A 115343-nucleotide genomic window follows, 5' to 3' on the forward strand; every position below is an offset into this window, starting at 1 on the left:
CGCGGGCTTGAGCCCGCGCCCCGTGGAGAGGGGCAGGATCGACACGCCCGATCCTGCCCGAGGGAGGCAGTGAACGCTTCCCGGCTTGTGGTGCTGCCGTGCCCGCACATACTTCCAACGCGGATCATCGGCGAGTTCCGGCGTAGGGACTCCCGTGGTCCTCGGCGTGGAACCCGGAGGCTAGGAGTGGGAGATTTCCACTCCCTCGCGGACAACCGCCAGCGGGGTCATCGCCTCATTCCAGGCGACCAGATTGACCGGCTTGCCCGGGGTGAAGTCCACCGTGACACCGGGAGCATCCCAGGCACCACCGGCGTAGACCGGCCCGGCCACCGTGGCCCGCACCAGCTGCGGGAGCGTCAGCTTCCCGCGCCCGGCGAAGAGGGCCACTTGATCGGCGAGCACCGAAGCACCCCCGGCCAAAGTATCGGTACCTTCCAGGTAGCAGGCGCCGTCGCGCACTTCCACCGCGAGCCCGCCCAGGGTGTACTTCCCGGGAGGCATACCAGCCGCCGCCAGCGAATCCGTGACGAAGAAAGCACCGGGAATACCCAGCTGGCTCGAGCCCGCGCCAGCACCCGCGGCGCCCGGTACGCTTCCGGCACCGTGCGCACGTGCGAACCCGGCCCCGAGATCCGGCTCATCGAGGTAATCCACCACATCCTCGACCAGGTCGGGATGCACGTGGTAGCCGTCGGCAATCACTTCCGCGCTGATGAACCCGCGGCGCGCCGCCTGAATGTACTCGCGGATCGGGCCGGGAGCCCGGTGCGTAAAAGCGGTCATCGCGTTGAAAAGATGCGTGACGGTTTGTGCGGCTTCCTGCCCGACGGCGCTCCCGCTGCCATCGCCAAGCGCCGCCAGCGGCGTGTACCCGTGCCGGCGCGCCACTTCCAGGGTGCGCGCGATTTCAGCCCGGGTGACCGCGCCATCCCCGTGGGAATGCCCCCAGGACGGCTTGCCGCCATATTCAAGCAGCAGCTCGGCGGCCCGCTGGGCGCCCTCCGCTTCCGGCGCCACCGTCATCGTCTTAATCCAGCCGCGCCCGGCCTCCAGCCAGGAACGCAGCTCGGCCTCGTCCACCGCGCGAATCACCTCGGGGTTCTGCGCCCCGCACTTCTCCCGCGAAATATAAGGCCCCTCCAGGTGGATACCGGCCAGCTCCCCACGCTCGCAGAACGGCACCAGCGCCTCGATCTGCGGGAGCGGATCCGCCAGCGACACCAGGGAAGCGAACATCGCCGTGGTTCCCCCGCGCTGGTGGGTGCGGATCGCGGTCGCGATCTCCTCCTCCGCATAGTTATCCGGGAAGGCAAAGCCCCCACCGCCGTGGCAATGAATATCCACGAGGCCCGGGGTAATAACATGCGCCCGGCGCACCCGCGGGTTATCCGCGCCCAGCCCGAAAGCCTCCGCGGCCCGGGCTTCAATCCCGCGCGACTCCCGTTCCGCCGCCAGCCCCGCGGTTACCGCGGCGGCCTCCTCAGCGGTGAGCAGTCGAGCCAGCGTACCGGCGTCGTCGACCTCAATACCGTACCCAACCTCGCGCCCGTACCCGTTGAGAACGCGCCCCAGGTAAAACACTTAGATCATCTCCCAACGCGCGCGGTACAGGTCCGTCAGCTTGAGCTGCGCGGCGGCCGCTTCGTCCAGGAGCACGGTGACATCCGGATGCATCTGAATAATCGTGGCAGGCCAGAAGGCGCTGATGGGGCCTTCGCACAGCTCGCGCACCGCATCCGCCTTATTCGCACCGAAAGCGAAAAGCACCAGCTTCTTCGCTTCCATAATGGTGCCCAGGCCCTGGGTGATGCAGCGGGTGGGGACGGCCGCTTCGTCGCCGTCGAAGAACCGCGCATTGTCCTTGATGGTTTGCGGGGCCAGCGCCTCCACGTGGGTGCGCGAGACCAGCGAACCACCCGGCTCGTTGAAGCCGATATGGCCGTCTGCGCCGATCCCGAGAATCTGCAGATCCACGCCGGCCGCCCCGATCTTCGCATCGTAGTCGGCGGCCGCGGCCTGCGGATCCGGATTCTGCGCATCGGGCGTATTGAGGCCCTCCTCGGTCAGGCCGGTCTTATCCTCCCCCACGAGGTTGCGGCGCAGCACATTGCGGTAGGACTCCGGATGCTCCGGATCCAGCCCCACGTACTCATCCAGGGCAAAAGCCTTGGCGCCGGAGAGGTCAAATTCGCCGGCCGCGTGGGCCTCGCGCAGCGCCGCGTAGAGGAGATCCGGCGTGGAACCGGTGGCCACCCCGAGCGTCGCGTGCGCGTCACGCGCGAAAAGATCCTGGATAATGCGTGCGCCCTCGCGGGAGGCTTCTTCCGCGGTGGCGAAAATTCCGATATGCATGAGTTCGTCCTTTCCCGGGCGCGTTTCACGTGAAACGCGGCAGTGCTCAGTGCTCGCGGGCCCCGCGCTTCGGTTGCGTGGGGACCCTGGTGAAGTTTTAGTTTTCGACGGCCTCGCGGAACCACGTGGTGATCGTGGTTGGGTGCGTAATAGCAGTTCCGACGACGGCCGCCCAGGCGCCAGCTTCCATGACAGCCCGCGCTTGCTCCGGAGTGTGGATGCGCCCTTCGCAGACCACCGGGATCTCCGGGAATTCCGCGACCATCTGGGCCAGCAAGTCAATATCGGGGCCGTCGGTCTTCGGGCGGTCCCCGGAGTAGCCCGCCAGGGTGGTGCCGAGGATGTGGCAGCCGGCCTTGGCCGCCGCCCGGGCATCCTCAATCGAGCCGCAGTCCGCCATGACGAGCGCGCCGTCGTCCAGAAGAGCAGCCACGGTTTCCGCGAAGCTCAAGCCATCCGGACGCGGGCGGGACGTGGCATCGAGGGCCACAATATCGGCGCCGGCGCTGATGCACGCGCGGGCGTGGCGCAGGGTCGGGGTGATGAACACGCCTTCGTGGCCCTCTTTCCACAGGCCGATGACAGGCACTTCCACCTGGCCTTTAATCGCGGAAATATCCGCCAGGCCCTGGCAGCGAATCGCCGCCGCTCCCCCGCGCTCGGCGGCGAGGGCCATCTGCGCCATCGTTTCGGGGTGGCGCAGCGGTTCGCCCACGTACGCCTGGCAGGACACAACGAGGTGCCCGCGGAGAGATTCGATCATCGGATGCACGGTAACTCCTAAGTTATAACGAGAAATGCAGAAGTGTAGTTATGCGGTGCGGCTGCGTTTTGCGTTGCGCAGCGCGTTTGGCACGCCACCCGCGCGCCGCGCTAGCCCGCGGTGTGCAAGAAGTGAACGGCCGCGCCGATGAGCGGGGCCTGCGATCCCAGGCTACCCTCCACAATCGGAGTGGCGGCGGTGCCCACCATGGCATCGCGCCGGTAGCCCTCGCGTAGCGCGTCCATCCAGAACTCGCCCACGTGAACGAGAGAGCCGGACAGGATAATAACGTCCGGGTCGAAAGAATTCGCCAGCCCGCCCAGGGTCTGCCCGAGCGCGAAAGCCCCGTCCGTGAACACCTCGCGCGCGAACATATCGCCCGCGTCCACGAGGGCTTTCAGTTCCCGGCCTCCACGTACGACGACGGGGCGCTGCGCGCCCGGGGCCCGCACGTAAGCACTTTCGGGAACATCGGCGATCCCGGTGAGGGAAGCCGCTGCCGCGGCAGCGTAACTCGCGCCCTCCACGTGGGCTTCGGCCTGGCGCTTGGCGTAGAGGCGGGCCGCCCCGCTGCCCGAGGCCACCGATTCCACGTGGCCATCGCGCCCGCAGGAGCACACCAGCCCGGCGGCATACGGATGGTGAATATGGCCGAAGTGGCCGGCCACCCCGTGCGCGCCGAAGAGGATGCGCCCGTCGATCACGGCCGCGCCGCCCAGCCCGGTTCCCACCGCGATAACGAGGGCGGTACGCGCGCCGGCGCCCGCCCCGTAGGTTGCTTCCCCGAGGGCGTGGCCGTGCACGTCATTGAGGACGCGCACCGGCAGACCGCAGCGTTCGGCAAGATGCGGGCCGAGGGGCTGACCGCCCCAGCCGGGCATGGTGTCCGTGGCGGAAGCGATGCATCCGCTCTCCACGTCCACCACCCCGGCGCTGGCGATAGCAATTCCGCGCACCGGCGTTCCGGCGGCGCTGGCTGCCGCGATCTGGCGCTCCGCGAAATCCGCGATATCCGCCAGCACGCGCGCTCCGCCGCGCCGCGCTTCGGTAGGAATACTGGCTTCGAGGGAGATGCGCGGGGCCGGGAGCGCGGCGGGCTCCACGCCCGCTCCACCCGAGGCCGGGATACCGGCCGCGCGGTCAGCGCCCGCGTGACCGGCGCCCGCGCCCGCAGCACCGCCCGGGGCGGTGGCCGCAAAGGTCACCACCGCCCCCGCGATTTTGGTTCCCCCGATATCCAGCCCGAGCAGCGAGAACTCAGACCCGGGCTGGAACGGTGCTACCTTCATGAGTGCTCCTTAGAGCAGCCCGCAGCTGGCGAGCACGCCGCGAATAGCTTCGACGTTCTCACCTTCGAGGGCCTTGACGGGCCGCGGCATCTGGTTGGAGGCGATAACCCCCAGTTCCTTCATGGCCGCCTTGAAGGCGCCCACGCCACCCGCGAAGCCCTGCACGCCCTTGGGCACCATGACGATGCGCATGAGGTGGGCGAGCTCGTTCTGCAATTCGGCCACACGAGCCCAGTCCCCGGCCTGCGCGGCATCCCACTGCTCCACGTAGGGGCGCGGTGCCACATTGGCCAGGCCCGGAACGGAGCCGTCCGCCCCGCCCATGTAAGCGCCATCAACAACCACTTCGTGACCCGTAAGGATGTTGAGCGGCTTGCCGGCGGCCTTATTCTCCTCCAGCAGGAAGCGGAAGTTAACGTCGTCGCCAGAAGAATCCTTGACGCCGGTCAGCACGCCTTCGGTCCCGAGGCGCATAAGCAGGTCAATGGAGAGCTTCTTGTGCACGCACACCGGGATGTCGTACGCGAAAAGCGGCAGGTCCACGGCGTCGCGGATGTAACGGAAGTTCGCTTCGATTTCCGCTTCCCCGCCCAGCGCGTAGAACGGCGCGGTGGCGACGATGCCGTCCACCCCGATGGACTGGGCGTCACGCGCGTGCTCAATCATGCGCTCGGTTTGCATATCGATAACGCCGGCGAGCACCGGGACGCGCCCGTTCGCAACTTCCACCGCGGTTTCGAGGATTTCACGACGACGCGCATCGGTGCTGAAGACCACCTCGGAAGTCGAACCGAGCACAAACAGGCCGTGCACTCCGGCGTCGAGCATCCGGTTGAGCGAGCGCGCGAAGGATTCCTTATCGAGTACGCGTTCTTCGGTCAGCGGCGTCACTGTCGGGGGGATAACGCCGCGGAAACGAGGATCTGACATGGGACTATGCCTCCAATTTCGGATGGAGCAGCGACGGCGCCGCTGCCAAAAGTGTTCTCGTGTAGTCATTTTGCGGATTGTGGAGCACGTCCTTGGCGTCTCCCCATTCCACGATCTCTCCGTGATTCATCACCGCGATCTTGTCCGATACGTAGCGCACCGTCTGAATATCGTGGGTGATGAAAACCATCGCCAGCCCCAGATCCCGCTTGAGATCGGTGAGCAGGTTGAGGATCTGGGCGCGCACGGACACGTCCAAGGCCGAGGTGGGTTCGTCCGCGATAATCGCGTCCGGGCCCACGGCCAGCGCACGGGCAATAGCCACGCGCTGGCGCTGCCCACCGGAGAGCTGCCCGGGCAGCGCATCGAGCGCCGATTTAGGCAGACCCACCATGCCGATGAGGTCCTTGACGCGCTCGTAGCGTTCCTCGCGGGTGCCGATCTTGTGGACCGTCATCGGGTCGAGGAGCTGGTCCCGGACCGTCATGCGCGAGTTGAGCGCCGTGGCCGGATCCTGGAACACCACCGAGACCACGCGGCCGATATGGCGGCGCTGGGCAGCGGTACGTTTCGTGACTTCTTCGCCCTTGAAAAATACCTGGCCGCCCGTGGGTGACTGGAGTCCGCACATCACATTGGCCGTCGTCGACTTACCGGAACCGGATTCGCCAACGAGACCGATGGTCTGGCCGGGCATGAGGGAAAGGTTGACGCCGCGCACGGCGCGCACCTTATTCGGATTGAAGATGGAACCGGTACGGGTGCGGAAGGTGACGTCGACGTCGCGCAACTCGATAATCGGCACATCGGAGAGGGCAGGCCGGTCAGCGGCGCGCGCGCCGGCAGCGTGACGAGCTTCGGTATCCAGAGTAGTCATGATCTTTCCTCCTTCGTCACTTCTGGGCATCCGGGCCGGCGGGAGTGCTGGCGCTTCCACCAGCGGCATCACCAGCAGCGGGAGCTGCGGCGGGGCTCGCGGTTTCGGCGGCGCTGGACGCGCCCACCGATTCCTTGGGCACCAGGTTGGTGGTGGCCGGATCCGGAGCATCGGGCTGGGCGGCGTAGAAGTGCCACGTCTCGCCCACGCGTTTCATAATCGGGCGGGTGTCCAGACCCACCGTCGGGTGCGAGGACCGCGGGGCGAAACGATCGCCCTTCGGGAAGTCGCGCGGCGAAGGAACCGTGCCGGGCACCTGGTGGAGCCGGCCGGCACCCGCTTCGATGGAGAGCACCGAACCGAGCAGACCGCGAGTGTACTCGTGGTGCGGGTCGGTGAGCAGTTCCTTGGTGGAAGCCTGCTCCACAACCTGACCGGCGTACATGACGGTAATCGAGTGGGCCACTTCGGCAACGAGCGCCAAATCGTGGGACACGAAGACCATCGCGAAGCCGAGTTCCTTGCGCAGGCGGTTGAGGAGTTCCACCACCTGGGCCTGGACGGTCACGTCCAACGCGGTGGTCGGTTCGTCCGCGATAACCAGCTTCGGGTCACGGGTGAGCGCCATGGCGATGAGCACGCGCTGGCGCTGGCCACCGGAAAGTTCGTGCGGGTAGGACTCCAGGGTCCGCTTGGGATCCAGGTCCACCAGCTCGAGGAGCTCTTCGGCGGTGCGGGTGCCTCCGCGGCTGGTCAGCTGCTTCATCTGTGCCTTGATGAGCATGGAGGGGTTGAGGGAGGACAGGGCGTCCTGGTAGATCATCGCGATCTCATGCCCGCGCAGTTCATTGTGCTGCTTGGGAGTGAGGTCGAGGAGGTTCTGCCCGTTGAACATAATCTCACCGCTAATATCGGCGGACTTATCGAGCAGGCCCATAATCGCCAGGGAGGTAATGGACTTACCGCACCCGGATTCACCCACGAGGCCCATGGTTTCACCGGCGCGCACATTGAAGGACACGTGGTCGACCACATTGACATCGCCGTGGCGCGGGAACTTGATACACAGGTCGCGCACTTCGATAACCGGGGCCTCCTGCGAGGTGGGTTCGAAGCGGTCGCTGCGGCGTTCTTCGGCTTGGCGCAGTTCCTCCAGGCGCTGGACCAGCGCATCGTGCTGGGCGGCGTAAGCGGCCACCGGGTCCACGAGGAGGCGGTCCTCTTCGCGCTTGGCGTTCGCGTCCACGTTATCGGGAACGGCCGCGGCCTTCGGGGCCGCCACCATGGCGTCCGTAAGACCTTCGGAGAGGATATTGAGGCAGAGCACCGTGATCATAATGGCCAGGCCCGGGAAGAGCGCCTGCCACCACCGGCCCAGGAGCACGCCGCCGCGAGCGTCGGCGAGGATATTGCCCCAGGTGGGTGTGGGTTCGGCGATGCCGGCCTGGATGAAGGACAGCGATGCTTCGAAAACAATCGCATCGGCCACGAGCACGGTGGTGAACACCATGACCGGGGCGATACAGTTGCGCGCCACGTGCTTGACGAGGATCCAGGGGGCCCGCGCGCCGGAAACGATGACCGCGCGCACGTAATCTTCACCGTATTCGCTCATGACATTCGCGCGCACCACGCGGGTGATCTGCGGAATGTAGAGGAAGCCGATCGCCATAATAATGACGGGCAGGGTATTGCCGAATACGGAGACGAACACCGCGGCCAGCGCGATGCCGGGGAAGGACATGATGATGTCCATGCAGCGCATGATGACTTCGGAAATCCACTTGCGGGACACCGCGGCCAGCGCACCGAAGATCGCACCGAAGAAGAGCGCGAAAGCGGTGGCGGCGAAGCCGATGACCAGCGAGTAGCGGGCACCGTAGATCATGCGGGAGAGAATGTCACGGCCCTTTTCGTCAGTACCGAAGAGGAAATCACCGTTGGGTGCCTGACGGGCCACTTCAATGGCCTGCGGATCGTGCGGGGAAATAAGGGGTGCGAAAACGGCCGCGAGGGCAATGAGCACCAGAACGACGACGCACAGCTGGGCGCCGCGAGTCATATTGCGGAAACGCTTGAACCGGACGCCCGGGCGTTCCATCTTTTCCGTGAGTTTACGCCTCATATTTAGACCTCCCGGATACGCGGGTTGATCAGCACATAAAGCATGTCAACCACAATATTGACGACGATGAAGGCCAGGGCCACCACGAGGACCACGCCCTGCACCAGGAGGGGGTAGTTCTGCTGGACGCCTTCGAGGATGGCCATACCCATGCCGCGCAGGTTGAAGATAACTTCAATAACCACAGCGCCACCCATGAGGTAGCCGATACGCAGGCCGAGCACGGTCACCGGGGAGATCAGGGCATTGCGCAGCACGTTGCGGGACACCACCACGCGCTTGGGGATACCCGCACCGATAGCGGTACGCACGTAATCCTTATCCAGTTCCTCCACCATCGAGGTACGAATAACACGGGTGAGGGAACCGGCCACCGGGACGCCCAGGGCGATAGCCGGCAGCGCCATGCGCGCCAGCCAGCCGGCCGGGTCTTCGCCGAAGGGCGGCAGGGCACCGGATGCCGGAAGCAGAGGCATATTGACGGAGAACGCCAGGATCATAAGGACGGCCAGCCAGAAGGACGGCGTCGCGATGAAGGCGATGGAGAAGACGCGGATGATCTTGTCGGGCCACTTGTCGCGGTAGAGCGCGGCGAGGACACCGAAGACGAACGCGAGAATGACGGCGATAATAAGGCCGAGGAAGGTCAGTTGCATCGTGATGGGGAAGGCCTCACCCACACGTTCGGCCACCGAAGCTTGGTTGGCGCCGTACGTGCCGAGGTCACCCTGCACGAAGTTGACGAGGAAGTTCCAGAACTGAGCGAGCCAGGGATCATTGAGTCCCATGGTGTCACGATAGGCTTCCAGGGCTTCCTGGGATGCACCTTCACCGAGGGCCGAGTAGGCCGGATCGATCTTAGAGAAGGACATCAGGAAGAAGACGAGGAAGGCAACGCCCAGAACCATGATCGGGAGCACCAGCAGGCGGCGCCCGATGAGTCTGAGAAGGTTGTTCACTGCGATATCTCCTCGGGGCTGCGGTGCCCCGCGTTGAGTATAGGGGAGTATTTGGGCAAAGCTCGGGCCGGGGGTGGGGTTTACACCACCCCCGGCCCTCGCATTACCGTGTGTTCTTTGAGCCAGCGCCGCGCGTGTCGTCAGCGCTGAATCACGGGATTATTTACTTTCCAGCCGCGGAGCCAGCGTTGATGAAATCAAGGCCGGTCGTCGAAATCGGGGAGAAGTTGGTGACCTTGTCCGGGTAGTACGCGGTCAGCATCTGACGGTGGAAGAGCGGGTAGAGCGGAACTTCTTCGGCAACGAGGTCGAAGGCCTTGTTCCATTCCTGCTGCTGGGCGTCGCCTTCGAGGGTGACGGCCTTGTCCATGTACTGATGCAGTTCCTTGAACTTCTCGGAGCCGCCCCACTGGGTGCGCTTCTTGGTCCAGGTGTTATCGCCGTACCACCAGCTGAGCAGGAGGTCGGGGTCCTGACCGAAGACCGAGGGGTCGCCGGGGGCCAGGGTGACATCGAAGGTCGGGTTGTCCACGTCCAGGTTATTGGCGTAGAGAGCCGAGGAAGCCTGGGATTCGATGGTCGCGTTGATGCCGACGGCAGCCAGGTCGTTCTTGATCTGGGGAGCCAGAGCGGTGATCCACGGGTGATCGGTGGTCAGCAGCTTGATGTCAAGGTTCTCAACACCGGCTTCCTTGAGGAGTTCCTTGGCCTTTTCCGGGTTGTAGGTGTAGACCGTGGAAGCTTCGTGGAAGTTCGGGTGGTTCTCCGGGAGGAAGGACTTAGCGGCCTTCGCGTTGCCCGAGAGCGCGTTGGAGATGAGCTTGTCGGTGTCAATGGCGTAGAAGAACGCCTGGCGCACCTTGTTGTTATCGAGCGGAGCCTTCTTGGTGTTGAAGAGCAGGAAGGGCAGGTTGAAGCCCTGAACCGCGTCGATCACGCCGCCGGCGCCCTTGATCAGAGCTTCGGCATCGGCCGGGGCAGCTTCGATAACATCGACGGTGCCCTGCTGGAAAGCGGTGGTACGAGCGGTGTCGTCCTTGAGGATCTCCCACTGCATCGCTTCCGCGGTGGCCGGGAACTGGCCGTTGTAGTTCTCATTCGGGGAGAACTTGATGTGGGCGCTGGTGATCTCGTCGTACTTCCACGGGCCGGTACCCACGGGCTTGGCGGTCAGATCATCATCGCTCATCGAGGCGGGAACGATCTTGACGAGGGCCAGGCGCTCCTTGACCAGGGAGAAGGGGTGCTTGAGGTTGATGGTGACGGTCGTGTCATCCTTCTTCTGCACGTTGTCGATGAAGCTCAGCATCGGCAGGTAGATATTGCCTTCAGCGGTGGACCGCTCGAAGGACTTGACTACGTCGTCCGTGGTCACCGGGGTGCCGTCCGAGAACTTCGCGCCATCACGCAGCGAAACTTCGTACTGGGTATCGGTCACCTTGGTGGGAGCATCTTCCTTAGCCAGGGCGCGGTAGGGCTTGTAATCGTGGTAATCCAGTTCGTACAGGCCCTCCACCACGTGCATATTCGCGCCGGTTGCCAGCGCGGACGAGGTGGACGAGGGATGGTAGTTATTGGATTCGTAGGCGGCCGCCGCGCGAATGGTGCCACCCTTTGCCGGCTGTCCCGAGGGAACTGCGGCCTTCTCGGGTGCATCTCCACCGCTCTTGCCGGTGTCAGATCCACCGCCACCGCAGCCGGACAGCGCCAGCACACCAGCGGCCAGCACGGCCGTGGCCTTGGCGCCCCACTTCATGCGTGTCATTGAAGTGTCCTCTCCTTTGAGTTCTTCCGGAAATTCACTGCCGAATTTCCGCTATTTTTTCGCGTGCGACAACCATCTTTAGCGTCGCGTAGCTATGACTCTAGATTGTCTGACAACTTTGTGCAAGCCCGATATCTGGCTTATGAGCAAACTGTGACCAATTTGTGATGAACCTGAGATATGGGTGCGTGGGCAGCTGTGCGGCGTCGTCGTTCCTGCGCGATACCACGCGTAACGTGACCCTATTCAATATTCCTGCGCACATCTTTTGAAAACATCCGTTTTCCGATACCTTAGGTGTCATGATGCCCGACGACGCGCAGTCACATGCCACGCAGGGCGCTATGCGGGTCACCGGCGGCCACCCCCGTTCCGGCTCGGATCGCGCCGATTTGGTCATGGACGCTTTGAAACAACGGATTATTGAAGAACGCCTGCAACCCGGCGCGAAGCTCCCCACCGAAGCGGAGCTGTGCCGCGAGCTGGGGGTTTCGCGCTCCTCGGTGCGCGAGGCGCTGTCCAAGCTGGCCGCGCTGGATATTGTTACCTCGCAGCGCGGGAAGGGCACCCAGGTGGCGAATATGTCCCTTTCCCCGCTGGTCGAATCCTTGCTGCTGCGCTCCTCCGCGCGGGCCGGTGCGGGCACGGGCGCGGTGGAAAGCGTGGCTCAGCTGCGCGAATACCTGGACCTGGGGATGGCGGAAGGTGTGGTGCGGGCACTGTCGGGCACCCATCACGATAATCTGCACGACATCGTGGCGCGGATGACCGAAAAAGCGCTGCGCGGGGAAAATTTCCAGCACGAAGATATTGAGTTCCATATTGCGATGACGTCCGCGCTCGATAACGAGGTCGCGTTGGAGATGGTCACGGCACTGTGGGTGGTGCACTCTATTGCGCTGCGCGATTTAAACGACGACGTCGATGAACTTCTCCTAGAAACCGCTCAGGCGCATAAACGTATTATTCAGGCCGCCGAAGATGGTGATATTTTCGCGTATCGCGGGGCGGTCATTGACCACTACCGCCCCCTCAATATGATTATTGACCGCCACGAAGCCGCCCAGCAGCGGGCGAATTCCGGGGGTTCGGAGGGTTCCGGAGGAAGCAGCGCGGAAAGTGCGGAAAGTGCGCTGGGAGATTGCGGGGATCCGGAAGCGCCGCCGGAGGCGCTGACCGCTCAGGCCGCAGCCCAGCAGCGCGAAGCTGAGCGGGCCGAACGAGCCGAGCGCGCCGCGGATATTGCCGCGCGGGCACAGCGGGCCGCCTCCTTTGCCGATATTGCGGATCCGACATCGCGGGTTTCCGGGGTGTTGTGAGGCGGGATGCCAGTGTCCCGGCATCAGGCGAAACAAAGTGTGCGGGAGAGTACCGTTTCGAGGTGATTTCATGTCTCTAACGCACACTTTGCGACCCGTACGGTTCAGGATGCACATCTTGTCCACGGATCCCATAGTTGGCTAGAATATACATAATCGTTCAGCCCGCCTCGACTTCCGTCGGGAGTGGGCTGGATCTCTGTTTGCGGCCGGTAGCCGCACCACAACAGGATGCAAATCTACGCACCATTTTGGCCAGATTTCTGCTCTGAGTTTGCACTACGCGACCCTGACCGTCCGGAATCATTGTTTCGGCATTCCCATCCCGATAGGCTTGTAGCGGAGCCCCGGTGGAGCGCTATCTGGCCATGTCAGGTATTCTTACCGGGGCATTGAACTTCATCGCGGAAGTACGTGCCGACTGAGCTGCGTCGTCGTACCGAAGCGCGAGGAAATGGACCCACCGCGGCCGCGACCCGTACTGAAACGATATTTCGCGCGACCAAACGACGTTCCACAGCATGACCACAACGTCGTCCCGCGCGCTCGAAACGCTGCTTTATGTGACCGGAACGCTGTTCCACTGGGCATTATTGTCTGACAATAACTTTCCAAGCGCGGAGTTGCTGTGCTATTTTCGTTGTTGTCTGACAATAGCGTCAGACGAGACGATGATGTCTGCCAGAAAGGTAACAGCACAATGTCAACTCCTCGCGCCCGGCGTGGGTGGAGTGCATTCGTGGCACTGTCGGCCACGGTTGCTCTCACGGTCACGCCGTTGACAGCGTGGGCCAGCCCGGGGGAAACGCCCCCGCAGCCCGAACCTCAGGCAGCGGAAGTCCTCGAGACTGCGCAGCCGCCGGCCCTCACTGCTGACGAATTAGAATCAGGCACGTCAAGCGCTCTCGCCGCGGAGAGCACGCCAGAAAACAGCGAAACCCCAACCGAACCTACTAACAGAGCCGCCGAAACTACCGATAGATCAGCCGAGAGCACCGAAGCTTCGGAGGCGGAAAAGCCGAGCGCTTCAGAAACTTCTGCGCCCGAACTCATGTCAGTTACATTTGAGCGCACTGATAACAACGGGGATGAGCTCCGCATCGGCCAAAAGATGACCTTTGCGGTGACCTACACAAATCTGACGAAGGACAAGACCTTCACCGCCTTCCCGTACGATTCGAATCTATCCGGTTTCCTTACTACCGGACGACCGAACTGCCGTTGGGGAAATCTGCGTCCCGGTCAAACCCAAGGCTGCACCAGCATTAGCTACACGGTGACCGCCGAAGCTGCGAAAACCGGCAGCTTCACCCCTTACGTAGTTTTCCAAGCTACAGCCGATACCGCCGGCAAGAAAGTTCTCCAAGATGGAATCCGGAAAGAACTAAAGTCGGTAACCCTTATCAATGAACAGGCACCGAAGGAGCCGGACCCGGCCACTATCCCCACAGATCGCCAGGATATGCAAACCGTGCCTCTGGCTCGTGCGGGAGATAAGCCGAATTACTGCTACCGCATTCCAGCTCTCGCCCAGGCAAATAATGGTTGGATCCTCGCGGCCTACGACGGCCGGCCAGATTCCTGCATGGATTCCCCCAACCCCAACCACATCACCCTGCGTATTTCCAAGGACAACGGAAAGTCCTGGACTGAACCCAAGGAGATCTTGAAGGGCAAGGGCCACCTCAATAGCCCCGATAAGTACGGCTATTCCGATCCGTCCTTCGTGGTGAATGAGAAAACCGGACGCATTTTCCTCTTCTCCGTCTTCTCCTACGATGTGCGTTTCCAGGATTCCAAGCCCGGCACCGATCCCAAGGCGCGCAATGTGCTGCATGCGCAAGTGTCCTACTCCGATAACAACGGAGAAACCTGGTCTGAGCCCCGCATCATCACTAAAGACATCACTTTCAATGACGCTATTAGTTCCCGCTTTGCCGCTTCCGGCGCGGGTATTCAGCTCAAGTACGGCCCCCACAAGGATAGGCTCATCCAGCAGTTCACCATGACCGTCCCGGGTCGCGGTTACGCGGCGGTGTCCGTGTACTCCGATGACAATGGCGACACCTGGAAGCCCGGAGAGCCTGTCTACGGAAATATGGATGAAAACAAGGTCGTGGAGCTCTCCGACGGCACCGTCATGCTCAACTCACGTTCCTCAGACGGCACGCTCGCACGCAAGGTTGCGTACTCGCATGATGGAGGCGAAACCTACACGCCTATGCAGGTGGAGTGGCAGCTGCCCGACCCGCGCAATAACGCCTCAATTATCCGCGCGTTCCCTGATGCCGAAGAGGGTAGCGACGAAGCGAAGATCCTGCTCTACTCTTCCTCGTCGGCCCGGTCGCGCTCCAACGGCCTCATTCGTATTTCGTACGACGACGGAAAAACCTGGTCGGTAGGCAAGCAGTTCAAGAAGGGTGCTATGGCCTACTCCACGATGTGGGCGCTGGATAACGGTAAGTACGGCATCTTCTTCGAAGGTGACAACAATGACATGCTCTACGCCCACTTCGGGCTGGACTGGCTAGATGCTCTCCCGATCACGAGCACTCCGGAACCCACGGTCGTTAACCGCGGTGAGGCAACTCTCAAGATGCGGGTGACGAACAAGGGCACTGCGGAAATTCCCGATCCCATTCTCACACCCGGCAAGCTCCCGCGTGGATGGTCTGCCGAACCGGTACGGATCGGAAAGCTCGCCGCCGGGGAGAGCCGCCTTGTCAATATTCCGGTAACCATCGCAGATTACGCACCTGCGAATTCGGAACCTATTACTGTCAACTTCGTCATTAATGCGAAGGGCAAGGTAGGAGTCAACGCTGCGACGTCGACCCAACTCGTTAATCGTGAAGGCGAGGTTCCCGAAGCACAGAAGTACATGACAGTGAAGTTCGAACGCACCGATGACGGCGGAGACACCGTTCGTATCGGCCAGGAACTGAACTTCAAGGTTACTTATACGAATATTTCTGATCGCACGATCACCGCTTTCCCCTACAAATCCAACCTTTCCCGGTTCCTCACCACGGAAAGGCCCAACTGCCGTTGGGGTGATTTGCGCGCTGGCGCTACCCAGGGTTGCTCCTCGATCACCTACAAAGTAACGGCAGAAGACGCAAAGAAGGGCAGCTTCACCCCCTACGTGGTGTTCCGCGCCACTGAGGATCGCGAGGGCACGCGGGTGCTTCAGGATAATATCCGCGCGGAGCTGCCCGCCATCAAGGTGATCAACGAGGAGATCGGCAAGCGGCCTGACCCGGCTACCATCCCCACCGAACGCGGGGATATGGAAACCGTGCGCCTGGCGCGCGCCGGGGATAAGGACAACTACTGCTACCGCATCCCGGCTCTCGCCCAGGCGAATAACGGCTGGATCCTCGCGGCTTATGACGGCCGCCCGGATTCTTGCATGGACTCCCCCAACCCGAACCACATCACTCTCCGCATCTCCAAGGACAACGGAAAGTCGTGGACGGCACCGGAGGAAATCCTGCAGGGCAAGGGGCATATCCGCGATACGGATAAGTACGGCTTCTCCGATCCCTCCTTCGTGGTAAATGAAGAAACCGGGCGCATTTTCCTCTTCTCGGTGTTCTCCTACGATGTGCGTTTCCAGGATTCCCAGCCGGGCACCGATCCGGATAACCGGCGGGCCCTGCACGCGCAGGTGGTCTACTCGGATGACAACGGCCAGACTTGGTCCAAGCCGCGCCTCATCACCAAGGACATCACCTTCGATGAAAATATCCGCTCCCGTTTCGCGGCCTCCGGCGCTGGCATCCAGCTCAAGTACGGCCCGCATAAGGGCCGCCTCATCCAGCAGTTCACGATGACCATGCCGAACGGCAAGGGCTACGCCGCCGTCTCCGTCTACTCGGACGATAACGGCGCCACCTGGACCCCGGGCGCACCCGTGTACGGCAATATGGACGAGAACAAGGTCGTGGAGCTCTCCGACGGCACCGTCATGCTCAACTCGCGTTCCTCGGATGGCATTATGGCCCGCAAGGTCGCCTTCTCGAAGGACGGCGGCCAGACCTACACCCCGATGCAGGTCGAATGGCAGCTGCCCGACCCGCGCAATAACGCCTCGATTATCCGCGCGTTCCCGAACGCACCGGAAGGCAGCGCACAGGCGAAGATTTTGCTTTATTCTTCGTCGTCCGCGACCTCACGTTCGAACGGCCTCGTGCGTATTTCGTACGACGACGGACGCACGTGGTCAGTTGGTAAGCAGTTCAAGCAAGGTGCCATGTCGTACTCCACGATGTGGGCCATGGATGATGGCCGGTATGGCATCTTCTACGAGGGCGATAACAATGACATGCTCTACGCGCATTTCACCCTGGATTGGCTGAACTCCCTGCCTGTTTCCGCGGTCCCCGCGGAGAACGCCAAGGTGTATCGCGGTAAGTCCACGATTCCGCTGTCGGTAACCAATATGGGCAGCGAGGACCTTGCTGGCGTGGTGGCCACCCCCGGTGAGCTACCCGCCGGTTGGGAAGCCGAAGCCGTGGAGCTGGGCACCCTCAAGGCCGGGGAGACCCGCGTTGTGCAGGTGCCGGTGACCATCGGTGCGAAGGTGCTGGCCGGTGACGGTAACCAGACCATCCCCTTCCTCATCACCTCCGGTGACAAGGTGGCGGCCAATGGCTTTGCCGAAGTCACCCTCATCAACCGCGAATGCGAATCGCGGCCGGTCTACGTGCCGGGCGTGAAGCTCGCTAACGAGGTGGCGGCGGAAACCGCCCGGGAGGATAACGGCACCGATAACCTCTTCGACGGGGACCTCAACACCATTTGGCATAGCCCGTGGAGCTCCACGATTAAGCTGCCGCTGGATATTGATCTGGCCCTGCCCCAGGCTGAAAATATCGGCCGCGTGGATGTGCATCCGCGCAGCGCCGGCGGGGATAACGGCCGCATCCGCACCGCGGAACTGTGGGCCGGTAAGGACGCCGCGAGCGCGGTGAAGATCGCCGAAGGCACCTTCGAGAATTCGCCGGAGCCGGCAACCTTCTTCGTGGACGCTAAGGACACCCAGTTCCTGCGCCTGCGCATTACCGGCACCTACGGGCGCACCGCCGATTCCCTGGCCTCCGCCGCGGAAATCGCGGTGTACAAGATGACGGATGTGTCCGATACCTGCGTGGAGCCGAGCCCCGAGCCCAGCCCCACGCCCGGTACCGAGGAGCCGACGCCCGGTACTCCCGACCCGAGCCCCAAGCCGGATCCGACGCCCGATAAGCCGGCGCCGTCGCCCGAACCGACTCCGGGCACCGAGGAGCCGACGCCCGGTACTCCCGACCCGAGCCCGACTCCCAGCCCGGAGCCGAGCGAACCGGCGGTTCCCGAATCCAACGGAAACTCCAACTTCCTCTCGAACTCGTGGACATCCACAGTTGCTGATCTCGTCTTCTCCTATGGGCGCGCCGGCGACGAACTCCTCGTGGGCGATTGGACCGGAGATGGCCGCAAGTCCGTGGCGGTGCGCCGCGGTAACCAGTTCTTCGTGAAGAACTCCCTGGGCGGCGGCAATGCCGACACCGTCTTCTCCTACGGCAAGGCCGGCGACAAGGTCGCTGTAGGCGATTGGGATGGCGATGGCAAGTCCACCTTCGCGGTTATCCGCGGCAATAAGGTGTTCGTGAAGAACTCGCTGACCAGCGGCAACGCCGATAGCGTCATCGCTTACGGCAAGGCCAGCGATACCCTCATCTCCGGCGATTGGGATGGCGACGGCGTCGCAACCTTCGCGGCGGTGCGCGGCAACCAGTTCTTCGTGAAGAACTCCCTGGAATCCGGAAACGCGGACGCAGTCTTCAGCTTCGGCCGCGTGGGCGATGAGGTCATCGTGGGTGACTGGGATGGCGACGGCGTGGACACCGTTGGGGTGCGCCGCGGCAACGTCATCTACACCGCCGATGCGCAGGGCAATACCGTGATGAGCGTCGCCTACGGCAAGCCCGGCGATCAGCTCATCATCGGTGACTGGGATGGCGACGGCATCGACACGCCTGGCGTGCGGCGCTAAGCGCTTCCCGCCTCGCGCAGAGGCACCTCATCTCATTGAGACAACACCTCATCTCGCTGACATAGCGCCGCGGTGATGCAGCACCTTCGCATCAGGTAGCGCTTCGCGCCGAGAAGCACCTCGCGGCGCGAGAGGTGAGATACAAACCGGGGCCGGGTGGGCTGGATTTCCAGCTCACCCGGCCCCGTTTGCGTGGCGCGCCGCGCGGGTACGATCCCGGCTTAGTTAGCGCAGTTCACTGCCCGGGATAAGGTCGAGGTAGAGCGAGTTCTCGCGTTCAAAAACGACGGCGAGGCTATCCGAGAGCCACACCGCGTCCGAGTAACCGAATTCGCCCGGGCCCAAGGAGCGGAGCAGGCGTCCGGCGTCGTCGACAATAGCGCCATTCTCCCGCGCGGTATCCGAATGCGGGTGAATGAGGACGGTGCCATCTCCGCAGGTGATGAGCTTGGCATTGCACCCCGGATCGGGGAGGCTGAGGGGCTGCGGCGCGGACCAGCTCAGGCCGTCGCTTGAGCGCGCCACCACGCGCCCGCCGCGGCCCTGGAGGCGAATATTCGCGATGACCTCGCCGCCGCTCACCTCGAGGGTAGTTTCGTCCAGGCCCGGGGTGCCGACCGGGCGGATAGGCTCGGAAATCGCCACGATCCGACCTTCGCGCACATGCACCACGTAGATCACGGCTTCCCCGCCGCGGTTCGTGACATACGGCAGGAGCGCGGTATCGCCCAGCAGCGGGGTGGAGCCGGAGGTAGCGAAGAGGCCATCGCAGCGCAGCTCGCTATAGAGCTGGTCATCCACCCGGCTATGGCTGAGCGAGTCGAGGCTGCTCCCCCAGGCAATCCAGGCTTCCAGGCGCGGCCCGGCGAAGCGCGAGCCGAAGTAGCCGATTTCCTCGGAGGCGGCATAGGCCAGGGTAATGCCGGCGTCGTTCCCATCAGAGTTCCCGCCGGCGCTCCCGGCATCGCTCCCGGCGGCGGTTGGCGCTGCGGCATCCGCGCCTATAGCACTGCGCACCGGCGCGCCGGCCACGCAGGGGTCCCCGCACACCGCAGGCGTTCCCGGAACCGGGCGGGGCGCGGAAAAGTCGAGGTCCTGCGCGCGCAGCGGGGTGCCCGCGGCAGAAGCGCCCGAGTCCGCGGCGCTCGCCCCCGCATCGGCGGGCAGCTCAGCGGTGATATAGCAAATCCGATTGGGATTGGGCAGGTCGGCAGCCATGGCGCCGCCCAGGTTTTCCCAGTCAAAATCCCCGCTCGGATGCGGGCGTTCATCGAAGAAGACGGTCAGCTGGTTATCCCGATGCAGCACGGCCGGGATGCGGAAATCACGGTCGGCGGTACGGGTGACGAGCGCGCGGGCCGAACGGCCAGCCGCGGCGCCAGCGCCGGGCGCGGTGGCCTGCGCACGATCATTGTGCGGGTCCTTATGTAGTGAAGTCATGGCACCATCCTATGTGGTTGTCAGACTTAATGCCGCGGGTCGGGCACCGGGCTACTGCCACACACTTTTCCGCGGGATAATAGGGCTGGTGGGCGGTAGGCGCGGCGTCGTCGCCCTTCTTGACAAGGAGGCACGTGCCGGTGGTGCACACCACGTTTTGACAGGGCCGCCGCGCTGTGTAAAATCCTGTGTGCAGCAAGCGAGGCCGGGAGGTACCACCCGCGTTTCCAGCTGTTCGCGTACAGCAACGATACCGATTCTTGACCGTTACTAGAGCTTGCACTGAAGACTTTTCTTGTTTTACGCTGAGGTTCAGCGGCCCATGACCGCGTGACACCCCCGGTGTTTCGTCCAGTACGACGACGCCACCCCCAACCCAACCTAACAGCAGCGCATGTTTGCCTGATACATACCAAGCGCTGGCTAATTCCTGACCGAATTTCCCCTGTGGGACCGAGTTGCGGAGGACGACGACTCTCATGACCACTCAACTGACTCGCCTGACCCGGTGCACGCGTGAGGACATCCCCACCCTCGCCACCATCCGCCGCACCATCGAAGAAACTATGGCCGCCGCCGGCAACAGCCAATGGCCCCTCGGCTCGCTGCCGGTGTGGAAGATCGCCGAGCAGGTAGATGCCGGCGAATTCTGGGCTTTGCGCGCGGCCGATGGCACCATCACCGCCGCGGTGCGGGCCCTGCATTCCGACCCGCTCATCTGGTTCGACGATATGCCCGCCCTCTACCTGCACACCCTCATGGCCAATCCGGCCGTTGCGGCGAAGGGCGCCGGGCGGGCGATCCTAGCCGCGATGGCCCAGCTGGCCGTCACCTACGGCTACGACCGGGTGCGCCTGGACTGCGTGGGGCCGCTGCGCGGTTTCTACGCTCGCCAGGGATTTGAAGACACCGGCATGACCCATTCCGGTAACCACTCGGCGGATATGGATGCGCATCTGATGGAGCGCATCCTGCTGCCGGAGTTCACGCCGGTGGGTGAGTTTGGGGCTGTGCTCGAAGCTGCTGCACCACTGGTGTAGCAGCGCGCGAAACTACGCTAAACTAGCCTTTTGCAGCCCGTGCGGGCGGTGCTGCTTGGAGAGTTGTCAGAGCGGCCGAATGAGACGGTCTTGAAAACCGTTGTGCGGCGACCCCGCACCAAGGGTTCGAATCCCTTACTCTCCGCTTCACGATGAACCCCAGGTTGAGAAATCGGCTTGAGGGCTTAGTTTTTGGCGGTAGGACGCGGAAAAGTCGGGGAATAATGGGGCTTGGAACGCTCCCCCGTACCTACTCTTAACCGGCCTTTAGGGGTACTTACGGGTACTCCGGGGGTACTTGTGGGGGTACAACCCGGGGTGTGGATTTGTACCCCCAAACCGGGGTGCGCGGCGAAAATAAAAGGGGCGGTTTGAGGAACAGCGCCTCTGTTCGGGGCTGCGGGATAGATTTACACGCTGATAGTATTGAGATGCCGGCGAAAAGAGGGTCAGGGATCCTCTTCCCCCACCGAGGGGATAGCTGGCTCCTACTTTTTGCCCGGCCCCGGCTACCCAACACTGGCAGCGAGCAGCTCAACATGGGTCGAGATGTTCTTCAATATATGCCCCTGGGCGATGGACTGCCGGGACATTTTCACGCGATGAAGGCTCGGAGAAAGTTTCTCGAACGGAAAGGCTTCTAACAATGAGAACAGACGAGGAACTACTTGCCGAAATTGAAAGCGACGCCGACATTGATCCCGAACGGCTTATTACGGATCCAGAGCTAGTAAAAATAGCTGCCGCGCAAATTCGAATCAAAGTCGCACAACGCGCGCTTGATGGGGCGGTCACGCGTGCCCGAAAATGTACGAATTAGCGGGCCAAACCCCGGCTTCTCCAGCAAGAACACATCCAAGTCGCACCAAGTCTAGTTTCTACCACTCTCCGACGCGCCTTTAGCCTGCCTGTAGAGAAAGGCCCCGGTCATTTGTGCATTGCTAAAAGCTAGAGGCCTGACCGGGGGTCTATCACTAGTCAATCTACTTGGACAGCTGCCGAACAGCAATGGGAGATGCGCAGATCATCCACATAGGCCAGAGGTGTGATTGTCTTGAGTGTTTTTGGATAACGAGTCTGACCATTTCTTGGACAGGGAATCCGGTATCTTTTGGACACCATGCCTAGAACAGGTCGTCGTGGGAGCCGGTTCGGGTAAGCACCAGCAGCAACTCGCTACGTTCCACGCGGTAAATCACCAGCCAATCACCCTCAATATGAATTTCGCGGTACCCTTTCCAACCTCCCTGCAGCGCATGGTCACGATACCGCGTGCGCAGCTCATCGCGATCTTGCCTCATCAACGCTTCGATAGCCTTCGCCATCTTTGCGGCGTCGTAATGTTTCTTGAACAGCGCCTTGGCATCGCGCTTGAACTGATTCGTACGAAAGACGCTAGTCAGCCTCATTGAGATCCGCCATCAGCTCAGCGACACTACTAAACGATGCGCCGGTGCGGGACTCAACTTCAGCTCTCGCCACGGCACTGGCCGAGTTCCCGCGATGCGGCGTGAACGGAATGCCGTTGCTGGCAATCGACTGCCGCAAAAACATATTGATAGCAGTACTCATATCCAACCCGAGATCACGGAATAACTCCGCAGCCTGGGCCTTCGTTTCATCATCCGTCCGGAAAGATACATTTGCCACCACAACCACCCCATTACACGCAATCAACATTACTCTGTACATACAGTAGCATTGATCGCGCAAGATCGTGGGAGCTTTCTGGCTAAGTCCGGTTGAATGCGCCCACACAGCCAGGCAGCACACCTGCCGCCACTACCCAACACTGGCCGCAGACCCAGCCAGGCCAGATGTGAAACATAACGCACCTGGCCTGTAGATTTTGCTCTCGCCGGGGAACGCGGTAAACTCTTATCTGTCGCAAAACGAGGCGGGTTAATCGCTCGCCTCCTCAATTTTTTATTGAGGAGCTTGTGGTAGCCACCTCGTGACTGTGCGCTCGTAGCTCAGTGGATAGAGCATCTGACTACGGATCAGAAGGTCGGGGGTTCGAATCCCTTCGAGCGCGCGAAGCTCCTCCTCGGTGACCCAAATCCCGGTGGGGAGCAATTTCTTTTTCCTCGCTCAAGCCCGAAGCCCCAGGCCCGGCCGCAAAACCAACCTAACGCGAATGCCTCAGGAACGCCGGCAAATTGACCGGGTTGAAGCTGAAAACTCCCGGATGGGTAATATCCGGGTTAATAGACAAAAAGTGGGTCTAATGACGGCGTGTCGTTGGCTTGGATCCGGTTCGGATCCGTACGAACTGGGTACGCAGACAAAGTGCGAGGGAGAGTACCGTTTGCACCCGATTTCGTGTCTCTAACGCGCACTATGGCGCCTACACGGCCCAGAATGCGCACTCTGTACCTCTGCCCGCCCCGTGGCTGTGTCGCGTGGCAACGCGGACGGAACGAGTTTTCCGTCGAGGCATGTCACGCAACGGATGTCAAGGAAGCCAGCTTATTGAGGTGCTCGACCTCAATAAGGCCGATTTTTCGTTGCTACAGCAAGGAAAAGTCCGGGTATAAGACCCACCATTTGTCTATTAGCCCTAATATCCGCTTCCCAGGTCTGCGCCTTGCCCTCTGCGGTCCAACTAATAAGCGCGGTAGTGGCTTTGCGCTCCACATGAAAATCGACCACACTCTCCCACGGGTACCGCCAGAAACGCTCGCCGTCCGCCCGCGACATATGCGACAGCCCCGACTTCCCCTCCGGATTGATCACAATAAACTCGGCATCGGTCACCACCAGCACCCGGATCACCGCCGCGTCAATCGCATTCCACAGGTTCGACACCAGGAGCTTGCCGATCCCCCCCCCAGGAGACCGCGATACTTGCGCACCACCAGGTAGTTCACGCCAGCCTCGATGCCGTGCTCGCGAAGAAACGCGAGAATATCTTCTTCTGTCACGCCCCGAATAACGCCCATGATCGTGCACCCTTCTCGCGAATACCGCGACGCGTGAGGCGACCCCTTTCCCCGCACCCTTGCGCGAAGTTTGTCACCTCAATAATTTGAGTTTATACCTTTTTACGACGACGCACACCCGCTTCACGCCTCCTTTTCGCACAGCACCGCCGATTCGCACCCAGCCCCTCCCCGTGCCAGCCATCCACCCAGCTCGCACCACTTGAACATTGTCCTACCGCGATCACTTTAACTAACACTAAATTTCATTTAGGGTTAGAAGCATAAGTAACCACAACTCTGGATAGGACATCATGGCAAAGATGCGCAAGCTCGCCGTCGGAACACTATCCGCCCTCACGGTCCTGGGATGCGGAATCGTAGCCCCGCTCGCCGTGGCGGACGTTCCCACCGCGGATAACCCCAGCCCGGCCATCGTTTCGGGCCTGGCAGTCGGTGACGGCAGCCTCATCACCCCGCAAGATAAGAACGGTAAAGACGCAAAATTCAGCGTAGGCATGCAACTGCGCGCCGCCGACGGCTCGGCTTCCAATAATTTCCCGATGCCGGGCGATCCGCAGCGCGATACAGGCAACCGCCTCAATTGCATGCGTAATAACCTCATCGACCTCACCAAAACCACCGAGCTCACCGCGCGCATCCAGGTGCGTAATAACACCACCTCCCCACTCTACGGACTCAGCTACCAGGTCGGATGGATGGATGGCGACGCCGCATACAATACCTCCGGCGCCCCGGTAGACGCTTCAGGTTTCGTTGTGGACGGCCCCAAGCTCAAAGAAGCCATCACCACCTCCGGCGTATCCACCAAGGTCACCATCTGGCTCATCCTCCAAAACGGCACCCAAAAGACCCTCGATATGATGACCGATGCGGACTGGGATAACGTGGCAACGGTGTGGCTCCGCGGCATCCTCCCGGCTTCTACCGGCCCGGATGATGTGATCACCCTGGACGTCCCGCTCAAGTTCAATCAGGATGTTGCCACGGTCAAGGGTTTGATGCCGGTGGCCTCGCTCAAGAACCACACCCTCACCCTCTCGGGAACCGACTACGGCGAAGCCATGTCGAAGAAGCCGCAGGGTTATATGCGGATTATCCGCTTCCGCGGCTTCACCCCACTAACCGAGCTAGATAACGGCGCGGCCAGCCAGCACGGCACCACCGGTAAGTTCGTGGCGGTGGAAAAATCCGATGCCGCTAATTACAGCGACCTCTCCGGCCCCTTCACCCAGGTTCCCCTCGCCGTGCAGCAAGCCATGCCCACAGTGAAGCACCGGGATGTGGATGCCGCGAAGAAGGTGCCCTTCGCTGATGGTTTCAACCTGCAGTACCAGGCCACCTACGCCAATGGGCTGCGCTCGCAATGCGAGGGCTACGAGAGCATGATCTCGAAGATTTCAACGGCCACGGTGAATTCCTACCAGATTGACCTCATGCCGATTCGGGATGCGATCCGCGATAAGGGCTACTCGGTCGGGGCAACCGCCGACCAGATCATGCCGGTCTACACCTACGGGATGTCCACCCAGCAGCCCAGTTTCGTGGACGCCCAGGGCAATCCCATCGCGATGAACGAGGGCGCTTATGCCCCGCTCGCCGCGGAGCTTTCCAACGCGCATGTGCGCCTGGTCAAGGTTGTGGAGGCCAGCGACATCACGATTCCGCAGTACAGTGCTTACGATTCCCGCGCTCAGCTGAGCACGATCCGCGGCCTCGCGGAGCAGGCGGCGCAGGCGGGTAACCTCGACCTGGCCACCCTCACGAGCGACCGCGATCCGCAGGCGCTCACCGATGCGAAGCAGGTCATCACATATTCCACCGCTAATTACGATGCCCCGGACGGAACCGGCATTCCCACCCGCGTGATTATCGACGCGTCCCAGGTGGATACCGCCACGCCCGGCGTCTACCCGGTCACCTACAAGCGCGCCGTGAAAACGCAGGACGCCGCGGGTACCTGGGTGGAAGATATTGTGTCCACGACGGCGCAGGTCACCGTCACCGCGGTGAACGCTGCTTACCAGCCGGCCTCCGCCGCGCGCGAGGATCTGGATCCGGTCACCGTGAACGTGCCCGCTCCGAGCTTCACGGATGCGAACGGCGCTGCGGTCACGCCCGTGCTCAGCGCGAACGGTGCTTACGCCCTCAATGACGGCGCGATCCTGCCGAAGGGCTGGGATGTTGTGGTTAATCCGAACGACGGCGCACTTACCGTGACGATGGGTAAGGACGCTGCTACCGGAACTCACGAGCTGCCGATCAAGGTGACTTTTGCCGATGGGAGCAGCACTGTTCTGGCCGCGAAGCTGAGCTTCACCCAGAAGGCCGCGACGCTCACCCCGGGAACTCCGATTCCGCCGGAGCCCACGGTTGAACCGACTGTTGATCCAACGGTTGATCCAACCACCGAGCCGACGGCAGACCCGACTGTTACTCCGACTGCTGACCCAACGGTAGCGCCCACAACCGCTCCGACCACCGAACCGACCGTTGCTCCAACAGCCGCACCGGCGGCCCCGAGCACCGCGCCTGCGCCGGCCGAGCCGACGGCGCCGAGCAAGCCCGCCCGCGTCGTCAAGAAGAAGCTGCCCGCCACCGGTGCGGAGAGTGCGTGGCTGCTGACTGGCGCTCTCGCCTTGGTGGGAACCGGTCTGCTGGCACGGCGCCGGCATGGCTAAGTAACGCCCATCCAGCTACAAACAGGTGTGGCCCGGAACCGCGAAGGTTCCGGGCCACACCTGTTGAGCAACGCCTCTCGGCCACCAACATCCCTTGGCAGGCAAGGCCGCCGCCGGCTAGCTGCGCCGTCGTGCTATGCAGAAACCGCGGCGCGGGTGCGCGCACCCTCGAGTTTGCCGCGCAAACCGTGCGGGGAAATCAGCCAGACCACCAGGAACATGATGCCCTGGGCCGTGACCACCGCGGCGCCGGAGGGCAGGTCGAGCCAGTAGGAGACGTACAGGCCCACCAGCGCGCATACGGCCGCGAAAACCGGCGCGAAAATCAGCATGACGCGGAAGCGGTTGGTGACCAGGTACGCCGTGGCGCCCGGCACAATCACCAGCGCGATAATGAGGATCGCGCCCACCGCCTGCATGGCCGTCACCACCGTGAGCGCCAGGCAGAACAGCAGAATCGCGCCGAGGCTGCGGGCGCGGATGCCGATGGCTTGCAGGTGGGTGGGGTCGAAAGCATAGGCGGTCAGGTCGCGGCGCTTGAAGAGCAAAATCGCGAGCGCGAGCGGGGCCAGGATCACCACCTGGATCATATCCGCGCGCGTGACGCCCAGCAGGTCGCCGAAGATCACGTGGTTGAGGTCCACATTGGAAGGATTGAGTTTGATGAGGATCAAACCGATCGCGAAGAATAAAGTAAACACTGCTCCCATGGAGGCGTCTTCTTTGACTCGCGAGGTGGAGCGCAGCAGGAAAATCAGCGCCACCGCGATGAGCGCCGCGATGACCGCGCCCAGGGAGAAGGGCATTCCCAGCACGTAAGCGATGACCACGCCGGGCAGAATCGCGTGCGAGAGTGCGTCGCCCATAAGCGACCACCCGATGAGCACCAGCCAGCAGCTGATGACCGCGCACACAATTGCCGCGGTGAGGGTGACGGTGGCCCCGCGCACCATAAACGGGTGCGTCCACATTTCAACGAAAAGTTCGTACCACACTAGCGGTTCTCCTTTGCCTTGCGCAGCTGCGTGGCCGGGTTTGTTGCCGGCTCCGGTTCGCCGTGATCGGGGACGACGCCGAAAGCCTGCATGAGGTGCTCGGGCTTCATGGCCTCGGCCACCGGGCCGTGGAAAATGACGCGGCGGTTGAGGAGGAGCACTTCGGAGCACAGCTGGGGCAGGCCGGCCAGGTCGTGAGTGGCGACCAGGATAGTCACCCCGGAGGCCGCCAGTTTTTGGAGCAGCGCAATAATCATCGTTTCCGAGGGTTTATCCACCCCGGCGAAGGGTTCGTCCAGGAGCATGAGCTGGGCGCCCTGCGCGATGGCACGGGCGATAAACACGCGTTTGCGCTGCCCGCCGGACAGCGAGCCGATTTGGCGATCCGCGTAGGGAGTCATTTCGACCATGTCGAGGGCGTGGCGCACGGCCTCGCGGTCCTCGGCCCGCGCGCGGCGGGTGGGACCCATGAAGCCGTAGCGGCCCATGGTCACCACTTCCTGCACGCTGACCGGGAAAGCCCAGTCCACGCCTTCGTTTTGGGGGACGTAGCCGACCAGGCCGGCTTTGCGGGCTCGCGCGCCGCTCTGGCCGAGGATCGTAATATCCCCGCCGTGGCGCACCGATCCCATAATTGATTTCATGAGCGTTGATTTACCCGAGCCGTTTTGCCCCACGAGGGCGCAAATAACCCCCGGGGTCAGCCCGAAGCTCACCGAGGTGAGGGCCTGCACCGAGCCGTAGCGCGCGTGAACACCGCTCACCTCAAGAGCGTATTTCGGAGTTTCTGCTGGTGTTGCCACCGTTTCTCCGCCTTTCTGCGATTGTGCATGCTTGCGAACTGCATGTATGGCGAGTACCGCCGCCGTGTTAGCAGCGTTCACCTGCAAGCAGTGTTTATATGCGAGCAGCGTTTACTTGCCGGCCGGTTTCGTGGGTTCTCCCGCGGCTTCACCCGCTTTGCCGGTCAGCCCGCGGGTAATGAGATCGGCGTCGTACCGAAGCAAATCGAGGTAGGTGGGCACGGGGCCGTCCGCCTCGGAAAGCGAGTCGACGTACAGTAAGCCGGCCACCGGAACACCGGTGTCTTCGGCGACGGACGCCATTTTGTCGTCCACGGTGGATTCGCAGAACAGCGCCCGCACCCCGGAGGTGCGCACGAAATTCTCGAGGTCGGCCTTCGCCTTGGGGGTTTGCGCGCCTTCGGCATTGACCGCCCACAGGTACTTTTCTTGCAGGCCGTGATCGCGCGTGAGGTAGGAGAATGCGCCTTCGCAGCTCACCAGCGCGCGCTGGGATTCGGGAATGGTGGCCAGGGCCGCGTCCATATCGCTGGCGATGGCATCCAGTTGTTTCTTGTAGTTTTCGCCGTTGGTGCGGTAATCCTCAGCGTGAGAGGGATCGACCTTCGCGAAGGCGGCGACCATATTATCCACGTACAATTTGCCGTTCTTCGGGCTCATCCACGCGTGCGGATTCGGTTTGCCCTGGTAATCACCTTCCGCGATGGCCACGGGCTCAATGCCGTCGGAGAGGTTAATGCGCTCCGCGGTGGAATTCTCCACGAATTTTTCGAACCAACGCTCCAGTCCCAGGCCGTTGTACAGGATAATATCCGCGCCTTCCGCGCGTTTAATATCGCCGGGCGAGGGCTGATAATCGTGAATTTCTTCGCCCGGGTTGGTGATCGAGGCGACCTCCATATGATCGCCGGCAATATTGCTCGCCATATCGGCCAGCACCGTGAAGGTGGTGAGCACTTGCGGTTTCTCGCTTCCCGCGCTCTTTTCCGGCGACGACGCAGCTCCGCAGGCCCCCAGCAGGGCAAGCATGCTCGCCAGCAGCGCGGCCAGGCCGGCCCGGACCGCACCCCGTTGATATCCCATTCCCATCACCATCCCCTTTCTGGCTATACTGGGCGTTGGTGCCCTAATAGGATGCACCTTGTGAGGAAGCCCAACGCTCGTAAGTAAGGGTACCCTTACTTTTTGGTGACGGGGCCTAATCCTACGCGATATCACCACCGCGCGCGAGGGTTTTATCCCGCAGCTGGGACTTTCTCCCCGAGTATTCGCCACATTTTTTACTTAATATGACATCGCCCACCGCGCCGCCGCACGCGAACACCGCAGAACTGAGCGTGAACATTACAGAGCCGAGCGTGAACATTACAGAGCCCTGCGTGAACATTACAGAGCCGTCCGTGAACACCGCATTTTGCTGTCGGAGGCCCCGGGTAGACTTCCCCCATGGATGAGATGGACGCTATCGGTCGGGAAATTGACACCATCGCCGCTTCCCTCGGCGATATTCCGGAAGCCGAACCCGGCGAACCGGGCTACATCATTAACACCTGGGAACGCGTGGTGACCGCGTGCCGGGCGGGAATGCGCCCGGTGGCATCCACGGAGGGGCTGCGCCTGGCCGTGGCTATCGGGCACAACCTGAAAACTGTGGAGCTTTCCCCGGCACGCGATGGGGAGGGGCGTTCCTACCTCAACCTGCGCTGCTCGGTAGGCCGGGCGGATCTCATCGATGTCACCGGCCTGGCCGGCTGGGTTTTTGAGACTTTTTCTCTGGGCGATGTGCGTATCGTCGGGGAAGATGTGGTCCTGCACCTGGCGTTGCGCATGGCCGGATTGCCTTTCTCGCGGCTCACCAGCATGGTGAAGTTCCTCGTCGTCGCCGCTATTGACGCCACCGCGGTGTTCGTGCGCGGTCTCGATAACGTTCCCCCCACGAAAGATGATCTTTTCGGGCCGGAGGCGGTAGCCGGCGCCGGGGAAATTCTGGAGGATACGTTTTCCGCGCGCCCGGAAATGAACCCTTTTGTGGGCAACGCGCCCGGGGATGCCGATCAATTCACGGATCCGACCGGGGTGGATGCCCGTTTCGATAAGCTGCTGGGCACGGCCGGGGTGTATCGCTGGAACGGCTTGGTTTCCGCGCTCGCTCCGCTGCTCGGGCAGCGCGATGCGGCGGAAGCCGAATACGGTTTCGGGGCTACGCTTCAGGTGGATGGGGCGCAGGTGCCGGTGGTAATGCTGCGCAATACCCTGGTGAGCGGGGCGGATAGCGCGGCCGTGACCTTGCGGCTGGGCGATGCTAACGCGGATGCGGTGCGGGAGGCAGCCCGCCAGGCCGCGGCTCTCCCGCTCGGCGGGGTGGTGGTGCACGGCACGGATCTCTATTTCAGCCACGCTTTTGAAATTAGCGGGCAGCGGCCCGGGTGGATTGCCAGCCAGATTGAGGGCGCGGCGCGGTATTCGCTACTGCTCGGCCGCGGGCAGTTCTAGCACGGCTTCCTGGAGCCGCTCCCACAGGTCCGCTTCGGCGTCGTACGCTTCGGCAACGATGGATTCGGGGAAGTAGGCGGTATCGCGTTCCAGGCCCAGCAGGCAGGGGTAGAAACCGCCGCGCTGGCGGTAGGCCACCCAGGCGAGGGGCGCGTGGGCCACGAGCCTATCCCCGATGAGCACCCCGAGCCCGGAGGCAAGGGCCTGCCGGGAGCGCTGGCCGCGCAATTCGGGCAGCAGCGCGCATATATCACGCAGGTTCTGGGGCAGTTCCCGCCCGCGCGGCACCAGTTTTTTCGCTTCTTCGCGCGCTTCGTGTAAATAATTCTCATCCCCGGGGGCGAGCCAGCCGATGCTCCCTTCCGGGTAATAATCAGGATTATCGCATTCGCGCAGGGCCGGCAGCAGCGAGGCTTCCCAGCCCAGGTAACGCCCGTTGGTGGCGGCGGCAATAAGCTCCAGGTAGGAACGCGAATCGGCGATGACCCCGTTATCCACAGAGGTGGCGGACCACAGAGTGAGCATCCAGGAATCTTTGGAGCGCCCGAATTGGGACAGCTGCGATTGCTGAACCCAGCCGTTGCGTTGCAGGCGGGTGCGGGCGGCCACCGCGGCCCGGCGCGAAGAAAAACGGAGCCGATTAATCCACATGCGCGGGGCGGTCAGGCGCGCGGCCTCAGCGACCATAGCAAGCAGGGCCCGATCCAGGGCAGACGCGTCCGCCTGGTTGTCACTCTCGGGGGCCAGATGTGCTCCATGCGCCATGGCTGCTGGTACCGTCCTTTGCTACTCGAGGGCCGCGGAAAAATCACGAGGATGCTCAGGGGGCCGTCCGCGGACAAGCGTGGACGGGATAATCTCTATTGTACGCGGCGCGCCCGGCCTGTGCCGCATTCTGCCGCCAACGTGGAATACTGGTGAGGTGGTATCACAGTTCACAACATGGGAGGACGCCGCCGCGGCCCTGCGCGATACTTATGCGGGCGCGCGGGCGGATGAGACTCCGGCTTTACGATTTGTCACTCACGGGGTGCCGGTTACCGCCTGGCCCGGGCAGTCCACCCGGCGCGATAGCCGCGCCGTCGTTCATCTTGCGGCACCGGTGCTCACCGGCGCGGAGCTGCGTAAGTACGACGGCGCCGCCGCATCCGCGGCGTCCAGCACCCACGCGGGATCTCAGCCAGGCACGCAAGTAGGCACGGAGCCCGCCGCCGAAACCGGCACGCAACCCAGCACGCAATCCGACTCGGTGCTTTCCCGCAATGCGGCGGCGGTGCTGGAGCATTTCGGTATTGACCCGACCGGCCCGGATCTGATCGCGGTGTTGCGGGCCGCGGATGCGCTGCCGATTGGCGGGATTCGCCTGCTGGGCGGGCGGGCGCATATCCATTACGCGGTGGCGCTGCCGGTTCAAGCCGAGCAATTGACGGCCTGCGCGGCTTTGGTGGCGGCGCAGGCCCGCGCGATGAGCGGCGCGGATGCGCTTTCGGACGCTACCCGGAAGGGGGAGGCTGATGTCTAGGAAGTCGGAGCGCGAGACTTCTGATTCTCGTGATGTGACGACGGCGGCGGGCCTGTATGAGGTGCTGGTGGCTGATTATCATGCGCAGGCGCTGCCGGACGGGGTGCATTACCGTTTTGAGGTGGTGTGGCGTTCGGAGTCGGATAAGCAGGAGATGATCGCCAGTTACGCGAATGTTCCCGGCTTGGGAGATGTTCTGTATGTGGCGGCGTCGCTGGTGGAGTCGCCGACGGAGGCTCGTACTCGCGATATTTTGGAACGGATCGGCGAGTTTTTGGATGGCGATGCGGTGATGTCGGGTGGTCACCTCCAGTTGCGGATTTGTTTGCCGATGGCCGGGCTGACGATTGAGATGTTGCGGGCGCGCTTGCGTAATCTTGCCGGTGCTGCGACGTCTATTCGCCGGGATTTTGCCGACGACGACGAAACTGGCACATTGACCTTCGGCTACTGAGGTGCATCCCGGGCCGACCTGGGCGTACTTTAGCTGTGGGCCTTCACCTACCCGCCCGCGCTGAGCGGCACGCAGGCGATTTAGCGGCTCTGACCCGTGCGGCGCGGGCGGGCTCGTTTGGTGGGGCTGGCGGTGGCGCCGTTTTCTGGCCAGGGGTGGCGCGGGTAGCGCCCGCGCATTTCCGCCCTGACTTGGGCGTAGGGGCCGGCCCAGAAGCTTTCGAGGTCGTCGGTGATGGCGACGGGCCGGGCGGCAGGGGAGAGTAATTCGAGGGTGACGGGGATGCGCCCGCCGGCTAGGCGCGGCGTTTTGGCCCAGCCGAAGGCTTCTTGGACGCGGAGGCGAACGGTGGGCCGGCCGCCTTCATAGTGGATGGTGCGTTGTTCTCCGGTGGGGATGGTGAGGCTGGCGGGAGCGAGTTCGTCCAGGTGGGTGGCTTCCGGCCAGGGCAGGAGCCGTTCAATATTTCCGGCCCCGAGGCTTCCCCAGGTGCCGCCCCGCGCGAGGGCAGCGAGTTCAGGGCCGGCCAGCTCGTCGATGCGTTGGCGTAGTGCGGATTCTTCCATATCCGGCCAGGGTTCCCCTAGGACGGTGTGGAGGAAGGCGAGGCGTTCACGCAGGGCTTGGGCTCCGGCGGTGAATTCCAGCGGGAGGGTTCCGGAGCTGGCGGCGGTGCTCACCCACGCGGTGGCGGCGCCGCGCGGAAGGCGCTCTACAGCCCGGCCGGCGAGTTCGATGGCTCCTAGCCGGGTGGTTTCCCGGGCCCGCAGGCGGCCTTTCCGATAGTTGATTGCGGTGCCGGTGGTGATGAGGCCGCGGCCGGCTTCGCGGGCGAGTTCTTCATCGGCGGGTACGGCGGCGCGGATAAGTGCATCCGCTCTGCCTTGGCTGGCGCTCACTTCGGCTACGGCGAGCCAGGGCGTTCCGAGGAGCGGGGAGCCTTGCGGGAGTATCGCTCCGCTGCCGTTGGCCAGGAGGTAGCGCCCCGAGGTGCTATCCACCGCGCGGGCCAGCAAATCCGGGTACGCCCAGGCGGTTACGAGGGCGAGGGCATCGTCACTGCGGGCAGCGCGGCTGGGTTTCCCGGAGCCAGCTGGGCCGGTTTTACTCTTCTCACTGCCGGCTGCCGTGGCTTCGCCCAGGGCGCGGCGGGCTAGTTTTTCGAGGCGCTGGGCTTGCCGAGCCCAGGCCGGTGAGACCGCGGTGGGCCAGCGTGCCAGATCGGCCCCGGGGAGCCGGGGTGATTCCGCGAGCGCGGCAACGATCTGGGCGGCTGTGCTCGCCCCTAGCAGCGGGGTGGTTTCCAGCAGGCTACGCCCCAGACGGGTGCTGACCGGAAGCGGGGCGAGGGTGCGGGCCAGGTCTGTGACCTGCCAGGCACGCTCAGCGCCGGTACTCTCACCGGTGACGGCGCTCCCGTGCGTCTCAGTTCCGAGCATTCCACCATCGGCCGCATCAACCCCGGCGCCGTGTTCCGCCACCACGCAGCCGAGGGCGGTGAGGGTGCGCATGCCGGCCGCCACGGCCGGCTGCGGGGGCGGGTCCAGGAGGGCGAGCCCGCGACCTTCCGGAGCACCCCACACGGCTGCTTGCAATAGAAAATCGGTGAGATCCGCGGTGTAAATTTCCGGGGTAGACCGTTCGGCGAGGCGGGCCCAGGTAGCTTCGCTCATGACCCGATACACGGTTCCGGGGCCTAAACGCCCGGCGCGCCCGCCGCGTTGGATACCGGCGGCTTGGGATTCCAGTACCGTGACGAGCCCGCTGATGCCACTGGCGTAATCGGTACGGGGTTCCCGCGAGAGCCCACTATCGACCACGATCCGCACCCCGGGCACTGTGAGGGAGGATTCCGCGATCGCGGTGGTGACAATAATGCTGCGGGTTCCGGCAACTTCCCGGAGCGCGGCATCCTGCTGGGCACCGGTGAGGGAGCCGTGCAGGGGCGCCACCCGGGCGGGCAGATGCCCGAGCAGGCCAACCACGTGCTCCACTTCCCGCACCCCGGGCAGGAACACCAAAATATCGCCGAGCTCCACCTCCCTAAAAGCCCGTTCCACCACCCGGGCCACGTGCGCTAGGAATTCCCGGCGCACCCCGAGCGCACCGTCCCGCGAAATTGTGCCCAGGGGTTCTTCCCCGCGGCTAGGTGGTGCGTAGCGCAGGGTGAGGGGATGGAGCACGCCCGGAATATCCACGATCCGCGGGGCTTCCCCGGGCGCTGCGGCCCCCGCCTCCAGCACAGCCGCGGTGCGCTGGGATTCCACGGTGGCGGACATGGCCACCAGCAAAAGATCCGGGCGGAACGCCGCGCGGGCTTCCAGGGCGAGGGCGAGGGCCAGATCGGCATCGAGGTGGCGTTCGTGTACTTCGTCGAAAATGAGCGCGCCGATACCGCGCAATTCCGGGTCACTTTGCAGGCGACGCACCGCGATACCGGGGGTGATCATTTCGATGCGAGTTTCCCGGCTCACCTGGGAATCCCCGCGCACGCTATACCCGGCGGTGGCACCCACCGGTTCCCCAAACAGTTCGGCCAAGCGCCGCGCTGCGGCCCGCGCGGCCACCCGGCGCGGCTGAATCACGAGAACCCGCCCGAGCTGAGTACCGCCCGCATCGGTTCCTCCACACACGCCTTCCGCGAGCGCCCGGGCCACCAGCGGCGGAATGAGCGTGGTTTTCCCGGTTCCCGGCGGGGCGCTCACCACCGCGAGCGGCAGCGCGGCGCGCACCTCATCGAGGTGGGCTGCTACCGGCAGCGAGGGCGGGGCAGCAAGCAGGCGAGCGCAGGGATCCGAGGTCATGCTCCCATTCTCCCACGGGCCTCCGACACGATTTTCACCCCGCGCGCGAGGTTTCCGTCAGATAGGCCAGCACCGCTCGCACCCGGCGGTTTTCCTCCCCGGGCTGCATCCCCAGCTTGAGGAAAATATTTGCCACGTGTTTGGAGACGGTCGCTCCGGTGAGGTAGAGCTCGGCGGCAATTGCTGAATTGGCATATCCACGCGCCATGAGCTCCAGAATTTCACGTTCGCGGGAGGTGAGCTCGGTGAGAAGTGACGGCGTCGTCGCCATTAATTGGGCCGCAACATCCGGATCCACGACCACGCCACCCACCCCCACAATTTCCAGGGACCGCACGAAATCCGCCACCCGCGCCACGCGATCTTTGAGCAAATACCCCAGGCCACCAGGCGCGTCATCCTCGTTCCCGGAAGCGTGCGCTGCCGCGGCGCCGTTCCCGCCCGCGCTCGCACCCGCACCCGCGCTTAGCCCCGCCCCGCTCGACCCCGCCGCCGGGTGGAAAAGTTCGCGCGCGTAGGCCGGCGCTACGTATTGGGAAAGCACCATAATGCCCAGGGACGGGAATTCGCGACGCAGGTCCACGGCGGCGCGCAGACCGTCGTCGCTCATGGTGGGTGGCATGCGCACGTCGGTAATGACCAGGTCGGGGGCCTCCCCGCGAGCGGCGGCCGCGCGCACCGTCTCGCTCAGCTCCGGTGCAGTGGCGGCGGTGGCCACAATCGTGTGCCCGCGCCGCTCGAGCAGCCCGCACAGACCCTCGCGAAATAGCGCGGAATCATCAGCAACAACCAGACGCATCCGTCCCCTCCGTCCTTATATTTTCACTTAGCGGCGCCACCCCGGCCCCGCTCCCCCATTCTCCGCGGTGGAGCAGCAGCGGGATGCGCGCGCGAATTTCCGTGGGCCCGCCCACCGGGCTGGAAATGCGCAGGCTGCCGCCGAAAGCCGCGAGCCGCTCGCCGATCCCGCGCAGGCCACTGCCCGGGATGACCCCGCCCGGTCCGGTGTCGGTGATGCTGAGGTGGAGGTCGTCGTCGGCAATAAGCAGCACGGTCGCGGTGGCAGCGGGCGCGTGTTTGGCCACGTTCGTCAGCACTTCGGCCACCGTGAAATACGCTGCGGCGATCACGCCTTCGGGGATCTCGGGCAGCGGGCGCGGCACCCGCAGGGTGGCGGGCACCGGCGCGGAGACCACCAGGTCGCGCACCGCTGCCTCCAGCCCCAGGTCAGAGAGCACTTTCGGGTGGATTCCGGCCACGGTGCGCCGCAGCGAGGTGAGGGCGAGTTCCGCGCGGTCCTGCGCGGATGCCATGCGTTCGCGCGCGGCCGCCAGATCCGCCGAGCTCACCGCTCCGTTCGCGTCACCTTCCAGCAGAAACGCCGCCTCACCCACATCCATCGAGGTTGCGACCAGGTACTGCTGGGCGCCGTCGTGCAAATCGCGTTCGATGCGGCGCCGTTCAATTTCAAAAGCCGCGGCAATGGAGCGTTGCGCGTGCACCACGTCGCGATGATCGGATGGTCGCGCCATCCAGGTCGACGACGCCGGGGCCACGTCCGCGAGCGCCCTGCCGTTTCCGCGCCACACTATCCATGCGGCCCCGCCCAGGGCCAGCAGGCCGGCTAGCCCGATAATGATTGGAATCGGGCTGAATCCGCCGAGCAGGGAGAGCCCCGCCACCGCCACGAATACCAGGGCGATGGTGCCGAGTCCGCCCGCAAGCACCCCGCGCATCGTGGCGCGGCGGAGCTGCTCGGCCACCACGCGGGTGTTATCCATGTGCATGGCGCTCTGCGTTGTCATACCGCCATGGTAGCCGGGCACCGCCCGCCACCACGCGCAAATCCGGGAATGGTAGACCTAGCTCTACCATAAGTGTGGAGTACGAGCCCTGCCGCCGCCGGCCAATCGGAAGTTGACTAGAGTCATGAACACAGCACAGAACGTCGCCCCGGATCTGGTGGCGAATAATCTCACGAAGAATTTTGGGAACGTGGCGGCGCTGCGCCAGGTCTCGCTCCGTATCCCGGGCGGGCAGTCGGTGGCGATTATGGGGCCTTCCGGTTCGGGTAAGTCCACGCTGCTGCACTGCCTGGCCGGGATCATCGCGCCCACCACCGGCACGGTGCTACTGGGCAACGAGCCGATTTCAGATATGTCCGACGGGCAGCGTTCGAAAATGCGCCTAGAGAATTTCGGTTTTGTTTTCCAGGATGGTCAGCTGGTTCCCGAGCTTCCGGCCCGGGAAAATGTGGCGGTGCCGCTACTGCTCCAGGGCAAGCCCCGGCGGGAGGCGCTGGCCGCGGCCGATATGTGGCTGGCGCGCCTCGGGGTGGAACCCGAACGCCACCGCCGCCCGGGTGAAATGTCCGGCGGGCAGCTCCAGCGCGTGGCCATTGCGCGGGCTTTGGCGGGCCAGCCGGCGGTGGTTTTCGCTGATGAACCCACCGGCGCCCTCGATCAGGCCACCGGCCACGAGGTCACCCAGATCCTCACCACCGCCGCGAAAATGAGCGGGGCCACCCTCATTATTGTTACCCACGACCCGAATGTGGCCGCCTGGTGCGAACGCCTCGTGGAGATTCGCGACGGCGTTATTCACGCCGATTCGGCTAACGCTCCGGCGGCGGAACAGCCCAGCACGGCGCGCCCCGGCACGGCGCGCCCCAGCGCACCCCAACCCGGCACCACCACCGCGAACGGGGGCGAGCTGCAATGAAAGTCCTCTCCTTCGCGCCCCGCCTCACGCTGGCGCGACTGCGCGCCCGCACCGGTAACGCCTGGCTGGATATCCTCGCGGTCCTCAGTTTCACGCTGGCAGCCACCATGGCGCTCACCATCGCCGGCGGCATCTTCATGTTCTATAACTGGAATTTCCACCCGAGCCTGGCCATGGCCGCCCACCTCGAAGCCCTGAGCGAGACCATGGGCGCCGGCCTGACGGAAATGTACCTTGGCCTGGCACTTTTCGCCGGGGCGCTCCTAGTTATCCCCATTTCTTCCCTGGCTTCCGGAGCCGCGCGGCTGGGCGCGCAGGATCGTTCCCAGCGCCTGGCCTCCCTGCGCCTCGTTGGCACCACCCGCAGCCAGACGATTGCGATCTCGCTGTGCGAAACGGTGGTGCAGTGGTTGCTGGGCACCGCGCTGGGCACGGTGCTCTACCTGGTGACGCTGCCGGGCTGGCGCGCGCTGAGCTTCCTCGGGCTGCCGATTAACCCAAGCCAGATGCTGCTGCCGGTTCCCTTTATTGCCGCGGTTATTGCGCTGCTCTTCGTGGTGACCCTGGTATCGGCGCTCGGCGGGCTGATGCGGGTGTCGATTTCGCCCCTGGGGGTGGCGCGCCGCGAAACTCCGCGTGCGCTGCGGGCCTGGCGCCTGGGGGTGCTCGTCGTCGCCGGAATTATGTATGTAGTGGTGGCGAATGCGCGTGGCGGTTCCACGCCCATCGTGCAAATCGTCATGATGGCGGGCGTGCTGCTGGTCTTCCTTTTCGCGCTTTCGGTGGCGGCTTCCTTTATTATTCAGGCGCTGGCCTATCCGCTCACACGTTCGCGCCGCGCGTCGCTGCTCATGGCGGCGCGGCGGATTCTCAACGATCCACGCGCGGTGTGGCGCAGTGTCTCCACGCTCGCGTTGCTGTGTTTCATCGGCGGCTACACCTCCACGCTTCCCGAGCGCAGCGGTTCGGATTCCGTGGCGATTCGCTTGGTCTCCGCCGATATTGGTACGGGCGTGATGGTCACCCTCGGTTTCGGTTTCGCGGTGGTGGCGCTCTCCAGCCTCACGAATCACGCCTCCCTCGTTTTTGAATCGGCGCAGCAGACGCAGTCCTTGCGTTTCCTCGGTTTCCCCACCGCGGTTTTCACGCGGATTCGGATCCTGCAAACTTTTATTCCCCTGGTAGTAACGACGGCGCTGACCACCGCGCTCGGGGTTGGTATGTCTCTTATGACGAATTACTCGTGGGGTGCCCGCTTGGATACCGCTGCTTTCACGAAACTCGGGATCATTACGGTTATTGGTTTGGCCATGTGCCTGGTGAGCATTCTGGTGGTCACACCGCTGGAAACTCGGGTGGTGCTGGCGCGCGGGCGCGCCAATGATTAGGGCGCTGGCAGGTGAATGACGCGGGCAGGTGGGTGAATCAAAAGAGGCCAGAACGCGAATAATTGAGAAACAATTCAGGAATCAAGCGTGGACGCCCCGGGTATAAAGACCCGCTGGTAGCCCGGGCTCGGTGGCAGAATGGATGATGTTCCGGTCACAATTCTCAGTGCGGAGGGCTCGCTTCGCGGGAAGGAAATTCCGATGTCAGAAATTCGTGCGGCTCAGCAGGAAACGCCGGCGGATGCGCCCCGCCCGCGCTGTCTCGTAGCTTTCTTCTCGCGTGCCGGCCTGAATTTCTGGGACGGGGAGGTGCGTAACCTCGAGATTGGAAACACCAAGGTGCTGGCGGAAAAAATCGCGGCGCGCCTGGGTGCGGATACTTTTGAGATTGTCCCCGCGCATCCCTATCCCGCGGATCCGAATGAGACGCACGCCCAATCCACCCGCGAACTTGCGGAGGGCATTTACCCGGAGCTTGCGGCCCCGGCGCCCAGCGCGAGTGGGTACGACGTCGTGCTTGTCGGTTTCCCCGTCTGGTGCGAGCAGGTCCCCCCGGTGGTGCAGACCTACCTGAAGTCCGCCGGGCTCACGGACCAGCTGGTGCTGCCGTTCACCACCTGGTCTGGCTCGCCGAAGGTGGAAATCGAATCGACGTTCACGAACCTGGCCCCGGAGGCAACCACCGGCGTGCCCTTCTCCGTGCGCGGTGAGAATATCCACGAGGCAGCCACGGATAGCGCGCTGGAGGAATGGCTGGCCTCCGCGAATTTGATTTAGCGGATCCCGAGTTCGCAACCCTCCTCAAGTCCATCAAGGAACAGCCCTTACTCCGAATTCTGAGCTTTTTCACGCGGTGAACATACCCCAAGGCATAGCAAGTCGCGAGGATAATCACCGGAAACCCGCCCTATAGCAAATCCGCGCGTAGCTGCGCCGCGTTGGCCGGATGGAGCAAAGCCGGCGGAACATCGAAGAGGGTAACCGCCCCGCGTTGCCCGCGCGCATGCATCCGCGCCACCGCGCGGGCGCAGGCCACCAGCACCGAACCGGTGAATTCCGGATTGGAATCCAGCGCGAGGTTGAAATGCAGTGCGTGCGAGGTCCCCGGGGAGGTAGTCCCGTGGCGGATCACGTCACCGCCGTGCGCCATCCCGATGTGCTCCGCGGCGAACTCCTCCTCGGAAATCACATGGACCTCGGTTTCGTACTCGGCAAAGTAATTCGGCATCGTCACAATGGCCTGGCGCACCGCCTCCGGATCCGCCCCGCTCTCCAAGACCACGTATACGATCCGGCGGTGCTTATCGCCCGCGCTGAGCTGGCCTTCCGTTTGCCCGGCCAGGGCCGCGGCCCGCACCTGCTCCTTGGGAACGGTGTACTGCACCGCGTTTTTCACGCCCGGCACCCGCCGCACCGCATCCGAATGCCCCTGGGACAGCCCCGGCCCCCAGAAAGTTTCCGAGTGCCCCGCCGGCAAAACCGCCTCGGCCAGCAGCCGCTGAAGCGAAAACAGGCCCGGGTCCCAGCCAGCGGAAATGAGAGCAAGGGTGCCGGCCGCGCGGGCGGCGTCGTCGACCTGTTCGAAATGCGCAGGAATCCGCGCGTGTGTATCAAAAGAATCCACCACGTTAAAACCGGAGGCGACCAGCGGCGTTTGCGTATCGAGGTCCGATTTCGAGCCGCCGCAATTGATAACGACGTCGATTTTGCCGGTCCAGCGGGCGCGCAGCTGCGGATCGGTGAGTTCGGCGGCGGGGAAGGCCGGGCCGGAGGCGGTCATAACGCCTTCGCGGCGGGTGAAGACCCCCACCAGCTCCAGGTCGGGGGCGAGGCTGAGGGCCTGTTCCACCCCGCGGCCCAGGTTGCCGTAGCCGTTAATCGCGATGCGCGCGTGTGTCATGCCTGTGGTTCTTTCTCGAGTTCGTCATCTGTATGTCCGGCGGACATAGCAAGAATAGTGTGGCGGGCAATCCGGCACACGTCCTCGAGCGACGCGCCGGTTTCCACCTGGCGAAATGCGTCGGAAATGAGGGCGCGGCTGAATGAGGTCCAAATATCGGGATGCGCGATGCCGGTATCTTTCCAGCACATTTTGAGGGCGTCAGTGAAGAAAGTGTGGGCTTTATCCACGCCCATTTTGGTATGCGCCGTGGCCTTTTCCGAACCTTTCCCGCGTGCCGCACGCATGAGGCCCATGAGCCATTTATGCGAGTCGCGCTGGCCGGACTGGCGGATGCAGGCCACCACCAGCTGCGCGAGACGCTCGCGCGGTTCGGCATTCATATCCACCTGGCCCATCACCTTGGCACGCCACTTGGGCACATTCCGTTCGAGCACCAGCAAGCGCAGGTCTTCAACCGACCCGACATAGCGGTAAATGGAGTTGCGCGCGATACCCGCAGCCGCAGCCACCGCCCCGGCCGAGAGCGGTTTGCCCGGCTCGTCTTTGAGAATCTTTTCCGCCGCATCCACGAGCCGGGCTATCATCATTTCCCGATGCTCGCGGACCGTTGGTGCAGAAATCTTTGGCATATCTCCTCCCAGCATCGCCCCCTATTGTTGCGGACTCAATCGATGAGCGCAACGGTTTAAACACGCCCGGGTTTGCCCGCCCGCAGCGTTCGCGCCCTCGCCGCCAGCCTGAATGTACCGCACGCCCGCACACGCCCACCGGCTCGATGCGAAATCCGGCGCGAGGCGCTACACTTTGTCGGTACTGCTGAGGTGACCGAGAGAGGCGATCCGGCGTGGCTGATAACAACGCGCGTAACTCCATCCCTACTACAGAAACCCCTTCCCCTTCCCCCCATATCCCCTCATTGCAGAGCATCGGATTTGATCGGGAAAAATACATTAAGCTCCAGTCCCAGAAAATTCGGGAGCGCCGCGAAAAGATCGGCGGGAAGCTCTACCTGGAGATGGGCGGGAAGCTTTTCGATGATTTCCACGCCTCGCGCGTGCTGCCCGGTTTCACCCCGGATAACAAAATTGCGATGCTGGCCGAATTGAAGGATGAGCTGGAGATTGTGGTTGCCGCGAACGCGCGCGATCTCAAGGCGAAGCACCGCGCTGACCTGGGCATTTCTTATGAGGATGAGGTGCTGCGCCTCGTGGATGTGTTCCGCGAAGCCGGTTTCATGGTCAATTCCGTGGTGCTCACCCAGTACGAGGAAGATAACCACGAGGCGCGCGATTTCCGCCGCCGTCTTATTAAATTGGGTCTCAATGTGGCGCGCCATCGCCGCATCCCGGGCTACCCCTCCAATACCGCGCTCATCGTTTCCGAGGACGGTTTCGGGAAGAACGAATACGTGGAAACGCAGCGCGATCTTATTGTAGTGACGGCGCCCGGCCCGGGTTCCGGCAAGCTCGCCACCTGCCTCTCGCAGCTGTACCACGATCACCAGCGTTCCATCACCTCCAATTACGCGAAGTTTGAGACTTTCCCGGTGTGGAATATTCCGCTGGATCACCCGGTCAACCTTGCTTACGAAGCGGCAACGGCCGATCTGGACGACGTCAATATGATCGACCCCTTCCACCTGGTCGCCTACGGCGTGCAAACGATTAATTACAATCGCGACGTCGAGGTGTTCCCGCTGCTCAGCCTGCTGCTGCGCGAACTTTCCGGGGAAACGCCGTACAAATCCCCCACGGATATGGGCGTTAACATGGTGGGATATTGTATTTCCGACGACGACGTTTGCCGCGAAGCCGCCCGCCAGGAAGTTATTCGCCGGTATTACCGTGCGCTTGTTGATGAGAAGCGCAGCGAATCTGAGCCGGTATGTTCCGAACGCATCGCCCTCATTATGGCCAAGCTCGGGGTGACCGGCACCGACCGGCCGGTGGTGCCTCCGGCGCTGCGCAAGGCCGAGGCCACGGGCGGGCCGGCCGCCGCGCTCCAGCTGCCCGATGGCAGAATCGTGACCGGGAAAACTTCGGAGCTGCTGGGTTGTTCCGCCGCTGTTTTGCTTAATGCTCTCAAGGTGCTGGCCGGGATTGATGATTCGGTCAAGCTGCTGGCCCCGGAGGCTATTACCCCGATCCAGACCCTCAAGACGGAGCACCTGGGTTCGCGTAATCCGCGCCTGCATACCGATGAAGTGCTTATCGCGCTCTCGGTTTCGGCGGCCTCGGATCCCACCGCGGCGGCGGCGCTGAGCAAGCTGAAGGATCTGCAGAATTGCGATGTGCATACCACAACGATCCTCGGCTCCGTGGACGATGGTATTTTCCGTTCCCTGGGCGTGAATGTCACCAGCGAACCGCATTATCAGCGTAAAACGCTGTATCGGAAGTAGCCGAAAGGGCAAGCAGGTTTACGTGGCGGGGCGGGCTACCCGGGTGCTTGTATTCCCGGGTAGCCTGGCGAGCCGCTGAGGATAAGGCGCGGCGGCGCTAGCTGCGGTAATGCACCGTGAAGCTGGCGCCGTCACCCATATCTACCAGGTCCCCATCTTCCAGGCCGACCGCGTGATCGGCTTCGATCCGGCGCAGCGGGCCGTCCCCGTGCTTGAGGTAGGTGCCGTTATTGGAATGGCAATCCCGCAAGAATGCTCCGCTGGCCTCTACCAGAACCTCGCAGTGGGTGCGGGAGATTTCCTGGCGCGGGGAGGGCACCGGGAGAAGTTGGGTGGCTGCCGGATCGGAGCCCGCGGCCGCGGCATCGAGGAGTGGGCGGCGGCCCATAATAATATTTTTGACAGCCGGGCTCACCCCGCCCAGCAGCACCGTCTCCCCGAAGGAGAAACGTAATTCGACCGCCGGGAGCGGGGCGGGAATGCCGGAGGAAGGATAGGGTTCGGTGGTGTGCACCGGGTAGGCTTCGGTAGCCGCGGCGTAGCTGGGCACCGGGGCGCTCTCCGCCACCGGAGCTGCTGGCGCCGCTGAAGGCGCCGGTGCCGCCGGCGGAAGGGGCGGTGCCGGAGGTTCCGGAACCGCCGGACGGGCAGCCGAAGCTTCTGGGCGATCAGCGGGCAGGGCTGCCGGAGCCACCGGTTGCTCGGCGGACACCGCGAGCGCGGGAGCCGCAGGCCGGCTAACCGCAGCCGCCGGCCGGCCGCTGAGAACCGGGCTGAGGCTAATGCGAGCGCCGCCGGCGCGGGCCATACCCCGCTCCAAAGGAAGGGCCGGGCCAGATGCGGTAGCTGCGCCGTCGTTCCCACCGAATGCCGCGCTTTCCGCACCCACAGCACCTACAGCACCCGCAGCGCCAACGTTCCCCACAGTGACCGTGGTGTCCTGGGTGGTGGCGGCTTCTTGCCAGGTGAGGGCGTTACTGCCGTCCGCGACCGCGCGGCCGGTGACGTCGCGAACAATGAGACCGTGCGCGGCCACCCGCAGCAACGGGCCGTCGGCGTAGAACAGCGCAAAATCCGCGCCCAGCGCGGACCACAAATGCGTAAGAAGAGTGGGGAAATCGTGACCGGCGCGTACCGTTTCCCACACCGCGGCCGGATCGGCAGGTAGGGCGGGCGTGAAGACCGCCAGGCCGGGCACGCAGGCCAGCAGCCCATCACCGGGATAAGAATAGGACGGCATGGCTCCTCCTCGACCTGGTTCCATGAGTCACATCTCTGCTTGCAAGGATACCGCGCCCGGCGAGCGGCCTGCGCCACTTTCTGCCAGAATAGAGGTATGTCGCTCATGAATTGGGCCCTCGAGGTCGCCACCGCTCATCCCGAACTCGCCGGCGCGCTGGTCAATGCCGACGGGCCCTGGCTGGATGTCCTGCTCCCGGACGGACGCACCTTCCGTTTCCGTCCCTTTGAGATGATCGATCCGGATGCTCCCGAAAACCGCCGGCGCGCACTTCTCAACCGCCTCATTACTATCGGCGTATCCGGGGCCACCACCCCGCACGTCACCGAAGGTGCGGCCGGGTCCGCCCAGCCGGGAGCGGCGTCGTCGCCCCGAAACGGTGCGGCAACCGGAACCGGTGCGGCCGCGGGAAGCAGCGCGCCCGAGATGCCCGGCACCCCTCCGGGCCGCGGCCAAAAGAACCTGTCCTGGCGGGAAATCTTCGCGCAATTCTTCGGGACCATGGATCCGAGCGACCCGGGGTTCCCGCACCACGATCCCGCGCTCGATGAGCTCGCGGAGGAGCAGGACGATGCCGAGGGGGCGATTATGCCGATTGTGCGCGCCGCGGATTATTTCACGCGTGTCAACCGGCGTGAAGATGATTCCTTTATCTACCTGCCGCTCACGGATTTCGTGGGCGTGGGGCTGGCGCGCGATACCCCGGATAACATCATTCCGCTGTATTTCTCGGACCTGGATTTGATTCCGGGAACGGATGATGTGGGGCCGCTGTTCGGGCACGCCGTGGAATCGCTGCGCGGCCTGAATGCGCAATCGGGCTACGCGGCCCTGGAGCTGGTGGTCATGATGTACGCGGGCGCGCGGGTGCTGGCTTTCACCGAGCCGAATAATTACCAGAGTTCGTGGTTCGCGGATGTGGATCTGGTCCAGCAGGTGGCGTACTCCATCAGCAAGCAATATAACGGCGCGCTGCCGCTTTTCGTGCCGGCTTCGCGCTCGCGCCTGTTTGTGGTGCTGGCTGATGATCCGGAGCTTCCCGCGCTCTTCAACCGTTTGCTCCAGGATTACGATATCGACGACGCTATCTACCCGCTCCCCCACACCGTGGCCGCGGACGGCTGGATGGAATGGATTCCTATGCCGGATCACCCGGCCTACGCGCCGCTGGCGAATCTGCGGGCCACCTTCCGCGGGCGCATGTACGATCACCAGCAGGAATTCCTCTCGCGCTGGCCGGAGAAAATGGGCCACGTGGCGCTCTACGAAGTGCATGACCTGGACGAAGGCGCCGTGAGCCTCACGCAGTGGCGCCGCTCGGATCACTACGGATCCATCCCGGCGGTCGCGGATTTCATTAACTATCTTGACGATGCCGATCCGGAAGCCGCCAATATCACCATTCGCCTGGACGTGGCCCGCGATGTGTGGCCCGAAGGCTTCCAGCCGCTCGAAAATGTGTGGCCGCCGCGCTACGAGGTGTCCGGATTCCCCGATCCGGAAACCTTCCAGAAGCTGAGCGAGGCGGCGCACCGCGCGTTCTAGGCGCGGGCGCGGGCGCGGGCGCGCGCTCAGGGTGCCGGACCGCACCGGGCCGTTTCCGTGCGCGCGGGAACGTGCGTCACACTGAACGCGCCGCGCTTTACGCGCCGCCCGCTACGCGCGGGACGCTTACGCCCGCCCCCACTGCCCGCGGTAGAAACGCCCGAGCGTTTCTTCTTTGCAGGCCGCGTAATCGCCGGATTCGATAGCCGCGCGGATGGTGTCCACGAGGTGCACGGTGAAGTACTCGTTGTGGATGGTGGCGAGCGTGGCCGCCAGCGCCTCCTTCGCCTTGAAAAGGTGATTGAGGTAGGCGCGCGAATAGTTCTGGCAGGTGTAGCACTCGCAATCGGGCACCAGCGGCCCGAAATCGGTGCGGAACTGGGCGCGGGTCACGTTGAAACGCCCGTCCGGGGAGTAAATCGCGGCGTTGCGCGCCACCCGTGAGGGATTGACGCAATCGAAAGTATCCGCGCCGGCTTCAATAGCGGCAAAGAAATCATCCGGTTCGGAAATCCCGAGGAGGTGGCGGGCTTTCGTTTCGGGCAGCTCCTCGCTCACCCAGGCGCAGATGGTCCCGAGCTTCTCCTTTTCCAGCGCCCCGCCGATCCCGAAACCGTCAAATTCCTGCCCGTCCACGCACATGGAGCCGAGGTCACGCGCGGCTTTCCGGCGCAGGTCCTCGTATTGCGCGCCCTGGATCACGCCGAAGAGCTGCTGGTAGGGCTTGCCGGCGCGCTCGATGGTGAGGCGGCGGTGTTCGGCTAGGCACCGCTCGGCCCAGCGGCGGGTGCGCTCCAGGCTTTTCTCCTGGTAGGCCCGGGAATTGAGGAGGGTGGTGAGCTCGTCGAAAGCGAACATAATATCGGCGCCGAGCTGGTGCTGAATCCCCATGGACACCTCCGGGGTGAACCGGTGGCGCGAGCCGTTGAGGTGGGAACGGAACCATACGCCGTCGTCGTCCACATTCGCGAGGCGCTCTTTATCGCGCGCGAGTTCAGTATCCGCACGCCCGGCGTTTTTCCCGGCGTACTCGTTGCTGAGTACTTTTTTGAATCCGGAGCCGAGCGAGAGCACCTGGAACCCGCCCGAATCCGTGTAGGTGGGCCCGTTCCAGTTCATGAAAGCGGATAAGCCGCCGGCGGCGTCCAGGATCTCCGGGCCGGGTTGCAGGTAGAGGTGGTAGGCGTTCGCGAGCACGGCCTGCGCGCCGATACCGCGCACCTGCTCGGGCGTGAGCGTTTTGACGGTCGCTTTCGTGCCGACGGGAATGAACGCCGGGGTCGCGATATCGCCGTGCGGGGTGTGAATCACGCCGGTGCGTCCCAGCGGCCGCCCGGTGAGGTCCCCCACGCGCGCGTCCAGGCGCGTCCCGATCGTAAATCCTGTTGTCACGCTCTCACCTTTCTATTGCGGTGCGGTTCTTGTGTGCGGCACGCGCGTGTGCCCGGGCGCCGTGCCGCGCGCTCGCGTTGTTTTTAGTACGACGACGACGCCACCGGCCCGCTGCCTATCGTAAGCCTTCGTGGCGTTTGACCACACCAACCACGGCGTAGGTCAGCGGTAGGAATACCACTTCGATGCCGACTTTATAGAGCCAGCCCACCAGGGAGAGGTTGACGATGGACCAGAATTCGACATTGCCGGCCGCGATATCCGCACCCCAGGCCACGAAGCAGAAAATGATGGTGTCCAGCAATTCGCCCACGATAGTGGAGGAAATGAGGCGCACCCACAGGGCGCGTTCCCCGAAGCGACGCTTGATCCAGACCAGCACGTAGGAGTTGGAGAGCTGGCCGAAGAGGAATCCGAAAACGGAAGCCGCTACGAAGCGCGGCACCACGCCGAGCACCGCTTCGAACGCTTCCTGGTTGGCGTAATCCGGGGCGGGCGGGGCGATCTGCACCAGCCAGAAACAGCAGGAGGCCAGGATCTGCACCCCGAAAGCGAGGATGATCGTGCGGGAGGCGACTTTGAAACCGTAGACCTCCGAAAGAAGGTCACCGATGATGTAGGTGAGCGGGAAGAGCATCGCGCCGCCGTCGAAATAAAGATCAAGACCGCCGATATTCAGGGTGATGAGCTTCGTGGCACCGATATTGGAAATGAGGAGGAAGGAGACGAAGAAAACCGCCACGTACACGAAGAGGTGGGAACGGGCGACGTCGGCGAAGCGGGCGGCGGTGCCCGGGGTGGTGCCCGGGGTAGTGCCCGGGGTGACGTTATTCGGGGTGACCAGGCCGTCCGCGAGCGCGGGGGCAGGAGTGGTGGGGTGTGAATCAGGATGCGTGCTGGCGCCGTGCGGCGCGGTGGACTGCGAGCTCATCGTGACCTTTCCATGCGTATTGAGAAAATATGGTTATGGTGTCCGGCTCTGCCACCGCACGGACGGTCATGATTATAGCGGGATGCGCGCACATGGGCATGCGCATCCAGGGATATTCCCGCGCAAGACCACTTCCACTAGGATTCAGAAGGAAAGAGGGCACTCGAATGGCATCTATTACACATGTGGCCGGATATATTTTGCAGCGCTGCGGGGATATGACCACCATGAAAATGCAGAAGCTCGCTTTTTACAGTCAAGCTCACTGCCTCGCCACGCGCGGGTATCCTCTTTTCCGGAGGATTTCCAGGCGTGGAAGGGCGGCCCGGTTAGCCCCGCGCTTTTCAACCAGCACCGCGGAAAGTTCATTATCCGCAAGGGCGAACTTGATAGCACAATCACGGCCGATGAAGCGCAGATCGTGAACGAGGTAGTAGACCTCCTCGCTCAGCTCAGCGGCAATCAGCTTTCGGCTCGCACCCATAGCGAGGACCCCTGGAAGAATATGCGGGAAGGGCTTTCCCCCATAGAATTTGGAGACCGCCTCATTTCCAAGGAGTCGTTGCAAAGCTACTACACTCAGCACCCGGTCCTCGGGTAATGCATTCCCCTCACCAAGGAAGTGGTGAGGGGATTTTTCTGCGATCTTTGGGAGATAGCATCACTGCACTAGAGGACCCATGGTGCTCAGGGGAAGAACGTGAACACCACTTGGCAACGTGAATGCAGTGCGGCCACCGGTCACCACCGCGAGGAAATCGGGGGCCTTCACCATACGGGAATCGCGCAGCCGGAGTAGGTTGCGCTCTCCCGCGCTCACGGCGCGATCCGATTCGCCGAGTTTCACTTCGATGCCGGCCCAGTGTCCATCGCTGAACTCCAGCAGAATATCTACTTCCAGGACGCTCTCATCGCGGTAACCGAAACAGGTGGCGCCGATCTGCTCCGCGTAGGTGCGGATGTCACGCACCGCCATCGATTCGAAGATCTGACCGAAATAGTCGGGGTCATTCGCGAGTTCTTCCGGGTTTGTTCGCAAGGCCGCGAGCGCCAGGGATGGATCGCAGAAATGCAGTTTCGCCTGTTTACGGAGTCGGGTTTTTGAGCGCAAGGAGCCGCTCCAGGGCGGAAGTTCCTCAACGATGAAAATCCGGGTGAGCGCATCGAGGTAGCTTCGCACGCTTTGCGGGGAAAGTTCGCCGCCGTCCGCGGAAATATCTTGGGAAAGGGTGGTTGCCGCGGTTTCGCTTGCAATATTGCGGGCGAGTGAGCGTAGTAGGCGCCGTACCCGTTCCGGGTCGAAGCGGGCGTCCACCTGCGCGAGGTCCGCGTGGGCGATATTGTCCACATAGTTCTGGACGAATCGGATAAAGGCCGGATTCTGCGAGGAGACAAGGAAGGGCCAGCCGCCTCGAACCGCTTCGGTCGCGAGTTCGGGGTAGCTGAGGGCACCAGGGACATGGCGCACGTTTGTGGTGGTACGTAGCTCGTTCAGAGTGATGCGATCTTCCCGCGGATATGCTTCGCCGAGGGCCATGGGGCGCATGCGCACCCGGGAGAGCCGGCCGGCGCCGGTGTGGCGGGTAATCGAATCGGCCGGGGTGGCCGAGCCCGATAAAATGAACTGGCCCGGGGCGCGCCGTGTGTCGATTTCGTGACGGATCTCGTTCCAGAGAATCGGGGCGAGCTGCCACTCATCAACGAGCCGGGGAACATCACCTTCCAGAACTCCCTGGGGATTGAGTTCCGCGAGGCGCTGGTTGGATGCCTGGTCCACGCGGAATTCTGATTTGGCGTGGAATATGCCCGTTTCGGTTTTGCCGCAGCCGCGCGCACCTTCAATCACCACGCCACCCATGATTTCCAGGTCTTGTTGCAGCGTTGTATCAACCGCGCGCCGAATATAAGCCATGCTGTGAGACTAGCTGTTTTGCGTGGCATTGTCACTATTGCGGGAGTTTCGGTATCACTTTTGCGGACTTATCGATATCACTCTTGCGGGTTTTTCATTATCGGTCTTGCGGATTTCTCGTGATCAGTCTTGCGGATTTGCTGTTGCCGTTGTGCAGCCTTGCAGCTATTGCTTTTAGGGGGCCGGGCGTTTCCTCACAGCTCATAGCAGCCCAGCTCACCGGCCCGCCGGCTATACTTTTCGGCAGGAGCTCGCAACATACCGGGCACAAGGAAAGATTGGATCAATGAGCGCTTTTGAACCGTACCCGCAACGGGGGCAGCAACAGAACCAGCAGTATCCACTTCCGGGGCAGCCGTATCAGGGGCCGGGGCAGCCGTACCCCACCGCTCCGGAGGCGTATCCCACAGCCCCGCCCGCTTACTACCAAGAGCCGCAATTCCGCACGGTCAATAAGATCGTTTACGTGCTCCTTGCTTTCTTCCTGGGCGGCTTCGGCGTCCACCGTTTCCTGCGCGGGCAGGTAGGTATCGGAATCTGCATGATTCTCTTTAACTGGCTCACTATCGGCATTTGGGCGCTGGTGGAGTTCATTATCGGCTGCGTGAAGCTCAGCAAATACCCCGGTGACGATTTCATCTTCACCCAGAGCGGGGACTGGATTTACTAAGAAAGGGGTGACCCGTGGACACGATTCGTCTCACCTTTGATACAGAGAATGACATTGTCACCTTGGAAACGGCTGACACCACCCTGGAGGCTGATTTCCCGCCCCGCGAAGAATACGATTTCGAAACGGGTGCAAAGGTGTCCGTCATTGTCTCTGCCATGATGCACGCCTTGTCCCTGGATCCTAATACCAGCAATGAGGAAAAGGACTTGTGGTGGCGCCTGGACGTTAATCCCGAGGACATTCTCAACTACGACAAGAAGGAGAGTGACTGGGATACCACGTTCTCCTTTACCTTCGTTGGCAAAAATCCCCGCAAGAAGCAGGACGGATGCATCCAACACGTCTACATCGACGACGAACGTGGCGACGTTCTGGCTTTCTCGGGAATTCCACCAGAAGACGAGTGGGACGATGATTACGAGCGCGTCCACAGAACAAGCCGGGATCCGTTTTTCCGCCCTGGCTGGGAACTGGGATTCACCATGAAAGAAAGCCTCAAACTGGGGTACAAAGCCATCGATTATTGGATGGTTCGCCCCACTACCGGGCCGGATAGCGGCCAGTGGAAGCTGGAGTTCCGCCTACCCACCGTTTGGAAACGTCCGCCGCTACAACCATTGGGCTGGCATTAGTACACCAACCGCAGCGTGGGGGTGTCGCCGTCGCGACCCTGGGCGATGGCGATGGACTCGTCCGCGGCGGTGCCCAGAGTTTGCCCTGGCATGAGGGTTGCGCCGTCGGAAATAATATATCCGGCGGTGTTCGCGAGCAGTTCGTACACGGCTTCGCGCGGGCGGTGACTGTCCTTCACCTCGAGGTCGAGGTGCCCGAACAGCGGCAGGCCCACGGTGCGCCCGGACACTACCTCGCCGGCGCGCATCGGCACGTAAATCCACAGCAGGAACGGGTCTGCGGCGTCGATTCGATACCCGGTCACCACATCGGCGGGGTAGATGATGCCCAGCTCGGGGCGCGCCACGCCCACCGCGGCTTCCTCGCCCATAAGCGAACGGATCACGGCCGTGTACACCCGGTGCAGCGTGTGCATGGAGGTACGACGACGCGCAGCGAACTCGTCGCTCACCGGGTCGGGCATGTCCTCCCCGGAGCGCGCCATATCGGAGAAAAACGTCATCATAATGTGGAAAGCGTGCGGCGGGGTGGCGCCCTCCAGCGCGGCCGGCCCGGAGACGGGCGTGAGCAACACTGTCACGCCACTGGCCAGAAAATTGAAGACCTGCCCGCCGGGGAGCTCATCCAGGTGGACATCGAGGGCCTGGCCGTCCACTTCCACGCGTTCCAGCGCCGCGCGCACGTCAATCGGCGCACTAAAAAGGGCGACGGCGCCCAGGTGGTCAGGGGCAACAGGATGAATAGCGGACACCGGAACTTGAGCCATGTGCCCTATCGTAGCGGCTTGGCCAAGGTGGGCGCGATGCGGGGGATCTACCCGGGGCTGATGCGGGTTTCCTTTTTGCGCGCGGCCCGGTGCGGCTTCACGAGAATACGGTCTTCCCTCCCCACGCGAGGCCCGCTACACTAGAAACAAAAGAAACGAAAAGGAGGTGTGACGTGACGATTACACATGATGACAAAATCGCGCAGATTGATCCGGAGATCATGGATCGAATCCGCCGGCTTCTTGCTAAGTCGCGCAGGGTTGGATTGACCTTTGACGGCGTCACTATCGAAATTCCGCCGCTGCTGCGCGCGCAGATTTCGATGGCCGTGCAGGAAGAACCGGATGGAGATAGGGAAATCTCCACTCAGGAAGCGGCCGATCTGTTGAATATGACTCGCCCAACCGTGGTGAAGCTGTGCGAAGAAGGCGCACTACCGTTCCGGAAAATTACCACCCATCGCCGGCTCTGGCTCTCGGATGTGCTGAACTATCGCGAAAAGCAGCGGCAGGTTGCAAAGAAGGCGCTGGACGAGATCTCGGATATGACGTACGAGTTGGGTCTTTATGACCAGACTCCCGAGGAGATCGAGGCAGCGATAGCCGAAATCCGTAGAATCCGCAAAGGCCTTTAAATGGGCGCGGCTTTTCTGGATACATGCGTCCTCTTTCCTGCGTTACTGCGGGAGGCCCTTCTCGAGACTGCATATCTGGGCATGTACCGCGTCGCCTGGTCAAATCGCATAGAAGAGGAATTAACCGGAGCTATCTCACGCTCCAACAAGGAACGTGGAATCGACGATTCGACGACCTCGGCGTATTTATCGCATCTATTTAAAAGAATGCACCACGCCTTTCCGGGAGGGAGCATCGAACTCCCTCCCGGATCAATAGGCGATTATGGCGATGTTCCCGATCCAAACGATACGCATGTAATCGAGGGTGCACTCCGCAGCGATTCAGATGTGATCGTAACGTTCAATCTCAAAGACTTTCCGCCCGCGATTCTTCCAAAGAATCTCATTGCGCAACACCCGGATGATTTTCTGCTGGAACTGTGGGAGAAAAATCCGCTCACCACCCTTGGGGCCATAGGAAATATCGTGAAACGTACTGGGCGGCGCGGCCCACGATTGACACAAGTTGAATTCCTCAAACAGCTAGCAATCCACACACCGCGCTTCTCCGCGGAAGTGCTCCGGTGCTTTTCACCAGAGGGAGCATAGGATTCCAGGCACGGCCGAAGAGTGGGCTACTTTTCAACCGCTGCTTACAGATGCAGTCTTCCTTGCCCACCCACCCGGGCAAGGGCAGTTACACCAGAAACGAAAAGGAGGTGTGATGTGACGACTTCAGAAGATCAGAAAAATGCCCAGGCGGAGCTGGAGGCAATGGATCGAATCCGCCAACTTCTCGCTAAGTCACGCAGGGCCGAATTGGTTTTTGACGGTATTGCTGTAGAAGTTCCGCCCCTGCTGCGAGCGCAGATGTCGATGGCCGTGCAGGAGGAACCGGATGGAGATAGGGAGATTTCCACTCAGGAAGCGGCCGACCTGTTGAATACGACCCGCCCGACCGTGGTGAAGCTGTGCGAAGAAGGCGCAATACCGTTCCGGAAAATTACCACCCATCGCCGGCTTTGGCTCTCCGATGTTCTGAACTATCGCGAAAAGCAGCGGCAGCAAACTCGTGAAGCTCTCGATGCTCTCATGGAAGATTCCTACGCCATGGGCGATTACGACGAAGACCCCGAAGTCATCGCCCAGGCAATTCGCGAGATGGGCGCCGAGTAGCGGATACACACAAAAGAAGAGTGACCTTCTTTCAGGAGTCGATTATCTCGGGCGCAGCTGGATAACCTGCGATTCGCCACCGTCACCGAACCTGTCCGCAGTAGCGGTATCGGCGGCAGAATCCGCAGCGGAATCGAGATGCAGCCAGGAGTTAATCCATTCCGGTTTGAGCCCCAAAGCTTCGGACATCCTAAAAGCCAGGGCTTTCTTGCCGAATACTCGCTCCGCCGCTTGCCTGAACAAAGAAGGCTTTTCCGGAGGGACAATCACCGGCTCGCGCTTACGCCAGCCGGCGTTAGCCAGCTGAATCTGCAGACTCCGGAAACGGTGCTGCGTAATGATCCCAAGGCGTTGGGCACGCACGGCAGTGGCTGCCACACTGATTCCGTATTCTCGCCTGATATCCAGCAAGCTACGTAGCGGCGTCGTTTCATTAATACGTGCCCGGGCCACGGATTCCGGAAGCAATAGCGCCCCCGCAAAATCGTAAGCACGGCGTTCTTGCGGAGCGCGAGTGGAAGGGATCGGCTGGGGAAGATCCTGATCAAAAAGCAGGTGCCCCAGTTCGTGAGCGAGCGTGAGGCGCTGGCGCGCACCTTCTGTACGGTGCACAACACTGATCGCAGGGCGAGTATTTTCCCTGCTAGGCAAGGAAATCGCGAGGTGCCCGGCGTCTTCCACGTCCTCCAGTAAGGGGTACACCACAGCAATCCCGAGAAGCCCGAGGATATGGGTGACATTCTGAATTGGCTCCGTAGCACTGAGTCCAAGAACTTTGCGGGTTTGCGCAGCGGCCTGTTCCACACCCAAGCCCGCGGCCAGCAGATCGGTACTGGGAAAATCGAGGTACCCAGATTTGCGCGATACGGCTTCCCATGCGCGATTAACTTCTCGCGCAAGCTGATTGACCTTGCGCTCAGCGGTTACCGTGGCAGTACTGGATTTACGGAAAGTCGCAGTTGTGGTGGCGAACTTCGAATCATCTACCGTGAAGAAAGATATGGGAACATGGAGACTCTGTGCTGCCCGTAGCGCGAGCTCCTCGGAGAATGCATTTTCTTTCCGGAGTACCTTCGAGATAAAGGGTTGGCTCACGCCCAGCAGGTCACTAAGCTCCTGCTGTGTCGCCTGATTTATGTCCAGTAGAGCTTGAACCCGTTCGGCTCTCAGACTGCCTTCAGTCCTTGGCTGCACCCTAACTCTCCGTTTGACGCACTACCGCTTGACTGTCTCCATAGTAGTCATAGCTACTGTCTTCACTGCCGTACTGCCACTTTTCTTCTTCACTTACTGCAATTCCCGTAGAAATAGGCATTGATACCCATGTACGTATCGGAATCAGATTTTCTCCAGGACCTGTAATCATGACCAAGCGACATTTACAACCTTCGATTTGACCATTTTGTTCCAGATAATCCCAGTAGAAGATGAATTTATAAGGATTTTCGTGTGGCAAAGGTTCAACATCGATAGGTAAACCTATCGCAACCTGAACCTCTGCGGAGTTACATTTCTCTCGTTGGTTACCAAGATATTTTTCGGTAACCAAAGCCGAATCGTTTGAGCGTTCTTTCAACATCCGAACTTCAACGCCCCATTCAGGCTTCACGAGTAACAGCTCTCCTAAACACTGCGACTTCCCCCGAATCTGCCATCCTTCGAGCCGCTGAGAGTCCTTCAAGTAGTCGCGAAGCTCACTCCGAATTATTAGCCCAAAAGCATGCGGTTCCTCTTTGTGAGATATTCCAGCTAATCGAATCCCCATATTCGCAAAAGCTGCCGCCATGCCATCACTAAGAATCTCGTCAAGTTCATCGAAAACACCGCGAGCAAGACTGTAAACCTCGTCAAAGGGATCCCGACCGAAGCTATTACTACTCATGGTTATATTATAACCATATATGTAATACCTTTGTGCACGACCCCACAGCGAGTCTCCGTCTCAGCGTACATGACATAGATGACCGATTTTCTGTCGCAAGCCCCCTCTAAGATAGGAACGTACCGCCCGAGCCGCAGCACCCGCGCCGCGCCCGGGCCCGTCCGCGAAAGGAGCCGGCCGTGGCCATCACTCTCCAAAGTATTGAGGAGAACGTCAAGAAACTCACCTCCCGTGCGCCCTTCACCCGCGATTTCTTCTTCGACCTCCTCCTCGCGTACGGCATCTCCAAATCCAGCGTCACCCGCCTGCGTTCCACCACCGCCAGCTCGCTCAACGTCGCGGCGAACCCGGATCGCGATATCGTGTGGAAAAACAAGATCTACCTGGCCGAAACCAGCAATGACCTCATAGCCACCGCGCAGGAAATGAAAACCAGCGATGCCGCGCTCCGCTTCAATACCCGCTTCGTCATCGCCACGAATTACGAATCCCTCGCCGCAATTGACACCAAAACCGGCGATTCCCTCAGCATCCCCCTCGCCAAACTCGCCAGCGATTTCACCTTCTTCCTCCCCTGGGCGAATATGGAGAAACAGCACTTCTCCTCGGATACCCACGCGGATCGCCGCGCCGCCGAACACATGAGCAAGGTGTACGACGAACTCCTCGCCGCCAACCCCAACCTCTTCCACGAGGATAAATCTCCCCACAGCCTCAACATCTTCTTCACCCGCCTCCTCTTCTGCTTCTTCGCGGAGGACACCGGCATCTTCGCAAAAGGCCAGTTCACCAGCGCGGTCGGCTCACACACCCAGCGCGACGGCTCCGACACCGCCGCATTCCTCACCGCACTTTTCCACGCGCTGGACACCCCGAACCCCGCGGATAAACCCGTCTACTTGCAGAGCTTCCCGTACGTCAACGGTCGCCTTTTCCGCATTAATAACGACGACGCCGCCTCTTTGACAGTCCCCCAATTCACCAAGCATGCGCGCGATTCGCTCCTGGAGCTCGGCACCCTGGATTGGTCGGAAATCAACCCGGATATTTTCGGCTCCATGTTCCAGGCGGTGGTAGATAAGGACCAGCGCGCCAACCTGGGCCAGCACTACACCTCGGTTCCCAATATCCTCAAAACAATCAAGCCGCTCTTCCTAGATGAACTCTGGAACGAATATGACAAAGCCTGCGAATCGGTACCACGCCTGAAAAAACTCCTCACAAGAATTTCAAAAATCAAGCTTTTTGATCCAGCCAGCGGCAGCGGCAACTTTTTAGTTATCGCATATAAGGAATTGCGGAAGCTCGAGCACGCAATCCTAGACCGCATCGATTCTCTTTCCTCGGCGGGCCGCTGGGGCCTGCTCGGCATGGGCGAAGAAGAAAAGCTCGGCGCTGCCACCCTGGGCTTCGGTTCCTCGGTGATCAATATCGAGAACTTCTACGGCATCGAAATTGACGACATCTCCGTGGAGATGGCCATCCTGTCCCTCTGGATCGCCAAGCACCAGATGAACCAGGAGTTCAAAGCCAAGTTCGGCTTGGATATCCCCCTCATCTCGCTCAAGGAAACCGGGCACATCGTGCACGGCAACGCCACCCGCCTCGACTGGAACGAGGTCTGCCCCAATAACGGCACCGACGAAATTTATTTAATCGGAAACCCACCCTATGTTGGCTCGAAGAAATTTACGCCCGAGCAAAAGGAAGACTTTACCTTTGTTTTCACCGAGTCAAAGTACCCAAAGGAATTAGACTACGTCTCGCTGTGGTTTATTAAGGGGGCAAATTACATCCGCGAGACAAAAGCGAAGCTCTCGTTCGTGACAACGAACTCAATCACTCAGGGAGAGCAGGTATCGATGCTCTATCCCTACGTTTTCAGTGAAGGTATCGAAATTGGCTACGCCTACACCTCATTCACGTGGTCGAATAATGCATCCCATAATGCTGGTGTAACTGTTGCTGTTATTAGCCTTAGAAACAGGAGCGCCGACCCCAAATGGCTTTTTACCAACGACGTGCAACGTGAGGTAAAAACTATTAACTCGTACTTGGTAGATTCCAACGTTCCAGTCGTCTCGCCGACGAATCGCGCACTGGATCCCCAACTTCCCATCATGAAAAAAGGAAGCCAGCCCACCGACGGTGGGAATTTGATTCTTTCACCCGAAGAAGCTGAAGAGCTCCTCGCCAAACACCCCGAGATCTCTCCCTTGGTTAAACGCTTTATCGGCGCGAACGAATTTATCAACGGTAAAGAACGTTTCTGCCTCTGGCTTACCGAACATGACTATTCTGATGCTGCTAAGATTCCAGAGATTGGCCGCCGTCTTGGTCGTGTTAAGGCAATGCGAGAGGCGAGTACAGATAAAGCAACACGTAGTTACGCTTCGGAACCGTGGCGTTTCCAGATGATCCGGTACAAGCCCACTAATTCCATTATCGTTCCTCGGCATTCATCAGAACGCCGTACCTACGTACCAATTGGCTATCTCGACCCTGAAACTATCATCTCCGATGCTTCGTTCGCTATCTACGATGCTGAGCCGTGGCTATTCGCCTTACTGACCTCGAAGATGCACATGGCTTGGCTACGCGCAGTCGGTGGGAAACTCAAAACAGATTTCCGTTACTCGAATACCTTGGTCTATAACACTTTCCCCGTGCCAGAGTTATCGGCGTCGTCGAAAGAAGAACTCACGAAACGCGCGCTGCGCGTACTCGATGTACGCGAATACCACTGCGAAAAAACACTCGCGGAACTCTACGACCCGGACCTCATGCCACGCAACCTCCGCGAAGCGCACGAAAAAATTGACGAAGCGGTCGATAGACTTTACAAGAGCACCCCGTTCGCATCCGATGAGGAACGCCTCGCGGTGCTGTTCGCGAAGTATCAACAGATGATCGAAGCAGAAGGGAAATAGCCGTGGCCACCGAAAACGTTGTGGACGTGACCTATGCGCAAACCGGGAAATCGGTTGCCACCGATGAGCTCGGGATGCGGGAAATGCAGGCTCGTGCCTATGAACAGCGCGCCTCCCAGTACCTGCTCATCAAGGCGCCGCCCGCTTCCGGGAAATCGCGCGCGCTCATGTTTATTGCGCTCGATAAGCTCTTCAACCAGGGCCGACGCAAGGTGATCGTGGCGGTACCCGAACGCTCCATCGGTGCGTCCTTCGCACCCACCGACCTCACCACCTACGGCTTCTTTGCGGACTGGGACGTCAAACCCGCGAACAACCTATGCACACCCGGCAGCAACGAATCGAAAGTCGCCGCTTTCCTGCGTTTCCTGGAAGGGCCGGATGCCACGCTCGTCTGCACGCACGCCACCCTGCGTTTCGCCTTTGAACAGGCCAAACCCGAGGATTTCAACGGCTGCGTGATCGCGATTGACGAATTCCATCACGTCTCCGCTGACCTGGACAACAACCGGCTCGGCTCCGTGCTGCACGCCATTATGGAGCAGTCCGACGCACATATCATCGCCATGACTGGCTCCTATTTCCGCGGGGACTCCGTGCCCGTGCTGGATCCGAAAGACGAAGCGAAATTCACGCCCGTCACCTTCAACTATTACGACCAGCTCAACGGCTACCAGTACCTGAAAACGCTCGGGATTGGCCACCACTTCTACCAGGGCCGTTACACCGACGCCATCGCGGAAGTGCTGGACCTCGACAAGAAAACTATTCTGCATATCCCCTCCGTGAACTCCGGGGAATCCACTAAGGACAAGTATGAAGAAGTCGGGAAAATCCTCGACATTATTGGCGAAGTGCTTTCGCCCGAAGAGGTTACGCAGGTAGAGCCGCGTTTCCCTGGAGATGACTGCATGATCTTCGTGCGGCGGCGTGATACCGGTGCCGTGCTGCGCGTGGCCGACCTCGTGGACGATAGCGATGAGAAAGCACGCGCTAAGACCCTGGTGTATTTGACCGATGTGGCCGCGAAGAATCGCGACGCTGCTGACATCATCATCGCGCTCGGGATGGCGAAAGAAGGTTTCGACTGGCCTTTCGCGGAACACGCCCTCACGGTTGGTTACCGCGCCTCGCATACCGAACTCATCCAGATCATTGGGCGCGTCACCCGTGATAGCCCCGGGAAAAGCCACGCGCAATTCACGAACCTGCTGGCTGAACCGGATGCCACCCAAAACGAAGTGACGCTCTCAGTCAATAACGTGCTGAAAGGCATCACCGCGGCGCTGCTCATGGAGCAGGTACTTGCCCCGAACTACAACTTCCGGGCCAAGCGGAACACGGACGAAACGCCGGATCCCGGCACCCTGGAAGTCAAGGGCCTGGTGGAACCGTCTACCAAGCGCGCTAAGGAGATTATCGCCACCGGTATCGATGACCTGAAGGCCAATATTTTGCAAGATGACCAGGTGGCGCGAGCCGCGGCCGGCGCTGCGGAACCCGAAGTCATTAACAAGGTGCTTATCCCGCGCATCATTCGCCAAACCTACCCGGACATCACCGAGAAAGAAGTCGAGCAAATCCGCCAGCATGTGGTGGTCTCCTCCGTGATCAAATCTGGCGAAGTGCGGACCGTGGGCGACCGGCGTTTCGTGGAAGCGGGGAACAAGTTCGTGGATATTGATGAGATCAACATCGACCTCATCGAATCCATCAACCCCTTCCAGAAGGCCTTTGAAGTTATGTCCAAGCAGGTCTCCAGCCCGGTGCTGCGCATCATCCAAGATGCCATCGCCGCCACCCGCATCACCCTGAAGCCGGAAGAGGCAATGGAAATGTGGCCCGCAATCACCGACTGGGTCAAGGTCAATGGCCGCCGCCCGGACGTGCGCAGCGACGACCCCACCGAGAAACTGTACGCCGAAGGCCTGCTCATCCTGCAACGCGAAAAAGCAAAGCATGATGCTGAGAAAGCGGCGGCTGAAGCGGCCGTTGAAGCTGGGGCTGGGGTGGAAGCTGCCGACGATAGCGCCGGTGAAACGGAAGCTGCGAATAACGCGGCTGCGGCTGAGCAGAGCGAACCCGCGGCAGTGCGGAGCAGCGGCAAGCATGCCGAAGATGTGCCGGTGCCGGCACGTACCGCGAGCGCCGAGGCTTCCCAGGGAGATAAGAACTAATGGCTGATTTCGATTTTGAAGCAGAATTCGCGAAAATCCTCGCCTCCGATACCGAAGGGCTACTTGACGCACCTCCGGCCCCGCGGCGTTTCACTAGCGAGGACCGGCTAGAACGCGCCTTCCTGGAAATCGTGGACTTCCGGGCCAAAGAAGGGCGCGAACCAGATCCGCACACCCGCGCTATCGGAGAACGCAAGCTCGGCGCGCGCCTGGAGGGAATCCGTGCCGATCCCGAAAAGCTCGAAAAACTCAAGGACCTCGACACTGAATTCGGGTTGCTCACCCGCGAAGAAGTCCCGCAGAGCATTGATGATGTTCTGGCCTCCGATGAGTTCAACCTCCTGGACGACGGATACGGCATCACCGATGTGTCCCGGCTCCCCGCTGCGCCGCCGCGGACTATCGCCACACCGGAATCAGTTGCGAAACGCGAAAAAGCAGAAGATTTCGAGCAGTTCGAACCGCTTTTCAAAGCTAAGCATGCCCAGCTGCGTTCCGGCGCAGCCGAACAACGTTCTTTCCCGGGCATCAGTGCTGTACAAGAAGGGCTTTACTTCGTGCTCGGCGGAGTGATGGGCTTCGTCGCGGCTCAAGGAGCTGACCAGAAATACCACACCGGAGGCGAGCTCCGGACCCGGCAACGGCTTCGTGTCATCTTTGAAAACGGTACAGAATCTGCACTCTACCGGCAGTCCCTAGCTACCGCGCTCGGAAAAGACGGGCGGATTATCGTCGAACCGCAATCAGCCGCCCTCGATCTTCAGCAAGGGAGCGATACCGCTATCACAGCTGACGAGGAAGTGGGCCCGGACGAAACTCCAACCGGGTGGATCTATGTGCTACGTTCGCTCTCCACAGACCCGCAGATCTCCAGCCTGCGCAACCTCCACAAGATTGGATTCTCGCGCGGGCCGGTAGAAAAGCGCATCGCCGGCGCGGAACAATCACCCACCTACCTCATGGCGCCCGTCGAAATCGTGGACACGTACGTGACTTACGACGTCAATGCCGCGAAGCTCGAGCACCTGCTCCACCAGATCTTCGCGGACGTAAAAGTCTCCCTCTCGCAAATCGACAGCGAGGGCAAAAACTACGACCCGAGCGAATGGTTTATCGTCCCGCGCGAAGCCATCGCCACCGCCGTCGAGCTCATTCAAAACGGGGAAAACACCCGGTACCGCTATGACAAGGGGAGCGAGAGTTTCGTACCGGTACACCAATAAAGAACAACCGTGGCGGGGCCTGCCCGGTAGTACCCGAACAAGCCCCGCCACGTAAGGGAGATACAACAACCACTCTTCCGAACAATCCGCGCCGGAGTGTCCAGGAAAGCGGGAATAGCTTAGTTAGCTGCCTTCACCTCCTCTTCCTCCGCGATCTTCAGGTCAGCCTCGAAACGCAGGAACAGCGTGCAGATGAATGCAACGAGGAAACCGACCAAGCAGGAAATAACGAACAGAACGAAGCCGTTACCGAAGAACACTGGCAGCGTGGCAAGCGACGGAATCGCGAAGCCCCCGGCCTGCGCACCCGAAATACCTGCAATAGCGCCACCCACGCCACCGCCAATACACACGGCAATCATGGGAGTCTTCCGCGGAAGATTCACGCCGAACAACGCCGGCTCGGTAATTCCGAACAATGCTGAAATCACCGAAGAAGCACACACCGTGCGAGTCTTTCCGTTCTTCGAGCGCAGCAACACCGCCAAGGCAGCACCAGCCTGCGCGAAAATAGACGGACCGAACAGAGCCAACACCGTATCGTGCCCCAGCGCAGCAACATTATTCATCGACACCAGCATGATGCCCCAGTGCAGACCAAAAATAACCAGAAGCTGGAAACATGCCCCCAGAACCAAACCCGCGGCAGCCGGCGAAAGATCGTACAAGAACTCGTACCCAGCCGCCAGGCCGTTACTAATCAGCGTGCCGATAGGCCCGAAAGCCATCAGCGTAACCAGCCCCACCAGAATCACCGAAATGAACGGGGTGAGGAACCCGCGAATCACTTCCGGGAAAATCCTGTCCAGACCCTTCTCAACAAAGGCCAGCAAGCCGACCGTCATGAGAATCGTGATAACGCTGGAATGGTAAATCGCGCTAAAGACCGGGATCCCCAGGAAGTACATCGTTGTGCCGGATTCCAGCGTCTGGTTCAAATCCGGATACAGAAGCACACCCGCGATCACCACAGCCGTATACGGATTAGCTCCGAACTTCTTAGCCGACGTAAATGCCAGCAAGACCGGCAAGAAATAGAAAACGGCGTCGCCCATAGCAGCAAGAATCCGGTAGGTATCCGAGGCATCACTTAACCACCCGGCCGCCACGCAAATAGCCAAAATACCTTTGAGAATACCCGCGGCAGTCAGCAGATTAATGACGGGCAAGAAAATCGCCGCAACAGCGTCAATGATTTTATCGAAAGTCTTTTTCTCACTCATGGCTGTCCTCCTTTCGGTAGCCCGTGATTAATCAATCTCGCCCCGTGCCCACCGCACCAGGAATTCCCTCAGCTCATCGAAAGCAGGGCTCCGGCCCGCCCGAACATAGAAGCCCGAATTTGCTACGCCAAGAAGCAGCGATTCTTCGCTGGTCAGGCCAAGGGAGCGCCCGGTGAGGAACCCGGAGTTGAAATTATCCCCGCCGCCCGTGGTGAGCGTAGGATCGGCGCAATACGGCCCATCAACAGCCACATCCTCACGCGCATTGCTAAGGACCGCGCCATCCACCGGGTGAATAACAATCTCGCTAATTCCGACCTTTTCCCGCAGGAACCGCGCAAGCTCGTGAAGATCCGCGAAGTCATCCTTCGCTGCCCCGTAGCGGCTAGCAACCTCATAGGCTTCCTTCTTATTGAGGCCGAGCGTGGTATCGAAGAACTCCTCGTACTTACGGATCGTTGCCATAACGCCGAGGACATCCTCAGTTGTGCGCTTGGTCGGATCAGAAAGATCGAAGAACATCATCCGCCGCTCGCGGTTCGTCATCTTGGGAAGAACTTCCTCAGCAATCCCATCCCAGATACTGCCGACGTTAATCAGCAAGGTCCAATCAGCAAAAGCTACAAGATCCGCACGGTCAAAGACCTCCACCAGGTGCTCAAGCGTTGTCGCCTCAAGAAGATTCTCCCAGCTCACCACCTTGAGCGGCTCCAGCTGACTGGAAATCACTTTGCCGTCGGTAAATTCCAGCGCGTCAGAAACCCCGGGATCGGAGAAGGAAATAACCTCCTCAGCCATATTCGCAAAATCCTGGAAAACGGGATTAACTCCGCCCAGACCCAGCGCGCCCATATACGTCACCCGATTACCCAGGGTGGCAAGCGAATTCGCCAGAATCGTTGCCACTCCCCCGAGCTTGGTGGTAACAGGCACCATCTCAATATTCATGCTCAGTCCGGCGGCATCAATAAATTTTTGCCCGTATGCAGTCAGCGTTTCCACGCGCTGGTACTCATCCGGCCCGAGCCGTTTATCAACAACATGGGTAATACGGTCAATGAAACCGTCGTATCCAACTGGAATATTGGCATGAGGCGTCTTTGCCTCTAATTTCTTTGCCAGATCAATGATCGCTTCGTTGCTCATCATCTCACCTTTCTTGTGTTATAAATTTTCTCCGCGGCTGTGGATCACATCGCGGTACCAGAAAAAGCTCTTCTTCCGAGTCCGTTTCCCGCTCCCGTGGCCTGCGTCGTCGAAATCCACGTGAACAAAGCCGTACCGTTTACTCATCTGCCCCGTTGATTCAGCAATAAGATCAATGCACCCCCACGTCATATACCCGCGCAGGTCCACACCATCGGCAAGCGCTTCTTTGAGTTGCTCGATATGTGCGCGCAGGTATTCGATGCGGTAATCGTCTTCGATGCGCCCGTCTTCTGTCACAACGTCGACGGCGCCGAGCCCATTTTCAACGATGTACATCGGAAGTTGGTAGCGATCCCAGACCAGGTTGCAGGCAATGCGGATCCCAATCGGATCCACCAGCCAGCCCCACTCGCTTTTCTTGAGATACGGGTTGGGAACGCCAGTAAGATTATTACCCTCAACCCCGCCATGCCCTTCGGCGCTGATACAGCTCGAGGAGTAATAAGAGAAACCAATAAAATCAACAGTTCCCGCGCGCAGCAGCTCGGCGTCCTCGGGCTCCATAGTGATGGAAATACCCTCCTCGGCCATATGGCGTTTCATATAACCGGGGTACTCCCCGCGCACGGCCACGTCCGAGCAGAACCAGCACTCGCGCTGGAGAGACTGGAGATTCGCGAGATTATCTTCCGGTGAGCAGGTCAGGGGATAGCTCGCCGGGCCGGCAAGCATGCATCCCACGTGGTTGTCCGGGTCGATCTGCCGCGCAAGCTGCACCACTTTCGCGTTGGCGATGAAAATATGGTGCATAGCCTGGTATCGAGCCTGGAGGCGCTCGGGAGAATTCGTTTCCCGCGGGAACGGCCCTTCCGGCGGCAGGATTCCGGCCGAAGTGGCCTCACCAAAAGCGGTGAGGGTCAGATTCACCTCGACGAATGGAATCCAGTACCGTACTTTCCCGCGAAACTCACGCATGATTGTTTCGCAGAACTTCAGATAAAAATCGATGGTTTTCCGGTTCGACCAGCCTCCGTATTTTTGCGCCAAATACAGCGGCGGTTCGTACTGCGTGATCGTGACCATCGGGGTCATTCCGCGCGCAATACATTCGTCAATTAGCGCGCGGTAGAAATCTAAACCTGCCTGATTGGGAGTTTCTTCGTCACCCCGGGGGAAGATACGCGTCCAGCTGATGGAGAAACGGTAAACGTTAAATCCCATCTCAGCCAGGAGAGCAATATCTTCACGCCAGTGGTGGTAGTGATCCGCCGCAACATGGCTCGGATAATGCTTGTGCGGATCAAGCAAGAGGGAAAACTCCCGCTTCGTTGTTCTACTTCCTACACTCAGATGATCCCCGATCGAGGGGCCACGCCCGTCCTCATTCCAGGCGCCTTCGCACTGGCTGGCGGACGTGGCCCCTCCCCATAGGAAATCTTCAGGGAAACGAGTGGTACTTACATGAGTCACTTTTCTTCCCTTGTCGAGCTGTCATATCTATTTACCCGCCGGCGGGTTAATACCAAGAACAACCGGCGTGGAGCGATAACCAACGCCCATACGGTCAATGCCCAGATCAATAAGCTCAAGGAAATGCTCGCGAGTGCGAATGCATCCGGCTCCCTTGACGGCGATCTTGCCCTCAGCGGCCTCGATCATGGTTTTCACGACTTCAACCGTCGCGCCCTTGTTTTCAGCCCCGGTGAAGAACCCGGTGGAGGTCTTGATGAAGTCTGCGCCGGCGCGGATTGCTGCCTTCGTTCCCTCAGCAACCTGGTCCAAGTTCAGAGAGTCCGTTTCGATAATGACCTTGACCTTGGTATTCCACTTATGGGCTGCGGCGACGACAGGTTCAAGATCCTTGACAACGTCATCGATACGGCCGGTGCGCAGCCATCCGTAGTTGGCAACGATATCCAGATCCTCGATATCCCACTTCGAGCAGTAGTGCTCGGTGAGCATTTCCTTTGCCTCGGTTGTGGCGAGCCCGAAGGGGAAGTCTGCCACCACGCACAGACCAGTATCGGTTCCCTCGACCATGGGAGCCACAATCGGAAGGGATGCCGGGTTGATGCAGATCGTCTTGCACCCGAAATCGATGCCTTCCTGGGTGTATTTGCGAATATCATCATCGGTGAATTCGGGTTTGAGCACGGACTGATCGATGTAGCGTGCCAATTCAGCCTGGGTCATATCTGCGGCTTTGCGTGCGGGAATCATTATTTTCCTTTCAGTAGTAACAGGTATTGAACTGCATTGTTCTATACGTACCGTACTTTTATGTTTTAAAATAGCCCCGAAAGCATCGCCTGTCTACGAAATTCGCGGTAATGTTAGCTTTGTACCGTACAAAGCTAGGAGACCGTTGGATACCCTCACTGCCATCGCCAGCCAGCCGCTGAATACCGAGTCTGATCACCCGCTGTACCGGCAATTACAGGAACGGATCGTGCAGCTGATCGCCACCGGGTTTCTCACCGAGGGAACCGCGTTGCCGACCGAGCAATCCCTGTGTGAATCCTTTGGCCTTTCCCGAGCCACGGTACGTAAATGCTTCGAAGGTTTAGTGAAATCGGGGCGCGTGATCCGCAAACGCGGTAAGGGGACGTTCGTATCCAAGGGCAACGATAGGCCCGGTTTAGATACCGCCCTCAATTTTTCCGCTGAGATGGCTGGTTTCGGTAAGGCGCCGTCGTCTCACGTGGTGAGTTTCCAGCAAGTGGAAGCACCCGACTGGGTCAGCGAGCTGCTCGAATTGCGGGAGAGCAACGCGGTTTGGCAAATCGAACGCGTGCGCCTGGCCGATGATATGCCGCTGCTCCTCACCACCGCCTATATTCCGGTGGAGCTCTGCCCGGAATTGAGTGAAGAGGAGCTCGAGCATTCGCTTTATTCCGCAATTGCGCGCCACTCTGGAACGCTTCCGGAACGTGCGGACGAGGTGTATGAGGCGACGACGCTGAACGCCGTCCAAGCCAAGCAACTCCAGGTACCCGCTGGTTCCCCGGCTTTGAGAATTCTCCGCCATTCCATCGATTCGCAGGGCCGAGTATTCGAGCTTTCGGTCATTATCGCGCGTGCTGATCGCTATAAGCTCGCGGTGACAACCACGAGCCGGGGCGCTCGCCTGCGGAAAAATATCACGTGAGAACAGTGCGGATTATTGTCGCGACAGCAACGGAACTTAACATCACCAAGAGCCCTATCACCTCGCGGAAACTAAAGAGGGGCGGCGTTTACACGCCGCCCCTCAACGGCCGGATCAAGCAACCCGCTCACCTCAGGTTGAGTGATACACATGCCGTGGTGTGCACGCCAATATGGCGACACAGGTCCGTTAATGTAACAACGGGTGAGTACTTGTATAAGTCTAAACGCATGCGCAACAATACTTGCGGTTTTTGAGACACCCCCAGCCGTGCCATTACTCACATTCAACTCGAATTCAACGAAATTCAGCTGTAGCCCTACGCCCGGATACCCCGTAGAATTGGGGGTCAGAACGGCAGATCGCCACACAACATTGCCGTTTGGCACACCGCATATCGTTCAGGAGGGGAGGGATGGTTCCACGATCGACGCCGCATGGAAAGATTGGTATCGAGCCAAGCATGACTATAAGTGCCGCGCTTCCGGCGAAGCTTTCGAGAATTACGTAACCGCTATTCTGAGCCGCCTCCATGAGGTATTCATCAACCCCGATCCGATGGGAAGTCATGGCGACGGCGGCTGTGACGGAATCGCCGATAACGGGTCAATCCTGTATGCCTGCTACGGGCAGCGCGCCACAACCAACATAGATCACAAGACTCAAGTCAAACTTGAATCAGATTTCGCCAGAGCTTTTAAAACCTGGGGTGATTTCACAACGTGGCGTTTCGTCACAAACGCCAAGTTTGGACCCTTAGCAACTAAATCGCTCGTGAATCTGCAGCGCCAATACGCTCACCATCCTCACCGTCCCATAAACATAGAGGTGTGGAACACTGATGACCTTTGGTGGAAGGCTGTCGACTTATTGACTCCAGCACACTTAGATGAAGTAATTCCAGGAGTTCCGCACGCTCAAAATGTTGAGCTCGCCGATATGGTAGAACTGATCAACTCTCTGGAAGGAGTAGATATCAACACTCCGGATCGTGTTGAGACCCTCCGTCCGGTTCCCGCAACCAAAATGGATTACAACAATCTGCCTGAGATCACCCGGGCCGAGTTCTATGAAGGGCGGCTACTTTCTCACCGCATTGAACGATGGTTTTCTGAACAAGCAGAACCGGAGCTCCGCGATGAGAAAGCCAGGCGTTTCCGCTTAATTTACGAAGATGCCCGACAAACCACCGATGATGTACGCGAAATCATCCGACGTATCTACGGTGCACTCGGTGGCCAGGATTTTGATATCTCCACAAAACGAGCCAACGCCGTCTACGCCGTCACCGCGTACTTCTTTGACTCGTGCGATATCTTCGAAGAACCACCGAGCACATATAACGGAGGTGACATGAGCGATGCTGCTTCCCACTAAAGGAATAACCCCTGACCGAGCTTTACTCACCATCGGAGCACGTATCATCGAGCTCTTAGATTCACCGGCAACTGTTTCGGGACTTTGGGAGAGAATCTCCAAGCCTTCGGGTGAATCCCAAACAACCACTACAATTACTTTCGATTGGTTTTCCCTTGCGTTGTCCATGCTTTTTGCCATCAACGCGCTCTCCTGGAACGAATCGGGAAAGTTGGTGATACACCGTGTTCCTGCATAACCTGGGCTCTTCAGACGAACGCTTCAAGCAACTGAACTTTCATGGTGGCTTGAATATTGTTCTCGCGGATAAAACAGCTGAATCCACCTCGGGCGATAGCCGAAACGGCGCGGGGAAAACAAGCTTTATCCGAATACTGCGCTATCTCCTCGGGGGCAGTCTGGATCAGAGTCTCAAGATTCCGCAGCTATCCCAGCACTCCTTCTGGGCGAATCTCGGATTGGATCGCGCCACAAAAACAACCCGTATTGAAAGGCCGGTATCACCGCAAACAAAAGTCTTCATTGACGGATCCTCCACCGCTGTTGCCGAGTGGAGGCGTGAGCTCGCGAAGCTATGCAGCCTTCCTACGGATACCAAATATCCAACGGTGGGCCAGCTATTCGGGCAGTTAGCTCGGGATTACTTCGCCGACCCCCTCAAAACATACCGCGTGGAATCTGATTGGGAATCCGGAATTCGTATCGGCTTCTTTCTGGGCTTTTCCCCCGAACTACTCGGCAAAGCCAGTGCCATAGTGGCTTTGGAAAAGAATCGGCGTGCCCTTCAAACGGCTATGTCCGACGGGGCCTTCGGAAATATAAATCTCAGCGAATCAGAGCTCCGTGCTGATCTGGCGCAGGCGCGCGAAAAGCGCTATCGGCTGGAATCTCATCTCTCAGTCTTCCGGGTAAATGAACAGTACGCTGACCACCAGCAAGAAGCCAACCGGCTTTCGCATGCAATCAGGGATCTCAACGACGAAGGGCTCTCCCTTGAGCATCGAAAGCGGGATATTGAACTCACGATAGCGGAAGAACATCCTCCTGTTGCCGAAGCTGTAAGGCTGAAACAGCTCGAGAAGATGTATGCCGAAATCGGTATCACCCTCCCGGATGCCACAACCCGCCGTTTCAGTGATGTCGTTGCTTTCCACGCTTCCGTGATACGCAACAGGAAGTTGTATCTTAAGTCAGAGTTGCAGAGCGTGAATCGGCGTCTCGAAGAAATAAACTCTGAGCGCCAAAATCTCGACCAGGAACGTGCACGTGTCATGAAACTCTTGCAGGATTCCATGGCACTAGAAACATTCCGGCATGCCCAGCACGAACTCACCGAGGTGGATAGCCTTGTCTCTAATTTGGAACAAAAACTGGAGTTCGTGCAGTCCGTAACCAAAACGAAGCTCCATATACGTTCTATGGAAGCCGAGGCGGAAGCCGGCCTAAGAACCGAAATCGAGGATCTCGGGCCTCGCCTCGAAGCAGCCTTAGTTCTTTTCCAGAACCTCGGCGAAGAAATCTACACTGACCGAAAGGTATCCCTCCTCATTGAGGTAACAAACAAAGGCACCCTGAAAGTTACCCCGAAGATTGACGGTGATGCCTCAGCGGGAATCCAAGGGGTCAAAACTTTCCTGCTTGATATGGTCTGCGTGGTCACGGCGATCCCGCTCGGGCGCGCCCCGCGAATCTTGGTGCATGATAGTCAGCTATTTGATTCCATGGATGACCGCCAGGTTGCTTCCTGCCTCAATATCGGAGCTCGGCTAGCGGATAAAATTGGATTCCAATATATCGTGACGCTCAATTCCGACCGGCTCACCGCTGCCGAAAATGAGGGATTTGAGCGCCGCAACTACGCCATTGACCCGATCCTGACGGACGCTGGAGAAACGGGCGGGCTCTTCGGGTTCCGTTTCGACTAAAGTGCCGTTCTCCTATTAGGGAGGCGCCCGCTGAAACTCAATTCCCGCACCCGCCGGCTCGCACCCGCTGGCTCGCACCCGACCCTCACGCCCCTTCGCCCTCGGGTTCGCGCTGCTGAGGCGCGCGCAAATCCAGGAAATGCGACCCGCGCGCATCCAGCTCCTCCATATAGGCCGCACCCCATTGCATCCACGGGTCCTTGGAAAGATGGTCATTGGTGAACCGCAGATCGTCGGAAACTTCGGTGGCGCAAAAATCCGGAATTTTCAGGTCCACCACCGGAGCGCGCCGCTCCACTTCCGCAATAATCAACCCCGCGTTTTGCCCGCCAAAAGCATCGAATTCCCAGCCGTCCTCATCAATCCACAGGGAGAAACGATTCTTGAGAACCAGATCCACCGAGCGCCGCAGAATCTGCACGGCCACATCGGTATCAATTTCCATTTCCTTCTCGTAGCGTTCCGCACTCACCACCGGCGATTTCACCGCCACCGAGGCGCTCGCCGGGCATCCCGCCCCCAGCATCCGCGCGAGCGCACGCCGTTCGTAACCACCGCGGAAGTCGGCGGCGTCGTCGAACTCATCAAAAGGTACGAAAGCATCGGGGAAACGTACCCGTACCCGCACCGCGTAACCGTCCTGCGCGAAGGTGTAAGCCTGAATGATGACCTGGGTGGAGGCGTGCTCGGCGACATCGTCGGGCAGTTCGCGCACCAGGAATTTGCGTTCGAATTCGAAATCGGCGTCCGCGTCGACGCCAGGGCCGTGGCCGGGTTCCATCATGCTTCCATCGTAGACGCGCGCACCCACGTGGTGAAACAGCCACGCCATCGCGCCCGCATCCCGGCACAATAGGAGGATGACTGAATTACCTTCACCCGAGCTCATCGCCGCAGCCGCCCGCACCCTCGCGGGCACGGTGCGCCGCACCCCGCTGCAGCTATCCGAGCGCCTCAGCGCCGCCCTCGGCCGGCCCGTTTACCTCAAACGCGAGGATACGCAGGTCGGGCGCAGCTATAAAGTCCGCGGGGCATACAACGCGATTCACGCGCTCGGGGAGAAGGAACGCGCCGCCGGGGTGGTGTGCGCATCGGCCGGCAATCACGCGCAGGGAGTGGCGTACGCCTGCAATCACCTGCGGATTCACGGCAAGATTTTCCTGCCCGCAACCACGCCGCGCCAAAAACGCGAACGAATCCGCGATATCGGGGGTGCGTGGGTGGAACAGATTATTGGCGGACCTACGTTCGACGCCGCAGCCGGCGCCGCCCTGGCGTACGCCTCTGAGCACGGTGCGACCTTCGTGCATCCCTTCGATGCCGCCCCGATTATCGCCGGGCAGGGCACCGTGATTGCCGAAGCTTTCGAGCAGTGCGTGGAGCAAAGCGGGCTGGAGCCCGAGGCGGTGCTGGTGCCGGTGGGCGGCGGCGGACTGCTGGCCGGCACCGCGATCTGGGTGAAAAATACACATCCGCACACCCGCGTGATCGGGGTGGAGCCCACCGGCGCTGCGTCTATGCAGGCCGCGCTGGCCGCGGGCGGGCCGGTCACGCTCGATTCCGTCGATAATTTCGCGGACGGCACCGCGGTGGCGCGCGTGGGGGACCTCACCTACGCCGCGGCGCGCGACCTGGTGGATGGCTTTATCACCGTGCCCGAAGGCGCGCTGTGTACCGAAATGCTTGAGCTTTACCAGGTGGACGGGATTATCGCCGAACCGTCCGGCGCGCTCGCCCCGGCCGCGGTGGGGCGCCTGAACACCCTGGTCGAAACCCGCGTGGGAGCGAGCACCGGCGGCGCGGGTGCCGGCGCCGTGAACGGGAACGACGACGCCGCCCTCTCCGGCAGCAGCGCTACTCCCGCCACCACGCCGCGCCCGCTCATCGCGGTGATTTCGGGTGGGAATAATGACGTCTCCCGCTACGCCGACATTCTGGAACGGTCCATGGTCTACGAGGGACTGCGCCACTACTTCCTGGTGACCTTCGCCCAGAAACCCGGGGCGCTCAAGGAATTCCTCGACCGCGTGCTCGTGGCCGACGAAGATATCGTGTACTTCGAATACACGAAGAAAACCAATCGCGAGACCGGCCCGGCGCTGGTGGGCATCGATATTCAACATCCGGAAAACCTGGCTGACCTGCTAGATCGCATGGACCGCTCCGGGATTGATATCCACAAGGTCGAACCCGGCTCCCCCGAATTCCGCTTCTTTATCTAGGGCACGGCGCGTGGCCACCGCGCCCGCGCTGCCAGATAGCGCGCGAGCCGGCGCTGCGCCGTCGTACTTAAAAGCCCCGCGCAAGAAGCGGGTACAATACCGGCCAGACGCCACCCTCCGCGAAAGGACCCCCATGGCATTCCGTAGCGCCGCCGCGCGCATTTTCCGCGCCTGCTCCCGTTGGACCTTTGTACACGAACCCATCGCGCCAAAAACGATCCTTATCGGCGCCCCGCATTCCTCTAATTGGGATGGTATTTACGATATTGTCGCCTTTTGGAGCTACGGGCGCTCCATAAAATTCCTGGTCAAAAAATCGCTGGTGCAGGCCCCGGTGCTAGGGGCGATTGTGCGCGCCGTCGGCGGAATTTCGGTGGATCGCAACCACCCCAGCGGAATCGTGGGGTCGCTGCTGGAGCAGGCCGAACGCAGCGAGGAATTCTGCGTGGCGCTCGCCCCGGAAGGCACCCGAAAGGACGTTCAGTACTGGAAATCCGGGTTTTACCGCATGGGCCTGGCCGGACGCCTGCCCATCACCCTCGGCTTTATCGATTCGCGCACCAAAACTTACGGGTGGTGGAAGCACCTGTATCTTTCCGGAGACGTCGAGGCAGATATGGATATTCTGCGCGAGTTTTACCGCGATTTTGTGGGGAAGAATGGCGTCAAGCGCTCGGTGCCGCGTTTGCGCGCTGAGGACGACGCCGCCGCCCGTGCCCACCTCCTCGACGGCATCGACCTGGACGAAGCGCGCGCTTTTGCGATTCGCATGAATCGGGAAACCGGCGGGGTGGGGATTACCGAGTAGCGGCCGCGGCTAGCGCGGTGGCGCGGCGTGAGCGACCGCCCGTGCGGGCGCGCCCCGCACCACCAGCGCTACCGCCTACCGCTCCCGATGCACCGCCTCAAGCAGCGCATTAATCACGGTGTGCGGATCGCGGCCCAATGCATCGTGCTGGTAATCGTCGCTGACCAGCGCGGTCAGGCCACGGATGCGCCCGGCGGTTTCCAGGGAAAGATCGGCCGGCACGTACATATCCTCGCGGAAAATCCACGCGGCCACGGGAACCTGGTTGCCGCCCAGCACATCCGGACGATACAGATCGTGCCAGGAGGTGCGGAAGGCCAGCTCATTAGCGGCCCCGCGCAGCGGGAGCAGCGCCGGGTCCTGCTCGAATTGCCAGGGGAAAACGCTTTCCCCGGAGAAGCGGAAGCCCAGCCCTTCCTTGCGTAGGTCAGTTTCACCCACCCCACCCATCGCAAGCGCGGGGATAGCAAATTCGGGGAATTCCCCGCGGACCCGGTGCGCGGCCCAGGCCAGCGGGCCGGTGCCCGATTGCGCATAAATGGCTTCCTGGAGCGCGAAATAGAGCGGGGCGCGCGCGGCGGAGGCCGCTTCGCCCACCCGCTGGAGGAAAGCGGGGCGCAGCCGGCGTTGCCCGCGGAAGGACCAGACCGGGTCTTCGAGCAGGTAGTGGAGCTGCTCGAAGCCGTAGGTGAAGCCGAGGCGCTGGCCGAGCTGGCGGAACCGCGCCGGCGTGAGGCGCTCCCCGGTGGGCAGGATTTCTTCCACATCCGCCAGGTGGGTGGCGATATACCAGGCGGTATCCTCATCATTCGGGTAGCGCTCGAAATAGGCGCGGTGCCGGGCGGCCAGGCGCGGGAAAGTCTGCCGGTATACGGCTTGCGGGCCGCTGTCCAGACTGGGTAGCCCGCCGGTGATCATGACTTCGCGCAGCCCCGCGGGCGCGTGGGAAAGATAGGATACCGCGGCGAAACCCCCGAAACTTTGCCCCAGCACGCTCCACGGTTCATCGCCTTGGAGGTGGCGGCGCAGGTGTTCGGCGTCGTTCACAATAGAATCCTGGCGGAAACAGGAGAGCAGCGCGGCCTGGGCGGCGGGGCTGCCGGCCGCGGTAATGGTGAGGGAATCGAGCGGATACGAATTGCCGGTGCCGCGTTCGTCGAGCAGGACGAGGCGATAGTGGTTGAGCAGCAGATCCTGCCAGCCGCTCAGCCCCGCCGGGCGCGGTGCCGCGTGGCCCGGCCCGCCTTCCAGATACACCAGACGCGGCGCATCCTCACGGCCGGCCCGCACAATTTCCCGCGCGAACACCGTGATGGTAGCGGGAACGTGGGCGATAGTATCGTCCGGGGCCAGCTGAGTGAACGCACCAAAGTAATCAAGGGGCACCTGGATGCGGTGCTCGATGAATGTATAACCCTGAAAACGATAGGTAACCGCGCTCATACCGTGAAGATTACCCGAGCGAGGGCCCGTTCTCGCCGGCTGTACGGTAGCTCTCATTTCTGCGGGGTAGCGAGCGCGCCGGCGCGGATTTGGTGACCGCCAAAAATGCCATCGATTCGCTCTGAGCTGTGAGTAAGCCCCCCGGGCGCCGGGCGGCTTCTCAGTAACTATTCGCGCTACTCTCACATCTACTCTAAAGTACTCTAACATCCGGCGTGAGAGTAGAAATCCGCGCCATAGCAACGTTTTCTCGGGGTACCCCGAAGCTACTCTAAAGCTACTCTAACAATGTTAGAGTAGATGCATGCTGCAGCGGAGTATGGAAAGCTTTCTCACTCTTCCCGTTCACGAACTCGTGGAAGAGCTCCTTCGTTTGTCAGAAGACCAATGGTACGAGCGGAAAAGCGGATCCATCCAACCCAAGGACCTCGCGGAGACTATTGTCGGCATGGCGAATGCGGAGGGTGGCGTTATCGCCGTCGGCCTCCACAATGGCTCCCCGGCGCCGGTTTCCGATAAAGCCGCTAATGCGATCCGCCAGGCAGCCATTGACTTTACTAATCCGCGGGTGCGGGTACTTGTCGATGAAATTCCTACCGATGGCGGGCGAATCATGCTCATGAGCGTTGCTCCCAGCAGTGATGTCCACGAAACCAAAAAAGGAGATTGTTTCCAACGTATCGGGGATGAAACACGGAAACTTACTTTCCGGCAACGCCAAGAACTTGAGTGGGACCGCGGATTTATTGGTTTTGACGGCGCTCCGGCACCCGACGGACAACTAGACGATCTAGACGCGGAACAGCTTGAGGAATACCGCGAACTCCTCGGTTCCTCTTCGGGGATCAATGCGCTACGCGCCCGCGACCTTATTGATCGAGATGGTCAGCTTCGGGTAGCCGGCTACCTTCTTTTCGCAAAAAATCCGCAGCAAGTTTTTCCGAACGCCTACGTGCGGGTGGTCAAATATTCCGATAACGAACGCGGCGCCGGGCGTTTTCAGAACGTAGAAGCCGGGAAGGATATTCGGATCGGCGGTTCCCTCCCGCAGCAAATTGCGGAAGCCAGCCGCATTATTGAAGAATTCCTGCCGGGGCACCGCCGGCTCACGGACGCGGGCACATTTGCCGACGTGCCGATTATTCCGCGTGAGGCATGGCTGGAAGGCCTGGTCAATGCCGTGGTCCACCGCTCCTATGGCATCGCGGGCGACCATATTCGGGTGGAGATTTTTCCGAACCGGATAGAGTTCACTAGCCCCGGGCGTTTTCCCGGTCTGGTTGATATTTCCCATCCGGAAAAAATTGGCCGCAAGGCCCGCAATCCGCGTATTGCCCGAGTTTTTTTCGATATGGGTATAACCCAGGAGCTGGGCGAAGGCATCCGGCGTATTTTCGAAGAAACCCGCCGGGCCGGGCTAGCCGAACCGCTGTACGTGCAATTATCCGAGGCCGTGCACCTCACCCTGCTGGCCAGCAACGCGATTCCAGAAGAAATCATGCGGCAGATCGGGCCGAGCGGCCGCGCAATCCTCGACGCCCTGCGCCTGGCTCAGCAACCGTTGGGAACCGGGCAGATCACCGAGCTTGTGGACCTTGCCCGCCCCACCGTGCTCCGCCACCTCAACCTGCTGCGCGACGCCGGCGTGCTCCGCTGGAATGGCAAATCCCCGCGCGATCCACACGCTACCTGGGAACTTCTGTAGAGCCACCTGCATGGCCACACGCGCACGTGCCACAGCTGCGCCGTCGTACCTTCTGCAAGAATAGAGCCATGGCAACAATCCCGCTTCTTCCCCTCAATTCCGGCCACTGGATTCCGCAACTGGGCATCGGCACCTACCGCATGGACGAGGCCACCGCGCGCCGGGCCGTGCGCGAGGCGCTCGCCATGGGCTACCGGCATATCGACACCGCGCAAATGTACGGCAACGAAGCCGCGGTGGGCCAGGCAATCGCGGAATCCGGCGTGGATCGCGAGGAAATTTTCCTCGTCACGAAACTCGATAATCCCAACCACGCCCCGCGCGCCGTGCGAGAAACCTTCGCGCGCTCACTCGCGGACCTGGGCACCGATTACGTTGATCTTTTCCTCATTCACTGGCCCATGCTCAGCGGTGATTACGTGGAGGCGTACCAGGTCATGGAGGAATTCGTGGCCGACGGGCGCGCCCTGGCGATTGGCGTGTCCAATTTCGAGCGCCACCACCTCGAGGCGCTGCGTTTCGCCGCGCAGATCCAGCCCGCCGTCAATCAAATCGAAGCGCACCCCTATTTCCAGAACGCCGAGGTCACGCAGTACTGCACCGACGCTGGGATTCGCGTGGAAGCGTGGGCGCCGCTGGCGCGCGGCACTGTGAACGACGACGCCGTGCTTGCCGAGCTGGCGGCCGCTAAGGGATGCACCGTTGCCCAACTGGTATTGCTCTGGCACCTCTCGCGCGGGAGGATCGTCTTCCCCGGTGCGTCCTCCACCGCGCACCTGGCTGAAAACCTGGCCTGCCTCGATTTCACTCTTCTCAAAGAAGAAGCCGAGGAGATCGACAATATGGATCGTTTCGAAGCCGGGCGCACCGGCCGCCACCCCGATACCTTCCGGCGCAACGGAGAATAGCGGCTGAGCTGGACTGTACCGGGATGGTCTGTACCGTGCGGCTCTGAACCGTGCGGGGGCCTGGACGTACGCACTGAACTGGGCTAATGCTGGGGCTTTGGTGTCCAGCGCATAAAACGTCCAAAAAATATGTCGTAGCCCTTCGCTAGCATATAGGTGGTGAAAGGCAGGTCACGCCCCGGTGGATCGGGGCGCAATATCAGGTGAACGTCACCGTGCCAGGAACCCGTAAGGAAAAGGAGCGGAATGTATTTTGCATACACCATCGCCGGGTCTGAAGCTACCGGCGGTGCTGGATTCCAAGTTGATTTGAAAACCTTCCAGCAGCTCGGGGTGTACGGCATGGGCACGCTCACGTGTATCGTGTCCTTCGACCCGAAGAATAACTGGAACCATCGCTTCGTGCCCGTCCCTCCGGAAGTGATTAGCGCCCAGATGGAAGCCGCGCTGCGCTCCCAGAATATTCGCACCGCGAAGGTTGGCATGCTCGGCCACCCGGATACTATTGAGGCGGTGCGCGCCGGGCTCGCTTCCCAGGAATGGGACAATGTGGTGGTTGATCCGGTTCTTATCTGCAAGGGTCAGGAACCCGGCCAGGCACTGGATACCGATAATGCGCTGCGCACCAAGATCCTTCCCTTCGCCACCGTCACCACCCCGAATAATTTTGAGGCTCGCACTCTCTCTGGGTTAGATGCCCTGGAAACTGAAGAGGACCTCATCGAAGCCGCCAAGCGCATCGGTGAGCTCGGCCCGAAGAACGTGGTGGTCAAGGGCGGGATTGATTTCCCCGGCCCGGATGCCGTGGATGTGCTCTGGGATGGCGAAAAGGCCACTGTTTACCGCGCCCCGAAGATCGGTGAAGAACGCGTCTCGGGGGCCGGCTGCACCCTGGCGGCCGCCATCACCGCGGAACTGGCCAAGGGCGTGGAGATCCACGAAGCCGTGCAGCGCGCTAAGGATATGGTGACCGCCGGCATCAAGGCCCGCGTGGAAGCCAATACCCCCTTCGCCACCGTGTGGCAGGGCGCTTACCGGGATCAGGACTAGGCCATGCCCGGCATCGATCCGGCCGTCCCGGTCATTATTGTGCTGGGCGGCCGGATCGTGCACACCCGCCTGGGTTACCTGCCCAGCGGGAGTTTGAAACGCCGCCTCGCGCGGGCCCTGGCCGAATACCGCTACGCGCGCTCGCGCGGAGCACGCCCCGCCCTCATCTGCTCGGGCGGGCGGGCCTCACCCGGCGTGCCCAGTGAAGCCCAAGTTATGGCCGCCTGGCTCGCCGCCCGCGGGGTTCCGCGCAGTGCTCTTATCGCGGAAAGTCACTCGCGCACCACAGAAGAAAATATGGGAGATTGCGCCGCGCTGCTCCGCGGGCGGGACCCGGTTCCCGGCCTGCTCCCGGATGGCACCATCGCCGCGGTTATCGTGACCTCCTGGCAGCACGTACCGCGGGCCCGGTACTTCGCGGTGAAATTCGGATTCACTCCCGTCATGCGCGGGGCCAGCCTCGCACCGGCCACCACCCCAAAAGCCCTCATCTGGGAATTAGGCGCGGTGGGGATTTACCTGGCGCGGGTAGTGGCGCGCCGGGTGCGTAAGCGGCGTCGTCGTAACACTTAAGTACGGAAGGGAGTCCGCGTGGCGTGCCACAATAGAAACGTGACAACGAATCCGTACCTGCGCCCCGCCCTCGCGTTCCTACGCGAGCACCTGGAAGGCGCCCCGGCCAGCGCGCGCGCCCGCCGCTACCGCTACGAACACTGTTTACGGGTCGCGGCCATCGGGCGCGGGGTCGCGATGTCCGAAGGCCTGGCGGTAGATACCCTCGAAATTGCCTGCCTCCTGCACGACATCGGGAAATTTGATTCCGCACGGCCGGTAGATCACGGGCGAGCCGGCGCGCGGCTCGTGCGCCCCTTTTTGGAAAACCTGGGCATGCCGGAAGCGGAGGTTATGGAGATTTGCCAAGGCATCGCTATGCATACCGATGGCCGCAGCGAATACCCCGAAGATTCCCCCGAATATCGCGGCCAGCGCGAATACCCGGCGGAGGCCAGCGTGCTCGCGCGGTCGGTCGGGGACTGCGATAACGTGGACCGCTTCAGCGTCTACCGCATCCATGACACCCTGCTGTATCACAATATGGACGCCATGCCGCTGCCCGAACAGCTCGATTTTATTGACGGATACCTGGCGCGCCTGGGGCGCGAACGCCACTACCGCTGCGCCACCCGCAGTGCGCAACGCCTGTGGATTGAAGCGCTGGAATTTCAGGAGTATTACTTTTCCCGGATGCGTGAGCAGCTAGCCAGCGCGCACCCATATATGGACCTTGCCGAGGGAGAGTCCGTACCCTCGGCGCACTCAAGGAGGAATCCATGACAACATTCACGCAGGCGCGCGATTCCATCCGCGGCTCCTACGCCCCGGAATTCGCGCGGGTGGTCGACGCTTTCGCCGCCTCCATTGCCACCAACCAGGATCGCGGCGGGCAAATCGCGGTGCTCTGGCACGGCGAACCCGTGGTCAATATTTACGGGGGCTGGAACCCGCCCGCCGGTGCAAATACCGGGGGCGGCGTGGCCGACGGCGCCGTCGTTGAAGACCCTATTAACGAGCGTACGCCCTACCCGGAAAACGCGGTGCAGCTTATTTTCTCGCAAACAAAGGGCCTGACCGGGATCTGCTTCGCGGACTGCGTGGCGCGCGGGCTCATTGATCCGGACGCGCGGGTGGCCGAGTACTGGCCCGAATTTGCCGCCAATGGCAAGGAAGATATTCGGGTGAGCCAGCTGGCCAGCCACTCTGCCGGCCTGCCCGGTTTTGACCATATCCTGCCCGCGAGCGCGCTTTTCGACTGGGATCTTATTACTTCCGAGCTCGCGGCCCAGGCCCCGCGTTGGGAGCCGGGCACCAAACACGGCTACCACGCGCTCTCCATGGGCTATCTGGCCGGGGAGCTGGTGCGGCGGGTATCCGGCCTCACCCCCAAGCACTACCTGGAAGAAAACTTCCGGGCGCCCCTCAACCTTTCCGTGTGGATTGGTTGCCCCGAATCTGAGCGCTCGCGCATCGCCAAGCATTTCTGGGGCCCGCGCACCCAAGGCTGGGGCGGGGCGCTGCGCCAGGCCCAGGCCGACCCGAACTCCACAACCTCCTACGCCTACCAATCCCCGAAGGATACCGATTCGGCCATTACCGACCCGCATTTCCTCGATGCGGAAATGCCCTCTATTAACGGGCATGCCGACGCGCTCTCCTTGGCGACGCTCTACGCGATATTCTGCGATGGGCGCTATGCGCGCTACGATGCCGAGCTCATTACCGCAGTATCAGCCACCCGCGCCGAAGGCTTCGACGAAGTGCTCTGCGATTCGACCTCCCGCTACGGGCTGGTATTCCAGCTGGGCAGCCAGCGCGAACCCATGCTCTCCCGCGGCAGCTTCGGGCACAACGGGCGCGGCGGCTGCCTTTCCTTCGCGGACCCGGGCACCGGTATCTCCTTCTCCTACGTGGAGAACCAGCTCTCCTCCGAGCCGCTCCCGCAGGCGCGCGTCTGCCGGCTGCTGGCCGCGGTGCGGGACAGCCTTGAGTTGGCGTAAAGCTACGGCAGAGTGCTGATGGTAGAGCGCCGGCGGTAGAACAATAGTATTTTTGCGCGGGGGTGCGTTGCATATCGGCAGCGCGCCCCCGCGGTTCAGCCCACCCCGCGGTTCTTTGGCGTTTAGTTATTATCCGCGAGGTTCGCGAAACGCGCGTAATGGCCCTGGAAGGCCACTTCCACGGTGCCGGTAGGCCCGGAACGCTGCTTGCCAATAATGACTTCTGCCAGGCCGGCCTTCTCAGAATCCTGGTGGTACATATCATCGCGGTGGATAAGAAGGACGACGTCGGCATCCTGCTCCAGCGAACCTGATTCACGCAGGTCAGCCACCTGGGGGCGCTTATCATTACGCTTTTCCGAATCACGGTTGAGCTGCGCCACCGCAATAATAGGAATTTCCAATTCCTTAGCGAGCAACTTAATCGAGCGCGAAAACTCCGAGACTTCCTGCTGGCGCGATTCGGGAACTTTCCCGGCCGAAGCCAAGAGCTGGAGGTAGTCGATCACGATCATCTGAATATCGTGCTGCTGCTTGAGACGCCGCGATTTCGCGCGGATTTCCGGCAGGGTAAGATTCGGCGAGTCATCCACAATAAGCGGCGCGGTAGAAATACGTTCGACGGCGCCGGCGACCCTGTCCCAATCCTGCTGCGTCATCTCACCTTTAATCATGCGATCTTGGAAAACTCCCGCTTCGGCAGCGAGCAAACGCATGGACAGTTCCGTGCGGTTCATTTCCAAGGAGAAGTAGACCACCGGTTGGTGATCATGAATGGCTGCCTGCCGGCAAAAATCCATCGCCAGGGTGGACTTACCCGCGCCCGGGCGGGCCGCCACAATAATCATCTGCCCGGCACGCAGGCCGTTGAGCTTCGCGTCCAGGTCAATAAACCCGGTGGCCACCCCCTCTAATTTGCCCGCGCGTTCCGCGTTCTTCTCAAGTTCGTCCAGGAGGCCGGGAACGATTTCCGCCATCGTGGCGTAATCCGTGGCCTCACGTGACTGCCCGAGGGAAAACACTTCCGATTGGGCCATATTAATGAGGCCCATAACATCCGCGCCGTCCGTGGTGTAGCCGAGCTGGGCGATGCGGGTGCCCACTTCCACCAAGCCGCGCAGCTGGGATTGTTCGCGCACAATATTCGCGTAATAACCGGCATTCGCAGCCGTGGGCACCGAAGCAACCAGGGTGTGCAGATACGGCAGCCCGCCGATCCGCTCGAGATCCCCGCGTTTCTTCAGCTCCGCACCCACGGTAATGGCATCGGCCGGCTCCCCGCGCCCGAAAAGTTCCAGGATGACCGTGAAGACCGTGGCGTTTGAGGGATGGTAAAAATCATCGGCGGTCAGCACCGTCACCACATCGGCGATGGCATCTTTGGAGAGCAGCATTCCGCCCAACACAGATTGTTCCGCCGAGAGATTTTGGGGAGGGGTACGTTCGAAAGATGACCCCTGCATCTTCGCACCGTTATTGACGACGGACATGGCTTCCCTTTCTCGGCGATAGTTCTCCACTGGCTTTCGTAACGCGTTTACGAGGTGAATTTCAAGTTAATTCTTCTGTGCGGATGTGTAAACACGCCGGCGGATCCGTGCATAACCGGTGGACAAACTGTGGATAGCTTGGGGATTGTTCACCATTTATGCCCAGATTCATCCACAGCTGTGGATGGAGTGGGGGAAATCCCCGCCATCCCGTCCCCAAGTTTGTCCACAACTGTGGATATTCTGCGGGAAAGTTCTCCACATCTTAACTACGTGACGTCACTCACGTTGAGGCTTTCTTCAAGTAGTCGTGGCCGTGGGGTGAGGGGCCGCTACCCGGCACCGGCGCCGGGCACTGCTTCCCGAGCCGCACGCCCGGCGGCCTCACCCGAGCTCGGCTAAGCTAGCGGACGTGACGACACCCGAGAAGCATCCTCACGGCCCCGCTGGGGACCACACCGGCACCACCGACTCCGGCACCACCGGAACTCGCAGCGCTAGCGCCCCCACCACCAAGCACGCCATTGACCGCGAGATCGCGCGCCTGGCCCTGCCCTCCCTCGGCTCCCTGCTGGCCGAGCCGCTTCTCGTCGCCACGGATACCGTGATGGTCGGCCACCTGGGTACCGGGCCGCTCGCCGGCCTCGCCCTCGCCTCCACCATCCTCACCACCCTCGTGGGGCTATGCATTTTCCTCGCCTACGCCACCACCTCCGCCACCGCCCGCTACGTGGGAGCCGGGCGCATGAAAGCCGCCCTCTCCCAGGGCATGGATGGCCTGTGGCTCGCCGGAACGCTGGGCGTGCTACTCGGAGCGATCTTAGCCATCTGGGCACCCCAGATCCTCGCGCTTTTCGGCGCCGAGGGAGTCGTTATCACCGAAGGGGCACGCTACCTGCGTTTTTCTGCCGCGGGACTGCCCGGCATGCTCGTCGTCCTCGCCGCCACCGGAACCCTGCGCGGGCTCGGAAACACCACCACACCCTTCAAAGTTTCGGTGCTCGGGGCACTCGTCAATATTCCCCTCAATTTCGTTTTCATCTACCCCGCCGGGCTGGGCCTGGCGGGCGCCGGAATAGGTACGGCAGCGGCGCAAACGGTCATGGGCGTGGTCCTTACCGGCGTCGTCGTACATCATGCGCGCGAGCACCACGCGCCGCTCGCTCCACGTGGAGTGGGGGTGCTACGCGCCCTCCACGATTCCGTGCCCCTCATCGTGCGTTCCGCGGTGCTGCGCGTGCTGATCCTGCTGCAAATAACCGGGGCCACCCAGCTCGGCACCGAAGCGCTGGCCGCGAACCAAATCACCATGACCATCTGGAATTTCGCCTCCTACGGGCTAGACGCCCTCGCCATGGCCGCCCAAATCCTCGTGGGCCAAGCCTCCGGTGCCGGCGACGAATCACGCCTGCGAACGGTACTCGGGCGCTGCCTGAGCCGCGGCATGAGCGTCGGCGCGGTGCTGGGCGCGGCTACTGTTCTGACCTCACCGCTGATCGTGCGGATCATGAGCACCGCGGGGGACGTGCGCTGGCTGGCTTTCTGGGGCCTCCTCGTCATTGCGGTATTTTTCCCCATCGCCTCGGTCGCTTTTATTCTCGACGGCGTGCTCATTGGCGCGGGCGACCTTAAAACCCTGGCGTGGATGATGTTTATCCCCCTCGCCCTGTACGGGCCGATGGTGCTCGGGCTGCTGGAATGGACGTCCGGGCAGACGGGATTCATCTGGCTGTGGATCGGCTATGCCGGGGTATGCATGAGCGCCCGGGCGCTGCCTATGTACCTGCGGGTACGCGGGGAAAAGTGGGTGCAGCTGGGGAGCTAGGCGAAGCGGCGGGGCCGGGGCGTGGGCCGCCGGACCTGGTATATGTTTTCCGGGGTGTACTGCGAATGTTGTACATACGAAGTACAGCGCTGCAAACACCTAGCACCCCCGCAGCTAACGCGGGCAGCACAAAGGCGGGGGAGACCATAAAGGTTCTCCCCCGCCTTCGCGTTTTATCAATCAGCTATCAGCCGTGCCGTCCACGAGGGATGCGCGGCCTGCTAACTAACTATTACTTCTTGGGTGCGCGCAGCACATCCACCTGGAGGGATGCCGTGACATCCTCATGCACCCGCACCTTAGCGGTGTAGCTGCCCAGGGACTTGATCGGGGAGGCAAGCGTGATCCAACGCTTGTCCACCGGCTTGCCCACGGTTTCGGTGGCGGCTTCGGCGATGTCCTTGGAGGTCACCGCGCCGAAGAGGCGGCCGTTTTCACCGGCGGCCTTCTTCACCTGCACCACGGCTTCGTTGAGCGCATCGCGCAGGGCGTGCGCGGCTTCCAGATCGGTGATGGAGCGCTTGCGGCGCGCTTCGGCCATCTGGTCGATCTGCTTCTGAGCGCCCTTGGTCCACGGAGTGGCGTAGCCGCGCGGCAGCAGGTAGTTACGGCCGTAGCCGTCCTTGACGGTGACAACATCACCGGCGGTGCCGAGGCGTTCGACGTCGTGCGTAAGAATGAGCTTCATTATTGCCTCCTTAGCGAGCGTTGCTCGAGTAGGGAAGCAGAGCCATCTCACGGGCGTTCTTAATCGCCTTGGCGATCTTGCGCTGCTCCTGAACGTTGACACCGGTCACGCGGCGGGCGCGGATCTTGCCGCGGTCCGAAATGAACTTGCGCAGCGTAGCGGTGTCCTTGTAGTCAATATTGCCGACCTTGATGGCCTTCACCGGAGCGGTCTTCCGCTTCAACGGCTTGCGAAGATGTCCCTTCGCCATAGTTTTCTCCTAATGTTGCTGCGACTCGTGCCTAGCGCAATTCCCGCGAATCCCGCGCGTTACCGTGCGCGGCGCGCTGCGGGGCGGTTGCCCGAGCCAAAATGTCACTTATGGGTGTGTGCGTAGTCCCGAAAATCTAGAACGGATATCTAGCCGAAAATTTAGAACGGGGGCATATCGTCGAAAGCGGAACCGCCCTGCGGGGCTTGCGGCTGCTGGCTCCACGGATCGTAGGCCGAGCCGCCCTGCGGAGCGTTGTAGCTGGCCTGACCCCCGTAAGAGCCCTGCCCACCCTGGCCGCCTGGCGCGCCCTGACCACCCGGATTCTGGCCGTAGCCACCCTGGTTGCCGCGATTGTAATTACCGCCACCGCTGGTTTTCGTCACCTGAGCCTTCGCGTAACGCAGCGAGGGCCCAATTTCATCAACCTGAAGTTCCAGACCTTCGCGCTGTTCCCCGTTCTGGGTCTGGTAACGATTGACCGTGAGCCGGCCCGTTACCAGCACGCGCATGCCCTTGGACAGCGATTCGGCGACATTCTCCGCGTAGTCACGCCACGCCGAGCACCGCACGAACATTGGCTCGCCATCTTCCCACTGGTCAGTTTGGGCATTGCGCTTGCGCGGGGTGGAAGCAACCGTGAAGCTCGCGACCGCCACACCACCTGACGTGAAACGCATTTCCGGATCGGCGGTGAGGTTACCGACGATCGTAATGACCGGTTCGTTTGCCATAATCGCTCCTTTTACCCCGTTGTTTTCTCAGATTCGGTTCTTACGCTGGTGGTACGTTTACTTTTCGTCGCGACGCAGGAGCTTGATGCGGAGCACATCCTCATTGAGGCTGAGCTGGCGGTCAAGTTCGCTTGCGGTTGCGGGAGTCGCCTTCATATCGACGACGACGTAAATGCCTTCCGAGTGCTTGTTAATGTCATAAGCAAGCTTCCGGCGGCCCCAAATATCGACCTTTTCCAGTTCGCCGCCCTCATTGGGGACAACCTGGAGCAGCTTCTGAACGTTGGTCGACAGATTACGTTCGTCAACGTTCGGAGAAAGGATGATCATCATCTCGTATTCACGCATGTCTACCCACCTCCTCTGGTCTAAACGGCCGCGGTCCGTCCGCGGCAGAAGGGTTATGCGTTGACCCGCCCCTTCGCATGCTTGCGCCCGCGAACAGATAGGTCAGTCCCTCAGTCTAGCCGGTGCCGGCACTGTTTTCCAGATGGTTAAATATGGAGCGGCCCACGCCTTTTGGCCCGTATTTCCGTGAGAATCCCGGCCGAAACCGGGAGGTGACCGGTAGACTTTCCCTAGGCTGCTCCCCAGGTCGCTCCACCGCGATTGAGGCGGCCTACCGGGCACAAGTACAGGAGCGAGCTATGAGTGAAGGTGAAGCACCCACCACGCGGGACAAGCTGCTGGATGCGGCCCGCGCGCAGCTTGACCGCGCCGGTGCCGAACAGCTTTCCATGCGCGCGATTGCTCGTTCCCTTGAGCTTTCCCCGGGTGCTCCCTACCGCCACGTGCGCTCCCGCGAAGAACTCCTCACCGCCCTGGCGGCCGAATCCTACCGCGATTTGGCCGGGGCGATGCGCCGGGCGGCGGACCAGAAAATATCGGGACGGGAACGCTGGGTGGCAGCCTGGCGCGCCGCCCACACCTGGGCCCTTGATTACCCGAACCGCTTCTCCCTTATTTACGGTGCCAGCGCTATTGATTTTTCCAATCCGGAAATGACCACGGCCGCGGCCCTGCGCGTGCCCCTCGAATTGGCTCGCATCGCCAAAGGCGGGCGCAATAAGGCCCTAACCGGCCCGGAAACCCGCGCGCTCGGGGTGGACCTGTGGCGGATCCGCATGACTTTCGGTTCCCTCGATGCGGAACTGGGCGACCTACCCGACGGCCTCATCGTCTCCGTGATCCGCGCGTGGACGGAACTGGTAGGCACCATCACCCTGGAGATGACCGAAAGGTACGCCGGCCTCTTCGACGACCACCTCGGCTACCTCGATACCGTCGCCAACCAGTGGGCGGGCACCCTCCAGCTCTAAGTCACCGTTCAGACCAGCGGCGGAGGCCGCCTCTAGACCAGCAGCAGACCAAGCTGCACAGGCCCAACTTAGGCGAGCGGCAGGCCGGATTCCGCTCCGGTCACGCGCGCGTGCAGCTCCACCACCTGCGCGGCACGCCCGGTAGGAGCGGGCCCAAACGCAGCAAGGAAGCGCGTGGTGGCGTGGCCGGCGCGGGCGTCGTCGTACTGCGCCAACCACCGTTGCATTTTCTCGCGCGCAACCGGATCGCATAGCGCCGACGACGCATCGTACTCGGGCCAGCGCACGCTGGGCGCCGCCATCCCGACTCGCCAGGGTTTGGCGGTCAGGCGCGCCCGGTAGGATTCGTACACCCGGCACAGGCGCATATAGAGCGGGTCGGAACCGAGCTGGTTGAGGATCATCTGCGCTTCCCCGGAGTCCGCGGCGATACCCTCCACCGCCACGATAACGCGGAAGCCTTTGAAGGTGCGGTAGACGAAAATCGGCCAGGCGGCATTGAGGCGCGCGAAGTGTTCGATGCGGTCGAAGGCGATGAGTTCGGCTTCGATCATGTACTGGCGCACCGGAGCCGTTTCGGTAATGAGCCCCGGGATGGAGGCGGGATCCGGTGCCGGTGCGGCGAGCGACGCGGTAGTCGGCGCGGGTTCCGGTGTGCGGGCCGGTTGCGGTGCGGGATCGAAAGCCGATCCGGCGGGCCGCTCCTGCTTCTTCGCACCGAAACCGAAAAGCCGGGCAAAGAAACCGGGCTTGCCGGAGCCGGGCTTACGGGAGCCTGCTGCGCGAGCCGCTTCTTCTAATTCGGGAACGTCCACGTCCGCGATGAGGATATCGGAGGTGTTGAGGACTTCGGCTCCGTAGCGATTGCGGGTAATCGCGCAGGTGGGGGTGCCGTTCGCTTCGCTGAGCACGGCGAGAATTTCTTCGCGCAGCGGGGTGCCCGGGTAGTATTCCGCGCGGGCTTGGCGTTCGCGGGGAAAATGACCGAGTTTAGCGATGCGATCAACAAGGCGGTGCAGCCGCGCCCGCGCGACTTTGCGCGCTTCCTCTTCCGAGTTCGCGGACCAGCCCCATTGCGCCACCGTGGCCGGCCCCGAGGCGGTAGATACCGGGGCGCTTTCCCGCGCCCAGAAGGGATAGATCTTCATGGCTCCAGTCTAAAACGCGGGTGCGTCACACTTCGAGAGTGCGGAGCGAACTAGCCTGCTAGCCCGCGCCTAACTGACGGCACCGGAACCCCACTAGCCACACTCACCCAACCGCACCGGGAACGCGCTCGCGTTCGGCCGGCTCGGTGGGCAGCGGGATAGTTTCCGTGGGCGGGGCGGGCATCCGGGTGGGCCGCAGCTCCGGGGGCACTGTTGCGCTCGGTTCAGGCTCCGGCTCCTCGGTGGCCGGCGCTGGCTGCTCGGTAGGCTCCGCGCTCGGTTCTGGCGTCGTCGTTACTTCTTCCACCGGTTCGGGGCGCGTGGGGCGGTAGCTGGGGCGCTTGTCCCCAATCAGTTCCGGTTCGGGGAACTTCGGCAAATCCATCTCGCCCGTCACGGCCTTCATGAAGTCCACCCACATATCCACCGGGTAGCCGTTCCCGCCGATACCCCACGGGTAGGCGCCCCAGCCGCCCAGCGATTCTTCCTCACCGTTCGGCCCGATCTGGAACATATTGACCGTGGTAATAATCTTCGGGTTGTAGCCCACGAACCACGCGGATTTCAGATCCGTGGAGGTACCGGTTTTCCCGGCCACCTGGAAGCCGAGGCGCCCGGCCCGATCCGCGGTCCCGCGCGGGCCGGTGGGCTCCTGGAGCAGCTCGTTGAGATTATCGGCAACGCGCTGATCGAGCACCCGCTTGCCGGCGGTATCCGCGCGGTACACCACGGTGCCCTGCGCGTCGCGCACCTCGCTGACCAGATGCAAGGGCACACTCACCCCGCGGTTCGCGAAACCGGCGAAGGCCTGGGTGAGTTCCTTATTGGTGGGCGAGGCCGAGCCGAGCACATTCGTGAGGGAATTATCCAGGCCCGGCGTAGTTTCCGGGATCCCGGCTTCAATCGCGGCGGCGCGGGTATTACGCGGCCCCACTTCCTCGTTGAGCTGCGCGTAGTAGGTATTCACCGAGTTCGCGGTGGCGGTGCGCATATTGATATTGCCCATATTGGCGTCGTCGAAATTACTGATGGTGATATCGCCAATTTTTAGTTCCGCGGGGGAATTGTAATAGGTGCCGTCGATGGATTTGCCCTGCTTGAGGGCCGCGAGCGCGCCGAAGGGTTTGAAGGTTGATCCGGCCTGGGCGCGATCCTGGGTGACGGTATTGCGCTGGCGTTCCTGGTAGTCCGCGCCGGCGTACATCGCGTAAATACCGCCGGTGGAAGGATCCGCGGACAGCATCCCGACGTAATTATTCTCCGGGCGGTCCTTGGGGAGCGCATTGACGACGTCGACCGCGGCCTGCTGCATGGTCGGGTCAATTGTGGTGACGATCGTATAGCCGCCTCGGTTGAGGCTGTCCTCGGTGAACTTCTCCGTGGCGATAAGCTCCTGCTGGGCGGCGGCCAAGAGATACCCGTTCGTACCGCTGAATTGTTTGGCGGCAACGTAGTCGATGGTTGCGGGCATGGTGGCGGCCGCGGCTTGCTCGGCGGTGATATAGCCGTCCTCGAGCATGCGGTTAATGACCCGGTCGAAGCGCTGGGCGGCCCGCTCCGGATCCACGGCCGGATCCCAGGCCGAAGGCGCGGGAATAACCGCGGTGAGCAGCGCGGCCTGGTCCAGGCTCAGCTGCGCGGCGGGAATCCCGAAGTAGTTCTGGGCCGCGCTTTCAATCCCGTAGGCCCCGCGCCCGAAGTAAATGGTATTGAGGTAGTTTTCCAGAATGTCCTGTTTGGAGGAATTGCGGTCCACCTTGACCGCGAGCACGGCTTCTTTCACCTTGCCGATGTAATCGGTGGTGGTGCCCAGGTAGTAATTCTCGACGTACTGCTGGGTGAGGGTGGAGCCGCCCTGCCGCGCCCCGCCGCGAATATTATTAACGACGGCGCGCGCGATGCCACCCAGGTCAATCCCGGAATTGGAGTAGAAGGTGCGGTCTTCGGAAGCAACCACCGCATTCCCCACGTAATCAGGCAGGGATTCCAGGGGGACCGGGGTGCGGTTCACCTCGTACATGCTGCCCAATTCGGTGCTGCCATCGCGGTAGTAGAGAGTGGTTTTTTCCGCGGTCGCAACGTCATCGGGGCTGGGCACAGGCAGGAAAATATAGAGGGTGACCAGGGCGACCAGGCCGCCGAAGCCCAGGGTGAAGAACAGCCCGAGCACGAAACGCCACGAGGGAATCCAGCGGTGAATCGGCCCCTTGCCGCGGCGCGGGTAGTTCCATATCGGGCGCTTGCGGCGCGTGCCGCCCTGCCGCGTTTGCGTGCGTGCGCGCCCCTTCTGTGTCCGACCCGTTCGCGTTCCAGCCATCGTTACTCCCTACCGGCGCGTGGTCGCGCCGCGTATCTAGTCTGCCTCAGGTCACGCGCTCGTGGCTAACCCGCGTGGTCCAAGCTACCCGCGGATCCCTTTCTTACGACGCCGCGAAATCTTCCGCAGGTCCCGCATCTTGGTCCGCACCTCGGAATCCCGGGAGGTGAAATCCCGGTAGATCTCCCGCACCGGTTCATCAAGATCGTAAATGCCGCGTTCCGCCCGGGTTTTCGCATTCGATTCGGGCACCAGGAAAGCCTCCACCCAGCGCGAACGCGACGACGAATCCACGAAAATCGCCTTGACAAACAGGGTGAGCGGCACGGCGAGGATCGTTCCCAGCGGCCCGAGCACCACCGCCCAGAACAGCAGCGATAGGAAGGTCACGGTGGTGGACAAGCCCACCGCATCCCCCACGATCTTCGGCTGCAGCACGCCCTGAATTGTGACATTGAGGAAGGTGAAAATCACCAGAATCCACAGCGCGGTAGCCGGCCCGCTATCCACCAGCCCCATAAGCGCCGGCGGGATCACGCCGAGGATAAAACCAATATTCGGAATGTAATTCGTGACGAAGGTCCACAGCGCCCAAGCCAGCGCCAGCGGAATCCCCAGCCACATCATGACGAAATAATTGAGAGTGGAGACCAGCAACCCGAACAGCGTGGCCACCAGCCAGTATTGGCGCACCCGCCCCTCGAAGGAGGCCAGGGCGCGATACAGATCCGGGTCGTGATCACGCACAATATGGGCGCGCGCCGGCACGGAAAGAGTGTCAATGGTGATGAAGAAAATCGCGAGCGCCAGCACGAACATGAGGCTCCCCACGCTCATAAGCGCCCCGGATGCCTGGCTGAGCAGCGAAATAATCGTGTCCATATTGAGCACGTCGCCCAGGCGCTGGCTGAGCTGATCTGTGCTCAGCCCCAGGCTTTCCAGCCAGGTCATAGTGTCCTGGAAGAGCTGGGTGAATTTATCTTCGTAGCTCATGAGGGTGCGCGGCAGCCCGCCCAGCGACCACGCCGTCAAACCCACCACCGCGAGGAGCACCACCACAATAATGGAGACGGTCAGCGTTCCGGAGAGCCAGCGCGGCACGTGATGGCGCAGCAGCAGGCGATGCACGGGGCGCACCGTCAGCACCAGGGTGAGGGCCAGGAACACCGGCCCCACAAAATCGTGAATAAGGTAGAGGCCCACGCAGACGATGGTGAGGAGCGCCGCCGCGTGCAGCAGCTTCACCCCGAAATCCCCGCCGCTACTCGAATCCGCGCCGCGGCTCGCCTCCGAATTCCCGGAGCCGCCGTGGTCACCGCCACCGGAATGTTCCGTATCGCTTGCCTTGCCTAAGGCCGACGACGCCGCCCCTCCCGCGTTCTCCTCGCCGCCGCTATCGCTACCCGCCCGGGAGCCCGCGACCTGAGTGGGCAGGGTGTTAATAGCCTGGGCAATGCGATCACGTGGAATATCACCTGGTCGAGTGGCGGCCATAGGATCCTCCGTCCTGGTGGGAGTCCCGGTGGCGGATGCGCGCCGGGTCGTGTACGTCTTTATCTTGCCAGTTTTCCGCGGCTCGCACGGATTCCCGCGCCCCGCGGGGAAAGGAGCACGCGGGCCGCGGTGGCGGCGTCGTACCACAAACGCGGCGACGCGAGCGAAACCGCGGCAGCTAGACCGGAACCACCGCAGTTAGCGCGGAACAGTCGCGGCTAGGGCGTAACCGGGGCGGGCCGCCCGCCGCTGGCGCGCACGAACAGCGCGTACGCGCCGGCCACGCACCACACCATCACGATGAGGGCGAGCTGCACCTCGCGCGACCACCCGATGGTCGGTAGCACCAGGATCGCCACCCCGGCGGCGATGCATTCCGAGATATTGAATAGGACGTCGTAAATGGAGAAGGCGCGGCCGCGGAAGGCATCCGCGGTATCGGATTGCACGATGGTATCCACCGCGATTTTGGCGCCCTGCACCCCGATCCCGAAAATAAAGAGCCCGGCCATCACCCAGGTCAGGTTCGTGGTGGCCGCGATGATTGCCTGGCCGGCGGTGCCGCCCACCAGCGCGCATACCACCCACCAGCTCGGGCTCATGCGTTCGTGGGCGAGGGGCGTGAGGATAATCGACACCCCGTGCCCGAGCACCATCATGCCCAGCAGCATCCCGAAATAGGCGATGCCGGCGTCGGCATTGGCCGGGTCGGCGTAGAGGTTGCGGCCGGCCAGCACGATGGTGATGAGCTGCATTCCGTAGACGAAACGATGCAGGGACATGGTGGTGAGGGCCGCGGCCGGGGTGCGCCGGGCAATGAGGTAGCGCAGCGCCGCCACCAGGTCGCGCGCCGCCGCGAGAAGAGCGGTGCCGAAAGAACCGCGCGGGCGAGTATGCGGGCCTAGTTCGTCGCGCCCCAGCAGGCTCGCCACCCCAGATCCGCCCAGGTAGAGCGCCAGCGCACACACCAGCGCCCCCACTTTTTGCATTTCCTCCCCGGGCAGGGCCAGCCGCAGGAAAAACGCCAGAATCGCGCCCAGCGCGGTGGAGGCACCCCCGAGGGTCGGCACCAGGGAATTCGCCACCAGGAGCCGCTCGCGCGATTCCACCACATTCGGCAGCCCCGCGCTCATACACGCCAGCAAAATCCGGTTGAGCCCGAGGGTCACGAGAGCCAGCACGTAGGTCAGCCACACAATATTCGCCAGTGTGGTCACCACCAGCGCCGCCGTGAGGGCGGCCCGGATCTGATTGCCGTACACCAGGATCTGGCGGCGGCGCCACCGGTCAATAAAGGGACCGGTAAAAGGCCCCACCAGAGAGAACGGCAGCAGCAGCACCACGAGGGACAGCGCCACCCCGTGCACATCCGCGCTCGCGGCCGGGTTGAAGAAGAAAAGCGAAGCCAGGCCGATTTGGAACATGCCGTCCCCGCACTGGGTGACGAGCCGGACCGAGAGCAGCTTGAGGAAGCCCCGCGAGCGGGCCAGGGAGCGCAGATCGCCTACGAGTTTCACTGGGCGTCCCACCATTCCAGCAGACGCTTTTCGGCTTCCTCCACACCCAGCGGGCCTTCGTCCAGGCGCAGGGAGAGGAGGTACTGGCGGGCTTTGCCCACCTGCGGGCCGGGCTCGAGGCCGAGCAGCTCCATAATGCGGGTGCCGTCAATATCGGGGCGCACCGCCTCGAGTTCCTCGCGTTCGCGCAGCTCGATAATGCGGCGTTCCAGTTCGTCATTCGCGGCGTGCAGGCGCGCCACCCGCCGCCGGTTCTGGGAGGTGATATCCGCGCGGATGAGGCGCAGCAGGCGCGGGAGGAGCTCCCCGGCATCGCGCACGAACCGCCGCACCGCGCTATCGGTCCAGTCGTGTTCGCCAAATCCGAAAGCCCGCAGGTGCAGCTCGACCAGCCGCGCCACGGCTTTCGTCGTCGTTTTATCAAAACGCAGTTCACGCATGCGCGCGCGCGTCATTTTCGCGCCCACCACATCGTGGTGGCGGAACGTGACCGAACCATCGCTTTCGAAACGGCGGGTGGCCGGTTTACCGATATCGTGGAACAGCGCGGCCAGGCGCAAAATAAGATCCGGCCCGGGCACCTCCTCATCCTCCAGCGCGATCGCGTTATCGACCACCTGGAGGGTGTGCTGGTACACGTCCTTGTGGCGGTGCTGGGCGTCCACGGTATCGGTGAGCGCCGCGATTTCGGGCAGCACGCGCTCAGCCACCCCGGTGTAGACCAGCAGCTCAATGCCGCGGCGCGGGGCGGGCGCGGTCATGAGGCGTTCCAGTTCGGCGCGGATGCGTTCCTGGGAGACGATCTCCAAGCGCTCGGCGTAATCGGCCATGGCCCGCAGCACATCGGGAGCCACATCGAAACGCAGCTGCGCGGCGAAGCGCGCGGCCCGCATAATCCGCAGCGGATCATCATCGAAGGACTGCGCCGCGGTCACGGGCGTGCGCAGCTGCCCGGCGAGGAGGTCATCCACCCCGCCGCACGGATCCACCAATTCGAGGCTGGGCAGGCGCACCGCCATCGCGTTGACGGTGAAATCGCGCCGGGTGAGGTCACCTTCGAGGTTGTCACCAAAATCCACATCGGGTTTGCGTGAACCGATGGTGTACGTATCGGAGCGGTACGTTGTTACTTCGACGACGACGCCACCGCGCCGCGCCCCCACCGTGCCAAATTCCCGCCCGATATCCCAGGTGGTTCCCCACTGGGCGAGGAGTTTTTCGGTGGTTTCCGGGCGGGCGGAGGTGGTGAGATCGAAGTCGTGAATGGGGGCGCCGAGGAAGGCATCGCGAACCGGCCCGCCCACGAGGGCCAATTCTTCTCCGTGATCTGAGAAGATAGAAGCTAGTTGCAAGATGTCGCCCGGGATATTCGCCAGGGCGCGCTGGCCTGCCAGGAGCAGGAGGGCGCGGCGCTGGCCCGGAGGCATATCGTCCGTTGTTGGAGTCTTCGGAGTCTGTTGAGAAGTGGTCACCCTTAAAGGTTGCCACATCTGGGGGCCCTGACCGTTAGTTGTAGTGTTAGAGGTATGTCGAAGTCAGCACCGTTGCCCTCCAAGTTCGGGGGCCGTAGATCCTGGAGGCGCGCCGCTGCCGTGCACCAGGCTTCTGCGCGGCGCCACTCTCTTCCGGTGGTGAACGAAACGAGTGCCGGGGGAATTGTGATCGGGGTGCGCGGCGGGAAGGCCTACGTGGCGGTGATCGCGCGGCGCAACCGCGGCGGGCGGCTGGAGTGGTGCCTGCCCAAGGGGCACCTGGAAGGTAATGAAACACCCGAAGAAGCCGCCGTGCGGGAAATCGCGGAGGAAACCGGGATTACCGGGCGGGTGCTCATGCATTTGGCCACCATTGATTACTGGTTCTCCGGTACCAACCACCGCGTCCATAAAGTTGTGCACCACTTTTTATTGGAGGGGATGTCCGGGCATATCACCGTTGATAACGACCCGGATCACGAAGCGGAAAAAGCCGAGTGGGTACGCCTGGATCGGGTGGCTTCCCGCCTCGCCTATCCCAATGAACGCCGTATCGTGGCCTCGGCCCGCGCGATTCTCGCGGGGGAGGAATGATGTGGCGGGGCGCGCTGGCCGGGGCCGTGGCGGCCTGGGTGCCGCTGGGTGCTGTTGGGTTGGCGGGTGCGCAAGGTCTAGCCGCGCAGGTGGGGCCCGCGCAGGTGGGGCCCGCGCAAAATTCGCCCGCGCATGTTCTTCCCGCGCGTCCGGCGGCCGTACCTAGCGTAGACATCGTGGACGTGGGTGCCCCGGTGCTCGGTAAGGACGCCACCCTCACCCTCACCGCCACCGTGACGAATTCCACCACGGAAACCCGCCATCTCAATTCGGTGTCGCTCTATATCCAGCGCTACGTGCCCTCCTCGCGCAGCGCGGTGCTCAGCTTCATGCGCGCGGAACCCGCCGGCCTGGCCCTGTATGACACCCTCACCCCCGATGCGGATATTGCACCGGGCACCTCCACCCGCGTCACATTTTCGATTCCGAGGGAGCGGATTCCCGCCGAGTGGGGGCCGCGCGGGGTCCAGGTGAGTGCCGTGGTGGACGGGGAAACTGCCACCGACCGTAGTTTTATTGTCACTGCTCCTGGCGACGACGCCGCTCCTGCCCCCATCAGCGCGATTGTGCCGGTTACGCGCTCCCTGAGCGATGTGGGCAGCGCCCCGGCTCTCGAAGAGCAGGTCTACACCAGCCTCACCGCACCCTCGGCCAGCCCGCAGCCGCCGGCTCCTGCGCCGGCTCCGGCTTCAGCTTCGGCAAGCACGCCCACGCCGAGTACTCCGGTCGGCACGCTCGCTTCTCCGCCGGCCGCCTCCGCCACCGCGGGAAGTTCCGCCGCGCCGAGCGCCACATCCGATGCAGACCCGGCAGCGAGCGCCGCGCCTTCCGCGCCGTCAGTTTCGCAGGGGGCGAGTTCCCCAGCTGCGCCGTCGGCCCCAAGTAAAACGCCCACGGCTTCGGCTCCCTCTTCGCCTTCGGGTTCCGCGGCGGAGGCCGGGCAGTTGCCCCACCGCTTGCAGACTTTGAACTATTTTGCGCACCCGGGGGTGAGCGCCGCGGTTGATCCGCTGCTCATCGCGGGTGATCCGGAACGGGCCGCGTTGCAAACTTTTGCGTCCGCGGCCGGGACCAGCGTGTTCTTCGGTTTGGGCGCGGACGTGGATGCCGCGGCGCTCACCCATGCCGCGCGTGCGGATAAGCTCGCTCTGGCGCGGCAGGATGCGGTGCAGGCGGCGCAAACTTCCGGATTTGCGGCGCGGTCCGATATTGCGGTCACGGCGCTGGGGGTGGATCGGGCCACCGCGCGGGCGCTGCGCGATGCCGGGGCCGCGGCGCTTATCACCACGGATGTGGATGCGGAGCACGCCTCCTGGCTCAGCCCGAGCGGGCGGGTGAATATTCCGCTCGCCGCGGACGGGAGTGATACATGTTCGCTCAGTGATGCTCGCGGTGATGTGGAGGATTCCGGGGCGAGTGCCGCGGGCGGCGCGAGTGCGGGCGGCGCGGGCGATGCAAACGAAACCGCCGGTGCTGATGGCGCCGGTGCTAATGAAGCCGCGGCGCTGCGCGCGGACGGCGTGCTCTCCGCCGTGGTGCAGGGCTATTTACCCAGTTCAGACGAGGCAAATATGCTGGCCTCCGGGGGTGGGGAAGGTTTGCCGGAAGCGGCCGGGAGCCGGCTCTCCGCCATCGACGCCCGCCAAACTGCCCTCGCGCTGTCGGCCGCCACCTACCGGGAACTGCCGGCCGCGCCGCGCGCCCAGGTGGTGCTGGTGGATCGGCCGGAAAGTGGAGCGCTGGCGCGGGCCGGAGCGTTGCCGGATCGCGATATTGGGGCCGCACTCGGGGCACTCACGAGCGCGCCGTGGTTGGCGCCCACCGGAGCTGGCGATCTTCTTGATAAGCCGGCCGCCGGGTGTGCCCAGCTTCCCGAGGAGCGCGTGCTGCCTGGCGAGATTTCCGCGGCAATGCTGGCCCGCGGCGATGCGCATGTCACCACCATTTCCACCACCGCTGCTCTTACCCCGGTGCCAGCTAGTATCACCGGGCCGGTCACCCATCACGCCGCGCAATTGGCCGGGGTGGCGCTCCGCGACCACCACGCGCAGCGCGAGGAGCTATCCGCTCAGCTCACGCAACTCGCCGAGGAGATGGCCGGGGCCGTCACGGTCCAGCCCTCCTCCACGATTAACATCATTTCGGAAAACGCGGATTTACCCGTGCACGTGCATAATTCGCTGCCTGTTCCGGTGGGCGCGGTGGTGGAATTGCGCGCCGAAGATTTCCGCATTGTGCCCTCCGATCCCGTTGCGGCAACCATCCCGCCGGCCGCCTCCGTCACGGTGGCGGTGCCGGTGCAGGCTTCCGGCTCGGGGAATGTTACGGTCACGGCTGCGGTCACCGATCCGGTGGGCACCGCGATCGGCGCGGTTCAGGATATTAATGTGCGGGTGCGCGCCGGCTGGGAAACCACGGGGACGTATATTATTGGCGCGCTCCTCGGGGTGCTCTTGCTCGGTGGGATCGCACGCAGCCTGCGCAGCGGGCGGCGTTCGGGCGGCGTCGACCCTGAAAAACATCTCCACAATTTACGTGAGGCTAGCGCGGCGGAAGAAGCCGGGCCGCGCGCCGTCGATAAACTGCGCGAGGAACACGAAATACCATAGGAGTAATGTGGCCGCGAGGCACGGCAAGGAGGAACTGTGAGCGCCATCGGAACCAGGGGCATGACTCTCGCCGGTCGCTACCGCCTGGAGAATTTGTACGAGGAGCAACTCGATATTGCGGGTACCGAGCAGTGGTACGCCGTGGATGACGCGCTCGGCACCGCGGTGCGGGTGCTGCTCATCGGGGATATTCCCACGCGCGCGGATGCTTTGGACGCGGCGCGGCGCACCGGGTTGCTCGATGACGCGCATATCGTGCGCACGCTCTCTGTTGGCGAAAATTTCGTGGTGAGCGAGATTCCGCTAGGCACCTCGCTGACCGGGTACGTGCACGGTGAGGGTTTTGCGCCCGAGCAGGCCAAGGCCGTGGTGTGCGAGCTCGCCGCGATTCTCACCCAGGTTTCCGGGCGCGGTATGCGGCATTTGCGCATTACACCCTCGCGCGTGCGGGTGGGCGATGCCGGCGACGTGTACCTGGACGGCATCGGTATTGACGCAGCTCTGGCCGGTGCGCGCACGGATGAATACGATCCGGCCAGCCTCAATAACGCCGAGGCCGCGGACCTGGTGCTGTTCCTGGCGACCCTGCTCGAGGGCGCCCAGGCGGATGAGACCACCCTCGAAGCGCTGGCCCGCGATGATTCGCTGCCCGACGATATTCGGGAGGTTTTCCGGCGCACCCTTTCCCCGGAGCGCTTGCTTTCCCCCGGGGAGGTATTGCGCAGCCTTGTGCCCTTCAACCGGCCTGACCTGCGGGAATTCCCCGATCCGGTACTGGTGGCGCCACAGCTGCCCGGCGGCGGGGATTCCCGTTTCGGTTTCGACCCGCTGGGCGGACACGTGCGCGGGGGCGCGATTGGCCGCGTCACCTTGGGCTCCAGTCACGTTTCCTTCGGCGCCGAAGATTCTGAGAACGACGACGCCGCAGCTGCCACCAGTGCATCTGGCGAGGCTTCCGAAACCGGCGAGCGATCCGATGATCCTGGTGAGCCAGTCGAAGCCGGCGAACGATCCGAAGCCGATGAAACATTGGAAGCTGATGCGACTCCCGTGGCGCCCTCCGCAGCATCGGCCTCCTCCGCTATTGGATCCCAGGAATTGGATCCCGAGGGCGTATACGGGGCGAATTTCGAGGGCGACGTTGATACTGAATTGGGTATTACCGCAGCTCCGGAGGTGGAGCTCCACCCGCAGTGGGTATCGCCGGAGGAATTCCGCGATGAGGAGGAAACCGAGAGTGGTTCGGAGAGTAGTTCTGAACTTGACTCCGAGAGTGGTTCCGAGGGCGATGTTGAGCCTGGTTCCGAGGCTAGCTCCGTGGCTGGATCCACGACCGGCTCTGAGCTTCACGGCGAGCAACTTCCGGCACAGGATTCCCCCATCGAGGAAACCGAAGTAAACACTGTTTACGCCCATCGTGGTGAAACCAAGACTGAGGAAACTCACCCCATCAACATTGATAGCCACAGTGGTCATGCTGCCGGTGGCGGCGTCGTCGCTCAAGATGCTGCAACGCCGCGGTTCCAGCCGCATTTCCCCTCGCTGCGCGAAGCGGAACGTGAGCTGGAAGAATGCGAACGCGAGGCGGCGGAACACGAAGCCGCTGCGCGTGCCGCTGCTGAACGCGAAGCCGCTCGGCACGAAAACGCAGAACGCGAAGCTGCCGCAGCGGAACGCGAGCGCGATTCCGCTCCCACGGTTGCGATAAACAGTGTTCACAGCAAGGCGAGCCCGCAGCGGCGTTCCATTATGAACGTCGGCGATGAGGAGGATGCGGGCCAATCTGAGCGGGCGAATATAACCACCGCGGCGGCCGGAGCTGCCGTTCCCGCAACCGCCACACCTGCGTCCACCGCTCCTCAGGCGGCACCCCGGATTCACCCGGTTTCGGCAGCCGCGCGCGCGAGCGCAGCTCCGGCGAAAGTCGCTGCCCGCACCCGCGGGGATCGCAAGCCGGCCACCCGGCCGCCCGCTCCTTCGCGTCCGATTATCGCCGATGAAGAAAACGGGCGGGCTCTCGGCTCGCGCATTTTTGATTCCTCCAAGCTCATTGTTGCGGGCGCAATCGGCCTGGTCGCAGTCGCTTTGTACTTCGCCGTGACAACCTTCTTCCGGCCCACGGATGTGTCCACCCGCCCGCCGGTGATTTCCGCCGCGCCTTCTGCCTCGGCCGATGCGCAAGGTTCGGAGGTCCAGGGCGCCCAGCCGGGTGCCAGTGCCGCGCCCTCGCCCAGCTCCGCAACGCCGCAGATCGTTTCGGCGAATCTTCTCAATCCGCAGAAGAGTGAGGCGGATGAGGATTATCCGAAGACGCTCCCGCTGGCCATTGACAAGAATCCGGCAACGGAATGGGCCAGTTGGGAATACCTGCGCAATCCGAAGTTTGGCCTGCTCAAGGATGGAGTCGGGATTGAGTTGCGCTTGGCGAAGCCGTCCACCGTCAAGGAAGTGACCTTGCAGCTAAACGGCCAGGGCGGGAATGTGCAGTGGCGTGACACCACCGCGGATCAGCCTAGCGGTGGCACTGTGGTAACCGAGGGCCCGATGAGCGCGAAAACAACGCTTACTGCACCAACACCAGTAAACAGTGATCACGTGGTGTTGTGGTTCACTGAATTGCCAAAGAATGCGGCCGGGCAGTTCAAGTTGCAGATTTCTGAGATCACCGTGAAGTAAACGGTGTTTACAGAAGGTGTTTACAGCCGGCGTTTATAGGCAGTGTTTACATCCGGTATTTACGGCCGGCCGGGAATAGCCATGTACCCCGGGACGTTGTACCCAATGATGTGCCCGATGGGGAGCGGTGTGCTCGCGCAACGCGGCACGCTCACTCACAAGAACACAGGAGAAATATGACCGAGAGCGATATTCGTGACGTCATCATTGTCGGATCGGGGCCGGCGGGCTGGACCGCCGCGCTGTACACCGCACGCGCGGGCCTGAAACCGCTGGTGATCGGCGGCGCCATCGATGCCGGCGGCGCACTCATGACCACCACCGAGGTGGAAAACTACCCCGGCTTCCCGGATGGAATTTTCGGGCCCGACCTCATGGCCAATATGCAGCAGCAGGCAGAAAAATTCGGTGCCGAAATGGAGTACGACGACGCCCTCTCCATGGACCTGAGCGGCGATGTCAAGATCGTGCGCACCGATGAATCCGAATTCCGGGCCCGCACGGTCATCCTGGCTCTCGGGTCGGCCTACAAGAAGCTCGGTCTGGATGGCGAAACCATGTTCGCCTCCCGCGGGGTTTCCTACTGCGCCACCTGCGATGGCTTCTTCTTTAAGGATCAGGAAATCGCCGTGGTGGGCGGCGGGGATAGCGCCGTCACGGACGCCCTCTTCCTCACCCGCTTCGCGACTAAGGTACACGTGATCCACCGGCGCGACGAACTGCGCGCCTCGAAGATCATGGCGGACCGCCTCCTGGCCGACCCCAAGATCGTCATGCACTGGAACAGCGAAGTCACCGATATTCGCGGGGAAGACGGCGGCTCCATGAACGCGCTCACCCTCCACAACAACGTGACCGGGGAAGATTCGAACCTCGATGTGACCGGCCTTTTCGTGGCCATCGGTCACCTCCCGCGTACGGAAATTCTTGGGGGGCAGCTTAAATTGGACGACGGCGGCTATATCGTCGTGAACCACCCGCACACCGAAACCTCAATTCCCGGAGTTTTCGCCTGCGGGGATGTCGTGGATCGGTACTACCGTCAGGCCATTTCCGCAGCTGGCACCGGGTGCCGGGCGGCTCTCGATGCAGAACGCTACCTGGAGAACCTCGCGGCCCAGCAGGCTGCCGCAGGTGGGAGCGCAGCGTAACTCAGCGCGGGGTACCGCTCATTTATATATGTGGAACCGGCGAGGTGAATATCTGATCCGCCTCGCCGGTTCGCGTTTAGGATGGTGGCTAAGGTTCCCACCCGCCGGCCGGAAGAAGGTGCCATGCCCACGTATCGACCCGAGGTTCCAACCTTGCTGCTCTTTACAGCTTCGTGGGTTCCCTATGATGGGCCAATGCGCGTGATTTTCGAGGAGAGCGTCGTCGACCTTCATCGTTTAGTATCGGACGTAAGCTTCGACGCGTGGTGCGTCAATCTGAACGTTCTCACCCAGCCACCCGTAAGCCCACGGCGCGGCTCCGAAACCACTGCTGCTACCGGAGCGGATGCCGAGATGCAGCACATTCTGCCCGGCGGCGCTCCAGAACATCGGATCGACTTTTCCGAGCTCTCCGCGGAAGTAACCCGCGCAATTCAACATGCTCTGGGCTATGGAGGTATCGATCCCGCGGAAGATGAGCCGGCCGCTGGTGACTTCGCTGATAGTAACCCCGCGAATAGTGATCCCATCGTTAGCGACCCCGCACATACCGATTCCGGCGACACTTGCGCCACAGATACTGGCACTTCCGATTCTGGTGCTTCGGATTCTCGCCCTGCGAATGGTGGCGTTCCAGAAATTCGCTCGGCAAATCCGTGGGAGGAAGTCGCTTCTTTTATCCCGCGGCTCGAGTGGCTGCCGACCCTGCTCCTTGTCTACCAGGGCAAGGAATATGCGCGGTTTGCGGGGCTGGTTCCCAAACTTGAAATCCGCGCTGAACTTATGGCCCAGCTCCCCGGCCTCGCGAGACTTGCGAAAGTCGGGAAACTCGGGAAACTCGCGGCTTCCGAATAAACGCGGTGCTGACACGGGCCTTTCTTTGCGGGTACGCTACTACCCCATAGGACTCACACGTCCGGGCCGGCGATAGTTCCGCGGTCGCGCCGCGGGAGCGCCGCGGTGGTCCCGTGATTGTCTCGTGGCAATACTGTGGTGCCTCGCGATTGAGTGACGCGCGAAGCACACCGGCGGACATTGTTTTATCGCAGCCCCGAGCGTGGCACACTTAGTGTGTTAAAAGAGAAGGAGAACGTATGGGCGAGCAGCACGCCGGTCCCGGATTTACCAGACTTGATCCATGGTACAATGTCTATGCTGATCGAGCTTTAGGAATGAAGCAATCTGAGGTTCGTCAGCTTTTCGCAGTTGCAAATCGCCCCGAAGTTGTATCTCTTGCAGGGGGAATGCCTAATATTAGCGGGCTACCTTTAGACTTCCTCGCGGATATGACCGCGCGACTCATCCGGAACAATGGCGCTAAAATGCTACAGTACGGCGGCGGTCAGGGCACCGAAGAGCTTCGCGAGATGATCGTGGAGGTCATGCGGCCCGAAGGTATCCGCGCCCATCCGGACGACATCAATATTACGACCGGTAGCCAGCAAGCCCTCGATCTCGTTTCCCAAATCTTCATTAACCCGGGCGATGTTGTTATTGCCGAAGCGCCTTCCTATGTTGGGGCGCTGGGAACTTTCCGGGCGTACCAAGCCCATGTGGTCCACGTGGAAATGGATGCCAACGGCCTGATTCCCGAACAGCTTGAGGAAACCATCAAAGATCTGGAAGCCGTCGGGAAGCCGATCAAGTTCCTGTACACCATCCCCAATTTCCACAACCCGGCCGGTGTGAGCCAATCCGAGGAACGCCGCCGGCGCATTGCCGAGATCTGCGATGAGCACCATGTTCTTATCGTGGAAGATAATCCCTATGGTCTGCTTGGTTTCGACGGCGATCCGATTCCGGCCATCCAGACCTTCAACCCGGATGGTGTTGTGTACCTGGGATCCTTCTCCAAGACCTTCGCGCCGGGATTCCGGGTGGGCTGGGCGTTGGCCCCGGCTGCACTGAGCGCGCGTCTCACCCTCGCCGCGGAAAATGCGATTCTGTGCCCGACCACCTTCGGCCAGCTCGCTATCGCGGAATATCTGCGCACCTATGACTGGTATCAGCAGGTCAAGGAATACCGCGGCATGTACGCCGAGCGTGGGCAGGCCATGCAGGCCGCGCTCGAAAAGTACATGCCCATGTGCACGTGGAACAAACCGCGCGGTGGCTTCTATACCTGGGTCAAACTACCCGGCGGCCTCAATGCGCATGAGATGCTTCCCCGCGCGGTGAAGAACCTCGTCGCGTATGTTTCCGGCACTGCTTTCTTCGCCGATGGCCAGGGTACTGACCATATGCGGCTGTCCTTCTGCTACCCCACCCCGGAACGCATTACCGAGGGCGTGCGCAGGCTTGGCGAAGTTATTAGCCAAGAAAATGACCTGGTCCAGATGTTCGGCGTGGATGATTCCTCGCCACAGGCAACGAAATAATTCGATTGCTATCGGTTCTCATCAGTGATGAGTAGAGTGAAGTCCGGAGGGAAAATGGACAATATTCTTACCGTTGCTATTCTTGCCGGTGGTCTCACGCACGAACGCGATGTGTCGCTAAGTTCGGGGCGTCGGGTCGCCACGCTCCTGCGGGAGGCGGGCGCGCAGGTCAAGGTTCTCGATGTTGATGCAACCCTGCTCCAGCGCCTCAGCTCCATGAATCCCACGGTGGTGTGGCCTTTGGTACACGGTGCGACCGGAGAAGACGGAGCTCTTCAAGATCTGCTCTCTCTCAGCGGGTACCGTTTTGTAGGGTCGACGGCGAACGCCGCCCGAATCGCCTCTAATAAAACGGTCGCACAATCGCTTTTGCGCCACGCCGGGCTTGCGGTGCCGTGGTCGGTCAGCTTCCCGGAAGCTCTTTTCCGTGAAGTCGGAGTGGCGCCAATTCTTGATCTCCTCGGAGAACGCTATGAATTCCCGCTGGTCGTGAAGCCGAATTTAGGTGGGTCAGCACTGGGAGTGACCATCGTTGACAAGCCGGGGGACCTTCCCCGCGCGATGGTCGATTGCTTCGCCTACGGGGAAGAAGCGCATGTCGAAACCTTTATCGACGGAACAGAAGTTTCCGTTTCGGTTATTGACGGGGCCGACGGGCCTATCGCGCTTCCCCCGGTCGAAATTGAAACCGATGGTCCTTATGATTACGACGCGCGCTACTTCGCCGGCCGAGCTAAGTACTATGTGCCCGCTCGTCTTTCTGACGAGGAAAAGGCGCGGGTTACCGAAGCTGCACTTACGGCACATACCACCCTCCGACTTCGCGATGTTTCCCGGATTGACCTCATCGTGAAGGACGGTACTCCGTATGTCATCGATGTGAATATTGCACCGGGAATGACGGAGACCTCGCTGCTTCCCCAAGCCGTTGAAGCATATGCGCGGGAGAATGGGACAAGTCCCGAATCACTCTACCTGCAAATCCTGCACCGGGCAGCGAATCGGGATGTCAGCGAGCCGGAAGACCTCCCCGAAATGGCGAAGTAGCAGCATAGGAACTCCAGGCAAGTCTCCACCCGGCGGGCAATGTTTCACGTGAAACATTGCCCGCTTTCGTTTTCGTAATGCTAGGCGCACGTTCAATCTGCGCGATTAGCTCCGTGGGAATTACACATTACCGCCGGCAAAATGCAAATTCGACCTACCCTTCGCGCAATGCAGTATTCGCTGTAGTAGTCACTCAAGCCGCGAGGACTCGAGCTACGTAGATGTGTGCGCCAGGATGTTTCGCGTGAAACATCCTCCGCAAAACTTCACCTATCCGATTCTTCTGTGTAAGCAGCGGTCGAAAAGTAGCCCAATTTCTACTGTCGGTAACAGCACCGCGAACCGCCGCTCCGATCACTCCCCAAACCCCGAAAACCAAAAAACCGGGTCACTAAAATTGCACGAGTCATGCGTGGTTTCTCCGTTAGTTTCCAGCCACACCTGACGGCATCGATCCCGCATAAAGGATCTCTGTTTAAATAAGGAAGCGGGGCAATGTTTCACGTGAAACATTGCCCCGCAATCAAAGGACCCGCTGTCTACTCTTTGTTACTGCCCTCTTCGGGAATTTCTACACCTGTAACATCCGGCGCCAGCACGCTCAAAATACGATTGAGATCCTCAAGTGAACCGAAGTCAATGCGCATGGTTCCCTTGGTTCGGCCCATATCGACCTTCACACGAGTATTGAGCCGGTCGCCCAATTGCGTTGCTACCGAACTCAATTCGTTTTCATAGCGCTTCACGCGCACTCGGCGAACCGAAGCCGGGGTCGATTCATCGCCAAGAGCAACGATCTCCTCAACAGCGCGGACAGATAATCCTTCTGCCACGATCCGCTGTGCCAGCCGCTCCATTGCACCAGCGTCGGCAAGACCGAGAAGTGCACGCGCATGCCCGGAAGATAGCACGCCCGCTGCTACTCTGCGCTGCACCAACGCCGGAAGTTTCAGAAGTCGCAAAGTGTTAGTGATTTGCGGGCGCGACCGTGCAATCCTCTTCGCCAGTTCGTCTTGCGTACATTGGAAGTCCTCAAGTAACTGCTGATAGGCAGCCGCCTCTTCCAAGGGATTGAGGTCAGCGCGGTGCAGATTCTCAAGAAGTGCATCACGGAGCAAATCTTCATCAGAGGTGCGCCGAATAATGGCAGGAATACGCGTCAAGCCCGCCCGCTGGGTCGCCCGCCAGCGCCGCTCGCCCATAATGAGTTCGTATCGAGCATCCGGATGGTTATCCAAAGGCTCACTAAGTGGGCGAATAACAATAGGCTGAAGAACGCCCACTTCCTTAATGGACTGTGCGAGCTCTTCTAAATCGTCATCATCGAAATTCGTACGCGGCTGCGCTCGATTGGGTACGATGACATTGACATCAATCTCGCCGTAGGTGGCACCCGGTACTGCAACAAGGTCATCTTCCGATGTTTCACGTGAAACATTGATCGCCTGCGCTGCATCCGTTTCCGCGACACCCTTAGACTCCGTCGTACTATCAGTCGCTTCAACAACGGAAGTTCCCTCGGTTACCGTAGTGTCCTTAAGACCCTCAACTTCACCAGCCTTCGCCTCGCTTATCACGGCCGGTGATTCGACTACACTACCCGGGATCTCGACAGCTCCATTACTGGCCTGAGTCTTCTTGCTAGCCACCTTCTTCTTAGATGCAGCGGCCGACGGCTTAGAAGCCGTACGCTGAGAACCACCCGATGTTTCACGTGAAACATTCTCACCCGCCGAGCCATATCCAAGATCGAGGGGATTAGCATCATCCTGCTGAGAATCGTCGTGCTGCCGTGAGCTCGCAGCCTCCCGCGAACCCGCATCCTCCGGCGAACCCGAATCCTTCTTCTTCACCGTACCGAAAAAGATATCAATTGGACTCTCGGTATTCTCTGCCTGTTCCGGTGGAATGAGGGCACCGAGCCCACTGCCTAAACCACGCCGTTTACGAGTTGCCACGATGGCTCCTAACTATGAGAGAGCTGAAAATTCTTTTGCCGCCGCAAGATAGGCAATAGCCGCCCGATTCCGGGGATCGTGGGTGAGCACACTCTTCCCAAAGGACGGCGCTTCCGCAGCAGCCACCGACCGAGGAATCTCCGTATGGAGCACTCGGTCACCAAAGTGCGAACGCACTTCCTCAGATACGTCCTTCGCCAGATTTGTGCGGGTATCCACCATCGTCACAATGAACGCCGAGATATGTAGCTTGTCATTGCGAGACGAGCGCACATCCTCAACCGTCTGTACTAATTGAGCCACACCCTGGAGAGCATAAAACTCCGCCTGAATCGGTACCAGCACCTCATCAGCAGCCACCAGCGCACTCACCGGTAACAAAGCCATGCTCGGCGGGCAATCAATAAACACAAAGTCAAAAGCCTTGCCCTGCGCCGCGAAACTATCCATTGTTTCCCGGATCGCGTCGCGCAGAATAGAGTACCGCCCCGGCACCTGGCCTAACTCAAAATCAACGGCTGCCAAAGTAATACTCGAGGGAGCCACATAGAGATTCGGAATATCCTCGAGTTGAATAAGAACATCCTCGAGCCGTGCTTCACCCTTAAAAACTTCGTAAACGTCGTTGCGTTCTTCCTGTGGGCTAATACCCAAACCGGTAGAAGCATTACCCTGCGCATCCGCATCAACAAGCAAGACCCGCATCCCATTGAGTGCCAGCGCAGCCGCCATATTCACGGCAGTGGTGGTTTTGCCGACGCCGCCCTTTTGATTCGTCACTGCAACAACGCGGGTATGTTCCGGCTTCTGGAATTTACTCGCCTTCACCTTCTTGAGGCGCTTAAAATCCTCTCGAAGTTCGCGGGCGATCGGAGTGTCCCGATCCTGTGGTGCAGGCGAAGGTGCCGAACTCGGCGCAGCACGACGTCCAACTTTTTTACGGGGATCACTCATAAATAACGCCCTCCTTACCTCAGAACATTCTAGCCGGTATCAGGCCGTCTCTGTGCCGCCGTCATCTGCATCACGCACGTTATCCACAAGCACCACCCACTACGAACACATGTTCGATACACGCGGCCAAACCAGACTGCGTCCCTTATAAAACCGGCACACTTCCTTTATGAAACCCGACCACAAAGCCGCACAACTAAGTCATGGAAAACCAAGTCCCGAGCAACCAAGTTCCGAAGCCCAGTAACTCAGTAACCCAGCAACCCAGCAACACGCCCGCCTGACTTACGAAGCCTTCTTGAGCACCTCGACCACCCGAGTAGCCTCGTCTGTTCCAAAGGGCACCACAGTATGAACCGCAACCTCCGCAACACCGTAACGCTGCAACTGCGCTGCGGCGTCGTCAATTTCTTGGGCGGCTCGCTCGCCCTTGAGCGCAACCAGGCGTCCGCCGGGTTTGACCAGCGGCATCGTCCACGGCAGTAGTTTCTTGAGTGCAGCCACCGCGCGGGCGGTCACGATATCCGCCGCGAACCGGCCTTTGAGTTGCTCAGCGCGGGCGGTCCGCACCTTGACGTTCCGCAAACCCAGCTCGCCCACCACATAGCGCAGCCATTCGGTGCGCCGCTCCATGGACTCAATCAACGTCACGGTCACGTCCGGCCGCGCAATCGCCAGCACAATTCCGGGGAAACCAGCGCCGGAACCCACATCGCCCACCGTGGCATTCGCCGGGATGAATTCCTCAATAGCGAGGGAATTGAGTAGGTGCCGGGACCATAAACGGCCCAGTTCGCGCGGCCCCACAAGCCCGCGCACCTCGCCCTCTTCTTCGAGCAGGCACGCAAAATGAAGCAAGGTTCCCCATGTCGCCGTGCCGAAATGCTCGGCACCGGCGGCAGGAGGAACCTCGATCATCGGATGTTCTTCCGCCATATATGCGTATTAATCCTCGCCTTAGTCTTCATCCGCGGGCTTGATAACCACGTGACGCCCGGCGCCCACGCCTTCGGAATCGGAAACGAGCCCGGCGGCAGCAGCGGCGTCGTGCACAACCTTGCGCTCGAAGGGATTCATGGGATCCAGCTCGATTTCATCGCCGGTTTCCTGCACCTCGCGGATGGCTTCCGCGGCGATTTCCTCAATCTTGGCGCGGCGTTCATCGCGATAGCCCGCGATATCCAGCATGAGCCGCGAGCGTTCCCCGGTCTTTTCCTGAACCGCGAGGCGGGTCAGATCCTGGAGCGCGTTGAGAGTGGCACCGTGCCGGCCCACCAGGCGGCGCAGCCGCTCATCGGCTTCACCCTCGGTGACAATGGCGATCGTGGCACGATCTTCGTCAATCGAGATATCAATATCGCCGTCGAGATCAGCAATATCCAGCAGTTCTTCGAGGTAGTCAGCCGCAATATCGCCTTCGCGATCAAGCTTCTTAATATCCTCAGACGTTTCGCTCATTCTTTCTCCTGGTATCCGGGGGATCCCCTTCTGGGGCTGCCAAGATTTTGCGCAACCCGTCCGTTCCTTTTCTTTGACTAAGTTTAGCTTGTTCTACGCCGGTCGCCGGGTGTTATTTCCCGCGGTTTTTCTTGTTCTTCTTGGCGCGGGCCCGGGCCCGTTCTGCCTGGCGGCGTTCGTAGCGCTTGCGGGCGCGTTCTTCATCCGTCAAACCATCTTTGCCGACGGCGGGCTTATCGTCCTCATCCTCATCTTCCGGGCGCGGCATATAAGCATCCGGACTCAGCCCGGCTTTCTTCGCGCGTTCCTTGCTCATCGGCTGGTAGCGCTGGCCGCCCTTCTGCTCCTGCTCTTCCAGTTCCGCAATTTCCTCATCGGTGAGCCCCTTGCGCTTGCGCTTTTCCAGGATCCGCTTTTCCCGCTCAATATAGGCCCGCGAACCGGGAGTCGGATTATGGCGAATGAACCAGCTCTGCTGACCCATATTCCACAGGTTGCCGGCGCACCAGTAGATGAGCACGCCCACCGGGAACACCGCGCCGGAGAACACATAGATCAGTGGCATGCCGTAGAGCATCATGCGCTGCATGCGCAGAGCAGCGTTATTCGGATCCTTTTGTTCCGGCATATTCTTCGTCATGAGCTGACGCTGCGTCCAGAACATGCTGAGGATCATGATGATCACCAGAACGACGGCGACAATCCGCACCTGCGTGGCATTGGCAAATTGGCCCGCGGTTGAAATGGTGGCCGACATGGGGGCGCCGAAGAACGTGGTCTCCTCGAAGGACTGCGCCACCGGCTGGGTGATCGGCCCGATGGGGCCACGCTTGCCATTAGCGATGGAGGGGAAATTAATCAGCACCCGGTACAGGGAGAAGAGAATCGGCATCTGCACCAGCATCGGCCAGCAGGATGCCATGGGGGAGGCCCCGTGTTTGCGGTAGAGCGCCTGCAGTTCTTCCTGCTGGCGCTGCATGGACACCTGGTCCCGCTTCCCCTTGTACTTCTTCTGCAACTTCTGAATATCGGGTTGCAGCACCTGCATTGCCCGCGAAGCACGAATCTGCCGGTTATACAGCGGCAAGATGAGCAGACGAACCACAATGGTCAGCCCGATAATGGCGCAGACCCACGCCGGCCCGGCGCCCTGGTTCATTCCCAGGAGTACGAGTCCTTCGTGGATGCCGTACATCACCCACGAGACCGCCCACATAAACGGAGCGAGAATTGTATCCACTTAGTTTCTCCTCACGCTGCTGGGTGTTCCCGCTGGGGATTACCCGTAGCGTTGTTCGTATCGTCTAAGGCGTCTTCTTTGGCGTAAAGCTCGAGAAGCTCATCTTGGTCCAATGGTTTGCTTGGCCACTGACCCGGCGGTGGCACTCTATCTACGCCGCCCTTCGTCAACGGGTTGCACCGTAGCAAGCGCCACACGGTTAAAAGTGTACCTTTGCCGGTCCCGTGAATCTGTATGGCTTGTATCGCATAGGCCGAACAGCTCGGTGCGTAGCGGCACCGCGGGGGGCGCGCGGCTGAGATCGTGCGTTGGTACCAGCGCACCGCCCGCACCAGCAGGCTTTCTTTGCCGTGCCGTTCCGGTTGCGCGCTTGCCGGCGTGTGCGTCATAACGCTTTCACCGCCCGCGTTTCTTGCGTGCCCGCTCTTTGCGTGTGCCCTGCTAGATCCGCACTTTGGTGCGTGCGCGCTTCGTGCGTCCGCGCTGCTTGCGCCCGTGCCTTGGCAAGCGCGCGGTCCAGGTCCTCACCGAGTTGCGCGCTGCTGCTTCCCGCCGCGGCGGGAAAAGCTCGAACGACGACGAGATCGCCGTCGTCGAAAAAACTTAGGCGCGCACGCATAAGATGGCGCAGTTGCCGGTATACCCGATGCCGCACCACGGAATTTCCCACAGCTTTGGATACGACAAAACCGACCCGCACAGGGTGAGGGCCGGTTAGGGTCGATTCCGACTGGGAGCCGAGGATGACTTGGACGCGCCGGGCAGAGCCGCGCGCTCCGGAAAAGGCCGAGTCGAAATCCGCCGAACTCCGCATGCGGTGAACGGCTGGAAGCATTTACTGAGCCGAAATCTTGGCGCGACCCTTGCGACGGCGAGCTGCCAGAACAGCGCGACCCGCGCGGGTCGACATGCGCTTGCGGAAACCGTGTACCTTAGCGCGACGGCGATTATTCGGCTGGAAAGTCCGCTTAACCACGGTGATCCCCTCCACTAGATATTGACGGGCTTATCCACAAGCGGTGGCGGCCCTTCTTGACAAATAACGCGCGGCTGAACCACGCATGGACTAGATGACTTTACGCGAGATCAGGCCGGTGAGTCAAAGGTTTTTAGCGCGCGGTGACCGTTATCTCAAGGATGATCACTGTGAGAAAACACGTACCAAAGCAATTTTTTCGGCCTATACACATCTGTGGAAAAATCTGAGGATAGGTTTTTAAGGCTCCACAGCGCGCAAGTGACCTGTGAATAACAGAGATGTAATTTCCACAGGTGTGGAGAAGCCTGTGGATAACTCGTTAGCGTGTTGCGCGTCATTCACCTACGATAGGCAGACAGATAGGGCATGGCCTCACCAGATACCGTGAAACTTACAGTCGTGATCATCAACGGCGCTCGGATCACCTGGCTGCGAGGCTCGCCCCCTTTTTTCTTGAAAGAGTCCTCAGGAGGATGTCATGGCGGAGATGAACCCCGCGCGCGATGCTTGGCTTGCCGCCTTGGAATTGCTGCGTATGCAGGGCGATCTCTCCGATTCGCAATCCGCTTTTGTGCGCATGGCCCACCCGCTGGCCACCGCCGAGGACATTTTTATGATCGTGGTGGGATCCGAGTTCGTGAAGAACTGGATCGAGGAGCACGTTGCCGATCTCATGACCGGGGCGCTCTCCAATATTCTGGGCCACAGCATTCGCCTGGTGATTTCCATTGATCCAAGCGTGAATGAATCCCCGCTTCCGGCTACTGAGCGCCGCGAATCCCGGCCCGTTGAGGCCGCTCCGGCTCCGCGCCGGGCGGAAACGCCCACCGCGCTTTCCCCGGATTCGGAATGGAATAAATCCGCGACCTACCGGGATTTCACCCTGGAGGAACCGGGAGCTTTTCCTGATGTGCCGGGCGAGCCGGTGGCTCCAGCTGCGCCGTCGGCCCTCACTGCCACCCACGCAACCGCGCCACATACACCGGCACCACATATAACCGCATCGCACGTACCGGCGCCACACGCGGCCGCGCCGGTCGAAACAACCGAACCGACCTCGCTCGCCACCCAAACGATGGCCTCCGGGGAAGAAAAGATTTACGGGAACTCGGCCGATCCGTCGTTTGCGGCGATGTCGACGGCCGCCGGGCTCAACCCGAAATATACTTTCGATAATTTCGTGATTGGGGATTCGAATCGTTTTCCCACCGCGACCTCGCTAGCGGTCTCGGAAGCGCCCGGGACTACCTATAATCCGTTGTTCCTCTACTCGGATTCCGGGATGGGGAAAACGCATCTTATGCACGCGATCGGGAATTATGCGATTTCGCTCTACCCGAATATTCACGTGCGCTATATCAGCGCCGAAGAATTCACCAACGCTTTTATTAACGCGGTGCGTGACGGGCGACAAAGCGAATTCAAGGAT

The 115343-nt window shown here is 61.5% G+C and carries 97 protein-coding genes and 2 tRNA genes (1 of these 99 running past the window's edge); 46 read left to right on the forward strand and 53 right to left on the reverse strand.

Annotated elements, in window-relative coordinates:
* Nucleotides 1-180: 180 nt before the first annotated feature.
* The 9 genes from ACRQEC_RS02835 to ACRQEC_RS02875 form a co-directional block, all read right to left on the reverse strand.
* Nucleotides 181-1584 carry an N-acetylglucosamine-6-phosphate deacetylase gene (locus ACRQEC_RS02835; protein ID WP_284889974.1) on the reverse strand — a complete coding sequence of 468 codons (1404 nt, stop codon included), beginning with the start codon at nucleotides 1582-1584 and terminating at the stop codon, nucleotides 181-183.
* Complete coding sequence (locus tag ACRQEC_RS02840; protein ID WP_026429182.1) at nucleotides 1585-2355, reverse strand: glucosamine-6-phosphate deaminase; 771 nt, start codon at nucleotides 2353-2355, stop codon at nucleotides 1585-1587.
* 97 nt (nucleotides 2356-2452) lie between these two features.
* Nucleotides 2453-3127 (reverse strand): N-acetylmannosamine-6-phosphate 2-epimerase, encoded by a 675-nt coding sequence (locus tag ACRQEC_RS02845; RefSeq protein WP_284889973.1) that lies wholly within the window; start codon nucleotides 3125-3127, stop codon nucleotides 2453-2455.
* Between the two features lie 101 nt (nucleotides 3128-3228).
* Nucleotides 3229-4407: an ROK family protein gene (locus ACRQEC_RS02850; RefSeq protein ID WP_284889972.1), complete on the reverse strand. Its 1179-nt coding sequence runs from the start codon at nucleotides 4405-4407 to the stop codon at nucleotides 3229-3231.
* Nucleotides 4408-4416: 9 nt separating this feature from the next.
* Nucleotides 4417-5337 carry a dihydrodipicolinate synthase family protein gene (locus ACRQEC_RS02855; RefSeq protein WP_284889971.1) on the reverse strand — a complete coding sequence of 307 codons (921 nt, stop codon included), beginning with the start codon at nucleotides 5335-5337 and terminating at the stop codon, nucleotides 4417-4419.
* Nucleotides 5338-5341: 4 nt separating this feature from the next.
* Nucleotides 5342-6214 (reverse strand): ABC transporter ATP-binding protein, encoded by an 873-nt coding sequence (locus ACRQEC_RS02860; RefSeq protein WP_087070239.1) that lies wholly within the window; start codon nucleotides 6212-6214, stop codon nucleotides 5342-5344.
* Nucleotides 6215-6230: 16 nt separating this feature from the next.
* Nucleotides 6231-8339 (reverse strand): dipeptide/oligopeptide/nickel ABC transporter permease/ATP-binding protein, encoded by a 2109-nt coding sequence (locus tag ACRQEC_RS02865; protein WP_407707014.1) that lies wholly within the window; start codon nucleotides 8337-8339, stop codon nucleotides 6231-6233.
* Nucleotides 8340-8341: 2 nt separating this feature from the next.
* Nucleotides 8342-9298, reverse strand: a complete 957-nt coding sequence (locus ACRQEC_RS02870; RefSeq protein ID WP_087070237.1) for an ABC transporter permease — start codon at nucleotides 9296-9298, stop codon at nucleotides 8342-8344.
* Between the two features lie 163 nt (nucleotides 9299-9461).
* On the reverse strand, nucleotides 9462-11063 hold the full coding sequence (locus tag ACRQEC_RS02875) for an ABC transporter substrate-binding protein (protein WP_284889970.1): 1602 nt from the start codon (nucleotides 11061-11063) through the stop codon (nucleotides 9462-9464).
* 302 nt (nucleotides 11064-11365) lie between these two features.
* Between ACRQEC_RS02875 and ACRQEC_RS02880 the strand changes: the two genes are divergently transcribed.
* Nucleotides 11366-12382: a FadR/GntR family transcriptional regulator gene (locus ACRQEC_RS02880; RefSeq protein ID WP_284889969.1), complete on the forward strand. Its 1017-nt coding sequence runs from the start codon at nucleotides 11366-11368 to the stop codon at nucleotides 12380-12382.
* Between the two features lie 700 nt (nucleotides 12383-13082).
* Nucleotides 13083-18419: an exo-alpha-sialidase gene (locus ACRQEC_RS02885; protein WP_284889968.1), complete on the forward strand. Its 5337-nt coding sequence runs from the start codon at nucleotides 13083-13085 to the stop codon at nucleotides 18417-18419.
* Nucleotides 18420-18644: 225 nt separating this feature from the next.
* Here ACRQEC_RS02885 and ACRQEC_RS02890 read toward each other — a convergent pair whose 3' ends face one another.
* Nucleotides 18645-19859 carry a sialidase family protein gene (locus ACRQEC_RS02890; protein WP_284889967.1) on the reverse strand — a complete coding sequence of 405 codons (1215 nt, stop codon included), beginning with the start codon at nucleotides 19857-19859 and terminating at the stop codon, nucleotides 18645-18647.
* A gap of 479 nt (nucleotides 19860-20338) precedes the next feature.
* Here ACRQEC_RS02890 and ACRQEC_RS02895 point away from each other — a divergent pair, with 479 nt between their 5' ends.
* The 3 genes from ACRQEC_RS02895 to ACRQEC_RS02905 all read left to right on the forward strand — a co-directional run bounded on the left by ACRQEC_RS02895 (nucleotide 20339) and on the right by ACRQEC_RS02905 (nucleotide 21719).
* On the forward strand, nucleotides 20339-20899 hold the full coding sequence (locus ACRQEC_RS02895; protein ID WP_284889966.1) for a GNAT family N-acetyltransferase: 561 nt from the start codon (nucleotides 20339-20341) through the stop codon (nucleotides 20897-20899).
* A gap of 57 nt (nucleotides 20900-20956) precedes the next feature.
* Nucleotides 20957-21044: transfer RNA gene (locus ACRQEC_RS02900), tRNA-Ser, on the forward strand.
* A gap of 501 nt (nucleotides 21045-21545) precedes the next feature.
* Entirely contained in the window at nucleotides 21546-21719 is a 174-nt protein-coding gene (locus tag ACRQEC_RS02905; protein WP_284889965.1) for a hypothetical protein, read from the forward strand.
* Nucleotides 21720-22023: 304 nt separating this feature from the next.
* On the opposite strand, the gene ACRQEC_RS02910 is transcribed toward ACRQEC_RS02905, so the two are convergent.
* The gene (locus ACRQEC_RS02910) at nucleotides 22024-22308 is read right to left on the reverse strand and encodes a type II toxin-antitoxin system RelE/ParE family toxin (protein WP_284889964.1); all 285 of its coding nucleotides are present in this window, start codon (nucleotides 22306-22308) and stop codon (nucleotides 22024-22026) included.
* Nucleotides 22295-22579, reverse strand: a complete 285-nt coding sequence (locus ACRQEC_RS02915; protein ID WP_284889963.1) for a type II toxin-antitoxin system RelB/DinJ family antitoxin — start codon at nucleotides 22577-22579, stop codon at nucleotides 22295-22297. The genes ACRQEC_RS02910 and ACRQEC_RS02915 overlap by 14 nt, the downstream gene beginning before the upstream one ends.
* A 282-nt stretch (nucleotides 22580-22861) precedes the next feature.
* Here ACRQEC_RS02915 and ACRQEC_RS02920 point away from each other — a divergent pair.
* Nucleotides 22862-22934 (forward strand) — tRNA-Arg (locus ACRQEC_RS02920).
* Between the two features lie 452 nt (nucleotides 22935-23386).
* Here the strand turns inward: ACRQEC_RS02920 and ACRQEC_RS02925 are convergent.
* Nucleotides 23387-23707 (reverse strand): hypothetical protein, encoded by a 321-nt coding sequence (locus ACRQEC_RS02925; protein ID WP_284889962.1) that lies wholly within the window; start codon nucleotides 23705-23707, stop codon nucleotides 23387-23389.
* A gap of 427 nt (nucleotides 23708-24134) precedes the next feature.
* Between ACRQEC_RS02925 and ACRQEC_RS02930 the strand changes: the two genes are divergently transcribed.
* Nucleotides 24135-26522 (forward strand): YPDG domain-containing protein, encoded by a 2388-nt coding sequence (locus ACRQEC_RS02930; RefSeq protein WP_284889960.1) that lies wholly within the window; start codon nucleotides 24135-24137, stop codon nucleotides 26520-26522.
* A gap of 134 nt (nucleotides 26523-26656) precedes the next feature.
* Here ACRQEC_RS02930 and ACRQEC_RS02935 read toward each other — a convergent pair whose 3' ends face one another.
* From ACRQEC_RS02935 to ACRQEC_RS02945, 3 genes are all read right to left on the reverse strand, one after another.
* Complete coding sequence (locus tag ACRQEC_RS02935; protein ID WP_035277154.1) at nucleotides 26657-27493, reverse strand: metal ABC transporter permease; 837 nt, start codon at nucleotides 27491-27493, stop codon at nucleotides 26657-26659.
* A gap of 23 nt (nucleotides 27494-27516) precedes the next feature.
* On the reverse strand, nucleotides 27517-28320 hold the full coding sequence (locus ACRQEC_RS02940) for a metal ABC transporter ATP-binding protein (protein WP_284889959.1): 804 nt from the start codon (nucleotides 28318-28320) through the stop codon (nucleotides 27517-27519).
* Between the two features lie 111 nt (nucleotides 28321-28431).
* Complete coding sequence (locus tag ACRQEC_RS02945; RefSeq protein ID WP_284889958.1) at nucleotides 28432-29409, reverse strand: metal ABC transporter substrate-binding protein; 978 nt, start codon at nucleotides 29407-29409, stop codon at nucleotides 28432-28434.
* A gap of 357 nt (nucleotides 29410-29766) precedes the next feature.
* Between ACRQEC_RS02945 and ACRQEC_RS02950 the strand changes: the two genes are divergently transcribed.
* Nucleotides 29767-30813 carry a hypothetical protein gene (locus ACRQEC_RS02950; RefSeq protein WP_284889957.1) on the forward strand — a complete coding sequence of 349 codons (1047 nt, stop codon included), beginning with the start codon at nucleotides 29767-29769 and terminating at the stop codon, nucleotides 30811-30813.
* Here the strand turns inward: ACRQEC_RS02950 and ACRQEC_RS02955 are convergent.
* Complete coding sequence (locus tag ACRQEC_RS02955) at nucleotides 30787-31578, reverse strand: ribonuclease E inhibitor RraB (protein WP_284889956.1); 792 nt, start codon at nucleotides 31576-31578, stop codon at nucleotides 30787-30789. The two genes, ACRQEC_RS02950 and ACRQEC_RS02955, sit on opposite strands and share 27 nt — an antisense overlap.
* Nucleotides 31579-31735: 157 nt before the next feature.
* Between ACRQEC_RS02955 and ACRQEC_RS02960 the strand changes: the two genes are divergently transcribed.
* Together ACRQEC_RS02960 and ACRQEC_RS02965 are read left to right on the forward strand one after the other, a co-directional pair.
* Nucleotides 31736-32335 (forward strand): hypothetical protein, encoded by a 600-nt coding sequence (locus ACRQEC_RS02960; RefSeq protein WP_284889955.1) that lies wholly within the window; start codon nucleotides 31736-31738, stop codon nucleotides 32333-32335.
* A complete protein-coding gene (locus tag ACRQEC_RS02965; RefSeq protein ID WP_284889954.1) occupies nucleotides 32328-32789 on the forward strand; it encodes a hypothetical protein in 462 nt (153 codons plus the stop codon). Before ACRQEC_RS02960 ends, ACRQEC_RS02965 begins: the two co-directional genes overlap by 8 nt.
* Before the next feature lie 80 nt (nucleotides 32790-32869).
* Here ACRQEC_RS02965 and ACRQEC_RS02970 read toward each other — a convergent pair whose 3' ends face one another.
* The 3 genes from ACRQEC_RS02970 to ACRQEC_RS02980 are packed head-to-tail and all read right to left on the reverse strand — an operon-like array spanning nucleotide 32870 to nucleotide 37398.
* Nucleotides 32870-35593, reverse strand: a complete 2724-nt coding sequence (locus tag ACRQEC_RS02970) for an ATP-dependent RNA helicase (RefSeq protein WP_284889953.1) — start codon at nucleotides 35591-35593, stop codon at nucleotides 32870-32872.
* A 34-nt stretch (nucleotides 35594-35627) separates the two neighbouring features.
* Nucleotides 35628-36392 carry a LuxR C-terminal-related transcriptional regulator gene (locus ACRQEC_RS02975; RefSeq protein WP_284889952.1) on the reverse strand — a complete coding sequence of 255 codons (765 nt, stop codon included), beginning with the start codon at nucleotides 36390-36392 and terminating at the stop codon, nucleotides 35628-35630.
* Complete coding sequence (locus tag ACRQEC_RS02980) at nucleotides 36373-37398, reverse strand: sensor histidine kinase (RefSeq protein WP_284889951.1); 1026 nt, start codon at nucleotides 37396-37398, stop codon at nucleotides 36373-36375. Before ACRQEC_RS02980 ends, ACRQEC_RS02975 begins: the two co-directional genes overlap by 20 nt.
* Nucleotides 37399-37522: 124 nt before the next feature.
* Here ACRQEC_RS02980 and ACRQEC_RS02985 point away from each other — a divergent pair, with 124 nt between their 5' ends.
* The 3 genes from ACRQEC_RS02985 (at nucleotide 37523) to ACRQEC_RS02995 (ending at nucleotide 40479) form a co-directional block, all read left to right on the forward strand.
* A complete protein-coding gene (locus ACRQEC_RS02985; protein ID WP_284889950.1) occupies nucleotides 37523-38314 on the forward strand; it encodes an ABC transporter ATP-binding protein in 792 nt (263 codons plus the stop codon).
* A complete protein-coding gene (locus ACRQEC_RS02990) occupies nucleotides 38311-39702 on the forward strand; it encodes an ABC transporter permease family protein (protein WP_284889949.1) in 1392 nt (463 codons plus the stop codon). Before ACRQEC_RS02985 ends, ACRQEC_RS02990 begins: the two co-directional genes overlap by 4 nt.
* Nucleotides 39703-39903: 201 nt before the next feature.
* Entirely contained in the window at nucleotides 39904-40479 is a 576-nt protein-coding gene (locus tag ACRQEC_RS02995; protein ID WP_180948678.1) for a flavodoxin, read from the forward strand.
* 130 nt (nucleotides 40480-40609) lie between these two features.
* Here ACRQEC_RS02995 and ACRQEC_RS03000 read toward each other — a convergent pair whose 3' ends face one another.
* Together ACRQEC_RS03000 and ACRQEC_RS03005 are read right to left on the reverse strand one after the other, a co-directional pair.
* Nucleotides 40610-41602, reverse strand: coding sequence for a diaminopimelate dehydrogenase (locus tag ACRQEC_RS03000; RefSeq protein ID WP_284889948.1), 993 nt, complete (start codon nucleotides 41600-41602; stop codon nucleotides 40610-40612).
* On the reverse strand, nucleotides 41599-42234 hold the full coding sequence (locus ACRQEC_RS03005) for a hypothetical protein (protein WP_026429228.1): 636 nt from the start codon (nucleotides 42232-42234) through the stop codon (nucleotides 41599-41601). Before ACRQEC_RS03005 ends, ACRQEC_RS03000 begins: the two co-directional genes overlap by 4 nt.
* Before the next feature lie 287 nt (nucleotides 42235-42521).
* Here ACRQEC_RS03005 and ACRQEC_RS03010 point away from each other — a divergent pair, with 287 nt between their 5' ends.
* A complete protein-coding gene (locus tag ACRQEC_RS03010) occupies nucleotides 42522-44006 on the forward strand; it encodes a DUF1846 domain-containing protein (protein ID WP_284889983.1) in 1485 nt (494 codons plus the stop codon).
* Between the two features lie 97 nt (nucleotides 44007-44103).
* Here the strand turns inward: ACRQEC_RS03010 and ACRQEC_RS03015 are convergent, their stop codons facing one another.
* Nucleotides 44104-45246, reverse strand: a complete 1143-nt coding sequence (locus tag ACRQEC_RS03015) for an FHA domain-containing protein (RefSeq protein ID WP_284889946.1) — start codon at nucleotides 45244-45246, stop codon at nucleotides 44104-44106.
* A 96-nt stretch (nucleotides 45247-45342) separates the two neighbouring features.
* Between ACRQEC_RS03015 and ACRQEC_RS03020 the strand changes: the two genes are divergently transcribed.
* Nucleotides 45343-46791, forward strand: coding sequence for a hypothetical protein (locus ACRQEC_RS03020; RefSeq protein ID WP_284889944.1), 1449 nt, complete (start codon nucleotides 45343-45345; stop codon nucleotides 46789-46791).
* A gap of 126 nt (nucleotides 46792-46917) precedes the next feature.
* On the opposite strand, the gene tgt is transcribed toward ACRQEC_RS03020, so the two are convergent.
* Both tgt and ACRQEC_RS03030 read right to left on the reverse strand, forming a co-directional pair.
* Complete coding sequence (gene tgt, locus ACRQEC_RS03025; RefSeq protein WP_284889982.1) at nucleotides 46918-48153, reverse strand: tRNA guanosine(34) transglycosylase Tgt; 1236 nt, start codon at nucleotides 48151-48153, stop codon at nucleotides 46918-46920.
* Nucleotides 48154-48298: 145 nt separating this feature from the next.
* Nucleotides 48299-49114 carry a queuosine precursor transporter gene (locus ACRQEC_RS03030; protein ID WP_284889942.1) on the reverse strand — a complete coding sequence of 272 codons (816 nt, stop codon included), beginning with the start codon at nucleotides 49112-49114 and terminating at the stop codon, nucleotides 48299-48301.
* An 82-nt stretch (nucleotides 49115-49196) separates the two neighbouring features.
* Here ACRQEC_RS03030 and ACRQEC_RS03035 point away from each other — a divergent pair, with 82 nt between their 5' ends.
* Nucleotides 49197-49715, forward strand: a complete 519-nt coding sequence (locus ACRQEC_RS03035; protein ID WP_284889941.1) for a Panacea domain-containing protein — start codon at nucleotides 49197-49199, stop codon at nucleotides 49713-49715.
* Between the two features lie 60 nt (nucleotides 49716-49775).
* Here the strand turns inward: ACRQEC_RS03035 and ACRQEC_RS03040 are convergent, their stop codons facing one another.
* Nucleotides 49776-51026, reverse strand: a complete 1251-nt coding sequence (locus tag ACRQEC_RS03040) for an ATP-binding protein (protein WP_284889940.1) — start codon at nucleotides 51024-51026, stop codon at nucleotides 49776-49778.
* 286 nt (nucleotides 51027-51312) lie between these two features.
* Here ACRQEC_RS03040 and ACRQEC_RS03045 point away from each other — a divergent pair, with 286 nt between their 5' ends.
* A complete protein-coding gene (locus ACRQEC_RS03045; protein WP_284889939.1) occupies nucleotides 51313-51696 on the forward strand; it encodes a TM2 domain-containing protein in 384 nt (127 codons plus the stop codon).
* A gap of 14 nt (nucleotides 51697-51710) precedes the next feature.
* Nucleotides 51711-52331, forward strand: a complete 621-nt coding sequence (locus tag ACRQEC_RS03050; RefSeq protein ID WP_284889938.1) for a hypothetical protein — start codon at nucleotides 51711-51713, stop codon at nucleotides 52329-52331.
* Here ACRQEC_RS03050 and ACRQEC_RS03055 read toward each other — a convergent pair.
* On the reverse strand, nucleotides 52328-53098 hold the full coding sequence (locus ACRQEC_RS03055) for a DUF4261 domain-containing protein (RefSeq protein WP_284889936.1): 771 nt from the start codon (nucleotides 53096-53098) through the stop codon (nucleotides 52328-52330). The two genes, ACRQEC_RS03050 and ACRQEC_RS03055, sit on opposite strands and share 4 nt — an antisense overlap.
* A 173-nt stretch (nucleotides 53099-53271) precedes the next feature.
* Between ACRQEC_RS03055 and ACRQEC_RS03060 the strand changes: the two genes are divergently transcribed.
* The 3 genes from ACRQEC_RS03060 (at nucleotide 53272) to ACRQEC_RS03070 (ending at nucleotide 54891) form a co-directional block, all read left to right on the forward strand.
* Nucleotides 53272-53733: a helix-turn-helix domain-containing protein gene (locus ACRQEC_RS03060; RefSeq protein ID WP_284889935.1), complete on the forward strand. Its 462-nt coding sequence runs from the start codon at nucleotides 53272-53274 to the stop codon at nucleotides 53731-53733.
* A complete protein-coding gene (locus ACRQEC_RS03065) occupies nucleotides 53734-54324 on the forward strand; it encodes a VapC50 family PIN domain-containing toxin (RefSeq protein WP_284889934.1) in 591 nt (196 codons plus the stop codon).
* 117 nt (nucleotides 54325-54441) lie between these two features.
* Nucleotides 54442-54891 carry an excisionase family DNA-binding protein gene (locus ACRQEC_RS03070; RefSeq protein ID WP_284889932.1) on the forward strand — a complete coding sequence of 150 codons (450 nt, stop codon included), beginning with the start codon at nucleotides 54442-54444 and terminating at the stop codon, nucleotides 54889-54891.
* 42 nt (nucleotides 54892-54933) lie between these two features.
* On the opposite strand, the gene ACRQEC_RS03075 is transcribed toward ACRQEC_RS03070, so the two are convergent.
* Nucleotides 54934-56085 (reverse strand): XRE family transcriptional regulator, encoded by a 1152-nt coding sequence (locus tag ACRQEC_RS03075; protein WP_336620280.1) that lies wholly within the window; start codon nucleotides 56083-56085, stop codon nucleotides 54934-54936.
* 1 nt (nucleotide 56086) lies between these two features.
* A complete protein-coding gene (locus ACRQEC_RS03080; protein WP_284889930.1) occupies nucleotides 56087-56773 on the reverse strand; it encodes a hypothetical protein in 687 nt (228 codons plus the stop codon).
* Nucleotides 56774-56952: 179 nt separating this feature from the next.
* On the opposite strand from ACRQEC_RS03080, the gene ACRQEC_RS03085 reads away from it, so the two are divergent.
* From ACRQEC_RS03085 to ACRQEC_RS03095, 3 genes are read left to right on the forward strand one after another with little or no spacing between them, the layout of a single operon-like run.
* Nucleotides 56953-59703, forward strand: coding sequence for a DNA methyltransferase (locus ACRQEC_RS03085; RefSeq protein ID WP_284889929.1), 2751 nt, complete (start codon nucleotides 56953-56955; stop codon nucleotides 59701-59703).
* Nucleotides 59704-59705: 2 nt separating this feature from the next.
* A complete protein-coding gene (locus ACRQEC_RS03090; RefSeq protein WP_284889928.1) occupies nucleotides 59706-61880 on the forward strand; it encodes a DEAD/DEAH box helicase in 2175 nt (724 codons plus the stop codon).
* The gene (locus ACRQEC_RS03095) at nucleotides 61880-63103 is read left to right on the forward strand and encodes a GIY-YIG nuclease family protein (protein ID WP_284889926.1); all 1224 of its coding nucleotides are present in this window, start codon (nucleotides 61880-61882) and stop codon (nucleotides 63101-63103) included. The genes ACRQEC_RS03090 and ACRQEC_RS03095 overlap by 1 nt, the downstream gene beginning before the upstream one ends.
* A gap of 119 nt (nucleotides 63104-63222) precedes the next feature.
* Here ACRQEC_RS03095 and ACRQEC_RS03100 read toward each other — a convergent pair whose 3' ends face one another.
* Genes ACRQEC_RS03100 through deoC form a run of 4 tightly spaced genes read right to left on the reverse strand, consistent with a single transcriptional unit; the run spans nucleotide 63223 to nucleotide 67695 of the window.
* Complete coding sequence (locus ACRQEC_RS03100; RefSeq protein ID WP_284889923.1) at nucleotides 63223-64326, reverse strand: PTS transporter subunit EIIC; 1104 nt, start codon at nucleotides 64324-64326, stop codon at nucleotides 63223-63225.
* Between the two features lie 27 nt (nucleotides 64327-64353).
* Nucleotides 64354-65475 (reverse strand): PfkB family carbohydrate kinase, encoded by a 1122-nt coding sequence (locus ACRQEC_RS03105; protein ID WP_284889922.1) that lies wholly within the window; start codon nucleotides 65473-65475, stop codon nucleotides 64354-64356.
* Between the two features lie 15 nt (nucleotides 65476-65490).
* Nucleotides 65491-66945 carry a glycoside hydrolase family 1 protein gene (locus ACRQEC_RS03110; protein WP_301575047.1) on the reverse strand — a complete coding sequence of 485 codons (1455 nt, stop codon included), beginning with the start codon at nucleotides 66943-66945 and terminating at the stop codon, nucleotides 65491-65493.
* A gap of 27 nt (nucleotides 66946-66972) precedes the next feature.
* Nucleotides 66973-67695: a deoxyribose-phosphate aldolase gene (gene deoC / locus ACRQEC_RS03115; protein ID WP_284889921.1), complete on the reverse strand. Its 723-nt coding sequence runs from the start codon at nucleotides 67693-67695 to the stop codon at nucleotides 66973-66975.
* Between the two features lie 145 nt (nucleotides 67696-67840).
* Here deoC and ACRQEC_RS03120 point away from each other — a divergent pair, with 145 nt between their 5' ends.
* The 4 genes from ACRQEC_RS03120 to ACRQEC_RS03135 all read left to right on the forward strand — a co-directional run bounded on the left by ACRQEC_RS03120 (nucleotide 67841) and on the right by ACRQEC_RS03135 (nucleotide 71925).
* Nucleotides 67841-68623 carry a GntR family transcriptional regulator gene (locus ACRQEC_RS03120; protein ID WP_284889920.1) on the forward strand — a complete coding sequence of 261 codons (783 nt, stop codon included), beginning with the start codon at nucleotides 67841-67843 and terminating at the stop codon, nucleotides 68621-68623.
* Nucleotides 68624-68998: 375 nt separating this feature from the next.
* Nucleotides 68999-70000, forward strand: a complete 1002-nt coding sequence (locus ACRQEC_RS03125) for an ABC-three component system protein (protein WP_435734849.1) — start codon at nucleotides 68999-69001, stop codon at nucleotides 69998-70000.
* A complete protein-coding gene (locus ACRQEC_RS03130) occupies nucleotides 69984-70238 on the forward strand; it encodes an ABC-three component system middle component 6 (protein ID WP_306471159.1) in 255 nt (84 codons plus the stop codon). The genes ACRQEC_RS03125 and ACRQEC_RS03130 overlap by 17 nt, the downstream gene beginning before the upstream one ends.
* A complete protein-coding gene (locus ACRQEC_RS03135) occupies nucleotides 70225-71925 on the forward strand; it encodes an ABC-three component system protein (RefSeq protein ID WP_284889917.1) in 1701 nt (566 codons plus the stop codon). Before ACRQEC_RS03130 ends, ACRQEC_RS03135 begins: the two co-directional genes overlap by 14 nt.
* A gap of 85 nt (nucleotides 71926-72010) precedes the next feature.
* Here ACRQEC_RS03135 and ACRQEC_RS03140 read toward each other — a convergent pair whose 3' ends face one another.
* Complete coding sequence (locus ACRQEC_RS03140) at nucleotides 72011-72709, reverse strand: CYTH domain-containing protein (RefSeq protein WP_284889915.1); 699 nt, start codon at nucleotides 72707-72709, stop codon at nucleotides 72011-72013.
* Nucleotides 72710-72785: 76 nt separating this feature from the next.
* Between ACRQEC_RS03140 and ilvA the strand changes: the two genes are divergently transcribed.
* On the forward strand, nucleotides 72786-74147 hold the full coding sequence (gene ilvA, locus ACRQEC_RS03145) for a threonine ammonia-lyase IlvA (protein ID WP_284889913.1): 1362 nt from the start codon (nucleotides 72786-72788) through the stop codon (nucleotides 74145-74147).
* Nucleotides 74148-74280: 133 nt separating this feature from the next.
* Nucleotides 74281-74955, forward strand: coding sequence for a 1-acyl-sn-glycerol-3-phosphate acyltransferase (locus tag ACRQEC_RS03150; RefSeq protein ID WP_284889912.1), 675 nt, complete (start codon nucleotides 74281-74283; stop codon nucleotides 74953-74955).
* A gap of 75 nt (nucleotides 74956-75030) precedes the next feature.
* Here the strand turns inward: ACRQEC_RS03150 and ACRQEC_RS03155 are convergent, their stop codons facing one another.
* Nucleotides 75031-76398: an alpha/beta fold hydrolase gene (locus ACRQEC_RS03155; RefSeq protein ID WP_284889911.1), complete on the reverse strand. Its 1368-nt coding sequence runs from the start codon at nucleotides 76396-76398 to the stop codon at nucleotides 75031-75033.
* Nucleotides 76399-76702: 304 nt separating this feature from the next.
* Between ACRQEC_RS03155 and ACRQEC_RS03160 the strand changes: the two genes are divergently transcribed.
* The 6 genes from ACRQEC_RS03160 to ACRQEC_RS03185 all read left to right on the forward strand — a co-directional run bounded on the left by ACRQEC_RS03160 (nucleotide 76703) and on the right by ACRQEC_RS03185 (nucleotide 82616).
* Nucleotides 76703-78103, forward strand: coding sequence for an ATP-binding protein (locus tag ACRQEC_RS03160; protein ID WP_284889910.1), 1401 nt, complete (start codon nucleotides 76703-76705; stop codon nucleotides 78101-78103).
* Nucleotides 78104-78171: 68 nt separating this feature from the next.
* On the forward strand, nucleotides 78172-79011 hold the full coding sequence (locus ACRQEC_RS03165) for an aldo/keto reductase (RefSeq protein WP_284889909.1): 840 nt from the start codon (nucleotides 78172-78174) through the stop codon (nucleotides 79009-79011).
* Between the two features lie 246 nt (nucleotides 79012-79257).
* Nucleotides 79258-80061 (forward strand): bifunctional hydroxymethylpyrimidine kinase/phosphomethylpyrimidine kinase, encoded by an 804-nt coding sequence (thiD, locus tag ACRQEC_RS03170; protein ID WP_284889908.1) that lies wholly within the window; start codon nucleotides 79258-79260, stop codon nucleotides 80059-80061.
* Nucleotides 80062-80064: 3 nt separating this feature from the next.
* Nucleotides 80065-80634 carry a YdcF family protein gene (locus tag ACRQEC_RS03175; protein ID WP_026428890.1) on the forward strand — a complete coding sequence of 190 codons (570 nt, stop codon included), beginning with the start codon at nucleotides 80065-80067 and terminating at the stop codon, nucleotides 80632-80634.
* A 39-nt stretch (nucleotides 80635-80673) separates the two neighbouring features.
* Complete coding sequence (locus ACRQEC_RS03180) at nucleotides 80674-81396, forward strand: HD domain-containing protein (protein WP_284889906.1); 723 nt, start codon at nucleotides 80674-80676, stop codon at nucleotides 81394-81396.
* Nucleotides 81393-82616, forward strand: a complete 1224-nt coding sequence (locus ACRQEC_RS03185) for a serine hydrolase domain-containing protein (protein WP_284889904.1) — start codon at nucleotides 81393-81395, stop codon at nucleotides 82614-82616. Before ACRQEC_RS03180 ends, ACRQEC_RS03185 begins: the two co-directional genes overlap by 4 nt.
* Nucleotides 82617-82738: 122 nt before the next feature.
* Here the strand turns inward: ACRQEC_RS03185 and dnaB are convergent, their stop codons facing one another.
* The gene (gene dnaB, locus ACRQEC_RS03190) at nucleotides 82739-84106 is read right to left on the reverse strand and encodes a replicative DNA helicase (protein WP_026428893.1); all 1368 of its coding nucleotides are present in this window, start codon (nucleotides 84104-84106) and stop codon (nucleotides 82739-82741) included.
* A gap of 412 nt (nucleotides 84107-84518) precedes the next feature.
* Here dnaB and ACRQEC_RS03195 point away from each other — a divergent pair, with 412 nt between their 5' ends.
* Entirely contained in the window at nucleotides 84519-85931 is a 1413-nt protein-coding gene (locus ACRQEC_RS03195; RefSeq protein ID WP_284889901.1) for an MATE family efflux transporter, read from the forward strand.
* 232 nt (nucleotides 85932-86163) lie between these two features.
* On the opposite strand, the gene rplI is transcribed toward ACRQEC_RS03195, so the two are convergent.
* From rplI to rpsF, 4 genes are all read right to left on the reverse strand, one after another.
* Complete coding sequence (rplI, locus tag ACRQEC_RS03200; protein ID WP_016442030.1) at nucleotides 86164-86619, reverse strand: 50S ribosomal protein L9; 456 nt, start codon at nucleotides 86617-86619, stop codon at nucleotides 86164-86166.
* Nucleotides 86620-86629: 10 nt separating this feature from the next.
* Nucleotides 86630-86869, reverse strand: a complete 240-nt coding sequence (gene rpsR / locus ACRQEC_RS03205) for a 30S ribosomal protein S18 (RefSeq protein WP_016442031.1) — start codon at nucleotides 86867-86869, stop codon at nucleotides 86630-86632.
* 161 nt (nucleotides 86870-87030) lie between these two features.
* Nucleotides 87031-87603 carry a single-stranded DNA-binding protein gene (locus ACRQEC_RS03210; RefSeq protein ID WP_087070176.1) on the reverse strand — a complete coding sequence of 191 codons (573 nt, stop codon included), beginning with the start codon at nucleotides 87601-87603 and terminating at the stop codon, nucleotides 87031-87033.
* Nucleotides 87604-87660: 57 nt separating this feature from the next.
* Nucleotides 87661-87951, reverse strand: coding sequence for a 30S ribosomal protein S6 (rpsF, locus tag ACRQEC_RS03215; protein ID WP_026428896.1), 291 nt, complete (start codon nucleotides 87949-87951; stop codon nucleotides 87661-87663).
* Nucleotides 87952-88250: 299 nt separating this feature from the next.
* Between rpsF and ACRQEC_RS03220 the strand changes: the two genes are divergently transcribed.
* Nucleotides 88251-88922 carry a TetR/AcrR family transcriptional regulator gene (locus ACRQEC_RS03220; RefSeq protein ID WP_284889900.1) on the forward strand — a complete coding sequence of 224 codons (672 nt, stop codon included), beginning with the start codon at nucleotides 88251-88253 and terminating at the stop codon, nucleotides 88920-88922.
* A gap of 68 nt (nucleotides 88923-88990) precedes the next feature.
* On the opposite strand, the gene ACRQEC_RS03225 is transcribed toward ACRQEC_RS03220, so the two are convergent.
* The 5 genes from ACRQEC_RS03225 to ACRQEC_RS03245 all read right to left on the reverse strand — a co-directional run bounded on the left by ACRQEC_RS03225 (nucleotide 88991) and on the right by ACRQEC_RS03245 (nucleotide 96888).
* A complete protein-coding gene (locus ACRQEC_RS03225; protein ID WP_284889899.1) occupies nucleotides 88991-90070 on the reverse strand; it encodes a hypothetical protein in 1080 nt (359 codons plus the stop codon).
* Nucleotides 90071-90173: 103 nt separating this feature from the next.
* The gene (locus tag ACRQEC_RS03230; RefSeq protein WP_284889898.1) at nucleotides 90174-92387 is read right to left on the reverse strand and encodes a transglycosylase domain-containing protein; all 2214 of its coding nucleotides are present in this window, start codon (nucleotides 92385-92387) and stop codon (nucleotides 90174-90176) included.
* 84 nt (nucleotides 92388-92471) lie between these two features.
* On the reverse strand, nucleotides 92472-93881 hold the full coding sequence (locus ACRQEC_RS03235; protein WP_284889897.1) for an AI-2E family transporter: 1410 nt from the start codon (nucleotides 93879-93881) through the stop codon (nucleotides 92472-92474).
* A 218-nt stretch (nucleotides 93882-94099) separates the two neighbouring features.
* The gene (locus ACRQEC_RS03240; protein ID WP_284889896.1) at nucleotides 94100-95398 is read right to left on the reverse strand and encodes an MFS transporter; all 1299 of its coding nucleotides are present in this window, start codon (nucleotides 95396-95398) and stop codon (nucleotides 94100-94102) included.
* The gene (locus ACRQEC_RS03245) at nucleotides 95395-96888 is read right to left on the reverse strand and encodes a CCA tRNA nucleotidyltransferase (protein WP_407707001.1); all 1494 of its coding nucleotides are present in this window, start codon (nucleotides 96886-96888) and stop codon (nucleotides 95395-95397) included. The genes ACRQEC_RS03240 and ACRQEC_RS03245 overlap by 4 nt, the downstream gene beginning before the upstream one ends.
* 36 nt (nucleotides 96889-96924) lie before the next feature.
* Between ACRQEC_RS03245 and ACRQEC_RS03250 the strand changes: the two genes are divergently transcribed.
* The 7 genes from ACRQEC_RS03250 to ACRQEC_RS03280 all read left to right on the forward strand — a co-directional run bounded on the left by ACRQEC_RS03250 (nucleotide 96925) and on the right by ACRQEC_RS03280 (nucleotide 107325).
* A complete protein-coding gene (locus ACRQEC_RS03250; protein WP_026428902.1) occupies nucleotides 96925-97464 on the forward strand; it encodes an NUDIX hydrolase in 540 nt (179 codons plus the stop codon).
* Entirely contained in the window at nucleotides 97461-100073 is a 2613-nt protein-coding gene (locus ACRQEC_RS03255; protein ID WP_301575038.1) for a DUF6049 family protein, read from the forward strand. Before ACRQEC_RS03250 ends, ACRQEC_RS03255 begins: the two co-directional genes overlap by 4 nt.
* 36 nt (nucleotides 100074-100109) lie before the next feature.
* The gene (locus ACRQEC_RS03260) at nucleotides 100110-102749 is read left to right on the forward strand and encodes a protein kinase family protein (RefSeq protein ID WP_284889893.1); all 2640 of its coding nucleotides are present in this window, start codon (nucleotides 100110-100112) and stop codon (nucleotides 102747-102749) included.
* Between the two features lie 176 nt (nucleotides 102750-102925).
* Entirely contained in the window at nucleotides 102926-103900 is a 975-nt protein-coding gene (gene trxB, locus ACRQEC_RS03265) for a thioredoxin-disulfide reductase (RefSeq protein ID WP_284889892.1), read from the forward strand.
* A 123-nt stretch (nucleotides 103901-104023) separates the two neighbouring features.
* On the forward strand, nucleotides 104024-104755 hold the full coding sequence (locus ACRQEC_RS03270) for a YbbN family protein (RefSeq protein WP_284889891.1): 732 nt from the start codon (nucleotides 104024-104026) through the stop codon (nucleotides 104753-104755).
* Between the two features lie 239 nt (nucleotides 104756-104994).
* Nucleotides 104995-106278 carry an aminotransferase-like domain-containing protein gene (locus tag ACRQEC_RS03275; RefSeq protein ID WP_026428907.1) on the forward strand — a complete coding sequence of 428 codons (1284 nt, stop codon included), beginning with the start codon at nucleotides 104995-104997 and terminating at the stop codon, nucleotides 106276-106278.
* A gap of 27 nt (nucleotides 106279-106305) precedes the next feature.
* The gene (locus ACRQEC_RS03280) at nucleotides 106306-107325 is read left to right on the forward strand and encodes a D-alanine--D-alanine ligase family protein (protein WP_284889890.1); all 1020 of its coding nucleotides are present in this window, start codon (nucleotides 106306-106308) and stop codon (nucleotides 107323-107325) included.
* A 539-nt stretch (nucleotides 107326-107864) separates the two neighbouring features.
* Here ACRQEC_RS03280 and ACRQEC_RS03285 read toward each other — a convergent pair.
* The 8 genes from ACRQEC_RS03285 to rpmH all read right to left on the reverse strand — a co-directional run bounded on the left by ACRQEC_RS03285 (nucleotide 107865) and on the right by rpmH (nucleotide 113911).
* Complete coding sequence (locus tag ACRQEC_RS03285; protein WP_284889889.1) at nucleotides 107865-109283, reverse strand: ParB/RepB/Spo0J family partition protein; 1419 nt, start codon at nucleotides 109281-109283, stop codon at nucleotides 107865-107867.
* Between the two features lie 12 nt (nucleotides 109284-109295).
* Nucleotides 109296-110237, reverse strand: a complete 942-nt coding sequence (locus ACRQEC_RS03290) for a ParA family protein (protein ID WP_284889888.1) — start codon at nucleotides 110235-110237, stop codon at nucleotides 109296-109298.
* 285 nt (nucleotides 110238-110522) lie between these two features.
* Complete coding sequence (gene rsmG, locus ACRQEC_RS03295) at nucleotides 110523-111173, reverse strand: 16S rRNA (guanine(527)-N(7))-methyltransferase RsmG (RefSeq protein ID WP_284889887.1); 651 nt, start codon at nucleotides 111171-111173, stop codon at nucleotides 110523-110525.
* A gap of 21 nt (nucleotides 111174-111194) precedes the next feature.
* A complete protein-coding gene (locus tag ACRQEC_RS03300) occupies nucleotides 111195-111695 on the reverse strand; it encodes a Jag family protein (protein ID WP_016442050.1) in 501 nt (166 codons plus the stop codon).
* Nucleotides 111696-111807: 112 nt separating this feature from the next.
* Complete coding sequence (gene yidC / locus ACRQEC_RS03305) at nucleotides 111808-112935, reverse strand: membrane protein insertase YidC (protein ID WP_284889886.1); 1128 nt, start codon at nucleotides 112933-112935, stop codon at nucleotides 111808-111810.
* 11 nt (nucleotides 112936-112946) lie between these two features.
* On the reverse strand, nucleotides 112947-113324 hold the full coding sequence (gene yidD, locus ACRQEC_RS03310) for a membrane protein insertion efficiency factor YidD (RefSeq protein WP_284889885.1): 378 nt from the start codon (nucleotides 113322-113324) through the stop codon (nucleotides 112947-112949).
* Complete coding sequence (rnpA, locus tag ACRQEC_RS03315; protein ID WP_435714722.1) at nucleotides 113321-113770, reverse strand: ribonuclease P protein component; 450 nt, start codon at nucleotides 113768-113770, stop codon at nucleotides 113321-113323. Before rnpA ends, yidD begins: the two co-directional genes overlap by 4 nt.
* A complete protein-coding gene (gene rpmH, locus ACRQEC_RS03320; RefSeq protein WP_039898524.1) occupies nucleotides 113771-113911 on the reverse strand; it encodes a 50S ribosomal protein L34 in 141 nt (46 codons plus the stop codon).
* Nucleotides 113912-114392: 481 nt separating this feature from the next.
* Here rpmH and dnaA point away from each other — a divergent pair, with 481 nt between their 5' ends.
* Nucleotides 114393-115343, forward strand: the 5' portion of a protein-coding gene (gene dnaA / locus ACRQEC_RS03325; RefSeq protein ID WP_284889884.1) for a chromosomal replication initiator protein DnaA. It continues 753 nt past the right edge of the window; 951 of the gene's 1704 nt are visible here — the first part of the coding sequence; the start codon lies at nucleotides 114393-114395; its stop codon lies off the right edge, out of view.

This window comes from Actinotignum saccati, from assembly GCF_051265055.1.
In the GTDB taxonomy this organism is placed as follows: domain Bacteria; phylum Actinomycetota; class Actinomycetes; order Actinomycetales; family Actinomycetaceae; genus Actinotignum.

Excerpts from the sequence above, each read along its gene's own strand:
- ACRQEC_RS03270 (WP_284889891.1), top strand. The coding sequence starts at position 104,024 with ATGCCCACGTATCGACCCGAGGTTCCAACCTTGCTGCTCTTTACAGCT.
- rnpA (WP_435714722.1), bottom strand. The coding sequence starts at position 113,770 with ATGCTTCCAGCCGTTCACCGCATGCGGAGTTCGGCGGATTTCGACTCG.
- ACRQEC_RS03175 (WP_026428890.1), top strand. The coding sequence starts at position 80,065 with ATGCCCGGCATCGATCCGGCCGTCCCGGTCATTATTGTGCTGGGCGGC.
- ACRQEC_RS02850 (WP_284889972.1), bottom strand. The coding sequence starts at position 4,407 with ATGAAGGTAGCACCGTTCCAGCCCGGGTCTGAGTTCTCGCTGCTCGGG.
- ACRQEC_RS03045 (WP_284889939.1), top strand. The coding sequence starts at position 51,313 with ATGAGCGCTTTTGAACCGTACCCGCAACGGGGGCAGCAACAGAACCAG.
- ACRQEC_RS02855 (WP_284889971.1), bottom strand. The coding sequence starts at position 5,337 with ATGTCAGATCCTCGTTTCCGCGGCGTTATCCCCCCGACAGTGACGCCG.
- ACRQEC_RS03015 (WP_284889946.1), bottom strand. The coding sequence starts at position 45,246 with ATGCCGTCCTATTCTTATCCCGGTGATGGGCTGCTGGCCTGCGTGCCC.
- ACRQEC_RS02910 (WP_284889964.1), bottom strand. The coding sequence starts at position 22,308 with ATGAGGCTGACTAGCGTCTTTCGTACGAATCAGTTCAAGCGCGATGCC.
- ACRQEC_RS02875 (WP_284889970.1), bottom strand. The coding sequence starts at position 11,063 with ATGACACGCATGAAGTGGGGCGCCAAGGCCACGGCCGTGCTGGCCGCT.
- ACRQEC_RS03255 (WP_301575038.1), top strand. The coding sequence starts at position 97,461 with ATGATGTGGCGGGGCGCGCTGGCCGGGGCCGTGGCGGCCTGGGTGCCG.
- ACRQEC_RS02955 (WP_284889956.1), bottom strand. The coding sequence starts at position 31,578 with ATGGCGCATGGAGCACATCTGGCCCCCGAGAGTGACAACCAGGCGGAC.
- rpsF (WP_026428896.1), bottom strand. The coding sequence starts at position 87,951 with ATGCGTGAATACGAGATGATGATCATCCTTTCTCCGAACGTTGACGAA.
- ACRQEC_RS03185 (WP_284889904.1), top strand. The coding sequence starts at position 81,393 with ATGACAACATTCACGCAGGCGCGCGATTCCATCCGCGGCTCCTACGCC.
- ACRQEC_RS02880 (WP_284889969.1), top strand. The coding sequence starts at position 11,366 with ATGATGCCCGACGACGCGCAGTCACATGCCACGCAGGGCGCTATGCGG.
- ACRQEC_RS03290 (WP_284889888.1), bottom strand. The coding sequence starts at position 110,237 with ATGAGTGATCCCCGTAAAAAAGTTGGACGTCGTGCTGCGCCGAGTTCG.
- ACRQEC_RS02935 (WP_035277154.1), bottom strand. The coding sequence starts at position 27,493 with ATGTGGACGCACCCGTTTATGGTGCGCGGGGCCACCGTCACCCTCACC.
- ACRQEC_RS02905 (WP_284889965.1), top strand. The coding sequence starts at position 21,546 with ATGAGAACAGACGAGGAACTACTTGCCGAAATTGAAAGCGACGCCGAC.
- ACRQEC_RS03210 (WP_087070176.1), bottom strand. The coding sequence starts at position 87,603 with ATGGCAAACGAACCGGTCATTACGATCGTCGGTAACCTCACCGCCGAT.
- trxB (WP_284889892.1), top strand. The coding sequence starts at position 102,926 with ATGACCGAGAGCGATATTCGTGACGTCATCATTGTCGGATCGGGGCCG.
- ACRQEC_RS03080 (WP_284889930.1), bottom strand. The coding sequence starts at position 56,773 with ATGAGTAGTAATAGCTTCGGTCGGGATCCCTTTGACGAGGTTTACAGT.
- ACRQEC_RS03005 (WP_026429228.1), bottom strand. The coding sequence starts at position 42,234 with ATGCCAAAGATTTCTGCACCAACGGTCCGCGAGCATCGGGAAATGATG.
- ACRQEC_RS03020 (WP_284889944.1), top strand. The coding sequence starts at position 45,343 with ATGTCGCTCATGAATTGGGCCCTCGAGGTCGCCACCGCTCATCCCGAA.
- ACRQEC_RS03230 (WP_284889898.1), bottom strand. The coding sequence starts at position 92,387 with ATGGCTGGAACGCGAACGGGTCGGACACAGAAGGGGCGCGCACGCACG.
- deoC (WP_284889921.1), bottom strand. The coding sequence starts at position 67,695 with ATGATTCCCGCACGCAAAGCCGCAGATATGACCCAGGCTGAATTGGCA.
- rsmG (WP_284889887.1), bottom strand. The coding sequence starts at position 111,173 with ATGGCGGAAGAACATCCGATGATCGAGGTTCCTCCTGCCGCCGGTGCC.
- ACRQEC_RS02945 (WP_284889958.1), bottom strand. The coding sequence starts at position 29,409 with ATGGGAATGGGATATCAACGGGGTGCGGTCCGGGCCGGCCTGGCCGCG.
- dnaB (WP_026428893.1), bottom strand. The coding sequence starts at position 84,106 with ATGTCCGTCGTCAATAACGGTGCGAAGATGCAGGGGTCATCTTTCGAA.
- ACRQEC_RS03245 (WP_407707001.1), bottom strand. The coding sequence starts at position 96,888 with ATGTGGCAACCTTTAAGGGTGACCACTTCTCAACAGACTCCGAAGACT.
- ACRQEC_RS03165 (WP_284889909.1), top strand. The coding sequence starts at position 78,172 with ATGGCAACAATCCCGCTTCTTCCCCTCAATTCCGGCCACTGGATTCCG.
- ACRQEC_RS03095 (WP_284889926.1), top strand. The coding sequence starts at position 61,880 with ATGGCTGATTTCGATTTTGAAGCAGAATTCGCGAAAATCCTCGCCTCC.
- ACRQEC_RS03105 (WP_284889922.1), bottom strand. The coding sequence starts at position 65,475 with ATGATGAGCAACGAAGCGATCATTGATCTGGCAAAGAAATTAGAGGCA.
- ACRQEC_RS02895 (WP_284889966.1), top strand. The coding sequence starts at position 20,339 with ATGACCACTCAACTGACTCGCCTGACCCGGTGCACGCGTGAGGACATC.
- ACRQEC_RS02970 (WP_284889953.1), bottom strand. The coding sequence starts at position 35,593 with ATGACCTCGGATCCCTGCGCTCGCCTGCTTGCTGCCCCGCCCTCGCTG.
- ACRQEC_RS03275 (WP_026428907.1), top strand. The coding sequence starts at position 104,995 with ATGGGCGAGCAGCACGCCGGTCCCGGATTTACCAGACTTGATCCATGG.
- yidD (WP_284889885.1), bottom strand. The coding sequence starts at position 113,324 with ATGACGCACACGCCGGCAAGCGCGCAACCGGAACGGCACGGCAAAGAA.
- ACRQEC_RS03100 (WP_284889923.1), bottom strand. The coding sequence starts at position 64,326 with ATGAGTGAGAAAAAGACTTTCGATAAAATCATTGACGCTGTTGCGGCG.
- ACRQEC_RS03300 (WP_016442050.1), bottom strand. The coding sequence starts at position 111,695 with ATGAGCGAAACGTCTGAGGATATTAAGAAGCTTGATCGCGAAGGCGAT.
- ACRQEC_RS02890 (WP_284889967.1), bottom strand. The coding sequence starts at position 19,859 with ATGACTTCACTACATAAGGACCCGCACAATGATCGTGCGCAGGCCACC.
- ACRQEC_RS03250 (WP_026428902.1), top strand. The coding sequence starts at position 96,925 with ATGTCGAAGTCAGCACCGTTGCCCTCCAAGTTCGGGGGCCGTAGATCC.
- ACRQEC_RS03225 (WP_284889899.1), bottom strand. The coding sequence starts at position 90,070 with ATGAAGATCTATCCCTTCTGGGCGCGGGAAAGCGCCCCGGTATCTACC.
- ACRQEC_RS02865 (WP_407707014.1), bottom strand. The coding sequence starts at position 8,339 with ATGAGGCGTAAACTCACGGAAAAGATGGAACGCCCGGGCGTCCGGTTC.
- ACRQEC_RS03030 (WP_284889942.1), bottom strand. The coding sequence starts at position 49,114 with ATGAGCTCGCAGTCCACCGCGCCGCACGGCGCCAGCACGCATCCTGAT.
- ACRQEC_RS03280 (WP_284889890.1), top strand. The coding sequence starts at position 106,306 with ATGAGTAGAGTGAAGTCCGGAGGGAAAATGGACAATATTCTTACCGTT.
- ACRQEC_RS03220 (WP_284889900.1), top strand. The coding sequence starts at position 88,251 with ATGAGTGAAGGTGAAGCACCCACCACGCGGGACAAGCTGCTGGATGCG.
- ACRQEC_RS02840 (WP_026429182.1), bottom strand. The coding sequence starts at position 2,355 with ATGCATATCGGAATTTTCGCCACCGCGGAAGAAGCCTCCCGCGAGGGC.
- ACRQEC_RS03160 (WP_284889910.1), top strand. The coding sequence starts at position 76,703 with ATGCTGCAGCGGAGTATGGAAAGCTTTCTCACTCTTCCCGTTCACGAA.
- ACRQEC_RS03035 (WP_284889941.1), top strand. The coding sequence starts at position 49,197 with ATGCGCGCACATGGGCATGCGCATCCAGGGATATTCCCGCGCAAGACC.
- ACRQEC_RS03140 (WP_284889915.1), bottom strand. The coding sequence starts at position 72,709 with ATGATGGAACCCGGCCACGGCCCTGGCGTCGACGCGGACGCCGATTTC.
- thiD (WP_284889908.1), top strand. The coding sequence starts at position 79,258 with ATGTATTTTGCATACACCATCGCCGGGTCTGAAGCTACCGGCGGTGCT.
- ACRQEC_RS02965 (WP_284889954.1), top strand. The coding sequence starts at position 32,328 with ATGTCTAGGAAGTCGGAGCGCGAGACTTCTGATTCTCGTGATGTGACG.
- ACRQEC_RS03130 (WP_306471159.1), top strand. The coding sequence starts at position 69,984 with ATGCTGCTTCCCACTAAAGGAATAACCCCTGACCGAGCTTTACTCACC.
- ACRQEC_RS02990 (WP_284889949.1), top strand. The coding sequence starts at position 38,311 with ATGAAAGTCCTCTCCTTCGCGCCCCGCCTCACGCTGGCGCGACTGCGC.
- rpsR (WP_016442031.1), bottom strand. The coding sequence starts at position 86,869 with ATGGCGAAGGGACATCTTCGCAAGCCGTTGAAGCGGAAGACCGCTCCG.
- rplI (WP_016442030.1), bottom strand. The coding sequence starts at position 86,619 with ATGAAGCTCATTCTTACGCACGACGTCGAACGCCTCGGCACCGCCGGT.
- ilvA (WP_284889913.1), top strand. The coding sequence starts at position 72,786 with ATGACTGAATTACCTTCACCCGAGCTCATCGCCGCAGCCGCCCGCACC.
- ACRQEC_RS03000 (WP_284889948.1), bottom strand. The coding sequence starts at position 41,602 with ATGACACACGCGCGCATCGCGATTAACGGCTACGGCAACCTGGGCCGC.
- ACRQEC_RS02860 (WP_087070239.1), bottom strand. The coding sequence starts at position 6,214 with ATGACTACTCTGGATACCGAAGCTCGTCACGCTGCCGGCGCGCGCGCC.
- ACRQEC_RS03040 (WP_284889940.1), bottom strand. The coding sequence starts at position 51,026 with ATGGCTTATATTCGGCGCGCGGTTGATACAACGCTGCAACAAGACCTG.
- ACRQEC_RS02985 (WP_284889950.1), top strand. The coding sequence starts at position 37,523 with ATGAACACAGCACAGAACGTCGCCCCGGATCTGGTGGCGAATAATCTC.
- ACRQEC_RS03235 (WP_284889897.1), bottom strand. The coding sequence starts at position 93,881 with ATGGCCGCCACTCGACCAGGTGATATTCCACGTGATCGCATTGCCCAG.
- ACRQEC_RS02885 (WP_284889968.1), top strand. The coding sequence starts at position 13,083 with ATGTCAACTCCTCGCGCCCGGCGTGGGTGGAGTGCATTCGTGGCACTG.
- ACRQEC_RS02975 (WP_284889952.1), bottom strand. The coding sequence starts at position 36,392 with ATGCGTCTGGTTGTTGCTGATGATTCCGCGCTATTTCGCGAGGGTCTG.
- ACRQEC_RS03065 (WP_284889934.1), top strand. The coding sequence starts at position 53,734 with ATGGGCGCGGCTTTTCTGGATACATGCGTCCTCTTTCCTGCGTTACTG.
- ACRQEC_RS02980 (WP_284889951.1), bottom strand. The coding sequence starts at position 37,398 with ATGACAACGCAGAGCGCCATGCACATGGATAACACCCGCGTGGTGGCC.
- ACRQEC_RS02950 (WP_284889957.1), top strand. The coding sequence starts at position 29,767 with ATGGATGAGATGGACGCTATCGGTCGGGAAATTGACACCATCGCCGCT.
- ACRQEC_RS02995 (WP_180948678.1), top strand. The coding sequence starts at position 39,904 with ATGTCAGAAATTCGTGCGGCTCAGCAGGAAACGCCGGCGGATGCGCCC.
- ACRQEC_RS03055 (WP_284889936.1), bottom strand. The coding sequence starts at position 53,098 with ATGGCTCAAGTTCCGGTGTCCGCTATTCATCCTGTTGCCCCTGACCAC.
- ACRQEC_RS02930 (WP_284889960.1), top strand. The coding sequence starts at position 24,135 with ATGGCAAAGATGCGCAAGCTCGCCGTCGGAACACTATCCGCCCTCACG.
- ACRQEC_RS03150 (WP_284889912.1), top strand. The coding sequence starts at position 74,281 with ATGGCATTCCGTAGCGCCGCCGCGCGCATTTTCCGCGCCTGCTCCCGT.
- ACRQEC_RS02915 (WP_284889963.1), bottom strand. The coding sequence starts at position 22,579 with ATGTTGATTGCGTGTAATGGGGTGGTTGTGGTGGCAAATGTATCTTTC.
- ACRQEC_RS03155 (WP_284889911.1), bottom strand. The coding sequence starts at position 76,398 with ATGAGCGCGGTTACCTATCGTTTTCAGGGTTATACATTCATCGAGCAC.